This is a genomic window from Arthrobacter humicola, from assembly GCF_039531445.1.
GTDB classification, from domain to species: domain Bacteria; phylum Actinomycetota; class Actinomycetes; order Actinomycetales; family Micrococcaceae; genus Arthrobacter; species Arthrobacter humicola.
In genome coordinates this window covers 1-93,050 of record NZ_BAAAQB010000025.1, presented here as the reverse complement: position 1 = coordinate 93,050, position 93,050 = coordinate 1, and the positions used below count along the sequence as shown (strand labels likewise).

The following is a 93,050-nucleotide window of genomic DNA, read 5'->3' as shown; positions in this document are numbered from 1 at the left end:
CCGGCCTCCCACGGACGGGGAGTGCCGGCCGCCGGCTGTCACACGGAAGTCACAATCTTCGTCATTTCCGCACGCTGTTTCGTACACTCATAAAAGGTCATGAGTGCCAGCGACAGCCCCGGCTTGCTGGCCGGCAACCCTCCATTTGCGGCGGGGTGCCCCGGGTGAAGACCTGGCCTGCCGGTCAGCTGACGGCAGGCAAGCGCGAAGTTAGGTCCTCATATGACGATTGCCGTCACCCGCAGTGGTGAACCCGAAACCAAACCAACCCGGAACTCCGTTTCCGCAAGACCCGCCGCCCAAGCTGCCCGGGTGCCGGACGGGACCGTCCAGTACCTCAGGATCGGTGACCTGCAGCTCGAATCCGGGGTCCAGCTGCCGGATGTGGTCCTCGGCTTTGAGACGTGGGGGACGCTGAATGCCGATGCCTCCAACGCCGTCCTCATTGAACATGCCCTGACCGGCGACACCCATGTGACCCGCGGTGCCAGCGAGGAGCCCGGCTGGTGGGAACAATTGGCCGGACCTGGGGCCCCCGTGGATACGGACAAGTACTTCGTCGTATCGATCAACATCCTGGGCGGCTGCTACGGCTCCACGGGACCCTCCACGCCGGCCCCCGACGGCCGCCCCTGGGGATCGAGGTTCCCGCTCGTGACTCTGCGGGACACGACCTCCGCCGAGGCGCGGCTGGCCGATGCCCTGGGCATCGACAGCTGGTACGCCGTGCTGGGCGGTTCGCTCGGCGGCGCGCGCGCCCTTGAGTGGGCCGTGACCTACCCCTCGCGGGTCCGGCGCTGCGCCGTGATTTCAGTCGGCGCCAGCAGCACCGCAGAACAGATTGCCTTCGCTCAGGCCCAGACCCTGGCCATCCGCCAGGACCCGAACTTCAACGGCGGGGACTACTACGGCGGCCCGGAACCCGAAGCGGGGCTCGCCCTCGCCCGCCGGATCGCGCACATCACCTACCGCTCCGCGGCCGAGCTCGACGGCCGGTTCGGCCGCAACGCCCAGGAGTCCGAGGCGCCCCTGGAAGCCGGATCGCTGGCCGGGCGCGGACGCTATCAGGTCGAAAGCTACCTGGACCACCAGGGCAACAAACTGGTCCGGCGTTTTGATGCCAACAGCTACATCGCCATCACCGAGGCGCTCATGAGCCACGACGTCTGCCGCGGACGCGGAAGCCTCCGGGACTCCCTGGCCCCGGCCACGGCCGAGTTCTTGGTGGCGGCCGTGGACTCGGACCGCCTGTACTTCCCCGCCCAGTCCCGTGCACTGGCCGAGGCCCTGCCGGGGGGCCCCGAGCTGCACATCATCGAGGCGCCGATCGGCCACGACGGCTTCCTCACCGAAATCGGGCAGCTCAGCGGCCAGTTGCGGAGCAATTTCTTCGCCTAGCCGCCGCTCACGGCTGTGCATTTTTGCAGATGCTCTCTGCACTAATGGTCGTTGTGGCTCACGGCCCCGGGAACCATACTCGTTGGGAATAACGCTGTGTGTGCTAATTCACACAACATCTCAGCCCAATGGTCCACGGGGTGTCGAAGGCGACACCGAAGGAGTTCTCATGAGCACGGAAAACGCTGCCGCGACGCGCGCAGGCGAGCCCGACGTCAAGACGTCCGGCCTGAAGAAGGTGGTGGCGGCCTCCATGGCCGGCACCGTGGTGGAATGGTACGAATTCTTCCTCTACGCATCCGCGGCCACGCTGGTTTTTGGCAAGGCCTTCTTCCCGAATTCGCAGACCGAACTGGACGGAATCCTCGCGGCGTTCCTCACGTACGCCGTCGGCTTCGTTGCCCGCCCGATCGGCGGGATCGTCTTCGGCCACTTCGGCGACAAGTTCGGCCGCAAGCAGCTGCTCCAGCTCAGCATCATCCTGGTGGGCGTGTCCACGTTCCTGATGGGCTGCCTGCCCACCTTCGCGCAGATCGGCTACTGGGCCCCGGCGCTGCTGGTCTTCCTTCGCTTCGCCCAGGGCTTCGCCGTCGGCGGGGAATGGGGCGGCGCCGTCCTGCTCGTCGCGGAGCACAGCCCCAGCAAGTCCCGCGGCTTCTGGGCCAGCTGGCCGCAGTCCGCTGTTCCGCTGGGCAACCTCTTCGCCACCGCGGTGCTGTTCATCCTGTCCTCCGTGCTGTCCTCGGCGGACTTCCTTAGCTGGGGCTGGCGGGTCGCCTTCTGGCTCTCCGCCGTGATCGTCCTCATCGGTTACTACATCCGCACCAAGGTCAGCGACGCCCCGATCTTCCTGGAAGCACGCAAGGAAGTTGAGGCAGGGCACAAGGGCTACGGCGTTGCCGAGGTCTTCCGCCGCTACCCCCGCGGCGTGTTCACCGCGATGGGCCTGCGCTTCGCGGAGAACATCCTGTACTACCTCGTGGTCACCTTCTCAATCACCTACCTCAAGACGGTGGTCCACGCCGACACCGCCCGGATCCTGCTGCTCCTGCTCGTGGCCCACTTCATCCACTTCTCCGTGGTGCCCATGGTCGGCCGGCTCTCGGACAGGGTGGGCCGCAAGCCCGTCTACATGGCCGGCGCCGTTCTGGGTGCGACCTGGGGCTTCTTCGCCTTCCCGATGATGGACACCGGAAACGATCTGATCATCCTCGCCGCGGTCATCATCGGCCTGCTCTTCCACGCCCTGATGTACGCCGGGCAGCCGGCCATCATGGCCGAGATGTTCCCGACCCGGATGCGGTACTCCGGCGTGTCCCTCGGTTACCAGGTGACCTCGATCGTGGCCGGTTCGCTCGCGCCGATCATCGCCGTCGCGCTGCTGGGCCAGTACAAGTCCTCCGTCCCGGTGGCCATCTACCTCCTGATCGCCTGCGCGATTACCGCCGTCGCCGTGTTCTTCCTCAAGGAGACCCGCGGCGTCTCGCTCCACGACGTCGACGCCGCCGACGCCCAGGGCACCGCAGACCTCCTCGCCGCCGGCAAGCGGTAAGCCGCCGGCCCGGGGAAACATGGCCCGGGGAAACCTGTTGAGTGGCCGACGGCCTGGATTCGCGCACCGCGCGGACCCGGGCCCTCGGCGTTAACGCTGCTCATGATCTCAGCGTTGCTTGGGCCCCGGGGATTAGAGTGGGCGGGCAGGCAAGCCCAGGATCCGGGAGGCATTGTGACCACGCTCGTCAACCGACCCAACACGGCACTGGTCGTGGTGGACATGCAGCTCGGCGTCGTCGCGGGGGCCTACCGCCGCGACGACGTCGTCGCGACCATCGCCGCCGTCGTGCAGAGGGCACGCGACGCCGGGGTGGACGTCATCTGGGTGCAGCATGGCGGCGAGGAGCTCCCGCGGGGCAGCGACGCCTGGCAGTACGTGCCGGAGCTCGTGCGGCGTGATGCGGAGCCGCTTGTGCCCAAGGAGTACAGCGACGCCTTCGAGGCTACGGACCTGGAGTCGGTGCTGGCAGACCGCGGGATCGGCCGCTTCTTCCTGGCCGGCGCGCAGACGGACGAGTGCATTCGCTCGACCCTCCACGGCGGAATCACCCGAGGCTACGACGTCACGCTGGTCGCGGACGCCCACACCACCGAGGACCTGAGCGAATATGGCGCGCCGCCGCCGGAACTCGTGGTGGCCCACACCAATCTGTACTGGCAGAACCACAAGGCCCCGGGGCGGACGGCCGGAACCGTCAACGCGGCCGATATCGACTTCGCCAGCCTTTTGTGATCCTAGCCCTTCATGATTTCAGCGCGCTGGGACATGTAGTCCTCCATGGACAGCTTGCCGTCGCTGTACTGCTGGTCCAGCTCGGCGAGCTTGCGGGCCCGGTAACCCTGCGGGGCCGACGGCGTCTGGGGCGCCTGCGGCTGCCCTGCACCCGGGGCGGGTTCGTGCCGCTGCGGCTGGGGCGGGTTGTTCAGGTACTCCGGGCTGTCCTCGTAGGGAACGGGTGATCCGTAGCCGGCCGGGCCCGGATACTGCTGTCCGGGGTACGGCTCGGTCGGGAACGGCTGGTCCGGGAACCGCGGGCCCGGGTACGGCTGGCCCGGGTTCTCCCCGCCCGGGTACGGCTGGCCCGGGTACCGCTGGCTCGGGTACGGCTGGCCGGGATACGGCTGATTGGCTTCTCCGGTCTGCTTCGGCGCGCCCAGTTGGCCGAAGCCGCCAAAGTAGTCCTGCTGCGTGTACCCGTCCCGCGGCTGGTTGCTCTGGTTTGGCGGGTTGCCTTGGTTTGCCGGGTTGCTTTGGTTTCCGGGGAACCGGCCGAACTGGCCCGGCATGTTCTGGTTCCGGCCGCGGGCGGACCTCCGGTAGAGGCGCACTCCCATGGGAATCAGGAACGACAACACAATGATCCAGAAGAACATACTGCTCACGGTACGGGGCCTTTCAGCTGCTGGGCCTCTTCATTTGCGGGGCCTGAGGAGTGTGCCTCCAGCTTAGGCCCCGCAGGCTCAGGACCGTACCGCGTCCTCGGTGCCCGGCGGGCCTTCGCCCGAGCCCAGCGGTACGCCGGGCCCGAACACCGGCCCCGGCAGGGGCCGCTTGGCCGTCACGCCGTCGCCCGAGGAACGGTGCCGCAGCCGCCGCACCACCCACGGAACAAAATATTCCCGGGCCCACACAAGGTCCCCGCTGCGGGCCTCCCGCCAACTGCGCTGCGGCATCGGCTTGGGGGCGAGCGGCTCCAGGGTGTGTTCGACGTTCAGCGAATCCAGCACCATCGCCGCAATCGTATGGTGGCCCAGCGGCGAAAAGTGCAGCCGGTCAACATCCCACATCTGCGGATCATTAAGCTGGCGCAGAGACCACATGTCCGCGATCACGGCGTCGTGGCGCGCGGCGATCGTGCGCAGGTTTTCGTTGTAGATGGCCACCTTGCTGCGGATCCGTCCGAGCACCGTGGATCCTGTGTCCGGACCGTTGAACAGGACCACGGTGGCGCCGCCCAGGCTCAGGATCTGCACCACCGAGTCCAGCCTTTCGGCCAGCACGTCCGGATCCCCGCCCGGGCGGATGAGGTCGTTGCCGCCCGCGGAGAGCGTGATGAGGTCCGGCTTGAGGGACAGGCAGTGCGCCAACTGCTGGTCCACGATCTGCTGCAGGAGCCTGCCGCGGACGGCCAGGTTGGCGTACGCGAAGTCGTTGTGGCCGCGGCTGAGCTCCTCGGCCACCCTGTCGGCCCAGCCCCGGTGGCCGCCCGGGCTCGCCGGCTCCGGATCGCCGATGCCTTCCGTGAACGAGTCGCCCATGGCCACGTAACGGGTCCACGGGTGGGTCACGACGGTGTCCGTTGACGTCTCCGGTGAATTTTCCATGGCTTCGGTTTCGCTCACGTTCTTATCCTGCACTCTTCCTGTCAAGCTACGCCACCGTAGGTTGTTACCGCCGGGTAACTGTAAGAATGGTTCCATGACTCACGCTGATGCCTTCCCCGCCCCTGTCGTCGAATGGTCCAAGCCGGAGCAGGAACGTGCGGGCAAGCCGCTGATTGTCCTGCTCCACGGCTACGGCGCCAACGAACAGGACCTGCTCAGCCTGGCGGACATGCTCCCGCAGGAATTCGCGGTAGCCTCCGTGCGCGCCCCGATCGCCATGGGACCGGGCTTCACCTGGTTCCCGCTGACGGCGTCCATTGACTATTCGCTCGACGCCGTCAAGGCCGCCGCGGCGTACGTGCAGGACTGGATCGACTCCATCAAGGCCGACCACCCCTCGGTAACGCTGCTCGGATTCTCGATGGGCATGGCCATGGCCACCACGCTGCTGCGGCAGCGGCCGGCGGACTTCGCCGCCGTCGTCGGGCTCTCAGGTTTTGCCGTCGACGCCGGCGGTGACCCCAGCTTCCGCGATGCCGAACTGGACGGCACCGTGCCGATGTTCTGGGGACGCGACCAGCAGGACCCGGTGATCACCCCGGACAAGATCGAGTTCACCATGGGCTGGGTGCGCAAGCACGTGAAGCTCACCAAGGTCCTGTACACCGGCATGTGGCACGGCATCAACCAGCAGGAAATCGGCCACGTCTCCGAGTTCCTCACGCACGCGGTCCTCAACTCCAGGAAGTAGCCGCCCGGACGGCTGGCCAGGGGTAAGCCGGCTAGGATCCCGCGGGCGCGCTGATCCGCACGGTCTGGCCGTTCACCGTGACGGTGTCGCCGTCGTGAAGCTGCCGCCCGCGGCGCTCATCAATTTCGCCGTTGACCTTGACCAGCCCGTTCTTGATCAGGTCCGCAGCCTCCACACCGTCCTCCACCAGATTCGCGAGCTTCAGCAGCTGGCCCAGCCGGATCATGGTGTCGCGGATGGTGATGTCTTCAATTTCCGGATTGCTCATATAGGCAATGATGCCTGACCTAAGGTGGCACCAATGACGCACACACCCCGGCTCCCGCTCATCGCGGGGCTGCCTATGGCCGTCGCGGCGGGGTTGTTCATACCGTTGCAGGGCCGGATCAACGGCGCGCTCGGGGTGGAGCTCCGCGACGGCATTGGTGCCGCCGTCGTCAGCTTCAGCACCGGGTTAGTGGTGATGGGCGTCATTTCCGTGGCACTGCCCAAGGGCCGGGCAGGTCTGGCCCGGATCCTGCCGGCCGTGCGCGAACGGCAGTTTCCGCGTTACTACGTCCTGGCAGGCTGCATCGGGGCGCTTTTCGTCTTCGCCCAGTCCTTCACCGTGGCACTGCTCGGCGTTGCCCTCTTCACTGTGGCCGCCGTGACGGGGCAGACCCTCAGCGGTCTGTTGGTGGACCGGATGGGAATCGGGCCCGCGGGGAAGAGGCCCATCACCGGTATCCGGGTGCTCGGCAGCGTGCTCACCGTCGCCGCCGTTGCGTGGGCGGTGTCGCCGAGGTTCAGCGCCGGAGAGTCCGTGCTGCAGCTGCTTCTTCCCGTGCTGCTGCCGCTTCTGGCCGGGTTCCTGATGAGTTTCCAGCAGGCCATGAACGGCACCGCCACCGTCCACTACGGGTCCCCGATCGCCGCGACCCTCGTGAACTTCATCGCCGGGGCCGTCCTGCTATGGGCGGCGTGGCTGGTCAAGCTTGCCGTGTCCGGTGCCGGCAATCCGCTGCCGGGGCAGTGGTGGTACTACCTTGGTGGGCCGCTCGGGTGCGTCTTCATCGGCGTCGGCGCCCTCCTGGTCCGCAGCCTGGGCGTGCTGGTCACGGGCCTCGGGATGATCGCCGGGCAGCTGCTGGGATCCCTCGGACTGGACCTGGTTTTCCCGGTCCCCGGGACCGTCGTCGCGCTGCCCACCGTCCTGGGCACCCTGCTGACGCTCGGTGCCATCATCCTGGCCACCCTGCCCTGGCCGCGGGGCGCACTGAAGCGGTAGCGTGCCGGTAGGCTTGGAGATTGCATCGCCCTGTTCGTATCGCACACTTCGCATCGCACTGTTCGTATCACCCCGTCCGGCAACCAGCCGGCGACCCGGGCCTGACACCGCGGACCGCACCCAGCGGCCCTGTAGAAATTGGAGTTACCATGGCAGCAAAATCCGTCCTCGACCAGATCATTTCCCTCGCCAAGCGACGGGGTTTCGTTTTCCAGGCCGGTGAAATCTATGGTGGCTCGCGTTCTGCCTGGGATTACGGGCCCCTCGGCGCCGAGCTCAAGGAAAACATCAAGCGCCAGTGGTGGCAGTCCGTGGTCCGCGGCCGCGAAGACGTCGTAGGCCTCGACTCCTCCGTCATCCTGCCCCGCCAGGTCTGGGAAGCCTCCGGCCACGTCGAGGTCTTCTCCGACCCGCTGGTGGAGTGCCTGTCCTGCCACAAGCGCTACCGCGCGGACCACCTTGAGGAAGAGTACGAGGAGAAGAAGGGACGTCCTGCCGAGAACGGCCTCAAGGACATCGCCTGCGCCAACTGCGGCACCCGCGGCCAGTGGACGGAGCCCCACGAATTCTCCGGCCTGCTCAAGACCTACCTCGGCCCCGTCGCCAGCGAGGAAGGCCTGCACTACCTGCGGCCCGAAACCGCCCAGGGCATCTTCGTGAACTTCAGCAACGTCCTGACCACCTCGCGGAAGAAGCCGCCGTTCGGCATCGGCCAGATCGGCAAGTCGTTCCGCAACGAGATCACGCCGGGCAACTTCATCTTCCGCACCCGCGAGTTCGAGCAGATGGAAATGGAATTCTTCGTCGAGCCCGGCACCGACGAGCAGTGGCACCAGTACTGGATGAAGGAACGCATGTCCTGGTACACGGGCCTGGGCATCCGCGAAGAGAACCTGCGCTTCTTCGAGCACCCGCTGGAGAAACTCAGCCACTACTCCAAGGGCACCACGGACATCGAATACCGCTTCGGTTTCCAGGGCTCGGAGTGGGGCGAGCTCGAAGGCATTGCCAACCGCACCGACTTTGACCTCTCCACCCATGCCAAGGCTTCCGGCGCGGACCTGAGCTACTTCAACCAGGCCACCAACGAACGCTACACCCCGTACGTGATCGAGCCCGCGGCCGGCCTGACCCGCTCGTTCATGGCCTTCATGATCGATGCTTACACCGAGGACGAGGCCCCCAACGCCAAGGGCGGGGTGGACATCCGCACGGTGCTCAAGCTGGATCCGCGCCTGGCTCCGGTGAAGGCAGCCGTCCTGCCGCTGAGCCGCAACGAGGACCTGTCCCCGAAAGCCAAGGACCTCGCCGCCCAGCTGCGCAAGAGCTGGAACATCGAGTTCGACGACGCCGGCGCCATCGGCCGCCGCTACCGCCGCCAGGACGAGATCGGCACCCCGTTCTGCATCACCGTGGACTTCGAGACCCTCGAGGACCAGGCCGTCACCATTCGCGAACGCGACACCATGAGCCAGGAACGCGTCTCCCTGGACAAGGTGGAGGGCTACCTGGCCGCGCGGCTGATCGGCGCCTGATCATGGCCATCGAATACCGGGAATGGCGGGAGGGCGACGACCTCGCGCTGCTGGAAATCTGGGGCGGCCCGGAGACCGTGCAGGCCGGGCAGTTCCGCGGCACCCTGGCGCCCTCGGGCAATGCGCCGTGGCGCCGCTGCATTGTGGCCGAGGACGTCGTCGACGGCGTCGCCATTCCCGTGGCGGCGGCCGTGGTCCACGAGGCCTCGCTGCACCCGGAACGGCTCTGGGCGTATATCGAGGTCGCCCGGGACCACCGCCGCGCCGGCATTGGGTCCACCCTGCTGACCATGCTTCGGCACGAGGCCGCCAAGTCGCCGTCGGGAGTGTCCAAGCTCCGCTGCAAGGTGGAGCCGGGCACGCCCGGGGCGGCGTTTGCCGAGGCCGCGGGCATGGCCCCGATCCAGCGCTCCCGCCTGATCGTCGTGGACCCTGCGCCGCTGAAACTGCCGGTGTTCGGCGACGGTTCCGAGTCGGCGGCCAGCGACCAGGTCGAAGACCTGGCCACGGGCTCGGTGGAGCTCAGCGACGTCGTTGGCCGGTACTACACGGCCGTGCACACTTGGGACAGCCCGGGGGAGTTGAGCGTTGCCATGGTGCAGCGGTTGTTCCTGGATGACCTCAGCGGCGCCCACGGCGCGATTGTGCTGCGGGCACCCAAAGCCAGTGCCTTCGGGCACGGCATAGCGGCGAGCCGCAAGGGCCGGCTGGAGGGGTTCGCCATCAGCTACGCGCAGGGCACTCCAGGCGCCGGAGCCGACGCCGATGGTGCCGGTTCTGCCGGACCCGCTGCGCCTACCGAGGTGTTCCTCGGGCACGAGCCCAAGCTCGGCGAGGACGAGGCCCGCGCCGCCGTGCGGGATCTCCTGGCCCTGATCGCCTACCAGCACCCGGTAATGCTGGAACTGGACGATGCGATGACCGCCCTGCGCGCCGTCGTCGAACCGCTGCTCGAGACCGGCAAAGCCCACGTCCAGGGCTCCGAAACCCTCGTGGTTGCGGACCCGGCCTAGCCCTTAACCCGACTGACTCGCAGTTGCGGCCGTTTTGAAGCGTGATAACGGCCCCAGCTGCGAGTCAGTTTGCGTTGAGGGCCCGATCTATCGGCGCCTGGCACCCGGGCGCCGCGGGCCGTCGGCCGCGTCGAGGCGGCGCCGTTCCTCCTCGGTCGGGGCACCGCCGCCGAGCGCGGCGGGCATCCACCAGGCCCCGGGGTCCGGTTTCAGCGGGAAATCCGCCATACCGACGTCGATCCCGTGCTGGAGGGTCCTGGCCAGCTGCGCGGTGGCCGGCTGCGCGTCCTGTGCCGGGTCCGGGAGCGAGTCCGGCAGGATCGGCTCGCCCACGTGGATACGCACCGGGGCGCGCCAGGCCCGCCGCGGCGAGAATCCATGTTGGCGGGTCATCAGCCGGTGCGCGCCCCAGATGGAGACCGGGATGATCGGCACACCGGCTTCGGAGGCCATCCGTACGGCGCCGGTCTTGCACTCGCGTACGGTGAAGCTGCGGCTTACCCCGGCCTCCGGAAGGATGGCAATGTACTCGCCCGCCAATAGCCGGGCGACCGCGGCGTCGTAGGCGTGGACTCCGGATCCGTAACCGACAACCACGTGGCCGGCCGCGCTGACCGCGGGCCCGGCAAACCAGTGGTCGGCGGCTCCCTGCGTCACGAGGAAGCGCATCTGGGCACGGTTGTGCCACCACAAGATCATCTCGGCGAAGGCAAAGTCGAGGTAGCCGAAGTGCGTGATCGCGACGACCGCGCCCTGGCCGGGCACCACCCGGCGGGACTTGCCGCGTCGGGAAGCCTGGGGGGAATCATTGAGCGGTCCGGGCTTGGGCAGGTGCTCCCGCCCCGTGACGAGGACGCGGATCCGGAACAGCCAGCGCAGGGCGAGACCGGTGCGGACGATGAACCGGTAAAAGCGGTCGCTGGGCCCTGGTCTCCACTTCATCGGCCGCCGGCCCATGCCGGCACCTGCCATGCCGGCACCCGCCACGCCAGTCCCGCAGCGCAAGTGCCGGCCATATCAGCGCCCGCCATATCAGTGCCCGCCGGCGCGCCGCCGGGGCGGCAAGGGCAGGAACCCGGACGTGGATTCGATGTATTCCTTATAGCCGGGCCGTGCAGACATCGCTTTTTCCGTCAGCGGCTTCCCGGTGCGGCCCGCCAGTGCCCAGATCATCAGGGCGGGGGAGAGGATGGTCAGGACACCGGGCCACGAATCGGCGGTCACGAGGAAGAGGCCCGCCCAGACCGCGGCGTCGCCGAAGTAGTTCGGGTGGCGGGTGTAGCGCCACAGACCGGTGTTGAGGACCGTGCCGCGCTTGGCGGGATCGGCCTTGAACTGCGTCAACTGCCAGTCCCCGACCGTCTCGAACACAAAACCAAGAACCCAGAGCAGGACGCCGAGGAACGCCAGCCAGCCCAAGCTGCCGGTGGCGAACATGCCGACCTGGATAGTGAGCGAGACGAAGAACATCACCATCCCCTGAGGCAGGTAGACCCGCCGGAGCGCGTAGACGTTGCGTGATCCGGGTGCGGCGGAGAGCATGTCCACGTAGCGCGGGTCCTCGTGGCCGCCGCGTGCACGCACACCGATGTGGACCGCGAGGCGAATGCCCCACACCGCAACCAGCGCCAGAAGCAGCAGCCGGCGGCCGGCGTCGCCGTGGCCGGCGGAGAGTACCCAGGAGATGGCCGCGACCACCACGAACCCGAGGCCCCAGACGGTGTCGATGACGGAATGGCGGTTCTGCCGCACGGCAACGGCGAAGGTCAGCGCCAGCAGGACCGCCAGTCCCGCGATGACCCACGGCAGGCTGGCGAGGAAGGCATCCAGCGGGAACGGCTGCATCACAGCACCACCGGCATGCGAGTTCCGGCGGCCGGCAGAATGCTGCGCAGTGCGTCCGTGGCGCCGGAGACGTCAGCCCCCGTGCTTTCCCCGAAGGCGTCCAGGATGAAGTCATCGGCGAGTGAGTTCCACAGCGCTACCCGGCGGAACATGAAATGCCCGGCACCCGTGAGGGAGACGTACTCAACAGAGGCGGCCACGCCGTCGGCCCGGCGTGCGTAGTCCAGCGAATTCGACGGACTGGTCCAGCGGTCCTCCGTGCCGTGCACGATCAGGACCCGGCGGTCGGCGACGGGTTGGACCGGCGTTTTGTGATTGAGCCACGGGGCGAGCGCGACGACGACCTCCACCTGCGGATCGTCAGCCACGCAGAGTGCCGTGAGGCCTCCCATGGAGTGGCCCAGCAGGTACACCGGTACGCCGGGATGTTCCTGACCGATCCGGGAAAGCGCCCAGCGGGCGTCCTGAACGGGGGACATGTCCTCCCCGTTCCAGCCCCTGTACCGGTTGCGCAGGGTCCAGACGGCGAGCCCGTGCGGTCCGCCTTGCCGGTTCAGCGCCCGGGCGAAGGGCAGCATCCGGGCCGGGCTCAGGTGCCGGCCGCGGACGGGATCGTAGCTGTCCGCGCGTCCGCCGTGCAGGACCAGGGCGACTCCGCGGGTCTCCCCGGCCGCATCGGCGATGGACAGCACGGCCTTGGCGGCAGGTCCGGGGCGGCCCGCCTCCGGTTCGCGGTCATCTAGTTTGCGCTTGGCCACGCGTGTCCTTCCCGTTCTTCGTCCGTCAATTACCAACCATAGGTTGCAGCCTCCGCCCGTCAAGGGAATCACTGCCTAGTGTGGATTCGGAGCCGGAGCCCCCGGCGATGGGTTCGGGTGATGCCGGACCCTTGACGGGGGAATGCGGGAGGAGTATGCCTGTGCACGTAAACCTCCGGGCGCCACGCCGGCTGGGAGCGCAGAGAACCGTCCGGGTCGAATCTCACGACGAAATCGACGGTACTGAAAATGAACGGAATAAAGTTCGATACCCTGCGCGAGCAAGTCCGCGGGCCGGTCGTCACGCCCGGCGACGCGGACTACGACGCGGCCCGGGCAGTGCACAACGGCATGATCGACAAGCACCCGGCCGCTGTGGTCCGTGTGTCCCAGGTGGCGGACGTTATGGCGGCCGTCAACTTCGCCCGCGACAACTCCCTGGATCTGGCCGTCCGCGGCGGCGGCCACAGCGGTCCGGGCTTTGGCACCTGGGATGACGCTGTTGTCATCGACTTCTCCACCACCACCGGCGTCCGGATAGATCCGTCGAACAAGACGGCGAGGACCGAGGCCGGCGCAACCTGGGCCGATTTCAATCACGCCACGCACGCCTTCGGACTGGCGACCACCGGTGGCATCATCGGCTCAACCGGTGTCTCCGGACTCACGCTCGGCGGGGGCATTGGCTATCTCTCCCGGAAGCACGGGCTCAGTTGCGATAACCTCCTCTCGGCCGACGTCGTCACCGCGGACGGGAAATTCCTCACTGCGAGCGAAAGCGAGAATGACGACCTTTTCTGGGCGCTGCGAGGCGGGGGCGGCAACTTCGGCGTCGTGACCTCGTTGGAATACCGCCTGCATCCTGTGGACATGGTCCACGCGGGGATCATCATCTACCCGGCCGAGCACGCCGAAACCGTGGCGAAATTCTACCGCGAGCACCTGGCGGCAGCCCCTGAAGAGTTCGGCGCGTTCCTCGCCTTCCATCAGGGACCGCCGGTTCCGTTCCTTCCGGAACAGTGGCACGGGAAGCCGGTCTGCATTGTGGTCGGGATGTGGACGGGCGACCTCGCCGAAGGGCCGGCCCGCTGGCAACCATTCCTCGACGTCGCCCCGGTGGCCGGATCCATGGTGGGGCCGATGCCGTATCCGGCCTTGAACTCGGCGTTCGACCCGATGTATCCCAAGGGGCTGTTGGCCTACTGGAAGGCGGCCTTCCTGACCGAACTCAACGACGGCGCCATCGACGCACACCTTGAGTTTGGCCGACGTGTGCCCAGCCTGCAGACAGCCGTGCACATCTATCCAATCGACGGCGCTGTGCACCGTGTGGGAGTGACGGATACGGCCTTCCCCAACCGGAACGCCAAGTTCTCCCCGGTTATAGCCTGCCACTGGGAGGACCCGGCGGACAGCGAGGCGAACATCGCCTGGGTACGGGATTACGCGGCTGCGCTGCAGCCGTACTCCGAGACCGCGGGCTACATCAATTTCATGGACGGCGATGATATGTCCAAGGTCGCGGAGAACTACGGACCCAATTACAGCCGCCTGCGGGAGATCAAGGCCAAGTACGATCCGCAGAACCTCTTCCACGTAAACCAGAACATCACCCCGGCCTGACCAGCCCGCCTCCGCGGCGCCGGAGCTCCGGGCTCAGGGCGGCGGGAGCATGCGGCGTCATCTGTCCGGAGCGGCGCCGACAGCGCCGTAGAGTTTTCGGCATGAGGTTGAACTGCTGATGGGCGCCGGACATTCGCACTCCCACGCCGGGCACCCCAGCGCCGGTCACGCGGAGCCGACGCCCCGCATGCTGGCGGCACGGAAGAAGGCCAACTGGATCCTGGCCGCCATCCTGATCCCGCTGACTTTGCTGACCCTGGCGGCCATGGCCTTCCTGTGGCCGTCGGGGAGCAAAGAGGGCATCACGCTGGCCAGCCCCTATGCGGCGGCCCCGGGCGTGACGTTCGATACCGGCAAGATCCAGCGGGTGGTCGTCGGCAGCTGTTCGGATGCGCAGACAAGCGGCGATCCCGCGGCCCAGCAGGGCGCATCCGGGGCCGACGCCGCCGTCCAGCCGCCGCAGGCGGGCTCACAATGCACGTTTGCCTACACCGAGCCGGACAAGGGCGGCAACCCGGTGAAAGTGGTCATCAACCCTGACATCGCGAAATCCCACGGCGTGAAACCCGGAGACAACATCCGCTACCTCAACCTCTCCAAGGCCCAGGGCGCCTCAGAAGCCCAAGGCGCGCCCGCCTACGTTTTCGTCGACTTCGTCCGGACTCTACCGATCATCTTCCTGGCCGTGCTCTACGCCGTCGTGGTGATTGCGGTGGCGCGCTGGCGCGGCCTGCGGGCCCTGATCGGACTCGTCGGGGCCTACGTCGTGCTCGTCTCCTTCATGCTGCCCGGACTGGTCGAAGGAAAGCCGCCGCTGCTCCTGGCACTGGTGGGGTCCACGGTGATCATGATCGGGGTGCTGTACTTCGCCCACGGTTTCTCCGCCCGGACCTCGACGGCGCTGCTGGGGACCATGTTCGGCCTCGCCATTACGTCGCTGCTGGCCGCCTGGGCCACCGACGCCGCGAACCTCGCCGGCGTGGGCAGCCACGACGCCGCCACGCTCACCAACATTTCCGACAACATCTCGATCTCCGGCATCATCCTGTGCGGGCTGATCATTTCCGGCCTGGGCGTGCTGAACGACGTCACGATCACGCAGTCGTCGGCGGTCTGGGAACTGTGGGAACTCGCCCCCGACACCAGCGCCCGGCAGCTCTTTGCCTCCGCGATGCGGATCGGCCGGGACCACATCGCCTCCACGGTCTACACGATCGCGTTTGCCTATGCCGGCGCGGCCCTGCCCGTCCTGATCCTGGTCATGCTCTACGAGCGCCCGCTCGGGGACGCCCTGACCAGTGCAGAACTCTCCGAGGAAGTCATCCGCACCCTCGTCGGTTCGGTAGGACTGGTCCTGGCCGTGCCGGTCACCACCCTCATTGCCGTGCTCGTCGTCAAGGCCACCGGGATCAAAGGCAGTACCGCAGACCCCGCGGCCGCGCTCGCCGGTGCACCCGACGTCGGAGTGCCCGCGCTCGCCGGCGTTGGGGACGGCGGTTGGGCCGGGCTCTCCGTTGGGGCCGACGTCGGCCGGTACCCGGGCGGGTCCGCCGGGCGCCGGTCGGCGGACAGCGCGCCCGGCGCACCGGGAGGGACCGAACCGGACGACGCCGGGCCTGCCACGCGCCGGGGGCGGCGTGCCGCCCTGTGCGATTGATACGGCGTTTGGCGGCGCCCGGATTTTCCTCACAGCCCGGCCTGTCCACATAACCGACGCCGGATCCGACCGATTTGCCCGTCTTTGAGACAATGGTCGGGTGACTGTTGTAGCAACGCCTCCCGCCCCCAAGCTGGAACTCCCGCCCCTGAAGCTGGGCCCGATCACCGTGGACACCCCCGTGATCCTGGCTCCCATGGCGGGTATCACCAACTCCGCCTTCCGCAGGCTGTGCCGTGAATACGGCGGCGGCCTGTACGTCGCGGAGATGGTCACCTCGCGCGCCCTAGTGGAACGCACGCCGGAGTCGCTGCGCATCATTTCGCACGACGACGACGAGAAAGTCCGCTCCGTCCAGCTCTACGGCGTGGACCCCGTGACCGTCGGCCAGGCCGTCCGGATGCTGGTCGAGGAAGACCGGGCGGACCACATCGACCTCAACTTCGGCTGCCCCGTCCCCAAAGTCACCCGGCGCGGCGGCGGCTCGGCCCTGCCCTGGAAGATCGACCTTTTCACCTCGATCGTCCAGACCGCTGTCAAGGAAGCCTCCCAGGGCAACATCCCGCTGACCATCAAGATGCGCAAGGGCATCGACGAGGACCACCTGACATACCTCGACGCCGGCCGGATCGCCCGCGATTCCGGCGTTGCCGCCGTCGCTCTTCACGGCCGCACGGCCGCGCAGTTCTATTCCGGCCAGGCCGACTGGTCTGCCATCGCCCGGCTCCGCGAGGCGCTGCCGGACATCCCGGTCCTCGGCAACGGCGACATCTGGTCCGCCGAAGACGCGGTCCGGATGGTCCGCGAAACGGGAGTGGACGGCGTTGTCGTCGGCCGGGGATGCCAGGGCCGGCCGTGGCTGTTCGGCGATCTCATGGCCGCGTTCGAAGGCAGCGACCAGCGGCACCGGCCGGATCTGGGCCAGGTGGCCGAAAGCGTCTACCGGCACGCCGAGCTCATGGTCGAGACGTTCGGGGACGAGGGCAAGGCCCTGCGCGAAATCCGCAAGCACATCGCCTGGTACTTCAAGGGCTACGTGGTCGGGAGCGAGCTGCGGACCAAACTCGCGCTCGTCGCCAGCCTCGAGGTGCTCCGCGCAACCCTGGATCAGCTGGACCTCGACTCTCCGTACCCCGGGGTCGATGCCGAGGGCCCGCGCGGCCGCGCCGGCTCGCCCAAGAAGCCCGCCCTGCCCAAGGACTGGCTGCTGAACCGGACCCTGGATGACGAGCAGAGCCGCGACATCTCCTTCGCCGAACTGGATGTCTCCGGTGGCTGAGACCCGGACCACCGCCCCCGTCCTGGACGGCTACACCTCCCGCGACTCCGCCCGGTGGGTCGAAGAGCCGCCCAAGACCACCTACCGTTCGGACTTCGAGCGTGACCGTGCGAGAGTCCTGCACTCCTCGGCCCTGCGCCGGCTCGGCGCGAAGACCCAGGTGGTCGCCCCGGATACCGACGACTTCGTCAGGACCCGGCTCACGCACAGCCTCGAAGTGGCCCAGGTGGGCCGCGAACTCGGCCGCGCCCTCGGCTGCGATCCCGACGTCGTGGACACCGCCTGCCTCAGCCATGACCTCGGCCACCCGCCCTTCGGCCACAACGGGGAAGCGGCGCTCAACGAGGTGGCCCACGCGATCGGCGGTTTTGAAGGCAACGCCCAGACGCTGCGGCTGCTGACCCGGCTTGAGCCGAAGGTCCTGGCCCCCGATGGCCGTCCGGCAGGCCTGAACCTGACCCGGGCGAGTCTCGATGCCGCCGCCAAGTACCCGTGGTCCGCCGTCAACGCGCCCGTCATCCACGGGGAGCGGACCAGCAAGTTCGGCGCCTATGAGGACGACCTCCCCATCTTCGACTGGATTCGCGAAGGCGCCCCGGAACGCCGGTCCTGCCTCGAAGCGCAGGTCATGGACCTGGCGGACGACATCTCCTACTCGGTGCACGACGTCGAGGACGCGATCGTCGCAGGGCACTTCCAGCTGCGCTGGATGGACAACCCGGACCATCGTGCCCGCGTCGTCGGGTACGCCAAGCAGTGGTACCTGCCGCACAACGACCCCGCCGCGATCGACGCCGCGCTGGCGCGGCTGGAGGCCACGAGCGTCTGGGTGCGCGAGGCCGACGGCAGCCGCAAGGCCATGGCGGCGCTCAAAGACATGACCAGCCAGTTGATTGGCCGGTTCTGCCAGAGTGCGCTGGAAGCCACCCGGGCCGTTTACGGCCCGGAGAACCTCACCCGCTACCACGCGGAACTGATCGTCCCGGACGAGACCGTCATGGAAATCGCGGTGATGAAGGGCCTGGCCACCACATTTGTGATGACCACCGAGCACCGCCAGCCCATCTACGAGCGCCAGCGGGAGGTCCTGCACGCCCTCGTCACCGCCCTCAGCGCCACGGAGGACCGCCACCTGGAGCCGATGTTCGCCGCCGACTGGCTCGACGCGGGGGACGACGCCGGGAGGCTGCGCGTCGTGATCGACCAGGTCGCGTCGCTGACGGACGGCTCGGCGCTGGCCATGTACGAGCGTCTCGTGGGCAGCCTGCCGTCGCTGTGGTGACCCAGCCAGCCGCCTGGAGGCAGGACCACCACCCAATAGACAGGAATGTCTAAGGGTTTACAAAGGAACTCCGGGGATCATGGGAACACAGGCCTAACCGCAGAGGAAGGGGACACCCGTGGATACCCGGGACAAGGGCAGGCGACTGGCCAGCGGCATCACCGCGGCAGTCGGCATCGGCAGCCTCGCGGCTGCGGGCGTCGCCGCCGCCGTCGTGTATTCCGCCACGCCCTCCAGCGCTTCAAAGACTTCTCCTGCGACCGCCAGCTCGAACTCGTCCGGACGGTCAGCGCGCCACGGCTCCGGCACGGCGGACGGCGGCAGCACCACGCAGAATAACGGCACGAGCCGCTCGCACGGATCAACCCCCGTCCGGCCGGGCAACGGCAGCGTCACCCACGGTCAATCCTCGGGGTCCTAAGGTGGAGGCGCAGGCAGCTTGGACCGTCTGGGGCCTTGACGCTTCCCTTGCTGTTACCGACGCCGGAATGCTCGCCGCCGCCCAGGAGATCGTCCAGAGCGTCCTTGCCGACGTCGAGCTCGCATGCAGCCGCTTCCGGGACGACTCGGAACTCACCAGGCTCCAACCGCAGCTGGCTGCCGGGGCGATCGTTAGCCCGACACTCCTCGACCTCGTTGAGCGGGCCCTGGCCGCCGCCCGGTGGACGGACGGCGCCGTCGATCCGACCCTCGGCACGGATCTGGCCGCCCTCGGGTATGACCGGGACCTCGTCAGCGTGCAGGTGCTGCCGGACGACCCCCGTCCGCAAGGTTCGCAGCCGGTCCCGCCGGCCGGTTCGGTCAGGGCACGGCGCGTTCCCGGATGGTCACGGATCAGGATTGACGGGCGGACGCTGACCGTTCCCGCCGACATCCGGCTGGATCTGGGCGCCACCGCCAAGGCAGCCGCGGCAGACCGCGCTGCAACCGAGGTGCATTCGCAACTGGGATGCGGGGTGCTCGTCTCTTTGGGCGGCGACCTGGCGACCGCCGGCCCGGGGCCGGGAAGCCCCGGCGCTGCGGCCCCAGGCGCGGGCCCCGGAGCCGGCCCCGGAGCGACAGAGCCGTGGCAGGTTCTGGTCCAGGACCTTCCCACGGACCCGAGCCAGCACATCGCCCTGGACCCCGGATCCGCCGTGGCCACGTCCAGCACGCAAAAACGCCGGTGGAAGCACGCGGGAGCGGACGTCCACCACGTTCTTGATCCCCGTTTCGGGCTGCCCGCAGAGGCCGTGTGGAAGACGGTGACGGTGGCGGCTCCGACGTGTCTGGAAGCCAATGCCTTCAGCACCGCCGGCATTGTTCGCGGCTTCGCCGCCGTCGAATGGTTCCGTTCCGCGGGTGTCACGGCCCGGCTGGTGGATCAACGCGGAAGCATTGTCACCACCGGCGGCTGGCCGGCGGAGAGCAACATCGTGGAAGTGCGTGCGTCCCGTGGATGAGGCCATGTGGGCGTTCGGCCGGGTGAGCGGCTTCATGTCCCTTGCCCTGTTCACGGTGTCGGTCCTGTTGGGCATCCTCACCCGCTCCGGCCGGCCCTTGCTGGTGCTTCCGAGGTTTTCCGTCAGCATCCTGCACCGGAATATCGCCTTGTTGGCCACGGTGTTCCTGGGGCTGCACGTTGGGTCCCTATTGTTGGACTCCTTCGCGAAGCTGCGGCCTGTCGACGTCGTCGTGCCGTTCCTTGGCTCGTTCCGGCCGTTCTGGCAGGGCCTGGGGACCGTGGCACTGGACCTCGTCGCGGCCGTCATCGTGACAGCCCTACTGCGGCAACGGATCGGGCACCGGGCGTTCAAGGCCGTGCACTGGCTCACCTACGCGGTCTGGCCGGTGGCGATGGCCCATGCACTCGGCAACGGCACGGACGCCGCCGGCCAGTGGTTTCTGCTGCTGGCGGCCGCGTCCGGCGCAGCGATCGCCGGTGCCCTGCTGTGGCGGCTCTCTTCAACGTTCCTCGAAACCGCCAGAGCCCGTGGAGGTAACCTCCAATGAGCTCGATGCCCGGCGTGCTCCCTCAACCGCCGCTGCCCAATGCGCAGCCGCTGGCGCGTCTTTTGGCCGCCGGCGCGGAGGCCGGGTACGCCCGGCACGTGGACACCTTCGGGCCTCTTGATCCCGACGCCGTCGCACCCGGGCTGCTGAACCTGCTGGACGCGTCGGGGCTGACCGGACGCGGCGGCGCCGCCTTCGCGACCTGGCGCAAGGCGCTGGCAACATCACAATCCGGGCGGAAGCGCCTTGTTCCCGCGCGGCCCGTCGTGATCGCCAACGGCGCCGAAGGGGAGCCGCTGAGCTTCAAGGACCGTACGCTCCTGGCGCACGCCCCCCACCTGGTGATTGACGGTCTGCTGGCCGCGACGCGGGCGGTCTCGGGCACGCAGATGTACCTCTATGCGCCTGCTGCCAGCCTTCCCGGGGTGCAGGAGGCCCTCTCCGGACACCCCGGGGGCCGCCGGATCCAGATTGTGGAGTCACCGGAAACGTTCATCTCCGGCGAGGCGAGCGCCGTCGTCAACAGCATCGCCACCGGCTCCGCGATCCCGCTCGACAAAGGCCGCCGGCTCAGCGACACCGGGCTCAAGGGGCGCCCCACCCTGGTCCTCAACGTCGAAACCCTGGCCCATGTGGCCCTCATCGCACGGTTCGGCGCGGACTGGTTCCGCGAAGTCGGGACGCCCACGGACCCTGGCACGCGGCTGCTGTCCGTGTCCGGCCCAGGGCCCGGCCCGGACGTCGTCCTGGAGGTGCCCGGCGGCGCAAGGCTCACCGACGTCGTTCAATCCGCCGGCATGGACCCGGCCTCCCTGTCGGCCGTTCTCGTCGGCGGCTACCACGGCCGCTGGGTGCGGCCGGCGGCCTACGTCCTCTCGCCCGGCGGTCCCGCCGGCCACGTGGTCCGGCCCGGAGCAGGTGTCATCCACGCCTTGGGGGCGGAGCAGTGCGGGCTTGGAGCCACTGCGGGGATCGTGGCGTACCTGGCCGGGCAGTCCGCCCGGCAATGCGGCCCTTGCATGTTCGGGCTGCCCGCCATGGCGGGAATCTTAAACCGGATCGCGGCAGGAGAACAGGACCCGCGGCTGCCGGAGGAACTGGGCCGGCTCGGCACGCTTGTCTCAGGACGCGGGGCCTGCCATCACCCGGACGGAACAGCGCAGCTGATCAGCAGTGCGCTGGAGGTCTTCGCCGACGACGTGCGGTCCCATCTCACCGGGCGCTGCTCCGGATCCGGAAGCTGGACGCCATGACCGCCACCCTTCACATCGACTGGACCAGGTGCGACGGCCGCGGCCTGTGCACGGAGCTGCTCGCCGGGGTGCTCATACGGGACGACTGGGGGTACCCGGTGGCCCGTGGAAGGCAGGGTCCTGAGCGCACCGACGTCCCCATCAGGCCCACCGACGCGGACGCCGCGCGCGACGCCGTCTCGCTCTGCCCGAAACTCGCCCTCAGCCTCCGGGACCCTGCTTCCGGAGGCCCGCAGCGCCGGCGCTAGTCCCCGGCCGGGCCGGTCCGTGTCGGCCCGGCGTACTAGGATGGCACTGTGGCCGGCCTGATCAAACGTGAAGATATCGACGAAGTACGCCAGCGCACTGACATCAAAGAAGTTATCGATGGCTACGTGACGCTCAAGGGAGCCGGGCTGGGTTCCTACAAAGGCCTGTGCCCCTTCCACGACGAGCGCTCACCCTCCTTCACCGTGCGACCCCAGGTGGGCCGGTACCACTGCTTCGGCTGCGGCGAGGACGGCGACGTCATCTCCTTCGTGCAGAAACTGGACCACATCTCCTTCCACGAGGCCGTGGAAAAGCTGGCCCATCGGATCGGCTTCGAGCTCCACTACGAGGACGGCGGCTCCGGACCCAACCGGGAGGACATCGGCCGGCGCCAGCGGCTGCTGGATGCCCACAAGGTGGCCGACGAGTTCTTCCGGTCCCAGCTGCTGACCCCGGGCGCCGCAGAGGGCCGAAATTTCCTCTACGGCCGGGGCTTCGACCGTGCGGCAGCGGAACAGTTCGGGGTGGGGTATGCCCCGCAGGGCTGGGACGCGCTGCTCAAGCACCTGCGCGGCCGCGGCTACACCGACGCCGAACTCAAGCTGACCGGCATGTTTTCCGAAGGCAACCGGGGCATCTACGACCGCTTCCGCGGACGGCTGATCTGGCCCATCCGGGACATCGCCGGTGACACCATCGGCTTCGGCGCCCGCAAGCTCTACGAGGACGACCAAGGCCCGAAGTACCTGAACACCCCCGAAACCGCACTCTACAAGAAGTCCCAGGTCCTCTACGGCATCGACCTCGCCAAGCGCAACATCGCCAAGGACCGCCAGCTCGTGGTGGTGGAGGGCTACACCGACGTCATGGCCTGCCATCTGGCCGGCATTCCGACGGCGGTGGCCACGTGCGGCACCGCGTTCGGCACGGACCACATCAAGATCGCCCGCCGGCTGCTGTCCGACGACGGCAGCGGGGGAGAGGTCATCTTCACCTTCGACGGCGACGCCGCCGGGCAGAAGGCGGCGCTACGCGCTTTCGAAGAGGACCAGCGTTTTGTCGCGCAGACGTTCGTGGCTGTGGAGCCCAGCGGCGCGGACCCGTGCGAGCTCCGTCAGTCCAAGGGCGACTCCGCGGTCCGGGACCTGATCGGAAGTCGCCGTCCGCTGTTCGAGTTCGCCATCCGCGCCACCCTCAAACGGCACAATCTGGACACCGTCGAGGGCCGGATCGCGGCCCTGCGTGAATCAGCGCCCGTGGTGGCGCAGATCCGCGACGCCGGTATCCGGCCGGCCTATGCCCGCGAACTGGCTGGCTGGCTGGGGATGCCCGTCGAGGAGGTCAGCAGGGCCGTCGGTGTGGCGACCAAACGCGCCGCACAAGGTGCCCCAGCCACTCCGGGCGGCGGCCCGGGCCGCAGCCAGGGCGGAGCCCAGGCCGGCGGACCCAGCACCGGGCATGGCCCGGGGCAGGCAGGAGCCCCGGGCCATGCCGGGTCCGGCCGCGGCTACGCGGGGCCGGGACCCGGCGTGGCGCCCTTGCCGGCGTCGGCCGTTCTTCCGTCCTTCAACCGGCCCGATCCGCGGGATCCGGTCGCGGCGATGGAGCGTCAGGCCCTCGAGGTCGCGCTCCAGGAGCCCGGCATGCTGGAGGGCGAGACGTGGCAGCGTTTCTCCGAGGCACGGTTCTCCACGCCCGCCTATCTCGCCATCCACGAGGCCATCCGCGCCACCGGACTCGGGTCCGCGGGGGACCCGGTGCGCTGGGTGGAGCAGTTGCTGCAGGAGGTTCCCGAGCCGCTGCGGCCGCTCGTGTCCGAACTTGCGGTGGTGCCGCTGCCGGCAAACACGCCCGAGGGCGTCCTGCGCTACTGCAGGGACATCCTGGCCCGCCTGTTTGAGCTCCAGATCACCCGCGTGAAGGCGGAGAAGATGGGGCAGTTGCAGCGCCTGGATGCCTCGGCGGATCCCGAGGAATTCCAGCGGCTGAATCGCGAACTAATGCAGTTGGAGATGCAGCGGAGATCGTTGCGCTCGGACGCCTGAGGCGCCGATTTCGTTTCCCGGGCTGGTGTTTGCTAGGCTTATACCCGCTTCATTCCTCCTTAGCTCAATTGGCAGAGCATTCGACTGTTAATCGAAGGGTTGCTGGTTCAAGTCCAGCAGGAGGAGCGCGCAGTCCCCGTTCCGGGTTTCCGGGACGGGGACTTTTTTTATACCCGGAGGGGGTATTTCGCGGGCTGCTTCCACGGGTTCTCCGGTCGATTTCCCTACCGGCAAAACCTTTGCTAATGTCATACCTGCTTCATTCCTCCTTAGCTCAATTGGCAGAGCATTCGACTGTTAATCGAAGGGTTGCTGGTTCAAGTCCAGCAGGAGGAGCGGACAGGTCCCGCGGCCGGTGAAAACCAGCCGCGGGACCTTTTTTATTGCATTCTTTTCGGGTCCTGTCTCTGATCTCTTCGGGGACCCGGGTGGCCCGGGGCCTACGGTGGCCCGAGTCTTGGGTGGCCGCACTGTTCAGGGGCCGAGCGTTCAGGTGTTCCGAGTATTCAGTGACGCCACGGGCGTTCAGCGACGCCGGGCGTGAAGTCTCCACGGCCTCAGTGACCATGACCTCGGACGCTCGGACGCTCGGACGCTCGGACGCTCGGACGCTTGGACGCTTGGACGCTTGGACGCTTGGACGCTTGGACGCTTGGACGCTTGCCCGGACCTCAGACGAAGTACATTTCCACCTGGAGGAAGCGCTGGGCCTCGGCGACCGCGGCCTCGAACGCTTCTTGCTCCGTGGGGGACTTCCTCGGCTCACGAGGATGCCATTCATGCGGCGCAGAGTGCACCTGGGTGAATCCGCCCCCCGGCGGGGCATAGAAAATGCCGAACCGTTGCACGGGCCACTCCGGGGAGGTCTCGGGCGCCACCAGTAGGGCGGAGTCGGAGGCCGGGTTGTACCACTGGGCAATCGGGCGGCGCCGGTCTTCGGTGAACAGGCCTGCCGCGTACATGGCTGCCGACTGCGGGCTGGTCTGACTGCACAGGCGATCCCACCACAGGGGCAGGATTCCGGTGTCGCACCGCTGCCACGTGGCGGGGAGGGGCTGAGGTTCCTGCCAATCGGGCATGAAACAACTTTATCTCCCGCCACGGGCGCCGAACAGAGTGCCACTGTGCCCAGCCTTGGGCCGGAAGAATGAGCATGTCCCGTGCCTGCAGCTGCACCCTGGGCGCGCCGTGGGACATGCCCAGCGCTGGCCCTAACGGGTGGACATAGTGCCCGTATGCCCACCCTCCGGCGCGAAGAATGAGCATGTCCTGCGGGCGGGCACGAATAATGGGCATGTCCCGGGGTGGGGCTTGAAGGATGGGCATGTCCCGCCGGGTGGGGCCTGAAGGATGGGCATGTCCCGCCGGGCGGGCACGAAGGATGAGCATGCCCCCGGGCGCGCACGACTAATGGGCATGTCCCATCGGGGGCGTCTGTAGCGCGGGGTGGCCGGGGGTCATGCTCAGTGCTGGCCCTGGCGCGTGGACATAGTGCCCCTATGCCCGCTCCCGGGCGTGAATAATGGGCATGTCCCTCAGGGGTGGGCACGAAGAATGGGCATGTCCCGCGAGGGTAGGGCACGAAGAATGGGCATGTTCCCTCGGAGCAGGCGCGGGCCTACTGAATCGGCGGCACCGTGCTGGGGCGGACGATCAGCCACAGGGCTGCGGCGGCCATCAGGATGCAGGCGGCCTGGACGGCGCCCATGGGGGTTGCGGAGCTGACGCCGAGCCAGCCGACCACCGGGGAGATCAGGCCGGCCATCATGAACGTCGCCGCGCCAAGCAAGGAGGCGGCTGTTCCGGCCTGGGCCCCATGTTTGGCCAGTGCCAGCACCTGCACGGTGGGGAAGGTGAAACCGGCACCGAGTATGTAGAACCACAGGGGCACCAGGACGCCCCACAGGCCGAAGCCCAGCTGGTCGAAGATGACAATCAGCACGGCCATAAGGAACATCCAGGCCGTGGAGCAGGCCAGGATCCACTGCGGCGGCACGCGCCTGACGATCCTTGCGCTGGTCTGGACGCCGGCCACGATGCCGAGGGAGTTGATGCCGAAGAGCAGCCCGTATTGCTGGGGCGTGAAGCCGTAGACATTCTGGAACAGGAACGGCGACGCGGACAGATAGGTGAAGAGGCCCGCGAAGTTCATGCCGCCCACCAGCAGCAGGCCCACGAAGATCCGGTCGGAGAACAGCACTTTGTAGCGCTGGCGCGCGGTCAGCCCGGTCTTTCCGCGCAGCTCCGGCGGCAGAGTTTCGCGGATCACGAACAAGGCCGCGATGATGACGCACGTTCCATAGGCCGCCAGGAACAAGAAGATGCCCGGCCACGGCATCAGCAACAGCAGCTGTGAGCCGATGACCGGGGCGAGGATCGGGGCCAGGCCGTTGACGAGGGCCATGCGCGAAAACATCCGCACCATCGCGTAGCCGCTGAACAGGTCGCGGACCATGGCCATGGCAACAACACCGCCGCCTGCGGCCCCGACGCCCATGAGCACACGGAAGAGGCCCAGCGTGGCGATATCCGTGGACTGGGCGGCGCCCAGGGAAGCTGTGATGTGCACCGCCGTCGCCAGAATCAGTGGCATCCGCCGGCCAAACTTATCGCTCAGCGGCCCCACCACGAGCTGTCCCAGCGCGAACCCTAGGGTGGTGCCGGTCAGCGTCAGCTGCACGGCCGCCGCGGAAACACCAAGGTTCTCCTCCAACGCCGGAAACGCGGGCAGGTAAAGGTCCACCGTGAACGGCCCAAGGGCAGTCAAAGCGCCCAGCGTCAGGATGTAGAGAAATTTGCGACGGCGACTCAGGGAATCACCGGGATTGGGGGGTGTGCTCACAGAGGTCCATCCTAGGGCCCGCCGAGACGGCCGGCGGGTGGTTGCGCGGGCGCGCCACGCCTTGCCCGAAAAGGCCCCCCAAGAGCCGAAATGATAGTTTTGACCCCGGGGTCTGTGCGAAGCTGTCCAGACCCGGCAAGCCCGCGGGAGCGGAACGACGGATGGCACCAGTTAGGCAGGACCGATGAGCGGACGTCACAGCGGCGGGACAGGCGGCGGGCTGCGCATTTCCGCGTTGCCGAAAACCCTGAAGATGATCTTCAAACTCGCGCCCCGGCAGCTCAATGACGAGATTGCTCTGGCCAAAGCCGAAATCAAGCGCAAGGGGATCCAGCTCGGCGTTGCCGGCGCCTTCTTGGCCGTCGCCCTGATCTTTGTCGCTCTGCTGGTGATCGGACTGGTCGTTGCCGCCATCATGGGTCTGGCCACCATCATGCCGGCCTGGCTTGCCGCACTGCTGGTCTGCGCCTTCTTCCTGATCATCGCCGCGATCGGGGCGCTCATCGGCGTTAACAAGTTCAAGGCCGCCATGCCGCTGGTCCCCGAGGACACACTCCGGGGACTCAAGCACGATCTCGGCGTCGCCAAGGAAGGGTCGGCCTTCGACGCGGCCGTCCTTGACCCGAACTCGGAACAGTACAAGGCCGCAAAGGCCGCCAAGGAAGCCGCCGCCGCCAAGGCGAAGGCCGAGAAGGAAGCCAAGGCTGCCGCCAAGCCGGACTTGGGTCCAGCCCCCACCGAGGCGGAACTCCGACGCCGGCTGGATCAGCGCCGCACGCATCTCACCGGCGTGCGGGACGAACTCGGCCGGGAACTCGACGTCAAGACCCAGGCCCAGGGGCTGGTGGCCGCCACCCAGGCGCGGCTGCAGGAAAGCAAAGAGCAGCTCGAGGACAAAATCGCGGGCTTCCGCGCGGCCCGTGCCTCAGCCCGTTCCTCGGCGGGAGCGCCGACCACAGCCGCCGACGGGCAGAGCCTGGCCGGCCAGATCAAACAGCGCTGGAAGCCCCTTGCGGTGCTGGCAGCGTCGGGGGCCGCACTAGCGGTCCTCCTGCGCAAGCTGCTCAAGGGCTAGGCAGATCCCTGAACCCACACGCCAAACCGTTGCCGTCCACGGAAAGGGGGAATCGATGAAATTCATCGGCGCTGGTGCCCGCCCCGGGCAGCCCCTCGTCCACCGCGACGCGGTCTTCACGGTTCCCAACATCCTGACCGTGGTGCGCTTCCTGGGTGTTCCCCTCTTCATTTGGCTCGTCCTCGCGGAGCAGGAGTACGGCTACGCTGCCCTCGTGCTCGCTGTCATGGCCAGCACCGACTGGGTGGACGGCTACATTGCCCGCCGCTTCAATCAGATGTCCAACCTTGGCCGGGTCATGGACCCCATTGCCGACAGGCTGTCGCTGATCGCCGTCGCCGTGACCCTCGTGATCGCCGGCGTCGTCCAGTGGTGGTATCTCGCCGCGTTGCTGGTCCCGGATGCGATCCTGCTGGCCCTGTCACTGTTCTACTTCCATGGCCACCCGGACCTGCCCGTGAGCCGCATCGGAAAGATCCGCACGGGTCTGCTGCTGGTGGGCACGCCGCTGCTGGTGCTGTCCAAACTCCCGGTGCCGGCCGCCGAGGTTTACGCCACGGTCGCCTGGATCTTCCTGGGCCTCGGCCTGGTGGGACACTGGATCGCGGCCTACAACTACGTCTGGGCCATCATCGGCAAGGGCAGGGAACTGCGGACGCACGACGGCGGCTCCGACTGATGGTCTGGCTTGCGGTTTTGCTTGCGGTACTTGGCGCCTTCTGCCTGGCCTTCGGCGCCCAGCGCCAGGGGAGCGCGGTCAAGGCCGACACCGGCGGCCTGGCGCTGAGCACTCATGGGTTGCTGCGGCTTGTGCGCAATCCGCGCTGGGTCTTTGGGTTCCTGCTGCTCTGCGTCGGTATGGCGATGAACGCCGTCGCCCTCGTCATGGCGCCCTTGACGGTGGTGCAGCCGATTGGCGCGATCGCCCTGGTCATCACCACCGTGGTCAATACCAAGGACCAGGGCCTGAGCATGAACCGGGCCACCATCGTCGCCATCTCAGCCTGCGTGACCGGCTCAGCAATGTTCGTGGTGCTGGCCGTCAACGTGACCCAGGAAAACCACAATGTGAGTAGCGAGGACGAGTTGACCATCGTCCTGCTCCTGGCCCTGGCGGTGGGGCTCTTCGGCACGCTCGCCCTCCTGTTCAAGCACCGCATGAGCGCCTTCGTCTACATCCTGGGCGCAGGGGTTCTCTTCGGCTTCGTAGCGGTCCTGACCCGCATCATCGGCAGGCATCTGCTGGACCCGAACGGATTGTTCCTGCTGAATGTGCCGTGGTACAGCCTTGTGGCGATCGTTGCTGCCGGCGTTCTGGGATCGTGGTTTGTGCAGAACGCCTATTCCGGCGGACCGCCGGACCTCGTGATCGCCGGGTTGACCGTGATCGACCCCATTGTGGGCATCGCAATCGGCATCGTCATATTGGGAGAACTGCGTCCCGACGTACAACCCGTTATGGCCATTGCCATGGGGACGGCGGCATCCCTTGCTATCGTGGGAGTAATAGCCCTTTCCAGGCACCACCCGGAAGTCACCAAGCGCAAGAAGGAAGCGCGGAAGGCTGCGGGCAGGTCCTAGGGCGTCCGTCCAGACTTAGGCTACAGGCCCGGTGCGCCTGCACCGACCGCCAGCCGGCCACCTTTGATCCAGCTGCCCGCCAGCGACCACCAGGAGCTCTTCACGTGACCATGTCCGACAACCAGCCTCCGCTGACCATCCTGATTGCCGCTGACACGTACCCGCCCCACGTCAACGGGGCCGCCCAGTTCGGCTACCGTCTCGCTAAGGGGATGACAGCCCGCGGACACAATGTGCACGTACTGGCATGCCGCCCGGGCAAGGGCCCGAGCTTCACCGAGTTCAGCGAAGAGGCCACCGTGCACCGCTTGCGCTCCCACTCCGTGCCGACGCACGAGTACTTCCGGATCACCTTCCCCTGGGAGATCAAGAAGGAAATCGCTCTCTTGTTCGACCGCATCCAACCGGACGTGGTGCACATCCAGAGCCACTACATGATCGGCGAGCACGTCCTGTACGAGGCCGTGAAGCGCGGCATCCGCGTGGTGGCGACGAATCATTTCATGCCGGAAAACCTGAACCCGTTCCTGCCGTTCCCGCAGTGGTTCAAAGACATCATCGGCCGGATCTCCTGGCGGGACATGGGAAAGGTCATGAGCCAGGCGGACGTTGTGACCACGCCCACACCGCTCGCTGCCAGGGCCATGCACCAGCACGCCTTCCTCCGCAAGGTCCTGCCTCTCTCCAACGGCATCGACGCCGCCGCCTACGAGCTGCGTCCCGACGAAACGATTGAACGCCACGCCAGCCCCACTGCGCTTTTCGTCGGCCGGCTGGCCGAGGAAAAGCACGTGGACGTGCTGATCGACGCCGTCGCCAAGACGCCCAAAGACCTGGACATCCATCTGGAGATCGTCGGCGGCGGCGAGGTGCGCCCGGCCCTCGAAGCCCAGGTCGCCCGGCTCGGGCTGACAGACCGGGTCAAGTTCCTCGGCCTGGCCAGCGACGCCGAACTCCGCGAGGCGTACATCGCGGCGGATGTGTTCTGCATGCCCGGTACGGCGGAACTTCAGTCCCTCGTGACTCTGGAGGCGATGTCGGCGTCGACCCCCGTCCTGCTGGCCGACGCCATGGCGCTGCCTCACTTGGTGCGCGAAGGTGAGAACGGCTACCTCTTTACCCCCAACGACAGCGATGATCTCGCCGCCAAGCTGGCGCGCGTGCTCTCGCTGCCCGAGGACCAGCTTGAGGCGATGGGGAAGATCAGCCGCGAAATGGTAGAGAGCCACGGCATCGAGCGGACGCTGCAAACGTTCGAAGACATCTACCGGGGCGCCAGCTACGACGACCTGGTCGTCTAGGCAGGCTGCATCTGCTCTGCCGGTGCCCCGTCTCGCTGTGTCCTCCGGCCTAGCAGTGTCTTCCGGCCTCGTCCTGCTCCAGCTGAGTCAAGTCCCGGCGCAGGCCGGCCATGGCCGGCGGAGACGTCGGGCATCAGCAGGCCGCCAGCCGCAGTGGTGGCCTGCACGTGGGTTGCGTCTACTATTGCTAGAGTGTTTTTGCCCGGAAGCAGTCCGGCCCCCACGGGTCCGGCCTGGCTCCGGGCGCAAGGGGCTATAGCTCAGCTGGTTAGAGCGCGGGACTCATAATCCTAAGGTCCTCGGTTCAAGTCCGAGTAGCCCTACATTTGTGCGGATACCTCCTCTCCGGGTCCGCACCCACGGGAGCCGTGGCTGACGTCCGACGTCGGCCGCGGCTCCCTTTGCGTGGCGCCGCTGCTTGCGGCGGTCCCCGAACTGCGGTAAGTTACTGGTGAGTAACATAGCGCAGGCGCGAAGCCCGTGTCCTTTTGGTCGCTGCTGATCACGAGTGAAGGAACATCATGTCCAAAGCTGGAATCGACATCCACAACCTGCCCTACGCCGACGGTGACTTCTTCGCCTTCGAGCAGCTTCTCAGTGCGAAGGAGCGGGACAGGCTGGCCGAAGTTCGCGAGTTCCTCGCCCGCGAGGTCAAGCCGATCGCCGTCGATTGCTGGAACCGCGCCGAGTTCCCCATGGGCCTGATCCCGAAGCTCGCCGAAATCGACCTCGTCAGCCCGGTCAAGCGGCAGGGCTACTCGAACCTCTTCGCAGGAATCCTGCATGCCGAGGCCACCCGCGCGGACACGTCGATCGCGACGTTCATGGGCGTCCATGACGGGTTGTTCACCGGCTCCATCGAAGCCCTTGCCTCGCAGGAACAGCAAGATGCATGGCTTCCGGACATCTACTCCCTCAAGAAGATCGGCGCCTTCGGCCTGACCGAACCGCTCGGCGGCTCCGACGTCGCCGGCGGCACCCGCACCACAGCCCGGCGAGAGGGTGACCGCTGGATCCTCAACGGCGCCAAGCGCTGGATCGGCAACGCCACTTTCTCCGATTGGGTGGTCATCTACGCCCGGGACGTCGACGACAACCAGGTCAAAGGATTCCTCGTTGACACCAAGACCGAGGGGTATCGCGCCACGAAGATCGAGAACAAGATCTCGCTGCGCACGGTTCAGAACGCCGACATCACCCTCGACAACGTGGTGGTGCCGGACTTCTTCAAACTCGCCAACGCCAACAGCTTCCGCGACACCAACAAAGTCCTCAAGGTCACCCGCCTCGCCGTGGCCTGGCAGGCGGTGGGGCAGCAGCTTGCGGCCTTCGACGTCGCCCGGCGCTACGCCGTTGAGCGCACCCAGTTCGGCCGCCCGATTGCCTCGTTCCAGCTGATTCAGAACCAGCTCGTGCAGATCCTTGGCAATGCCGTCAGCTCCATGGGCATGATGGTCCGGCTTTCCCAGCTGGAGGACTCCGGCGAGGCCAAAGACGAGCAGTCCGCACTGGCCAAGGCGTTCACCACCGCGCGCATGCGTGAAAGTGTGGCCCTGGGCCGGAGCATCCTCGGCGGCAACGGAATCGTGACGGACTTCGAGATGGCGAAAGTGTTTGCCGACGCCGAGGCGATTTACTCCTATGAAGGTACGCACGAAATCAATACCCTCGTGACCGGCCGCGCGATTACCGGAATTTCCGCGATCGTCTAAGGCACCCTGGCTCGGCGTCGGCACCGGGCAACCGGTACCGGGCACCCTGCAGCGTACAACCGGCGCCCGCCCGCCTGCCCCTCACCCGGGGCCGGTCACCAGGGGCGGGAGCAGGACTGAGGGCCTCAGATCCATTACGAAGGCCAGCGGGTTCACGTAGTCTTCGCCTCGGCGGACGCCCCAATGGAGGCAGGGCGGCGCAGGACCGCAGTGGCCGATCTGCACGCGGCCCAGGATGTCGCCCTTGGCCACCGCGGCCCCCGCCGTCAGGGCGCTGGCCACCGGTTCGAAACTGCTGCGCAGCCCGTTGCCGTGATCGATGGTGATGACCGGCCGGTCCACCACGACTCCGACAAAGCTCACCGTCCCGGCCTCCGGTGAGAACATCGGGGCGCCGTCGTATGCCGCCTCAATGTCGACCCCGCGGTGACCGCTGAGCCACGGCTTTGCCGGGGGATCGAAGCCGCGTAGAACAGCCGGCCGCGGACTGAGCGGCCAGTCCCAGGTGGGTGCCGGGACAGCCGGTGCCCCCGGGGAGCCCCGGACACTGGACATCGAAACCTCGGGACCGGCGGGGCCCGACCCGGCGGCGACGAAAGCCTCGGGTGCAGGACGCTGGGGGACCGGAACCGTGAGCGCCGTGGGCAGTGCCAGGAGCAAAGCCGTCAGGCCGATGGCGATCTTCATGCCTCCAGCCTGCCGCGGCAGCTCGCCGGGCGGAATCGTCCTCGGCTGCTATGTGGAAAAGCGCGAGCGTCGCCCGGGCGCCAGTTTGGCGGGCGCCGGGCGGGGCTTGGGCCGCCGGTGCCCGTCGGCCCCGAGCCGGTGCCCGTCGGCCCCGGCCCGGCCCGGCGACTGCACGTTCCCCGGTCCACGTCCCGACCCCGGCGACTGCGCGTTCCCCGGTCCACGTCCCGACCCGGCGCCCACCTGTCCTCGTTCCGAGTCCCGGCGGGCCCCCTCCAACCCCCGGATCCCGGCCCCGCTGCCCGGCGAAAGCGGTCCTTCGGGGCGGGGCTGCTGTAGTACACTTGGTGGAGCAGTTTGCTGTGCCCTCACGCTTGTGATGATCACCGCGATAGTCACTGCGACAGTCACCGTGTTAGGCATTGTGATGGTCGTCGCGGCCGTCGTGATTGTTCAAGCCGGCACGCCTCATTCAGGGGTGCGGGGGAGCAGCAGCTGACTACGCGTATCCAGCCCTCCTCAAAAGAAGCCTCAAACTTCCGCCGCGGAGGACTGCGCCTCCTGCGGTCCGTTCCCTCCGGCACGGATGGGAAGCGCAGTGGATGCCAGGAGCAACGCCCATCCCGGGTGATTGCTAAATAACCGTCAACTATGGGCAGGGTAAGAGAGCCATGGGCTCTCTCATGAATGACCTGCCGGAAGGAGCGTCGGCATGCCCGTCGTAACTATGCGCCAGCTGCTTGACAGCGGCGTCCACTTTGGACACCAGACCCGCCGTTGGAACCCGAAGATGAAGCGCTTCATCTTCACGGAGCGCAACGGTATCTACATCATTGACCTGCAGCAGTCGCTGTCCTACATCGACCGTGCCTACGAGTTCGTGAAGGCCACCGTTGCACACGGCGGCACCGTTCTCTTCGTCGGCACCAAGAAGCAGGCGCAGGAATCCATCGCCGAGCAGGCCACCCGCGTTGGCCAGCCGTACGTCAACCAGCGTTGGCTCGGCGGTATGCTCACCAACTTCCAGACCGTCTCCAAGCGCATCCAGCGCATGAAGGAACTGGAAGAGATCGACTTCGACGACGTCGCCGGTTCCGCATACACCAAGAAGGAACTGCTGCTCCTTCGCCGCGAACTCACCAAGCTGGAAACCAACCTCGGTGGTATCCGCAACCTGACCAAGGCGCCCTCCGCGCTGTGGATCGTTGACACCAAGAAGGAACACCTTGCTGTCGACGAAGCCAAGAAGCTGAACATCCCGGTTGTGGCCATCCTGGACACCAACTGCGATCCCGACGAAGTCGACTTCCCGATCCCGGGCAACGACGACGCCATCCGCTCCGTCAACCTGCTGACCCGCGTTGTCGCCGACGCCGTTGCTGAGGGCCTCATCGCCCGTAACCAGCGCGCCACCGGCACCACGGAAGCTCCGGAAGAGCCGCTGGCCGAGTGGGAGCGCGAACTCCTCGAGGGCAACAAGGCTGAAGCTGCTGCAGCGCCCGCCGCTGAAGAAGCACCGGCTGCTGAAGAAGCTCCGGCTGCAGAGGCTGCTCCGGCCGCCGAAGAAGCACCGGCTGCTGACGAAGCCAAGTAGGCAGACAAGTAAATCTGGATCTCCCCTCACGCTGCATGCAGCTGCCTGCGGCGCAGGGGGTACCGACAGGATGGCCGCTCACTCGGTGAGCAGCCGTCCTGTCGGTCCGTACACCACATAAATTTCTAGACAGAGGGGTTCACATGGCGAACTACACTGCCGCTGATATCAAGGCTCTGCGCGAGCGCACCGGCGCCGGCATGATGGATGTCAAGAAGGCTCTTGACGAAGCCAACGGTGACGCCGAAAAGGCCATCGAAATCATCCGCATCAAGGGCCTCAAGGGCGCCACCAAGCGCGAAGGCCGCTCCACCGCTGAAGGCCTGGTTGCTGCCAAGGTCGCCAACGGCGTCGGCGTGATGATCGAAGTCAACTGCGAGACCGACTTCGTCGCCAAGGCTGACAAGTTCATCCAGCTGGCCGACAAGGTCCTGGCCGTGGCTGTCGAGTCCGGCGCCGCTGACCTCGAGACCCTGCTGGCCACCGAGGTTGACGGCAAGCCGCTGTCCGAGGTCGTCATCGAAGAGGGTGCGGTTCTAGGCGAAAAGGTTGTTGTCCGCCGTCTCTCCCGCATCGAGGGCGCTACGGTCGACGCTTACCTGCACAAGACCTCCAAGGACCTCCCGGCCCAGGTCGGCGTCCTGTTCGCTGTTGACGGCGAAGGCGAAGCAGCTGCCACCGCAGCCCACGACGTTGCCGTCCACATCGCCGCCATGGCTCCGAACTACCTCACCCGTGAGGACGTTCCGGCCGAGCTCGTCGAGTCCGAGCGCCGCATCGCCGAGGAAACCGCAAAGGCCGAGGGCAAGCCCGAGGCTGCGATGACCAAGATCGTCGAAGGCCGCGTTACCGGCTTCTACAAGGGCGAGGTCCTCGTTGACCAGGCATTCGCCAAGGATGCCAAGAAGTCCGTCGCCCAGGTCCTCGAAGAGGCCGGCGTCAAGGGAACTGCCTTCACGCGCTTCCGCGTCGGCTCCTAGTCAGACAACAGTCAGGCGCTGGTCAGACATACGTCGGACAATAGCCAGACATGCTAAGGGGGTGGTCACCACGGTGGCCACCCCTTTTGCATGCATGCACGAGGTACCCGTTTCGGCCACCGCCGGAATGCCGCCTTGGGCCCCCAGCACGATAACCTAACTCAGAGTTCACCAACGGGAAGGCACCATGGAAACCGTCACCACTTCAGCCCAGCCAAAGAAGAACAGGCGCCGCGTCCTCTTGAAGCTCTCCGGCGAGGTCTTCGGCGGCGGGAAACTGGGCGTTGACCCGGACACCGTCCGTGGCGTGGCCAAGCAGATCGCGGCCGCTGTTCCCGACGTCGAGGTCGCCATCGTCGTCGGCGGAGGCAACTTCTTCCGCGGCGCCGAACTGTCCCAGAGCGGCATGGACCGTTCCCGCGCCGACTACATGGGCATGCTCGGAACCGTCATGAACTGCCTCGCCCTCCAGGACTTCCTGGAACAGGCCGGGGTGGAAACGCGCGTGCAGAGCGCCATCACCATGGGCCAGGTCGCCGAGGCCTACATTCCCCGCCGCGCCATCCGTCACATGGAAAAGGGCCGGGTTGTCATTTTCGGTGCCGGCGCCGGCCTGCCCTACTTCTCTACGGACACCGTGGCCGCCCAGCGCGCCATGGAGGTCCACGCCGACGTCGTCCTGATGGCCAAGAGCGGCGTCGACGGCGTCTACACCGCCGACCCCAAGAAGGACCCGACGGCGGAGAAGCTCCACCGACTCAGCTACGACGACGCTCTGCGCCGCGATATCCGGGTCATGGACCAGACCGCGATGACCATGTGCAAGGACAACAAGCTCACGATGGTGGTCTTCGGCATGGAAGGCGAGGGCAACGTCACCCGCGCCATCCGCGGCGAAGACCTGGGCACCGTCGTCACCCCCTAGCAACGGCTAGGATGTTTTCAGGACCTTTCCGCTGCTAGGCGGAAAACACAGGCGCCAGGCGGAATGCACAGGCGCACAAGAAAACGTGCCGCGCCCCGGCCGCCGGGACGCACCAATTTCTGAGGAGAGACCGTGATCGAAGAAACCTTGCTCGAAGCCGGGGACAAGATGGACAAGGCAGTTGAGGTAGCCAAGGAAGACTTCGCCTCGATCCGGACCGGCCGCGCAACGCCTGGCCTGTACAACAAGGTCATCGTCGAGTACTACGGCACTCCGACGCCGCTGCAGCAGCTGGCCTCCTTCGCGGTGCCGGATGCCCGCACCATCCTCGTCACCCCGTACGACAAGACGGCCCTGCGTGACATCGAGCGCGCCCTGAGCGACTCCGAGGTGGGCGCCAACCCCTCCAACGACGGCAATGTCATCCGGATCACCATTCCGGAGCTGACCAGCGAACGGCGCAAGGAATACGTCAAGATCGTCAAGTCCAAGGGCGAGGACGCGAAGGTGTCCATCCGCAACATCCGCCGCAAGGCCAAGGAAACGCTGGACCGGCTCGTCAAGGACGGCGAAGCCGGCGAAGACGAGGGCGCCCGCGGCGAGAAGGAACTGGACGCCATGACCAAGGCGCACGTGGACGGGATTGACGAGCTGCTCAAGCGCAAGGAAGCTGAGCTGCTCGAGGTCTGATGAATCAGGCACAGGAGGCCTCCGGGCCGCGCGCCCGGAGGCGGGGGAAACCACGCGAAAACCCGACGCCCAAGGCGGGCCGGAACCTGCCCGCCGCTACCGTGGTGGGCGTTGGCATGCTCGTGTGTGTCCTCGGCGGACTGCTTTTCCTCCCGCTGGGCTTTGTCCTGATCACCATGACCTTCGCGATCTTCGGCGTCTGGGAAGTCTTCCGCGCCCTGGAGGCCGCCGGCACCCGCGTGCCGATCGTCCCGGTGATGGTCGGCACGGTGGCCATGCCCATCGCCGCCTACTTTGGCGGCCTCGAGAGCCTGCTTTTTGCCATGCTGGCCAGCAGTGTGGCGGTGCTGTTGTGGCGGACCCTTGAAGGCGCGGCCGGATCGGCGCGCAGCATCTTCGCCGGGGTCTTCACCCTGTCCTGGGTGCCGTTCATGATCAGCTTCGCCGCTCTGCTGCTGCACACTCCCGAGGGCGAGACACCGGTCGGGCTCTGGCCCGGCGGCGTGATCCCGCCCGGCGCCTGGCAGATTGCGACGCTGCTGCTCCTCGTGGTTGCCAACGACACCTTCGGCTACCTCGTGGGCGCCTCCCTCGGCAAGCATCCGATGGCTCCGAAGATCAGCCCCAAGAAGACCTGGGAAGGCTTCGCGGGTTCGATCGCGGGAGCGGTGATCATTGGCGTGCTCGCCACGGTCTTCGTACTGGGCAAGCCGTGGTGGGTCGGCGTCGTGCTTGCCGTGGGCATGGTGGCCGCCGCCACCGCCGGCGACCTCGCCGAATCCATGGTCAAGCGCGAGCTCGGCATCAAGGACATGAGCAGCATTCTTCCCGGCCACGGAGGCGTCATGGACCGCCTGGACTCGATCGTTTTCGCCTCCCCGGCAGCGTTCATTCTCTTCTCCGCCGTCGCCGGCGCATAGGCGCATCCCGGACCAGCCCTTCCGGCCCCTAGAATGGTGCCGAGCAAACCAGCCGAACGGCATCGAAGGAACAAAGTAACAGTGGACATTCAACGGCAGATTCCTGCGTCTTTTGACCGCGTGCAGGGGAACCAGTACGGCTACAACGCCAAGCAGGTCGACGATTTCCTGCAGCGCGCACGGGTGTCGTTCGAAGCTCCGACGTCGGCCGCACGCGCCATCAAGAGCGCCGACGTCCGCGCTGTCTCCTTCGACCCCGTGAAGGGCGGCTACGCCGCCTCCGGTGTGGATGCCGCGCTGGACCGGCTCGAGGACGCCCTCGCCCGGCTGGAGCGCGATGAGCTGGTGGCCGAACGCGGCGAGGAAGCCTGGCTGCGCGAAATCGGCCGGCTCGCGGGGGTCCTGCGCGGGCGCCTGCACCGCCCGGACGGCCAGCGGTTCCGGCGTCCGTCCAAGCCCAAAGCCCGCAGCTACAACACCACTGACGTTGATGACCTCTGCCACGAGCTGATCGGCTACCTCGAGGAGGACCAGCCGCTGAGCGTGGACAACGTCCGGCGTGCGGTGTTCCGCCCCGCCGTGGGCCGGGATGGCTATGAGGAAAGCCAGGTGGACGCGTTCCTGGAACGCGCCGTCGAGCTCATGGCCGCCATCGACTAACCCGCCCCGCTGGCCCGACGTCGGATCAGCGTTCCGTCGCGAGCGGCCGTTCCGGGGTGTGCAGCCGGGTCATGACGCGTGTCATGGTCCGCGGTACCCGGCCCTGCGTTGCCCGCGATACCAGCACCATGACGGCGAACGCGACAGGGACGGTCCAGGCGGCGGGCTGCGCCAGCCACGACGGCGTCGCCGCCGCGCCCAGCACCGAACCTGCCACCATCGCGCTGCCGCAGAACACCCCGCCCGTCACCATGCCCGCGATCGCCCCGGCATCCGTCAGCCCCCGCCACCAGATGCCCAGCAGCAGGACCGGGCAGATTGTGGAGGCGGTAAAGGCAAACACCAGACCCACGCTGCCGGCCAGCGCCATCGATTCGGTCATCGACGCGATCCCGAGCGGGACCAGCGCAGAGATGAGTGCGGCCAGCCGGAAGCCCCGCACACTGCCGCCAAACACGTCCTGGCTGATCACGCCCGCCAGCGAGACCACCAGGCCCGACGTCGTCGACAGGAACGCGGCAAACGCCCCGGCCACCACCAGCGCCGATAACAGGTCGCCGGCCATCCCGCCAACCACCCGGCCAGGCAACAGGAGCACCAGGGCATCGGCCTGGCCGCTTTCGGCGAGGTCGGGAGCCACGACGCGGCCGATCATGCCGTAGGCCGTGGGGAGCAGGTAGAACACCGAGAGCAGGCCCAGGACAATCAGGGTGGTCCGGCGCGCCGACTGCCCGTCCGGATTCGTGTAGAACCGGACCAGTACGTGCGGCAGCCCGAGGGTTCCAAAGAGCAGGGCCACGAGCAGCGAAATGATCTGATACGGGCCCGCGGGAGCCAGTGCCGACGGATTCACGGCGGGGGGCGCCGCGGTGGCGGTTGTACCGGTGGCGCCTCCCAGCACCAACAGGATGAACACGATGGGCACCGCCAGCGCGGTCAGCTTGAGCCAGTACTGGAAGGCCTGGACAAACGTGACGGAACGCATCCCGCCCGCCACCACGGTGATGCAGACGACGGCGACCACCGCCACGGGTCCCACCCACGCCGGCAGGCCCGTGGTGATCCGGATGGCCAGGGCCGCGCCGTGCAGCTGTGGGACGATGTAGAGCCAGCCGACCACCACCACCACCAGGCTTGTGACCCGGCGGACGGCACTCGAATCAAGACGCGCCTCCGTGAAGTCCGGAATCGTGTAGGCGCCCGAGCGGCGCAGGGGAGCGGCGACGAACAGGAGCAGCATCAGGTACCCGGCCGTGTAGCCCACCGGATACCAGAGGGCATCGGTGCCGGAAAGCAGGATGAGCCCGGCGACACCCAGGAAGCTCGCGGCCGAGAGGTACTCCCCGCCGATCGCCGAGGCGTTCCACCACGGCTTGACCGTCCGGGACGCGACGTAGAAGTCCCCGGTGGTGCGCGAGACCTTCAATCCGTAGAAACCGACAACCGCGGTGGCGAGCGTGACAGCGGCGAAGGCGGCCACTCCGACGACGGGGTTCACGTTCCGCCGGCCCGTCCCGGCAGGTGCCCAGCCGCCCGGCCGGTCACCTGCCCCGTCGCCGGCCCCCTCATGCGTCCGGACATGCGTGCCATCACTTGTCGCCGGCGAGGTCCCGGTAGCGGGCCTCGTTCCTGGCAGCGGTCCGCACGTACAACCAGGCGCTCAGACCAATCACAGGATAGATCCCGGCGCCCAGCAGGACCCAGTCAAAGGGAAGGCCGGCAATGGTGGAGTCTGCCAGGCCCGGGACCAGACCCAGCATGAGCGGAAAGGCCAGCAGGATCAGCAGGAAGCCCAGGGCCACCACGAGCGCCAGACGCAGCTGGGACCGGATGAGCGAACGGACAAACAGCTGCCCGGCGTCGGACTCTTCCGCCGCTTCGCGCAACGCCGCGGCGGAGCGCCCGCCGGTCAGGACTGCGGTCGGCCTGAGGCTGCGGGGCGCCGTGACGCGGACCCGGGTCATGCCTGCGGCCGGATGCGGGTTGCCTCGAGCTTTTCCCGGACGGACGGCAGATGCCGGCGGCTGATGGGAAGCTCGGCGCCGGCCACGGTGACGCTGGGCCGCGCGGCGGCGAGCTTCATGTGGCCGACATGGCTCAGTGCGATCAGGTAGGAGCGGTGGATGCGCAGGAATCCGGCGTCGGCCCACTGCTGCTCGAGGTCGGCCAGCGGAACCCGGATGAGGTAGCTCGCGTCCGCGGTGTGCAGCCGGGCGTAGTCGCCCTGCGCCTGGACGTACGTGACGTCCTCCCGCCGGATCATCTTGGTGGTTCCGCCCAGGTCCACCGTGATCATCTCCGGCGCCGGGGCGCCGTCTTTGAGCAGTTCGCTGATGCGGCCGATCGACTTCGCCAGCCGCTCGGCGCGTACTGGCTTAAGAAGATAGTCCACGGCCGCGAGCTCGAACGCCTCCAGCGCGCAGTCCTCGTCTGCGGTCACGAAGACGACTGCGGGCGGACGGGCACTGCGGGAAATGGCCCGGGCAATATCCAGCCCGGACAGCGCCGGCATGTGGATGTCGAGGAAGACGGCGTCGACGTCTTCGGCCGCCAGGGCACGCAAAGCTTCGGCGCCCGAGGAGGCCCGGTGGATGGCGCCGATCCGGTCATCCTTGCCGAGCAGGAAGGCCAGTTCCTCAACGGCGGGGAGCTCGTCGTCGGCGACGAGGACGTTAATCATGGCAATAGCCTACTGCCGCAGGCATTTCCGAGAGCCTGGGGCCGGCATCAGGCGTCGTGGCGGGGCTGGGACTTGGGGACGCGCATCGTGATCAGCGTCCCTTCGCCGGGCGCCGTCTCGATTACCAGGCCGTTGTCGTCCCCGTACACCTGCCGCAAGCGGGCGTCGACGTTGCGCAGGCCCACGTGCTCGCCGTCGCTGTGTCCGGCAAGAACAGACCGCAGTTGTTCCGGGTCCATGCCCACGCCGTCGTCCTCGATCGTCACTTCGGCGAACGCGCCGGAGTCGTTCGCCGTGATGGAAATATGGCCCGGGCCCTCTTTGGCTTCAAGGCCGTGCCGGACCGCGTTTTCGACGAGCGGCTGCAGGCTTAGGAAGGGGATCACGGTGCTGAGGACCTCCGGAGCGATCCGCAGGCTTACCTGGACGCGGTCCCCGAAGCGCGCCCGCTCCAGGAGCAGATACCGGTCGATGCAGCGCAGCTCCTCGGCCAGGGTGGTGAAGTCGCCGTGGCGTCGGAAGGAGTAGCGGGTGAAATCGGCGAATTCCACTACGAGCTCCCGCGCACGTTCGGGGTCCGTGTTGATGAAGGACGCGATCGCGTTGAGCGAGTTGTAGATGAAGTGCGGGCTGATCTGGGCGCGCAGGGCCCGGACCTCGGCCTCCATCAGGAGGGTCCGGGAAGCGTCGAGTTCGGCCAGTTCCACCTGGGTGGCCACCCAGTCGGCCACCTCGCCGGTGGCACGGACGAGTCCGGCGCCGGCGGCCGGCGCGAAGGCGGCCACGACACCCACCACCCGGGCGCCGGTCTTGATCGGTGCGATCACGACGGCGCGCTCCACCTCCGGAGCCAGCGTCCCGCCGCCGGCGGCCAGCAACTGGAGTTCACCCGCCGGAATGACAGCGAGGTGGCCGCCGTCGAGCACCTTTGACGCGAGCCCCATCAGGGCCGGCCTGAGTTCCTCGCCGGCACCGTCCCACGCGAGCACACCGGTTGTGTCGGTGATGGCGAGGGCGTCGCAGCCCAGGAGGCCGCGTAGCTGCCGGCTGGCTTTGGCCGCGCCGGCGGGGTTCAGCCCGGTCCGCAGGTACTGGCCGGCACGGGATGCGGCATGCAGCGTCTTGTAGGTGGCGCGCTCTGCATCGGTGCCGAGGTCGCGGAAGGAACGCAGCACCTTGAGTCCGACGGCGACGACCACCGCGATCGCCATGGCGATCACCGCTACGGCGGCGGCGGTGAACAGGGGAGAGTCCGGCATGGTGCTCAGCCTACCGTCGGTCCCGGACCCGCCGGCGCTGGCCTGCATGGAGGCCAGGGGAGACGACGTCCTGGACCGTTTGGCTGCCGCTTGGCGCAGCATGGCGACCGTTTGGCTACGCGGACCCCGTCGGCACTGGAAGGTAATGCGCGTCACGGTACACAGTGATTGCAGTCACATTGGCCGGAAGGTTGTTCCGAGTAGACCACGGCAGCCGGTGTGGACTCACCAGTCTCAACGAGGAGGAACCGATGGGTCACGACGCCCAAGAAACGGACGCAGCGGCGGCCGTGGACTTCAAGGAAGTCCAGTCGACGACGCAGTTCAAGGAACTGCGCAAACGTCACCGCAGCTTTGTCTTCCCGATGTCCATTGCATTCCTGCTCTGGTACTTCGCCTACGTCCTGCTGGCCGACTATGCGGTGGGATTCATGTCGACCAAGGTCTGGGGCAACATCAACATCGGCCTGATCCTGGGCCTGCTGCAGTTCGTCTCCACCTTCGCCATCACCGGCTGGTACGTCAGCTACTCCAACCGCAAACTGGACCCCATCGCCTCCGAGATCCGCCACGAAATCGAAGGGCATGAATTCGACAAGCACGGCAACCCGGTAGGGGGAACAGCAAAATGACACTCATGGTCCCCGCGGTCAATGTCACCGACCTCAAAGACACCACCCTGCTAAACATGGGCATCTTTGCCGTGTTCGTCGCCATCACCATGGTCATAGTGATCAGGGCCAGCCGCAACAACAAGACGGCTGCCGACTACTACGCGGCCGGCCGTTCCTTCACCGGCCCGCAGAACGGTACGGCGATCGCCGGCGATTACCTCTCCGCGGCGTCCTTCCTGGGCATCACCGGTGCCATTGCCATCAACGGCTACGACGGCTTCATGTACTCGATCGGCTTCCTGGTCGCTTGGCTCGTCGCCTTGCTGCTCGTCGCCGAACTGCTCCGCAATACCGGCAAGTTCACTATGGCCGATGTGCTCTCCTTCCGGCTCAAGCAGCGCCCCGTGCGCATCGCGGCGGCCATCTCAACGCTGGCGGTCTGCTTCTTTTATCTGCTGGCCCAGATGGCCGGTGCCGGCAGCCTGATCTCTTTGCTCCTGGGTATCAGCGACTGGGGCGGACAGGCCCTGGTGATCGTCGTCGTCGGCGCCCTGATGATCATGTACGTCCTGATCGGCGGGATGAAGGGGACCACGTGGGTCCAGATCATCAAGGCCATGCTCCTGATCGCCGGCGCCGCCGTCATGACCTTCTGGGTCCTCGCGATCTACGGCTTCAACCTGTCCGACCTGCTGGGCGGCGCGGTGGAAACCTCGGGCAACCCGAACATGCTCAACCCGGGACTGCAATACGGCAAGACCGAGACCTCCAAGCTTGACTTCATGTCCCTCGGCCTGGCCCTCGTGCTCGGCACGGCAGCCCTGCCGCACGTGCTCATGCGCTTCTACACGGTTCCGACCGCAAAGGAAGCCCGCAAGTCCGTGGTGTGGTCCATCTGGCTGATCGGCATCTTCTACCTCTTCACCCTGGTGCTCGGTTACGGCGCTGCTGCTCTGGTGGGTGCCGACACCATCAAGGCGGCTCCCGGCGGCGTCAACTCGGCCGCGCCGCTGCTCGCCTTCCACCTCGGCGGCCCGCTACTCCTGGGCTTCATCTCGGCTGTGGCCTTCGCGACCATCCTGGCCGTCGTCGCGGGCCTCACCATCACCGCGGCGGCATCCTTCGCCCATGACATCTACGCCAGCGTCATCGCCAAGGGGAAGGCCGACGCCGACACTGAGGTCAAGGTTGCCCGCCGCACCGTGGTGGTGATCGGCCTGCTGGCGATCGCCGGCGGCATCTTCGCCAATGGACAGAATGTCGCGTTCCTCGTGGCGCTCGCCTTCGCCGTTGCTGCCTCCGCCAATCTTCCGACCATCCTCTACTCGCTGTTCTGGCGCCGGTTCACCACCCAGGGAGCCTTGTGGAGCATGTACGGCGGACTGTCCGCGGCGATCATCCTGATCGTGCTCTCCCCGGTGGTATCGGGGTCCAAGACCTCGATGATCCCCGGCGCCAACTTCGCCATCTTCCCGCTGAGTAACCCGGGCATCGTTTCCATCCCGCTCGCGTTCTTCCTTGGCTGGCTCGGCACCGTCCTGGACAAGCGGAAGGAAGACCCTACGAAGCAGGCCGAAATGGAGGTCCGTTCCCTGACCGGCGTGGGGGCCGAAAAGGCCACCAACCACTAGGACCCGCGCCCGCCGCGCCCGGCCGGTTCCACAACTCCGGTTCCACAACTCCGGTTCCACAACGCCGGTTCCACAACGGAGGAGCTCACGTGCAGCAGCACGGGAGCTCCTTTGTTGTGGGGCGGCGGGCTGCAGCAGGGAGCGATGACCCGGGTCAGCGCTGCGGCCGCAGCCGGATATTGACCATCTTCAGTTCGTCGCTGCCCTCGAAACGGTAGACCAGCTCCACGCTCTTGGTGTCGCAGTCGATGGAGCCGGCGACATCGGCCGCGTTGGTGCCGTTGCTGGAACTGACTTTGAGGCTTGTGTAGTTTGCCTTGCAGCTGTCGTCCAACCCCAGGCTGTGCACCCCGGCGGCGAACTCTTCCCGCGAAAGCTTCTGCATGAGGGCGGGGTCCAGGTACTTGTCGTAGGCAGTGTCGACGTCGCCGGCGATGATGAGCTTGTTGAAGTCGTCCGCGAGGCCCCGCGCCTGGTTCGTGGTTCCGCCCACCACATTGAGCAGGATGACGACGCCGGCAACCGCCAGGAGCAGGACTCCGCCCACGATCCCCAAGACGATCCACAATGCCTTGTGGCTCTTTTTCGGGGGAGGCTGGGCCGGGCCCCCGTAGTATGGCGGACCGTAGGGCGGGGCGTAGCCGGGCGGCGCGGTGCTGTTCGCGGGAAGGCCGTACGGAGGGCCGTACGGCGGGGCGCCGCTGGCCGGAGGGCCGTACGGCGGGGCGCCGTACGGCTGCTCGTCCGGCGGAACCCCATTGGCGGAAGGACCGTAGGGCGGAGTTCCGGCAGGCGGAGCCGCATAGTACTGAACGGGCGGCTGCCCTGGTGGGGCGGGTGTTTGTTGCTGCGGTGCGGGTGGTGCCGGGTGGCCGACCGCGGGATCATGCCCGGGCTGTGGCGGTACCGGGCGGTGCGATTCCTCGGGACTGCTCACTGTTCAAGCCTTTCCGGCAGTCCAGACATCCACCGCCTGTTGTGCAGGGCCGCGTGCGCGGCCCCAAGGGCTCAAGGGGGACCCAATGGACACAGCCTAGCGCCGCGGCCGCCGACGGCACAGAGCAGGGGCGCAGAACGTCAGCGCGGACCATTGGCCCAGATCAGGTGCCCGGATCAGGTGCCCGGATCAGGCGCACGGATCAGGCGCACGGAACGGCATCGCGGAGGGCAGCCTCGCCGGGGCCCGGAGATGCAGAAGATCAGGTGTCGGCGGATCCGCGTTCCAGCAGTGGCTGGATCCGGAACGGGATCAGTTCGCCCATTGCCAGGGCCGTATCGGTCCGGTCCACGCCGTCGCAGGCAAGGATCTTGCCGTTGATCCGGAACAGGTCCTCGGCGTCGAGGGCCACCACGCGCAGGAGCAGATCGGCCGAGCCGGTCAGGCCGTAGCCCTCCAGGATTTCCGGAATGCCGGCGAGCTCCACTGCGAGGCTGCCCAGTTTCTGCTGCTGGACATGGACGGAGATGAAAGCCATGAGCGGGTACCCCAGGGACACCGGATTGATGCGCCGCTCGAAGGAGAGGAAAACATGCTTCTTCTCCAGCTGGGCCATCCTGGCCTGCACCGTATTGCGCGATAGTCCGAGCTTCTGGGCCAGGGCCACCACGGTCCGCCGCGGGTCCCGGGCCATGGCCGAAAGCAGGCGGGTGTCCGTGCCATCCAAGGGTTGCATAATGCGCAAGATTAGCACGGTCCGCCGGTGCCAAACAGTGCATAATGCTCAGTATTTTTACGGGTGGTTGTACCCGATGAGCATTGTGAGTAGGGTCACAATTATCCGGGGCAACGGCGCCCGGGCGGCTGGCGCGCCGCGGGATCACGAGTCCTGCGAGCTCCGGTCAGACGACGTCAGAAGGTGCGGACAACTGTGTTTACCGACGACGCGGGCAAGGGCGGTATTTCCGCCGGGGGCCCCGGAAACAGTGAAGATACAACGAGGCGGACGGGCGGCGATCTCGTCCAGCTCATCACTCCCGAGGGTGAGCGCATCAGCCATCCCGAGTTTGATTCCTGGCTCCAGGATGTCAGCGACGAGCAACTTGGCTCGCTCTATGAGGACATGGTGGTCATCCGCCGGATCGATGCCGAGGCTACCGCGCTCCAGCGGCAGGGCGAGCTCGCCCTGTGGCCGCCGCTCCTCGGCCAGGAAGCATCCCAGATCGGCTCGGCCCGCGCACTGCGCGAGGACGACTTTGTCTTCCCCAGCTACCGCGACAACGGGGTGGCCTACTGCCGCGGAGTGAAAGTCGAAGACCTCGTCCGTGCCTGGCGGGGCAACGCCTCCGCCGGCTGGGACCCGTTCACGGTCAACGCGGCCACGCAGCAGATCATCATCGGCGCGCAGAGCCTGCACGCCACCGGCTATGCCATGGGCATCCAGAACGACGGCGCCGACTGCGTCGCGGTGGCCTACTTCGGCGACGGCGCCACGAGCGAGGGCGACGTCAATGAGGCGATGGTCTTCGCCGCAAGCTTCCAGGCGCCGGTCGTCTTCTTCTGCCAGAACAACCACTGGGCCATCTCGGAACCGGTCCGGGTACAGTCCCACATCCAGCTTGCGGACAGGGCTTCCGGCTTCGGCATCCCCAGCATGCGGGTGGACGGAAACGATGTCCTCGCCGTCATGGCCGCCACCCGCATTGCCCTGGACCGTGCGCGGCACGGCGGCGGCCCCACCTTCATTGAGGCCGTCACCTACCGGATGGGCCCGCACACGACGGCGGATGATCCCACCCGCTACCGGGACGCCAACGAGCTCGAGGACTGGGCCGCGAAGGACCCGATCAGCCGGCTGAAATCCCTGCTGGACCGCAAGGGACTGCTGACCGCGGAGCTCGAGGCCGCCGTCGCCGCCAAGGCCGACGCCGTGGCCGCGGAACTCCGTTACGGCACCATCAACATGCCCGAGCCGGCGCCGCTGGATATCTTCAAGCACGTCTACAGCACGCCCAACTCCTGGCTGGACCGCCAGCAGGACCACTACTCCCGCTACCTGGCTTCCTTCGGCGATCCCGCAGAAGCCGCTTCTGAAGAAGGTGCACGCTGATGCCGCAGATGACCTTTGCCCGAGCCATCAATTCGGGCCTGCGCAAGTCCCTCGAAAACGACCCCAAAGTGATCCTGATGGGGGAGGACATCGGCGCCCTCGGCGGTGTCTTCCGCGTCACCGACGGCCTGCAGAAAGACTTCGGCAAGCACCGCGTCGTGGACACGCCGCTCGCGGAGTCCGGCATCATGGGCACCGCCGTCGGCCTGGCCTACCGCGGCTACCGGCCGGTGGTGGAGATCCAGTTCGACGGGTTCATCTACCCGGCGTTCGACCAGATCGTCAGCCAAGTCGCCAAAATGCACTACCGCACCCAGGGTGCGGTCAAGATGCCCATCACCATCCGCGTCCCGTTCGGCGGCGGCATCGGCTCTCCGGAGCACCACTCCGAATCGCCCGAGGCCTACTTCACTCACACCTCGGGGCTGCGCGTCATCAGCGTCTCCAACCCCCAGGATGCCTACACGATGATCCAGCAGGCCATCGTCTCGGATGACCCGGTGCTGTACTTCGAGCCCAAGCGGCGCTACCACGACAAGGGCGAGGTGGACGAGTCGATCGACCTGAACACTGCGCTGTCCATGGAAAGGGCCCGCGTGGTCACGGCGGGCAAGGATGTGACCCTCGTGGCGTACGGTCCGCTGGTCAAGACCGCCCGCGATGCCGCCCTGGCGGCCGCCGACGAAGGCATCTCGGTCGAGGTCATCGACCTCCGCTCGCTTGCCCCGCTGGACTTCGCGACCCTGGAGGCCTCGGTCTGCAAGACCGGCCGGCTTGTCATCACGCACGAGGCCGCCCAGTCCGGCGGGCTTGGCGCCGAAGTTGCCGCGAGCATCACCGAACGCTGCTTCTACCATCTTGAGGCCGCCCCCGTCCGGGTCACCGGCTTCGACGTCCCCTACCCGTACTCGAAGCTGGAAATGCACCATCTGCCGGGCCTGGACAGGATTCTCGACGGCGTCGACCGTGCCCTGGGCCGCCCCAACTCCCTCAGCGGGCTGGAAGGATGAGCGCCACCATGATTAAGGAATTCAGGCTCCCGGACCTCGGCGAAGGACTGACGGAATCCGAAATCGTCGCCTGGAAGGTTGCGGTGGGGGACACGGTCACGCTCAACCAGATCATCGCCGAGGTGGAGACGGCCAAGGCCGTCGTCGAACTGCCCTCCCCGTTCGCCGGGGTGGTCGCGGCCCTGCACGAACAGCCCGGCAGCGTCGTCGAGGTCGGCAAACCGATCGTCTCCTTCGAGATAGAGGGCGACGACGGCGGCTCCGGTTCCGACACGGGGGCCGCCAAGCGCGAGCCGAATCTCGTGGGCTACGGCGCCGTGCTCGAAGCTTCCGGCCGGCCCGCCCGCCGCGCCCGCACCTTCGCCGCCCCGGCGGCTGTCCCGGTAGTCGAGGTTGCCTCCGCTGAGACGGTGACGCCCGTCCGGGCAGCCGAACCAGTCCCGCCTGCCCGGGTTGCTGAGCCGGTTGAATCCAAGCCTGTCGAAACCAGACCGGCCGAGCGTCCGCGGTCCACGCCGCCGGTGCGCAAGCTGGCCAAGGATCTCGGCGTCGACCTCGAAGCCGTCACCGGCACGGGAGAGCACGGGCTCATCACCCGCGAGGATGTCCGGAACTTCGTCGGCGGCGGGGACCTGCCCGCAGCCGCTCAGGAACTGGCCGGCGCGCAGGTTCAGGCCGCCGGGCTCACCCAGGCCCCGGGCGAGCGGGAAACCCGCACGCCGATCAAGGGCGTGCGGAAGTTCACGGCCGCCGCCATGGTGGCCAGTGCCTTCACCGCACCGCACGTCACGGAGTTCCTGACCGTTGACGTCACCCCCACGATGGAGCTGCTGGCACGCTTGAAGGCCAGCCGCGCCTTCGCCGGGTACAAGCTCACCCCGCTGACACTGGTGTCCAAGGCCGTGCTGATCGCGCTGCGGAACCACCCGACGCTCAACGCCCGGTGGGACGAGGCTAATCAGGAAATCGTCCAGTTCAACTACGTGAACCTGGGCATCGCGGCAGCGACCCCGCGGGGGCTGACGGTTCCGAACATCAAGGACGCGGACCGGATGTCCCTCCTGGACCTCTCCACGGCACTGACCGAGCTGACCGAGACAGCCCGGGCCGGCAAGACCAGCCCCGAAGCCCTCTCCGGCGGGACGATCTCCATCACGAATATCGGCGTCTTCGGCATCGACGCCGGCACGCCCATCCTGAACCCGGGAGAGGCCGCCATCCTGGCCTTGGGCGCGGTCCGGAAGATGCCGTGGGAGTACCAGGACGAGGTCGCCCTGCGCCAGGTCATGACGCTCAGCCTCTCCTTCGACCACCGCCTGGTCGACGGCGAACAGGGCTCGCGCTTCCTCCAGGACCTCGGCACCATGCTGGCCGATCCGGGCATGGTCCTCGCGATGGTCTAAGCACCCCGATCACAGCTGCCGGCTGCCCTTCCCGCCAAGGAGGGGCGCTGGCAGCTCTATTGGGTGCTGGGTTACCGCCGTCCGGGGGCACTTTGAGGACAATTTTCGACGGCGGGGCCCTGATTCACGGCGTGTCTGCGCCAAAGTGCCCCCGGAGTGCCGGGGCAGGCGAGCGGTCAGCCGAAAGGTTCGGGCGGCGCGGCCGGTGCCAGGAGCGCGGCCAGCGCCATGCTTTCCAGCAGCGGCCTGGCGCGGCGGACGCCTATGCGGCGTCCGTGGCTGCGCACCGAGTGCGGGGTGGAGTTGATCAGGCCGAAGGTGGCATGCGCCCGCATCCGCAGCTCGGCGGCCTCCGTGCCCGCGTGCAGCCCGGCCAGAACGTCCACCCAGAGTTCGACGTAGTTGCGCTGGAGCGTGCGGACCTCGTCCTGGTCCTCGCCGGCAAGGTTGCTAAAGTCCTGGTCCTGGACCCGGATGACGTCGGGATTACGCAGGGCAAAGTCCACATGGAACGCCACGAGGCCGCCCAGGGCCGCCAGGGCGCCGTCGGAGTCGGTAACCACGCGGCGGCCGCCGTCGAGCAGGTCCTGGCTGACGCTGAGCAGCAGCGCGCCGAGGACCGCCTGCTTGCCGGCGAAATGACGGTAGACCGCAGGACCGCTGACCCCGGCCGCGGCGCCCAGGTCCTCCAGGGAGACGCGGTTGAACCCTTCAATGGCGAACAGCGTGGCGGCGGCGGACAAGAGGGCCTGGCGTCGGTTCGCCTTGGCCTGGCTCCGCTGCGTTGAAGGGGCAGGCGTTGAAGGGGCTGCGGCGGAGGGGGCGTGGGCCGGCGGCGTTTGGGTAGTCTGGCTGGGCTCGGTCACCGGCGCATCCCCTCGTTGCAGATGGTTCCTGTGTTGGACATCACAGTTAATAGAGACTAACCTAAATTTCAGTTATGCGGCACTAACCGAAATAGTCGGGCGGCTTCTGAAGCCGGTCCGGCACGCAGGTCAGGGAACGGAAGCAGTCAATGGAGACAATCGCCAGCCAGGTGGATGCCACGAGCGCCGCCTTCGCCGCGAACCGCGAGGCCCAGCTGGGGCTGGCCCGCGAGCTTAAGGAACGCCTCGCCACGGCCGCGCTGGGCGGTCCGGTGAAGTCCCGGGAGCGCCACGTGGCCCGCGGCAAGCTGCTGCCGCGGGAGCGCATTGACCGGCTGCTCGACGACGGCAGCCCGTTCCTGGAAATCGCCCCGCTCGCGGCCAACGGCATGTACGACGGCGACTCCCCGGGTGCCGGCGTGATTGCCGGGATCGGCCTGGTCCACGGCCGGCAGGTCCTGGTCATTTCGAACGACGCCACGGTCAAGGGCGGCACCTATTACCCGATGACGGTGAAAAAGCACCTCCGGGCGCAGGAAATCGCGCTGGAGAACCGGCTGCCGTGCATCTACCTGGTGGATTCGGGGGGTGCGTTCCTGCCCAAGCAGGACGAGGTCTTCCCGGACAAGGAGCACTTCGGCCGGATCTTCTTCAACCAGGCAAAGATGTCCGCGGCGAAGATCCCGCAGATCGCCTCCGTGATGGGCTCCTGCACCGCCGGCGGCGCCTACGTGCCCGCGATGAGTGACGAGACGGTGATCGTCCGGAACCAGGGCACCATCTTCCTGGGCGGCCCGCCGCTGGTGAAGGCCGCTATCGGCGAGATCGTCACCGCGGAAGAGCTCGGCGGCGGCGACGTGCACTCGAAGATTTCCGGGGTGACGGACCACCTGGCCGAGAACGATGAGCATGCCCTCCAGATCGTCCGCGACATCGTCTCCACCCTGCCGCGCCCGGCCGCCCCCGTCTGGGACGTCGACGCCGTCGTCGAGCCCGTGGCGGATCCGGACGAGCTCTACGGCGCTGTCCCCACGGATGTGAACGCCCAGTACGACGTCCATGAGGTCATCGCCCGGCTGGTGGACGGCAGCCGGTTCCACGAGTTCAAGAAGAACTACGGCACCACCCTGGTCACCGGCTTCGCGAAGCTGCACGGCCACCCGGTGGGCATCGTGGCCAACAACGGCGTGCTGTTCAGCGAGTCCTCGCTCAAGGGCGCTCACTTCATCGAACTCTGCGACCAGCGCGGCATCCCGCTGATCTTCCTGCAGAACCTCTCCGGTTTCATGGTCGGCAAGGACTACGAGCAGGGCGGCATCGCGAAGAACGGCGCGAAGATGGTCACCGCCGTCGCGACCGCCCGGGTCCCGAAGCTGACCGTGGTGATCGGCGGGTCCTTCGGCGCCGGGAACTATTCGATGTGCGGCCGGGCCTACTCGCCGCGCTTCCTGTGGATGTGGCCGGCGTCGCGGATCTCCGTGATGGGCGGCAACCAGGCCTCCAGCGTGCTCGCCACGGTCAAGCGGGACCAGTACGAGGCCCGCGGCGAGGAATGGTCCGCCGCGGACGAGGAAGCGTTCAAGGCCCCGATCAAACAGCAGTACGAGGACCAGGGCAGCCCCTACTACTCCACCGCCCGCCTCTGGGACGACGGCGTGATCGACCCCGCGGACACCCGCACCGTCCTGGGACTGGCGCTCGACGTCGTCTCCCGCACCCCGCTGCCGGAGACCTCCTTCGGCCTGTTCCGGATGTGAGCCAGCAATGACCAGTACTTCAACATCGCCCAAGCCCCGGGCCCTCAAACCCCTGTTCGGCACCGTGCTCGTCGCCAACCGCGGCGAGATCGCCTGCCGCGTCATCCGGACCCTGCGCGCCCTGGGCATCCGTTCGGTGGCGGTCTATTCTGACGCCGACGCCGGTGCCCGCCATGTGCGCGAGGCCGACGTCGCGGTCAGGATCGGCCCGGCAGCCGCGACCGAGAGCTACCTGAAGATCGAGGCCATCATCCAGGCCTGCCGGGACACCGGGGCCGAGGCCGTGCACCCGGGCTACGGCTTCCTGAGCGAGAACGTCGACTTCGCGCGTGCGCTGGCGGACGCCGGGATCACGTTCATCGGGCCCGGCGTCGAGTCCCTGAACGTCATGGGCGACAAGATCCGCTCCAAGAACCACGTCACCGGCTACGGCGTCCCGGTGGTCCCGGGCATCGCCGAACCGGGCATGAGCGACGCGCAGCTGATCCAGGCCGCGGCCGGCGTCGGCTTCCCGCTGCTGATCAAGCCCTCCGCCGGGGGCGGCGGGAAGGGCATGCACATCGTGGAACGGCCCGAGGACCTCGAAGCGACCCTGGCCACCGCCCGGCGCGTCGCGGCCAGTGCCTTCGGCGATGACACCCTCTTCCTGGAACGGCTCGTGACCACCCCGCGGCACATCGAGGTCCAGGTCCTCGCCGACAACCACGGCAACGTCATCCACCTCGGGGAGCGCGAGTGCTCCCTGCAGCGCCGGCACCAGAAGGTCATCGAGGAAGCCCCGTCCCCGCTGCTGGAATCCCTGCCCGACGGCGCGGCCATCCGTGCCCGTCTCGGCGAAGCAGCTTGCAATGCCGCGCGCAGCGTCAACTACTCCGGCGCCGGCACGGTGGAATTCCTGGTCTCGGACAACGCCCCTGACGAGTTCTTCTTCATGGAAATGAACACGCGGCTGCAGGTCGAACACCCCGTCACCGAGATGGTCACCGGCATCGACCTCGTCGAATGGCAGGTCCGCATCGCCGCCAGCGAGGAACTCACCGTCCGCCAGGACGACGTCGTCCTCACCGGCCACTCGGTCGAAGCACGCGTCTATGCGGAAATCCCGGAAAGGAACTTCCTGCCCTCCGGCGGGCGGGTCGTGCTTCTGGACGAACTGCCCCCTGACTCAGCAGGTTCAGCAGGCCGCGTCCGGGTGGATTCGGCGCTGATCGAAGGCCTGGAAATCTCCTCCAGCTACGACCCCATGATCTCCAAAGTCATCGCGTGGGGAGAGAGCCGGGCCGCTGCTCTCGACACGCTCGACGAGGCGCTGGCCGGGTACACCGCGCTGGGGATCGACACCAACGTCGAATACCTGCGCCTGCTGATCAACGACGCTGACGTCCGCGCCGGCCGGCTCGACACGGGCCTGATCGAACGCAGGATGCCGGAGTTCAGCTTTCGCCATGCGGGTGACTTCGAGGTGGCCGCCGCTGCCATTTACGTCGCTTCTCTGCAGGAACATGATGCCCAAGCCGAGGGGAAAGGCCCGTGGGACCTCCGCGACGGGTGGAGGCTTGGCGCCCGCGCCCCACGGCGGATCAGCCTGGGAACACCCGACGGCGGTGTCGCCACGGTAGAGGTGTTCGGCGTGGTGGGGCAGGGCACGGCGAGTGTGAGTATCGACGGCGGGGCGCAGCGCACGGCATCACTCCGTTTTCCCGCCCGGGACCACGCCGAGTTGGTTCTCGGCGGCGAAGCCCTGGTCTACTCGCTTGCGCCGGTGTGTACCGGACCCGTTCGGGACAATGCGACGCCCGCGGAGATCTTCCTCGGCAACGAGGGCTGGTCCTGCCGCCTCGAAGTACTCACCCGCGAAGCGCGGCTGGCCCGCGTGCTGGCCGCGATCGAGCGCGAGGAAGGCGCCGCGGACCCCGCAGTGCGCTCACCGATGCCCGGGACCGTGGTGTCGGTGTCCGTCAGCAACGGCGACACCGTGGAGGCAGGCCAGGTGCTGCTCGCGGTGGAGGCCATGAAGATGGAACACCAGCTCGTGGCACCCCTGGACGGCACCGTCCACATCAGCGTCGGGTCCGGCGACCTCGTGAAGGCAGACCAGGTGCTCGCCACCATCCACCCGCCCGAAGCCTCCCGAGCCGAGGACACCATCGAGGAAGCCGTCATCGCGATGGGCGCGGCGGAATAGCTGCCACACCTTCAACACCAGGCCACAGTTTTTAGACAGCAACACAGACAAAGGAGTCACCCCATGCCAGATTTTGAGCTCAGCGAGGACTACCAGGTCCTCAGCGACACCGTCCGCGAATTCGCCGACGAAGTGGTAGCCCCGGTCTCCGCCAAGCACGACGAAGAACACAGCTTCCCCTACGAAATCGTCTCCCAGATGGCGGACATGGGCCTGTTCGGCCTGCCGTTCCCCGAGGAGTTCGGCGGCATGGGCGGGGACTACTTCGCCCTGGCGCTGGCCCTGGAACAGCTCGGACGGGTGGACCAGTCCGTCGCGATCACCCTGGAGGCCGGGGTGTCCCTCGGCGCCATGCCGATCCACCGCTTCGGCAACGCCGCCCAAAAGGAGGAGTGGCTGCCGCTGCTGGCCTCCGGAAAGGCCCTCGCCGGCTTCGGCCTGACCGAGCCCGAGGCTGGGTCCGACGCCGGCGGCACCAAGACCACCGCGAAGTTGGGCGGAGGGGAGTGGGTCATCAACGGCAACAAGGAGTTCATCACCAACTCCGGCACGGACATCACCAGGCTCGTCACCGTCACCGCGGTGACCGGCCAGGATGAGCGCCCGGACGGCAGCATCAAGAAGGAAATCTCCACCATCCTGGTGCCCACCAACACACCGGGTTTCAAGGCGGAGAAGGCCTACAACAAGGTCGGCTGGAACGCCTCGGACACCCACCCGCTGACGCTCGACAACGTCCACGTCCCTGAGGAAAACCTGCTCGGCACCCGGGGCCGCGGCTACGCGAACTTCCTCTCCATCCTCGACGAGGGCCGGATCGCGATCGCGGCACTGGCCGTCGGCGCGGCCCAGGGCTGCGTGGACCAGTCCGTGAAATACGCCAAGGAACGCAGCGCATTCGGGCAGAACATCGGCAAGTACCAGGCCATCGCGTTCAAGATCGCCCGGATGGAAGCACGGGCCCACACCGCCCGCCTGGCCTACTACGACGCGGCCGCCAGAATGCTCGCCGGCAAGCCGTTCAAGACGCAGGCGGCCATCGCTAAGATGGTCGCAGGCGAGGCAGCCATGGACAACGCGCGGGACGCCACCCAGGTGTTCGGCGGCTATGGCTTCATCAACGAATTCACCGTGGCACGCCACTACCGCGACTCCAAGATCCTCGAAGTCGGCGAGGGCACCACGGAGGTCCAGCTGATGCTGATCGCCCGCGAACTGGGTCTCTGACCCGCCCGCTGGCCGCAACCGTCGAGGGAAGGATCACTGATGATCAACAAAGTTGTTGCCAGCGCTGCCGAGGCCGTCGCGGACATCCACGACGGCGCCTCGCTCGCCGTCGGCGGTTTCGGGCTGTGCGGCATTCCGGTCGCCCTGATCGAGGCCCTGCACCGGGGCGGCGCCACGAACCTGGAGACCGTCAGCAACAACTGCGGAGTGGACGACTGGGGCCTTGGGATCCTGCTCAAAGACGGCCGGATCCGGCGCACCATCAGTTCCTACGTGGGGGAGAACAAGGAGTTCGCCCGGCAATACCTCGCCGGCGAACTGGAGGTGATCCTCACCCCGCAGGGAACCCTGGCCGAAAAACTGCGCGCCGGCGGCGCCGGCATTCCCGCCTTCTACACACCGGCCGGCGTCGGAACGCAGGTGTCCGACGGCGGGCTGCCGCAGAAGTACGACGCCGGGGGCAACGTCGCGATCGCCTCAGCTCCGAAGGAAGTCCGCAGCTTCCACGGCACGGACTACGTGCTGGAGGAATCACTGACCCCCGACTTCGGACTCGTGCACGCCTGGAAGGGTGATCGGCACGGCAACCTCGTCTTCCACGCGACCGCCATGAACTTCAACCCGCTGTGCGCGATGGCCGGGAGGATAACGATCGCCGAGGTCGAGGAACTCGTGGAACCAGGGGAGCTGGACCCGGAGCACGTCCACGTCCCGGGAATCTTCGTCCAGCGCGTGGTGCTGGCCCCGCACGGCGAAAAGCGCATTGAAAAGCGGACGGTGGCAGTGGCCGCCGGCGCCTCCGGCGCAACAAAACAGTTACCAGAGCAGGCAGGAGCATAGTCGTGGAAACGAACAACGCCCAGGGCGCCCCGCCCCGTCCCGAAGCCGTCCGCCACGAATACCGGCCCGCAGCCGTCGGACATCCTGCCGGTGTTGAGAGCAAGGGCTGGACCCGCAATGAACTGGCCGCCCGGGTGGCGCAGGAACTGCACAACGGGCAGTACGTCAACCTCGGCATCGGGATGCCGACCCTGATCCCGAACTACATCCCCGCCGGGGTCGAGGTGGTGCTGCACTCCGAGAACGGCATCCTCGGTGTCGGGCCCTACCCGGCGGACGAGCAGGTCGATCCGGACCTGATCAACGCCGGCAAGGAAACCGTCACGGTCAACAAGGGCGCCGCGTTCTTCGATTCCGCCGCTTCCTTCGGCATGATCCGGGGTGGCCACGTCGACGTCGCCGTGCTCGGTGCCATGGAAGTCGCCGCGAACGGCGACCTCGCCAACTGGATGATCCCCGGGAAAATGGTCAAAGGCATGGGCGGCGCCATGGACCTCGTCTTCGGTGCCAAAAAGGTGATCGTGATGATGGATCACGTGGACCGCAACGGCAAGCCGAAAATTGTGGAGGCCTGCACGCTGCCGCTGACCGGCAAAGGCTGCGTGGACCGGATCATCACCGACCTCGCCGTGATCGACGTCGTGACCGACGGCGGGCAGTCCCGGCTGGTGCTGCGCGAACTGGCGCCGAACGTGTCCGTGGAGGACGTCGTGGCGGCCACCGGAGCCGAACTCTTCGAGGAAGACCAGGAACTGACCGTATGAGTGACACCGGCATGACATCGCCAGGCACTGGCACAAGCACAGGCACCGGCAACCCCCGGGTGATTGAACAGCGCGGCCTCTATTTCGACGAGCTGGAAGAGGGCGTGGTCTACGCACACCGGCCCGGCCGGACCGTCACCGAGACGGATAACGTCCTCTTCACCACCATGACGATGAACACCCAGGCCCTGCACCTCGACGCGGCCTGGAGCGCCGGGCAGCCGTTCGGCCAGCGGCTCATAAATTCGATGTTCACCCTGGCCACCGTCGTGGGCCAGTCCGTGCCCCAGCTGACCCAGGGCACCATCATCGCCCAGCTCGGCCTGACGGACGTGTCCTTTCCCCGCCCGCTCTACCACGGGGACACCCTCTACACGGAGACGGTGGTCACCGCGAAAAGGCTGTCCGCGTCCCGCCCCGGCCAGGGCATCGTGACCATGCAGCACACCGGGCGCAACCAGCACGGCGACGTGGTGGCCCTCGCCGCCCGCAGCTGCCTGATGTGGACACGCGAGGCCCACGCCGCTGCCGAGCTGGAAGCGGCGCGAAAGGGGACAATAGAGACATGAGTTTCCTGATGGGTCCCGCCCTGCTGTTCTGCCCCGCCGACCGCCCCGAGCGGTACCAAAAAGCCGCCGAGCGCGCCGACACCGTGATCGTGGACCTCGAGGACGCCGTCGCCCCCGCCGACAAACAGCGGGCCCGCGGCGCCATCCTCGCCCAGCTCGGCGCCGCCGGCGACGTTCCGGAACTGGATCCGAGCCGCACCATCATCCGGGTCAACCCGGCCGGCACGGACGAGTTCGAAAAAGACATGCACTGCCTCAAGCACACGCCCTACCGGCACATCATGCTGGCCAAGGCCGAGAACGCCGCACAGCTGAAGGAACTGGAGGGCTACAGCGTCATCGCCCTCTGCGAGACGGCCGTCGGCGTCCTCAACGCCGCCGCCATCGCCGCCGAACCCAACGTGGTGGCGCTCATGTGGGGTGCGGAAGACCTTCTGGCGTCGCTCGGCGGGACCTCCAGCAGGACGGAGAACGGTGATTACCGGGCCGTCGCGCTGCACGCCCGCTCCACCGTGCTCCTGGCCGCCGGCGCTTTCGGCAAGGACGCGATCGACGCCGTCTACGTCAACATCCCGGACCTCGCCGGGCTCGCGGTCGAGGCCCGCGACGCCGTGGCCTCGGGATTCTCCTCCAAGGCCTGCATCCACCCTGACCAGGTGGCCGTCGTCCGTGAAGCCTACGCCCCAACCGAGGCCGAGGTCGCGGCGGCCGCCGAGCTGCTCGACGCTGCCGCCGCCGCAGGCACGGGAGTCTTCCAGTTCAAGGGCAAAATGATCGACGGCCCCATCCTCAAGCACGCCGAGTCCACCCTCCGCCGGGCCGGGCGCACGGTCTAGGAACTCCCGCAACGACGTGGCGGGTGCGTTCCGGGATTCGTCCCGGGACGCACCCGCCACCTCATGTGTGCCTGGGCATTCTTCCCCAGTTTCCCCGGTCCGGCTGCCTCTGGTTCGCGGCCGCTACTTCCGAGGTGCTACTAAGGAGCCGCTACTTCTCTGCCGGGACCTTGTCGGCAAACGCCGTGGTGTAGGTCTTGCTCAGGTCGATGGATGAGCCTTTGCCCTTGACGTTGGTGGAGTATTTGTCCAAGATGCTGAGCACGTTCCTGGCGCCGTCGGCGTCCATCTTTCCGTCCTTGTTGAACATCGTTTTGGTGTCGTTGATGGATTTCTCATAGAGCGCCTGTCCGGCGTTGGCGTATTCCTTGGGCATCTTGGCGGCGATCTCCGCGGCGCTGTGGCTATTGATGAACCGGAGGGCGCCCACGAAGGCGTTGACCACCTTCTGGACCGTTTGCGGGTTCTTCTGCACGAAGTCGCAGCTCATGTACACCGACGCGGCGGGATAGAGGCCGCCGAGCGCCTTGCGGGTTCCCTCCTCCGTGCGCATGTCGATCATCACTTTGCCCTTGCCGGTTTCAACGAGCTGGGCGATGGTGGGATCGGTGGTCATGCCCGCATCGATGCCATTGTTGTCCATGGCCGCGATGAAGGTCTGGCCGGCACCGACTTTGGCCGGGGTATAGCTCTTCACACCGGCCTGGCCGGCGAGGGCCTGGGTCAGGAAGTCGGTGGAGGACCCCAGCGACGTGATGCCCAGGTTTCGGCCCTCAAAGTCAGCCGCCGTCGTGATGGTGCCGGCCTTGCTGGTGGAGACAACCTCGGCCTCGCCGGGGATGTTCGCCAGCTGCACCACGGAGGTGATGCACTGTCCCTTGGCCTGCAAATCGATGGTGTGGTCATAGAACCCCTCAACGCCTTGTGCATTGCCGGTCAGCAGCGAGTTCTCCGCAGTGGCGCCGGATTGCTCGCCGAGCAGGTTGACTTTGACCCCTTCCTTTTCGAATAAGCCCAGGCCCTCGGCAAGCTTGGCAGGCATGTAGATGACCTTTTCCAGGCCGCCCACAATGATGTTGACTTCCGGTGTGCTGGCGCTGTCGACGGAGGCGGCCCGCGAATCCTGGCAGCCGCTGACTCCCGCGGCGACCGCGATGGTGAGAAGGACGGCTGATGCCTGGACACTACGTCGCTGTAGTTTCGTTTTCATGGTTTAGATTCCCTTGATCTGAGTCTGGGCCTGAGACGGCCGCCATTTGAGGAGCTTGTTTTCTGCGGTGGTAATGACGGATTCCGCCAGCAGCGCCACCACGGTGACGATGATCATGCCGGCGTAAATACCCGCCGAGTCGAACGTGCCCTGGGCGTTGGCGATCAGCATGCCCATGCCGTGCTTCGCCCCGGCGTATTCGCCCACGATCGCGCCGATGAGCGCGAACCCGAACGCGGTGTGGAGTGAGGAAAGAATCCAGGTGGTGGCGCTGGGAAGCACGATCGACGTCAGGATTTTGCGTTTGCCTGCTCCGAGGATCCGCGCGTTGTTGACCACGTTGCCGTCCACTTCCCGGGCGCCGGTGAAGGCGTTGAAGAACACCGCGAAGAACACCAGGACCACCACGGTGGCAATTTTGGAGCTGATGCCGAAACCGAACCAGATGATGAACAGCGCGGCGAGGACGATGCGCGGGACGGCGTTGGCGGCCTTGATGAACGGTGAAAAGACTTCCGCCATGTAGTGGCTTCGGCCCAAGAGGACGCCGAGCACGATTCCGGCGACCGTGCCAATGGCGAAGCCGGCCGTGGCCTCCAGTACGGTATAGCCGATGTTCTCCCACACCGAGCCGAACTGGGTGCCGGAGGCAAACCATTGGATCAGCCGGTCCCAGATCAGGGACGGCTTGGAGTAGAAGAACGGGTCGATCAGATAGGTGGCGGTCAGTTCCCAGCTGCCAAGCCACACTGCGACGATCACTGCGCGCAAGGCCCACACCTTGTAACCGGCATTTCGTCTGGACCTGCGGGCACCGGCGAGCAAGCCGGCTTCGTTCTCGGCGCTGAGCTCCTGCCCCCGTGCGGCGGGCGGGGCGCTGATGGTGGGTGACGTCATCGTCGTTGTCCTAACTGGTTGCGTTTACTTTGCATCGGGTTGCCCGGCGGTGGCCCTGGCCTGTTCCACTTCGTCGCGCAGGCTGTCCCAGACCTGGCGGTAGATTGCCAGGAACTCGGGCGTGAGCCGGACCTCCTCCACATCGCGGGGACGGGGAAGGTCCACCCTGAATTCCGCTTTGATGGTGGCGGGGCTGGCCGTCATCACCACCACCCGGTCAGCAAGGGCAATGGCCTCTTCGAGGTCGTGGGTGACGAAAACAACAGCGGCATCGCTGCCGCCCCAAAGCCGCAGGAGCTCCTGTTGCATGAGCTGGCGGGTCTGGACGTCCAAGGCGCTGAACGGTTCGTCCATCAGCATGATCTCGGGTTCGTTGACCAGCGTCTGGGCCAGAGCGACCCGCTTCCGCATGCCGCCCGAGAGCTGGTGCGGGTAGTACTTTTCAAACCTTCCCAGTCCAACCCGCTCCACCCATTCTCTGGCCTGGATGCGGGCGTCGGCCTTCGATGCTCCCCGATAGCGGGGGCCCGAGGCCACGTTGTCCAGCACCGTCTGCCACGGAAGGGTTGCGTCGGCCTGGAACATGTACCCGACCCGGGCCGGGATGCCGGTCACCAATTCACCCCGGACATACGTTTCGCCTTCCGAGGCGGGCTGCAGGCCGGAGATCAAGGACAAGGTGGTGGATTTGCCACAACCGGTGGGGCCGACGACGGCGACGAACTCCCCGGGGGCAACGGCCAGGTTCACATCGCGGATGGCCGTATGGATGCCCCCGCCGTTCTTCGGGAATCTCTTCGTCGCCGCCCTCAACTCAATCAGCGGCGCCTTATTGGCTGGCATGGTGTCTCCTTCGTCACTTTGCGTTGCTGCGGCGCAGGCCCGAAATTCGGTTGTCTGTGCGTCACGTCACACGACGCTACGGCGTGAAATCGGCGTCGTCGCCCTTTAGCTCCATAGCCGCTAAACAACCCTTTATGCACCTTGTGCGCTTTGTGCTCACGCGCCAGTGGTGCCCGGGGGGCAATGGCCCTAACGTTGTCCCGGGTCACCGGGGTCCGGTGCGGAACGTGAATGAGGAGCCGGTGGAAGCAGTGGACAGTGTTGTCCCGGAGGTGGGGGACCGCCGGGCGGTGCACCGGTCAGGGTTGGCGTTCTCGACCAGGATGCTGGTCCTTCAGCTCGCCGTTGTGGCTTTGGTGATTATCCTGACCGCGGGCGTCTATGGCTGGCTGACCTATCAGCGGCTCAGCGATGAGATCGGATCGAAATCCCTGGCGGTGGCGCAGAGCCTCGCGGTGGAGGAACCCATCCGCAAGGAACTTGGCGCTGTCGCCACGGCTGACCTCATCCCGGGGAACTCCACGCTGCGCACAGGGCCCGTCCAGCAACTTGCCGAAGTCCTCCGGGACCGGACTGACGCCTTGTTCGTCGTGGTCACGGACAGGTCCGGCCTGCGCTGGTCACATCCCAACCCGGCCGAGCTCGGCCGGCCGGTGAGCACCAGCCCGGATGCCGCCCTCTCGGGACAGGAGATCACCGTCCAGGAGACCGGAACCCTCGGGCCTTCCGTTCGCTCGAAAGTCCCGGTCTGGTCCGCCGACGGCCGGTCCATTGTCGGCGAGGTCAGCGTCGGTTTTTCCACCCGAGACGTGCTCGCGGGCTTGCAGGCCGCCATCCTCCCCATCCTCGGAGTTGCCGCTGTGGCCCTGACACTCGGCACTGCCGGAACGGCCCTCCTGAGCCGGCGGCTGCGGACCGACACACTGGGCCTGGAACCTGCTGAGATCGGCGAGCTTGTGCAGGACCAGGCAGTGGTGCTCTACGGTGTCGACGAAGGTGTGCTGGGCATCGCTGAAGACGGTCGTGTCACCATCTGCAACGGGAAGGCCCGCCGCCTTCTGGGCCTGGCGGGAACATCCGGCCGCACGTTGGCGGAACTCGGACTCCCGTCCAGGGTGCTGGCTCTGCTTGAGCCCGCCAACGCCGACGGAAACAAGAGCGTTCAGATGATGGTGAACGGCTCCGTGCTGATCATGACGGCTCGCAAGGTGGTGCGGGGCCGGCGGAAACTCGGCTGGGTCCTGATGGTCCGGGACCGGACGGACGTCGAGGCACTCAGCCGCCAACTGGATGCCGTGGGGGCGCTCTCTACCGCGTTGAGGGCCCAGCGCCACGAATTCGCCAACCGGTTACATGCCGTTTCGGGGTTGCTGAACGTCGGCCGCGCGGACGAGGCGGCCAGCTACCTGCAGGCAACGCTGAAATCGGGCCCCTTGAAGTACCCGGTGGACTTTGCGGGCAAGCTTGAGGACACCTACCTCCAGGCGTTCATTGGCGCGAAGGCGCTGCGGGCGGCGGAGCTGGGCGTGCCCCTCCGCCTGGGCGACGCCACCTTGATCACGGGGACGGTATCCGATCCGCAGAACGTCACGACGGTCCTGGGGAACCTGGTGGATAACGCGGTGGCGGCCGCCGTGCGGGGGGCGTGCCTGGACCGTTGGGTGGAAGTCGAGCTTCTCAGCGAGGACACCACGCTTCATCTCACGGTGGCTGATTCCGGGGACGGGCTGCAGGGGGTGGACCCTGAGGCGCCGTTCAAGGAGGGCTACTCGACCGCCGGACGGATGCCAGGCCAGGACCCGGAGCGGAACCCCGACCAGGGCCCGGCCGACTGGCTGGAAGCAGGAAACGCCGGGCAGGGCGAAGGGCTCGGGCTGACCTTGTCCCGCCAAATCGCGCGCAGCCGTGGCGGCGATGTCTGGGTGATTTCCCCGGGAGAGCCCGGCGGCCCGGGTGCCGTGTTTTGTGCCCGCTTGCCTCGGGTCCTGGCACTTAACGACGAAAGGACACGAATTGAAGGATGACCTGAGGGTCCAGATTGTCGACGACGACTTCCATGTGGCCCGGCTCCATGCCACCTACGTCAATGCCGCGCCCGGCTATATGGCACTGGAACCGGTGGGGACAGGGGGAGCCGCCCTGGAGGCCATCCACGCATTCCGCCCGGATCTTGTCCTGGTGGACATCTACCTCCCGGACGGCAACGGGCTGGACATCCTGCGGGGGCTGGATATTGACGCCTTCGTTCTCAGCGCCGCGTCGGATCCTTCCTCCGTCCGCAAGGCCATGCGGAGGGGAGCCCTCGGATATCTCATCAAGCCCTTTTCGGAGAAGCAGCTCGCCGAAAAGCTCCGCGGCTATGCCCGTTACCGTCGCCTGCTCGGTTCGGAATCCGCACTGGACCAGGAGGTCCTGGAACGTGCCGTGCGCCAGCTGCACGCCTCGGATGCGCAAACTGCCAAAGCCCGCACCGTGACGGAGACCGCCGTCCTCGGTGCCCTGGGACAAACCCCGGGAGCACTGACCGCGGTGGACGTTTCCGCAAGCGTCGGCATCTCCCGGGCAACTGCGCAACGTTACCTCTCCGCCCTGGTGGAGGACGGCTCCGTCGACGTCAACCTGCGCTATGGCACCACGGGACGACCTGAACACCGCTACAGCCTCCGGGCAACATAGCGCCGCTGAGCCCGCCGGCGTCAGTCGTCCGGCGGCAGGGACAGCGGCGGAATCGATTCGTGCAACGGGATCCGGATCCAGCGCTGGCCCGTCTCCCGGAACTCCGCCCGGGTGGAGAAACGGTACAGGTAGCTGCGGACCCGCACCCAGCGAGGCCGTTCGCCGTCGAACGGATCCATCCGCAGCAGGCGCAGGGTGGGGCGGTCGGCCTCCAGCAGCTTGGCCAGGAACGCGTAGAACCACCGCTCGTGCACGGTGCGCAGCGGCAGGAACCACATCAGCCAGTCGAGGCGAAGGTGATAGGGCGCCCACTGGCGCGGGACCCGCCGGACATCCCCGGGCTTGCCGCGGAAGCCGTACTCCCGCCACTCCGCAGTGTCGTCGGGCTCCGCGGCGAGGGTTCCTTCCACCGCGATTTCAATCCGCTGCTTCGTGACCGTGCCGAAGGCGCCGTAGGCGTTCACGAGCTGCCAGCGGTTGAAGGCGGCGTTCATCAGCTGGTAATGGGAGAGCAGGTTCTCGATCGGGCGGTAGCTGAGCACGAGCAGCAGGACGGTGCCAAAGAGCAACACCACCAGCCACGCGACCGGCGCCTGGCTGCCGACGCCGGCGGGAGCGCCGGCTCCCCAGGCCTCCGAGTGCCAGTCGAGCGGAATCGCCGGGATCACGGCATGCGCCACCGGATCACTGACCGCGGCGAAGGCGAGCAGGATCGCCATCCAGTTGAGCCAGGCGAAGTTCCCGCTCGCCACCAGCCAGAGCTGGGTGAAGACAATGATGCCCGCGGCCACGCTGGCCAGCGGCTGCGGGGCAAAGAGGAAGAACGGCACCACCAGCTGGGCGAAATGGTTGCCCAGGACTTCCATCCGGTGCCACGCCTTGGGCAGCAGGTGCGCCTGGCGGCTGAGCGGGCCGGGCATCGGCTGGGTCTCGTGGTGGTAGTACAGGGCAGTCAGGTCCCGCCACTCCCGCCCGCCCCGGATCTTGATCATGCCGGCACCGAACTCAAGACGGAACACCAGCCAGGCCAGCAGGATCAGGATGGTCCTGGGCGGGGGAGTCTGGTCGGAGCCGAGGAACGCCACGGTAAACCCGGCCTCGAGCAGCAGCATCTCCCAGCCGAAGCCATAGAACGTTTGCCCCACGTTGACTATCGACATGTACAACAGCCACAGCGCCAGGAACGCCAGCAGGGGAACCCAGGGCGGCCCAAGCTGCGGCAACCCGAAGACAAGGGAGGCGGCAATCGCCATCCCGCCCCAGCACACCGCGCGCAGCAACCGGTCCGAGTAACGCCAGCTAAACAGGGTAGGCCTGCGCAGCCGGTTGGAACCGGCCAGGAAATCCGGGACCGGCAACAGCCCACGCTCGCCGAGGAGGGCCGGGAACTGGTTGAGTGAGGAAAGGAACGCCACGAAGTACAGGGTGGCGACGCCGCGCTGCAATACCTGCCGGGCGAACTCGTACTCCGGCGCGTCCAGCCAGGCCGTCCACTCCACGATCCCCACGTTACGCCTGCGGTTCCCGGCGTCAACGTCCTGTCGCAGGCAGAACCATGCGGGCGCCGACTGCGCACTTCGCGGCAGTGTTGCGCGCCGGGACTGCCGTGACATGCCAACGCGATACTGGCCGCGGCGCAACTTGAGCACGAGCGCGGTACGGGATACTTGAATCATGCAGCCGCGCAAGATCGTCATCCTCGGGTCCACCGGTTCCATCGGCACACAGGCGATTGACGTCGTCGACGGCGCCCCGCACCTTTTCGAGGTCGTCGCCCTCAGCGCCGGCGGCGGCAACCTCGAACTCCTGGCCCGGCAGGCCGTCCACACCCGCGCCCAGGCCATCGGCGTTGCCTCCGCGGACGCCTCCGCGCTCCGGGACATGATCCACGACGCCGCCCGCGCGGCAGGGCTCCTCGGGTACAGCCCCGAACTCATCACCGGACCCGACGCCTCCACCCGGATCGCGGAAATCACCGCTGACGTCGTCCTGAACGGCATCACCGGCTCCATCGGGCTCGCCCCCACCCTGGCCGCCCTCAGATCCGGTGCCACGCTGGCCCTGGCCAACAAGGAGTCCCTGATTGTCGGCGGTTCGCTGGTCAAGGCCGCTGCCCGCGAGGGCCAGATCGTCCCGGTGGATTCGGAGCATTCGGCGATTGCCCAGTGCCTTCGCTCCGGCTCCGCAGCGGAAGTGGACCGGCTCATCCTCACGGCCTCGGGCGGGCCGTTCCGCGGCAGGACCCGGGACCAGCTCCACGATGTGTCGCCGCAGGACGCCCTGGCCCACCCCACGTGGGACATGGGCCTCATGGTCACCACCAACTCGGCAAGCCTTGTCAACAAGGGCCTGGAAGTGATCGAGGCGCACCTGCTTTTCGACATCCCGCTGGAGCGGATCGACGTCGTGGTCCACCCGCAGTCGGTGGTGCACTCCATGGTCCAGTTCGTCGACGGCTCCACGATCGCCCAGGCCTCGCCGCCGGACATGCGCCTGCCCATTGCCCTCGGTCTCGGCTGGCCGGACCGCGTCCCCGGCTCTGCCCGGGCCTGCGACTGGACCCAGGCCACCAGCTGGACCTTCGAGCCGCTGGACGCCGTGGCGTTCCCCGCCGTCGGCCTCGCCAAAGACGCCGCACGGCAGGGCAGCACCTTTCCGGCCGTGTTCAATGCCTCCAACGAGGAAGCCGTGATGGCCTTCCATGCCGGGCAGATCCGGTTCACCGACATCGTCGATACCATCGAAGCAGTCCTCAGCGAACACACAGGATCCTCCGGGCTGACGGTGGAGTCGGTACTGGATGCTGAAAGATGGGCACGCGCCCGCACCCACGAACGTTTAGCCGTCAGAAGCGTCTAGGAAGCAGCAGATCACGCACATGAGCCCCGTCCTCCTCTTCATCCTCGGTGTCGTCTTCGTGGCGATCGGCATCGCCGTGTCCATCGCCCTGCACGAAGTCGGGCACCTGCTGCCGGCCAAGCTGTTCAAGGTCCGCGTGACCAAGTACATGATCGGTTTCGGACCCACCGTCTGGTCCAGGAAGCGCGGCGAAACCGAGTACGGCCTCAAGGCCATCCCACTGGGCGGCTACGTGTCCATGATCGGGATGTACCCGCCTAACAAGGAAGACGGCACGGTCCGCACGTCGAGCACCGGCATGTTCCAGTCTCTGGCCTCCGATGCCCGCTCCCTGGCCCATGAGGAAATCGGCCCGGGCGACGAGAAGAGGGTCTTCTACCGTCTGCCGGTCTGGAGAAAGATCATCATCATGCTCGGCGGCCCTGCAATGAACCTGCTGATCGGCGTCGTGCTGACCGGGGTGCTGCTGATGGGATTCGGCGTTGCCAGCCAGACCACCACCATCGCCGACGTCTCCAAATGCCAGGTCAAGGCGGGCGAGACCGTGGACCCGAATTCCGCCGCCTGCAAGCTCACCCCCGCGGCGGCGGCCGGGCTCAAGCCGAACGACACCATTACCTCCTTCGACGGCAAGGCCGTCACCAGTTGGGATGAACTCACCGGCTGGATCCGCGCCTCGGCGGGCAAACAGGTCAGCATCACCGTGCAGCGCGGCGGCGCCACGGTCACTGCCACAGTCACGCCTGTGCTCTCCTCCCGCCCGGTGATCGGCGCCGACGGCCGGCAGGCCAAGGACGCCGGCGGGAAGCTCCAGTACCAGGATGTCGGTTTCCTCGGCATCGGCGCCCAGACGGCACTCGTCCAGCAGCCGGCGTCTGCCGTGCTGCCCATGGCGGGGGAGAACATCAAGCAGGTTGCCGGGGTGATCGTGAACCTGCCGGACCGCGTGGCCGGCGTGGCCAAGGCGGCCTTCAGCGAGGAACCCCGGGACCCCAACGGGCCCATCAGCGTGGTGGGCGTGGGCCGCGTGGCCGGCGAGGTCGCCGCCATGGAGGACGTTCCGCTGCAGTCCCGCTTCGCCGCCCTGGTAGGTCTGCTGGCCGGACTCAACTTCGCCCTGGCCATCTTCAACCTCATTCCCCTGCTGCCGCTGGACGGCGGCCATGTGGCCGGCGCGCTGTACGAGGGAGCCCGCCGCCAGGTCGCCAAGCTGTTCGGCCGTCCGGACCCCGGCGCCTTCGATATCGCCAAGATGCTCCCGGTGACCTACGTCGTGGCCGTCCTGTTGATGGGCATGGGAGCGCTGCTGATTTACGCGGACATCGTCAAACCGGTCAACCTCTTCGGGTGACGCGGCGGCCCTCGTGGCTGCGAGATGTTCCGCGAGGTTCACTGGCTTTGTCCGCGTGCTGAGCCCTGCGGTCCGGGGGCACTTTGCCGTGGTCCGGCGGCGAAATGGACGAGGGCGCCCGGCGTTTCGTGTCGAAGTGCCCCCGGATGGTGCGCGGTCAGTCCAGGCCTGTCCGCCCGGCCTCGCCTTCTCAGCCCGCTTCCGCTGATTTTCCTTCATTAGCTTATTTCGGCTGATTTTTAGTAATCAGTTGAAAATGATTGATTATTGACAATCACCTCCCTAGGCTGGGGCCATGTACGTCATGACAATCGACCAGCGCGGCAGCACGGGCGACGTCGACCGGGTCCCCGACCTCCTGAACGAATTGGGCGCGCTCTCCACCGCGGGGCGCTTTGAGCGCTCGGTGGGCGACGAGGTCCAGGGCGTCGTGGAACAGCCCGACGAGGTAGTGGAGATTGCCCTGCACGCCCTGCGCAGCGGTCGCTGGTACGTCGGGATCGGGGTGGGGGAGGTGGATCAGCCGCTGCCCGCCAGTCCGCGGGAAGGCTCCGGCCCTGCCTTCGTGGCAGCCCGGGCCGCAGTTGACCGGGCCAAGGCCGCGGCAGCCCACGTGCCGCTCGCCGTGGTCGCCGGCAGCGGACGGCGGCCTGGTGCCTGCGCCAATGCGGAGGCGGTGCTGCGGCTGATCGGACGCCTGGTCCAGGACCGGACCGTGGCGCAGTGGAAGGTGGTGGATGTGCTGCGTTCGGTGCGGGACGGACAGTCCGGCAGTTCCGGCACGCACGGCACCCAAAAAATCGCTGCGCAGAAACTCGGAATCACGGAGCAATCGGTGAGCCGCGCCGTCTTGCGCTCCGGCTGGCAGGAAGAATGGGCGGCGAGGCCGGCGGCCGCAACGCTGCTGTCCTTTGCCGACGACAGCACGGAAGGAGACCGGTGAACGCCCTCTGGATCACCCTGGCCCTGCTCACGGCCGGCTTCATCGGCTGGCCGGTCACCGCCTTGGTCTTCCGGCTCGCGCGGACCATTGACGACCGGGCCGACTCCGCGGGCGTCGCCGGCACTGGTGCCGGCGACGCTGGGGTCGTGGATCCCGCCGCAGACTCAACCGCCGACGGCGAGAGCTCCCAGCGCCCAGCGGACGGCGCCACGGTCAGCAACGCCGCCGCGCAGGCCGCCGCGGACGCTGACACGATCAGCAACGCGCGCATCCTGCGGGGCGGCGCCATTATCGGAGTACTGGAACGGTTCGCAGTGTGCCTGGCCATTCTCGCCGGCCAGCCCGTCGCCATTGCCTATGTCGTGGCCATCAAGGGCCTTGGCCGTTTCGCGGAGTTGAAGGCCACCCCGGTGGCCGCCGAGAGGTTCATCATCGGAACGCTGACGTCCCTGCTCTGGGCATCCGGCGTCGCCGCCCTGACCAAGGTCCTCTTCCTCGGCTGACCGGGCGCAGGACGGCCCCGGATGGGAACCGGGCAAACTGGGCGATAGTGTATCCATATGACTGTTTTTGCTGTGGAGTATGTGTACGACGCCGAATCTTCCGAGGTCCGCGATGCCAGCCGCCCGGCGCACCGCGCATGGACAGCGGAACTTGCCCGCGAGGGCGACCTGCTCGCGAGCGGCCCCTACGGCGATGGTGCGGGTGCGCTGCTCATCTTCAAGGCGGCCGACGAAGCGGCCCTGAATGACCTCCTGCGGCAGGACCCGTTCGCCGCCGCCGGTGCCATCTCGGGCACCCGCACCACTGTGTGGGCGCCGCTGACCGGTCTCCTGGCCGAGCACGCCGCCTAGCCCGTTCCGCCCCCGCCTTTCGATACCTCGATACCAAAAAGGGAGTCCACGTGACCTCGGTCAGCCTGGGAATGCCGTCAGCACCGCCCCCCGTCCTTGCCCCCCGCCGGAAGACGCGCCAGATCAAGGTCGGATCTGTGGGTGTCGGTTCCGACTCGCCCATCAGCGTCCAGTCCATGACCACGACGCCGACCACGGACATCAACGCCACCCTGCAGCAGATCGCTGAGCTCACCGCGTCCGGCTGCGACATCGTGCGCGTCGCCTGCCCGTCTGCCGACGACGCCGAGGCGCTGCCGATCATCGCCAAGAAGTCCCAGATCCCGGTGATCGCGGACATCCACTTCCAGCCGAAGTACGTCTTCGCCGCAATCGAGGCCGGCTGTGCCGCCGTGCGCGTGAACCCGGGTAACATCCGCAAGTTCGATGACCAGGTCAAGGAAATCGCCCGCGCCGCGAAGGACCACGGCACCTCCATCCGGATCGGCGTCAACGCCGGATCCCTGGAACCCGGCATCCTGAAGAAGTACGGCAAGGCCACCCCGGAAGCCCTCGTCGAATCCGCCGTCTGGGAAGCCTCGCTCTTTGAAGAGCACGGATTCCACGACTTCAAGATCTCCGTCAAGCACAACGACCCCGTCATCATGGTGGCCGCCTACGAGATGCTGGCTGAAAAGGGCGACTGGCCGCTGCACCTCGGCGTCACCGAGGCCGGACCGGCATTCCAGGGCACCATCAAGTCGGCCACCGCGTTTGGCGCCTTGCTCTCCCGCGGGATCGGCGACACCATCCGCGTCTCCCTCTCGGCCCCGCCGGTCGAGGAAATCAAGGTGGGCAACCAGATCCTGCAGTCGCTCAACCTGCGTCCCCGCAAACTGGAAATCGTCTCCTGCCCGTCCTGCGGCCGCGCCCAGGTGGACGTCTACACGCTCGCCGAACAGGTCACCGCAGGCCTGGAAGGTATGGAGATCCCGCTGCGCGTGGCCGTCATGGGTTGCGTCGTGAACGGTCCCGGCGAGGCCCGCGAGGCCGACCTCGGTGTCGCCTCGGGCAACGGCAAGGGCCAGATCTTCGTGAAGGGCGAGGTCATCAAGACTGTCCCCGAGGACCAGATTGTTGAGACACTGATCGAAGAAGCCATGCGTATCGCTGAAGAGATGGGGGACGCCGATGGCGAAGATGCTGTCAAGGGTAGCCCCGTGGTTAGCGTCTCGTAGGGACGGCGCCGCTCCCGGCGTCGTAGTCCGTGTCCTCGGTGGCGCGGACACCGGACAATTGCTGGCACTGGCTCATCGGGACGCCGTCGCCAATGTCTTTATCCTGTCGCACCTGGAGTCCGCGGGTACGGCATCCCCCACGGCAGGGGGCGCCAGTATCTTTGGCGTGTTCGACGGCGGCACGCTTCTCGGCGCCTGCTGGGCCGGCGCCAACCTGGTGCCGGTGCAGCTGGACCCGGACCTCGCCGGTGTCGTGGCCATGGCCGCGCACCGTTCCGGGCGCCGCTACGCTTCGATTTTTGGCCCCGCCGAGACCGTCCTGGCCCTCTATGCGGCCCTGGAGCAACTCGGCCAGTCAGCCCACGAAATCCGCGACGACCAGCCCCTGCTGACCATCCAAGGCCCGCCCGCCGTCCGGCCCGAGCCCGCGCTGGGCTTTGGCCAGTTGGCCGACTTCGACAAGATCCTGCCCGCCTGCGCCGCGATGTTCGAGGAAGAAGTGGGATACTCGCCCTACCTTGGCGGCAGGGAGTATTACAGCCGTCGCGTCAAGAGCCTCATCCGTCAGGGCCATTCGCTCGTGCACCTCAGCGCCGACGGCGAGGTGATCTTCAAGGCTGAACTGGGCGCCGTCACACCGGAAGTCACCCAGGTTCAGGGTGTCTGGATGAATCCCGAGTTCCGCGGCCTGGGCCTGAGCGCGGGCTATATGGCTGCCGTCGTCGTCCTCGCGCAGACCCTGGCGCCGGTCACCAGCTTGTACGTCAACGAGTTCAACACCAAGGCGCGCGCCACCTACGACCGTGTGGGCTTCCGCCAGGTGGGCACGTTCGCTACAGTGCTCTTCTAGCGTTCGGTCCGCCGCGGAGTTTCCACACTTTCAAGGGCAGTCGCCGGGCCCGGAAAGAAATTATCCGGTTGCAGACTCTTGATTCCCGGCCCTCTGTCACATAGGTTCTACCTAGCCGTGTCGCATAGGCGCGCACACTCCCCGGCGCAAACTCCGGGGAGGGCAACGCCTGGAGGCGACACCAAGTAGCTCACAGCCTGAGATCTGGGGGTGCTGGGGCCACGGAGCCACGCCATGACGGGATGACCAGCTGGAAACGGCCAGGGGCTTCCATCAGTCATGGCGTGGCTCTTCCACGTTCTTGCATGTCATGAGCGCTGCCGCCGCAGGGCGCTGCGGTAAGCGGGGGCCATCCGGACGGTAGATTAGTATCTAGATGCTTTTCCGGTTTTCCCGGCTATGCCCGCACTTCCCCAGAAACGGATACCCCACCTGTGGTCCTTCGACTCTCCCAGCTGTTCCTGCGCACCCTGCGCGAAGATCCCGCCGACGCCGAGGTGGCCAGCCACCGGCTCCTGGTCCGGGCCGGATACATCCGGCGGGCCGCGCCGGGCATCTACACCTGGCTGCCGCTGGGGCTGAGCGTGCTGCGCAAGGTGGAGCAGATCATCCGCGAGGAAATGTCCGCCATCGGCGCCCAGGAAGTCCACTTCCCGGCACTGCTGCCCAAGGAGCCCTACGAGGCCACCAACCGCTGGACCGAATACGGCGAGGGCATATTCCGGCTCAAGGACCGCAAGGGCAACGACTACCTGCTGGCCCCCACCCACGAGGAAATGTTCACCCTTCTGGTCAAGGACCTGTACTCCTCGTACAAGGACCTGCCGCTGAGCATCTACCAGATCCAGAACAAGTACCGCGATGAGGCGCGTCCGCGGGCGGGCCTGCTGCGCGGCCGCGAATTCATCATGAAGGACTCCTACTCCTTCGACGTCGACGACGCCGGCCTGGACGCCAGCTATGCGGCGCACCGCGGCGCGTACCTGAAGATCTTCGAGCGTCTCGGCCTTGAGGTCATTCCCGTCGCTGCCACCGCCGGCGCCATGGGCGGGTCCAAGAGCGAGGAATTCCTGCACCCCACCGAGATCGGCGAGGACACCTTCGTGCGTTCCGCCGGCGGCTACGCAGCCAACGTCGAGGCCGTCACCACCGTGGTCCCCGCGGAGATCGACTTCAGCAACGCCCCGGCCGCGGAAGTCCGGGACACCCCGGATACGCCCACCATCGACACCCTCGTGGATGCCGCCAACGTGCTGGTTCCGCGCAGCGAGGCCGACGGCGGCGCGTGGACGGCCGCGGATACGCTCAAGAACGTCGTGCTCGCCGTGACGCTGCCGACCGGCGAACGCCAGATCGTCGTCATCGGCGTGCCCGGTGACCGCGGCGTCGACCTCAAACGCGTCGAAGCCAACATCGGTGCGTTCCTGCCCATCGCCGGTGAGATCACCCTTGAGGCCGCCGGCGAGGAAGACCTCAAGAAGCAGCCGCTCATCGTCAAGGGCTACCTTGGCCCCGGCCTGTCCCTCGAGGCCCCGCTGCTCGGCACCGAGGGTGCCGCAAAACTGCTCTACCTCGTGGATCCCCGTGTCGTCAGCGGTACGGCCTGGGTAACCGGCGCCAATGAGGCCGGCAAGCACGTCTTCGGCCTGGTCGCAGGCCGCGACTTCGGCTGGGACGGCGTCATCGAGTGCACCGAGGTGCGTGCCGGCGACGAGGCGCCCGACGGCTCCGGACCGCTCGAAACCGCCCGTGGCATCGAAATGGGCCACATCTTCCAGCTGGGCCGGAAGTACGCCGAGGCACTGGACCTGAAGGTCCTGGACCAGAACGGCAAGCAGGTCGTGGTGACCATGGGCTCCTACGGTGTCGGCGTGACGCGTGCCGTCGCGGCCCTCGCCGAATCCAACCACGATGACAAGGGCCTGGTCTGGCCGCGCTCCGTCGCCCCGGCCGATGTCCATGTGGTGGCCGTGGGCCGCGGCGAGGAAATCTTCGCGGCCGCGGAAAAGCTGGCCTTGGAGCTTGAAGCCGCCGGCCTCGACGTCATCTACGACGACCGTCCCAAGGTATCCCCGGGCGTGAAGTTCGGCGACGCCGAACTCGTCGGCGTGCCGACCATCCTCGCCGTCGGGCGGGGACTCGTGGACGGCGTCGTGGAGATCAAGGACCGCCGCAGCGGCAATGCCGAAAACGTGGCCGTTGACAAGGCTGTTGACTACGTGGTCAACGCCGTCCGCAACAGCTGACGCCGCGTAGGTAGTGGTCTCAGGACTCGAGTCGATCCAGCTCGGTACCGTCATCCTGATCGTCGTGGCGGGTCTGGCGGCGGGCTGGGTCGACGCCGTCGTGGGGGGCGGCGGTCTCATCCAGCTTCCGGCCATGCTGCTGGTACCGGGCATCAGCCCGGTGCAGGCGCTGGCCACGAACAAGATGGGCTCCATCTTCGGCACCACCACGAGCGCTGTCACGTACTACCGCCGCGTCCGACCCGATTTGCGCACCGCCCTGCCCATGGCGGTGATCGCGATGGCGGGCAGCTACGGCGGTGCGGTGCTGGCCGCCAACCTGCCGGCAAGCGTATTCAAGCCGATCATCGTGGCGGCGCTGATCGCCGTCGCGCTGTTCACCGCCTTCCGGCCCAACGTCGGTGAGCTGACCAGGCTGCGCCATTCGGGGCACCGGCACTATGTGGTGGCCTGCCTGATCGGCGGCGTGATCGGCTTCTATGACGGGCTGATCGGTCCGGGCACCGGCTCCTTCCTGATCATCGCGCTGGTCTCCGCCATGGGCTACGCCTTCCTGGAAGCCAGCGCCAAGGCCAAGATCGTGAACATGGCCACGAACGCCGGCGCCCTGCTGTTCTTTGTGCCGCACGGTGCCGTGCTGTGGGGACTCGGGTTGCTCCTGGGCATGGCAAACATGGCCGGCGGCTACATCGGAGCCCGGACAGCCGTCAAACAGGGGAACAAATTCATCCGGATCGTGTTCCTTGCCGTGGTCGGAGCGCTGATCGTCAAGCTCGGTTCGGATGTCTGGCAGGACAACTTCGCCTAGCACCCACGCCCGCGCACGCCTGCGCGCGGGCCCGCACGCGGGAGCCCCCTCCCGCGGGGGACTCCCGGTCCGGTGGCCCCGGGCGTAGCATGCAGCTATGTCAGCAGGCGAGGAACGCTATCGGGATGCCCTCGAGGCCGCGGCCGGGCACGCACGCCAGTGGCTCGAGAGCCAGGGAACACGCCGAATCGGGCCGCAGGCCACTGCGGCCGAGCTCGCGGCCGATTTCGGCGGCCCGCTGCCCGAACAGGGCATCCCGGCCGCAGAAGTGGTGGACTATCTCGCGGCCAAGGCCGAACCGGGGCTGATGGCGATGCCGTCCGGGCGGTTCTTCGGCTGGGTCATCGGCGGCACTTTGCCGGCCGCGCTGGCGGCGGACTGGCTGGTCAGTGCCTGGGACCAGAACGCGGGGCTGCGCTTCGCCACCCCCGCCACGGCCGCCATCGAAGAAGCCGCCGGCAAATGGATCCTTGAGCTTCTGGGCCTTCCCGAAGAGTCCGACGTCGGCTTTGCAACCGGCGCCACCATGGCCAACTTCACCGGGCTCGCCGCCGCCCGGTGGCGGCTCATGGCCGACGCCGGCTGGGACCTCGACGGCGACGGGCTCGCCGGTGCGCCCCGGATCCGCTGCTTCGTGGGGCAGGAACGGCACGACACAATCGACCTCGGCCTGCGCTACCTGGGCTTGGGACGTCCCACAGTGGTGCCGTCGGACCGCCAAGGACGCATCATCCCGGCGGAGCTGGATTGCGCCCTGGACCTTGCGCTCAGCGCGGGGGAGGGCGGTCCGGTCCCGGCCCTCGTGTGCCTGCAGGCCGGCAACCTGCATTCGGGCGCCTTCGACCCCTTCGCCGAGGCTATTGCCGTCGCAAAAGCGCATGGCGCCTGGGTGCACGTGGACGGCGCCTTCGGGCTCTGGGCTGCGGCCGTGCCGGAACTATCCGCACTGACTGCCGGGCTCCGGCTGGCCGACTCGTGGGGGACGGATGCGCACAAGACCCTCAACGTGCCCTATGACTGCGGGATCGCGATCGTGCGCGACGCCCGGGCGCTGCGTTCGGCGATGGGACTGCACACGAGCTACCTGATCCAGGCCGCGGACGGTGCCGGGGACCCGTTCGAGAGCGTCCCTGAGCTGTCCCGCCGTGCGCGCGGCGTGCCGGTGTGGGCTGCGCTGAAATCGCTGGGCCGCGACGGCGTCGCCGGCCAGGTCCGCACGCTCGTGCTGCGGGCCGCGCAACTAGCGGAACAGCTTGCCGCGCTGGAGGGCGTCGAGGTACTCAACGACGTCGACTACACCCAGGTTTCCCTGGCCTTCGGGGACGACGCCGTGACACGCGCAGTGACGGAGCGGATCATCAGCGACGGCCGGGTCTGGATGTCCGGTTCGCGCTGGCAGGACCGCGATATCCTGAGGATTTCGGTGAGCAACTGGAGCACGGACGACGCCGACGTCAGAGTCGCCGTCGACGCCGTCCGCGACGCACTGGCGGCCGTCCGGGGCTAACCGGCCGCCGTTCCGGCTGCTTCCCCGGGCACTTCTCCAGGCCCTTCCCCACGCGCTTCTCCGGGGGCTGGGAGCTCCTGTGGAGCGGGGAGCCCGGGAAGGGTCCGGCCCGCCAGCGTGCTCGCCACCCACAGCGAACGCGCCAGATCGCCTTCATGATGTCGCTTAGAGGCATACCAGAGGGCGTTATCGACCTCGCGCGCCAGGCTCCACTGCCGGGCGGCTTCGGCGTCGAGACCGGCTGCCTGGCTGAAATCCCGGCAGCGCGCGAGCAGCGCCCGTCCCGGATCCTTCTGCGGTAACTCCCGGAGCCTGTTCCATAACACCGGGGCCACGGAATACTCCGCCTCGCCGATCATGGGCTGCGGATCGATCGCGGCGTAACGCTCCGCTAGCCCTGCCGGTCCCTCCTGCCCGATGCCGGCCTCCGGGATGCCGGACCGGCCCAGAATGTTCAGGTAGTGCAGGTCCGCATGGACCAGCACGTCCGTGCCGGACCGCCTGCCCACGGCGCCGCGCGTCTGGCAGACCTCAAGCGCTGCTTCGAGCAGCCAGCGGGGGAACGGCTGCGCCAAGTGCTCCCACGTCTCGGGGAATTCATCGCGCCACTGTTCGGCCCGCGCCGCCACGTGGTCGATTTCCTGCCACTCGGGCCGATCATCGGGGACGACGCTCAGTTCGCGGACCACCGCGCCCCACACCGGCACCGCGGTTTCGAGCGGGACGTTCTGGAGGGAGCGGCCGGCGTCCAGCCGCTCCAGGAGCAGGGCGCAGGATCCGGCGTCGGCGGCCAGCAACCGGACGGCGCCGCGGCCTCCCCACAACGCGAGGGCGTGGCGTTCCCTCGTGGCTTCCTCATGAGGGAAAGCCATCTTGAGGACGGCATCATTGCCGGCATGGCCGGCGTTGCCATTGCCAGTGGACTCATGCCCGTGCCGGCGCCGCACGGGGATGGCGACGGCGCCGTGACCGCTCCAGGGCAGGGCGCCCGGCGCCAGGTCCGGCACAAGCTCCCACTGGTCCAGACGTTGTCCGATCAGCCCGGGACGGGATGCCAGCCAGTCGCGTCCGGCAGCCGTGCGGTTGTAGCGGCGGGAAAGATCGGGCGGAATGGGGACGTCTGGGATCGGGCTCACGGGACCTATCGTAGATGCCCGGCGTGGGGCTCCGGACGTGGGGCCCGGGGATTAGACGACGCCGCTCGCGCCGAGCCAGTTGCCGATCACGAATGTGGCCACGAGTGCCAAGGCACCGCCAATCACCACGCGGACGGCTGCCTTGAGTTTCGAGCCGCCGCCGATCCACGCGCCCACAGCACCGGTGGCCGCCAGCGCCACAAGCACGGCCACGAAGGTCAGCGGGATCCTGATGCTTTCCGGCGGCAGCAGGATGGCCAGCATGGGAAGGATCGCGCCGGCCAGAAATGCGATGGCAGAGGCGAAGGCCGCATGCCACGGGCTGACGATGTCTGTCTCATCGATGTGGAGTTCGGCTGAGAGGTGGGCGCCAAGGGCATCGTGGGCCGTGAGCTCCCTGGCTACCGTGCGTGCCGTCTCGGAGCTGAGGCCCTTGCCCTGGTAGATCGCGGCGAGCTCTTCGAGTTCCTCCTCCGGCTGTTCCTCCAGCTCCCGGCGTTCCTTCTCGATCAAGGCATGCTGGCTGTCTTTCTGGCTGCTGACGGAAACGTATTCACCGAGGGCCATCGAGATCGCACCGCCCACGACTCCCGCGGCGCCCGCGATCAGGATCGGCCCGGTTTCAGTCGTGGCGCCGGCGACGCCGACGACGATAGCGGCGACGGAGACGATGCCGTCGTTGGCTCCCAGGACACCCGCACGGAGCCAGTTCAGCCGGTGCGCTATGTCGTTGTGGTGGGGCTCGTTCTCATGAAGGGTCGGGGTGCCTGTCGTGTCCATGACTACAGCAAATCACCCGTGGGGCGGGCTGGCCAGTATCCCAAGGCTAAGCAAAATAAGCCGAGGCTTGCCTGCGGCGCTCAGTTTGCCGGCAATGACGGTAGCGACGCCGGGTCGAAGCCAGGCAGCGCGCCGGGATCCGCACCCCAGAGCACTGCGCGTTTCGCGGAGCCGAGCAGGGCTGCGACGGCCCACTGCCGGGTCTCTCCGTCGCTTAGTGCAATTAGGTCCCCGTAGACCGGCAACGCGGCCGCTTCGACGTTGCCGAGGCCTGCGGCGGGAGAGACCAGGAAGGACTGGTTCAGCGTGTAGCCCGCCTCGCGCGGTGGAACGGTGGAGCAGTGCAGCCGGGCCTGGGTTTCGGCGCCGCTGAGGAGCGCGTCGTGGCGCGCCAGTCCTTCGGCCGCAGATTTCGCAGCGTCCCCGTCCAGCCGGGGGAGGGCCACCTGATAGGCGTAGATGGTCTGAGCTTCGGTCCGTGCGACCGCCGCCAGGGCGGCTCCCACGGCCGCATCTGACCCGGGAGAACCGGCTACGCCGCGTGTACCGCCCGCTCCGCCGTCGGGCGCGGCAGGGGTGTCTGCAGCATCAGGAGACGCCTCCGGGGACTGGGCGCCCGCGGACTCGGACGGGCAGGTGCCGGACAGCTGCGGGGCAGCGTCGTCGGGCGGCGCCGGCGCCGCTGTACCGGTGCCGGCCGCGAGCTTGGATGCCTGCAGCAACTGTGCGGTGCCCACGGCGGCCAGCAGCCGCGCCATGCCGCCGTCGGCGCCGGCAGCGTCCGCGAGGCGCCGGCGGCCGCTGTCCGCAAGAGCGGTCACGAGCTCGGCGGCGGTCGCCGGCTGAGCCGCCGTGGGCGGTGCTGAAGTGGGCGTTCCGGCGGTCGGCGAGCCGGTGGCGGAAGGTACCGGTGCGGCGGGGGAAGGCGTCGGACCGGGGGGCGTTGACGGGGCGGACACTGTGGGCGAGGCGCCAGGCGCACCCGCGGGGCTTTCCCCCGGCAAGAGGAGGGCCTCGGCCTGGGTTGTCAGCAACGTCACAGTCCGCTCGACGGCGGCATTTCCGGCACCCGCCGGGCGGCCTGCTGAACCGTCCGGGGACCCGGTCCCAAGCCGGCCGCCAGCCGCCAACAGCTGCAGGGTTTCGGTCAACGCGGCGGCGCGCGCCCGTTCGGAAAAGGGCGTCTCCATGGGTTCCGGCGGCCGGGCCGGCGTCAGAACCACCCCCAGGCTCACCACAACCAGGGCGAGGCAGGCCAGGAGCGCATAGCGGGGGAGCATCCGGGGAAAGTGGTCCTGCCATCGCTTTTCCCGGGTCTCGTCGTTCACAACAGACCATGTTGTCATGCCGGCCCGGAACTCCGTGCACCACACCGCCCGGAAAATCGCTAGGCTAGTACTCACAACATCATCTAGCGGGAGGCGGCCGGCATCATGACCAACGCAGAAGCCACGACTTCAACAGACCGGACCGGAACGGGGAAGGCTGAAGCCGCACCCGTTCACAATGTGGAGGCCGAGCGCCTGCATGCACTCCTGGAACCCGCAGTGCTGGCGAACAGATTGTATCTGGAGGACGTCTCCATCCACGTCGCCGGTGCCAACCGGGTGGTCCAGGTGGTGGTGGACCTGCCGCAGGAGGAGACCGGCGGCGTCGGACTCGACGTCATCGCCGAGATCTCCAAGACCCTTTCGGACACCCTGGACAACGACCCCAGCATGGACGCGCGTCCTTACGAGCTGGAAGTTTCGTCGCCCGGCGTCGGACGTCCCCTGACCGAAGAACGCCACTGGCACCGCGCCCGCGGACGAATGGTCAACGTCAATGTGATCCAGGGTGACAACGTCACCGGCAGGATCCAGTCCGTGGATGATGAAGGCGTCACCCTCGTCCCCGAGATTGCCGTCAAGAAGGGCATGAAACCCAAGCAGGGCGAGCCCGTCAAGCTTCCTTTCGACAGGATCCGCAGCGGAAAAGTCGAGATAGAGTTCAGCCACCTCGAAGAGGCCGGTCTGGAAAAAGTAAACAATGGACCTTCTGAGGAGGCCTAATGGATATTGACATGAGCGCGCTGAGACTCCTGGAGCGTGAGCGTGAAATCCCCCTGGATCTCCTGATTCCGACGATCGAGCAGGCCCTCCTGGTGGCCTACCATAAGACGCCGGGCGCCTTCGAAAAGGCCCGGGCCGAGCTGGACCGCAAGAGCGGCCACGTGACCATCTGGGCCACGGAGATCGACGACGACGGCGCCCCGATCGGCGAATTCGAGGACACCCCGGCGGGCTTCGGACGCATCGCGGCCAGCACGGCACGCCAGATCATTCTGCAGCGCCTTCGGGATGCTGAGGACGACAACGTGCTGGGCCAGTTCAAGGGCCGTGAAGGGGAGCTCGTAGCCGGCACCATCCAGCAGGGCAACAACCCGCACATGATTCAGGTGAACCTGGGCACGGTAGAGGCGCTGCTGCCCCCGCCCGAGCAGGTTCCCGGCGAGAAGTACATCCACGGCAACCGACTGCGTGCCTTTGTGATCGACGTCCACCGCGGCACCAAGGGCCCGTCCATCACGCTGTCCCGCTCGCACCCCGGGCTTGTCCGGAAGCTCTTCGAACTCGAAGTTCCCGAGATCGCGGACCGTTCCGTCGAGATCGTGGCGCTCGCCCGCGAAGCCGGCCACCGCACCAAGATCGCGGTCAAGGCAAACATCCCCGGCGTGAATGCCAAGGGTGCCTGCATCGGCGAAATGGGGTCTCGTGTCCGGGCCGTCATGACCGAGCTCAACGACGAAAAGATCGACATCGTGGACTACAGCGACGACCCGGCGACCTTTATCGCCAGCGCCCTGTCGCCGTCGCGCGTGAATTCGGTCACCATCACCGATGAGGCGACCCGTTCCGCGCGGGTGGTTGTTCCCGACTACCAGCTTTCCCTGGCCATCGGCAAAGAGGGCCAGAACGCCCGTCTTGCCGCCAAGCTCACGGGCTGGCGGATCGACATCGTCTCCGACGCCGCTGTCAACAGCAGTAAATAGCGTTCAGGCGCACGCGCGCGCCCACGGGCACGACGACAGATAGCGGGCCGCCGTCGCGGCCCGCTGTCTGTGTGTTGCCTCACGGGCCTACTCTGGTTTCTTTGCTGCCTGCACGCCCGGGTTCCGGACCCGGGCGCCGGAGGGGCTAGAATAGACATGACCGCGCCTCACGGCCGGTATCCGTGTGTCTTTGGCGCGTCCGGGTTTTTCCGGATTCCCTGAGGACGCAGATTTTCACCAAACAGATGTACTGGCAGGAAGATACTCGAACGTGGCACATGTGCAACACCTCGGGAATCAGCCGCAGCGCACCTGCATCGGATGCCGACAAAAGGGATCGCGGTCGGAGTTACTCCGGCTCGTCGCCGGCGCCGGCGGTTCGTCCGCCGTCGTGGTGGATGAACGACGCCGGATGGCTGGCCGGGGAGCATGGCTGCACCCCAGCGAGAAGTGCCTGGCACTGGCGGTGAAACGTCGAGCATTCGGCCGCGCCCTCAACGGCGCAGCCGGTACTGCCGACGTCGAACGCCGGATCACTGCCGGCACGCAAGCCGTGGGCACTACGGTGACCGCAGCAACAACCGTCCAACCTGAAAGCGGGTCAGAAAACTGATGGAAACCCGATGAGTTCCCAGCGATGAGTGCGCAACGATGACAACTTTGTTGCGCTCTGCAATGGGCCTTTCAGCTGCATTCGCGGCGGAGGCCCGCAGTAAGAAGTAGACGGTTCGTGCCTGGCTCGGTGCGGACCGAGACAGGAGAAATGTGGCCAAGGTCCGCGTACATGAGCTTGCTAAAGAGCTCGGTATTACTTCCAAAGATGCAGTAACCAAACTGCAGGAACTGGGCGAATTCGTTCGCTCCGCCTCGTCAACTATCGAGGCTCCCGTTGTGCGGAAACTGCGCAACGCTTACCCCGACGCCCCCGCAGCCTCGAAGTCCGAAGCTCCGGCGTCCGCCCCCCAGGCAACTGCCGCCCCGGCAGCGACCCGCCCGGCGCCTGCGCCCGGCCCCGCTGCGCCCAAGGCTGCAGAACCCAAGGCTGAAGCTCCGGCTCCGGCCGCTGCGGCACCTGCCGCCGCGCCCGCCGCTCCGGTTGCCCCCGCCGCCCAGGCGCCGGCATCCCCCGCTGCCCAGGCCCCGGCTGCTCCCTCGACGGGCGTCAAGCCCGGTGCGCGTCCGGCCCCCAAGGCTGAAACCCCGGCTGCTCCGGCACGCCAGGGTGGTTCCGCACCGCGTCCGGGCGGTCCCCGTCCCGGCAACAACCCCTTCGCCACGTCCCAGGGCATGCCCCGAGGCCGCGGCGGCGATAGCGAACGTCCGTCGCGTCCGGGCAACAACCCGTTCGCCCCGTCCCAGGGCATGCCGCGTCCGGGCGGAAGCCGCACCGAGGGCGAACGCCCCGGCGGCCCGCGCCCCGCAGCAGGTGCTGGCGGCCCCCGTCCGGGTGGTCCCCGTCCGGCAGCCGGCGCAGGCGGCCCCCGCCCCGGCGCCCCGCGTCCGGCTGGCGCTCCCGGCGCTGGTCGTCCGGCAGGAGCCGGCGGAAACCGTCCGACTCCGGGCATGATGCCTAACCGCACCGAACGTCCCGCACCCGCAGGTGCAGGCCGTCCCGGTGGCGGCGGCCGTGGTCCGGGCCGTCCGGGTGGCGCTCCGGGTACCGGTGCTCCCGGTGCCGGTGGCGGCGCTCCGGCCGGTGGTGGCTTTGGTAAGGGCGGTCGCGGTCGCGGCGGCACCCAGGGCGCCTTCGGTAAGGGCGGCGCAGGCCGTGGCAAGCAGCGCAAGTCGAAGCGTGCCAAGCGTCAGGAACTGGAGCAGATGAGTGCTCCGTCGCTGGGCGGCGTAAGCGTGCCCCGCGGCGACGGCAACACCGTAGTCCGGCTCCGCCGTGGCTCGTCCATCACGGACTTTGCCGACAAGATCGAGGCAAACCCCGCAGCACTGGTGACCGTTCTGTTCCACCTCGGCGAAATGGCCACGGCCACGCAGTCGCTGGATGAAGAGACGTTTGCCCTGCTGGGTGAGGAACTTGGCTACAAGCTGCAGGTTGTTTCGCCGGAGGACGAGGAGCGCGAGCTGCTCTCCACCTTCGACATCGACTTCGAAGCCGAGCTCGAAGCCGAAGGCGACGAAGACCTCGAGGCACGTCCTCCGGTCGTCACCGTCATGGGTCACGTTGACCACGGTAAGACCCGACTGCTCGATGCCATCCGCAAGTCCGACGTCATGGCGGGCGAGCACGGCGGCATCACGCAGCACATCGGTGCTTACCAGGTCACGCACAACCACGAAGGCCTCGATCGCAAGATCACCTTCATCGATACTCCGGGCCACGAGGCGTTCACCGCCATGCGTGCCCGTGGTGCGAAGGTCACCGACATCGCCATCCTGGTGGTCGCAGCGGACGACGGCGTTATGCCCCAGACCGTTGAAGCCCTCAACCACGCCCAGGCGGCCAACGTGCCGATCGTCGTGGCCGTGAACAAGATCGACAAGGAAGGCGCCAACCCGGACAAGGTCCGCGGCCAGCTGACCGAGTACGGCCTGGTTCCGGAAGAATACGGTGGCGACACCATGTTCGTTGAGGTCTCTGCCCGCCAGAACCTCAACATCGACGAGCTCCTCGGCGCCGTCCTGCTCACCGCAGACGCTGCCCTGGACATGCGCGCCAACCCGAACAAGGACGCCCGCGGTATCGCGATCGAAGCCAACCTGGACAAGGGCCGCGGTTCCGTGGCCACCGTCCTGGTTCAGTCCGGTACGTTGCACGTCGGCGACACCATCGTGGCAGGCACGGCCCACGGCCGCGTCCGTGCGATGTTCGACGACGACGGCAGCGCCCTGACCGAGGCCGGCCCGTCCCGCCCCGTGCAGGTGCTGGGTCTGTCCAACGTCCCGCGTGCCGGTGACACCTTCTTCGTGACCGCTGACGAGCGCACCGCCCGCCAGATCGCCGAGAAGCGTGAAGCCGCTGACCGCAACGCCGCCCTGGCCAAGCGCCGCAAGCGCATCAGCCTGGAAGACTTCGACCAGGCCGTCGCCGAAGGCAAGATCGACACCCTCAACCTCATCCTCAAGGGTGACGTGTCCGGTGCCGTGGAAGCCCTCGAAGACGCGCTGCTCAAGATCGACGTCGGCGAGGGTGTCCAGCTCCGCGTCATCCACCGCGGTGTTGGTGCGATCACGCAGAACGACGTCAACCTGGCGACGGTCGACAGCGCCGTCATCATCGGCTTCAACGTCAAGCCCGCCGAGCGTGTTGCCGAACTGGCAGACCGCGAAGGCGTGGACATGCGCTTCTACTCCGTCATCTACGCAGCAATCGATGACATTGAGGCAGCCCTCAAGGGCATGCTCAAGCCGGAGTACGAAGAGGTCCAGCTTGGCACCGCCGAGGTTCGCGAAGTGTTCCGTTCTTCCAAGTTCGGCAACATTGCAGGCTCGATCGTCCGCTCCGGTGTTATCCGGCGCAACGCCAAGGCCCGTATCACCCGCGACGGCAAGATCATCGGCGACAACCTCACCGTTGAGACGCTCAAGCGCTTCAAGGACGACGCCACCGAGGTCCGCACGGACTTCGAGTGTGGTATCGGTCTTGGCTCGTACAACGACATCAACGAAGGTGACATCATCGAGACCTTCGAGATGCGCGAAAAGCCGCGCGTCTAGGGTGGTTTAGCAGTTATGGCGGGGAGCCTCCGAGTTTTGGGGGCGCCCCGCCCCTACGCTGGGCGGCACTGGATCTGCGATCCTGTGCCGCCCAGCTCCGGTAGGCCCGATGCCACTCCCGGGCGCCCCCAAAACTCTCCGGCATCGTCATAGACTCACCATAGGCGCGTGGCAGCAAAGGCAATTCAAAAGGCCAAACCGCAGCCCCGCCGTCGTACATCCAAATTTTTAGGAGTGGAAATGGCTGATCCCGCACGGGCTGCCAAGTTGGCGCAGCGGATTAAGGTTGTCGTTGCTGAGGCCCTGGGCCGGCGGGTGAAGGATCCTCGCCTTGAGGGCGTCACCGTGACCGATTCGCGGGTGACCAACGACCTGCAGCACGCCACCGTCTACTACACGGTGTTCGGTGACGAAGTGGCCCAGGCTGATGCTGCCAAGGGGCTCGAGAAGGCCAAGGGTGTGCTGCGTCAGGAAGTCGGCCGGAACATCACCGTGCGCCTGACCCCGACGCTCGAATTCGTGGCGGACCAGATTCCGGTCAATGCCTCGAACCTGGAGGAACTGCTCCGGGCGGCGAAGAAGCGCGACGCCGAGGTGGCGGCGCTGGCCGAAGGCGCCAAGCACGCCGGGGACGCTGATCCTTACAAGTCCGACACCCCGGAGGACGTAGAGCTGGATGAGGACGACTTCGATGAAGAGGACCTGGATCTGATCGACAAAGACCAGATCGACGAGGACCGCAACAAGTAGTACCGCCCTCAACAGCAGTGGCCGGACCCCGCCAAGGGTCCGGCCACAGCTGTTTCCGGTGGCGTTCCGGCTTCCTGGTTCCGGCTGCGGGGGCCGGCCGCGGGACCTTTGACTCTACGCCCGTTCAGGGGCGGGGAGTCCCATGGAATCATGACTGCGGGTATGCGGGAAGGCGACGGCGCGTCGTGGAATCCAGCCTGATGAAGTGCCCGCACTGCGGGAAAACCAACCGGATTCCTGCTGTGGCTGCCGGGCATCCGCGCTGCGGCAACTGCCGCCGGGACCTTCCGTGGATTGTCGCGGCGGGCGACGCCGACTTCCCCCTGGTCGCGGAGAAGTCCTCCGTGCCGGCTCTCGTCGACTTCTGGGCGGCCTGGTGCGGGCCGTGCCGCATGGTCAGCCCGGTGCTGGACAAGCTGGCGCTGGAGCGGGCCGGGGAGTTCAAGCTCGTGAAGGTCGACGTCGACACCTCTCCGGGGCTGTCCAAGCGGTTCGATATCCAGGCGATTCCAACGTTGCTTGTCATCAAGAACGGCGCGGTGGCAGCCCGCCAGGCCGGAGCGCCGCCGGCCGCGGCCCTCCGCAGCTGGCTCGACGCCGCGCTGTCCGCGGCCCCGAGGTGACCGTCCGGCCCGCATTACCCGGCCCGTATTACCTGGCCGCGTTATACGGGCCGCACAGCGCGTTGATATGGAGGAAGAAATGACCGAGATCCTGCGTTACGAAGTCGGGTCGGGGACAGTGCTGGTGGAGGTCGAGGACAACAGCTTCGGCGTTGAGCGGCCTTCCCGCAACGAGCAGGGGATCCTCGACGCCGGTCGGCGCCTCGAGGACGCACTCTCGGCAGTCCGGCCGGCGGCCAACGCTGCCGCCGAGGTGATGAAGGAACTTGGTCCGGAACACCTGGAACTCCAGTTCGGCGTGAAGCTGGCGGGCGAGGCCGGAGCCATCGTCGCCAAGAATTCCGCCGAAGCGCACTTCGTTATCCGGATGTCCTTCACCAAGGCTCCGGTGGCGGCTTTGGCTCCGGAGGAAGAGATCATGCTCTGATTCCCCGTCGGTGGGCCGCGGGCGGCGCCGGCTAGCGTCGCCGGGAACGCCCCCGGGCTCCCAGGCCGCCGCCCAGCACGGGAGATCCCATGCCCAGGAGGTAACCGAAGTCGTACCAGTTCCCCGCGCGGGCGGAGTTGTAGAAGGGGAACTCATTCCAAAACCCGAAGACATGGGCGATCAGGACGATCCATGCCGTCAGCCCGTTCCAGAAACCCCACAGCAGGTCTTGCCACCACACGATGTACTCCCTTGGCCGGAATCCACAGCGCCCGGACGAACCAGGACAACCCGAAACAAAGTCGGCCGCGCGGGCTCGGGGCGCCGTGTGCTCAGGCTATGGCGCCTGCAGTTCCGGCGATAGGGTCTGTGGACCCGGCAGCTCCGCCGGATGGGCCGGTTGCGGCCCCGCGTGCGGGGAGGCGTCCGAGGCCCTCCACGAGGTCGGCCTGGCTGCCGCAGAGGGCAATGCGGATCCAGCCCTCGCCGATCGAACCAAACGCCGTGCCGGGGGCGAAGGCCACACCGTGGTCCGCCAGGAAGCGGCGCGTCCACGCCCGGACGTCCCCGCCGCTGACGTGGGACACATCCGCCCACAGATAGAATGCGCCCTGGGCCGTGAGGTACGGGATTCCATGGGAGTGCAGCACCGCCGAGGCCGCATCGCGGTTGGCCCGGTAGTGGGCGTGCGCGTGGCTGACATAGTCCTGGGGACCGGTCAGCGCCGCCAGCGCGGCGTACTGCGACGGCGACGCCACGCAGGACACGATCGCCTCCATGACATTGTTCATCTTCTGCTCGAGCCCCGGCGGGCAGATCAGCGCGCCGATGCGGAGCCCCGTCAGCCCATAGGTTTTGGACAGCGTGAGCGAGGTGAACACCCGCGCTTCCCCCGGGACCTCACTGTCGAACCTGGCCGGACTGACGTGCGGGACATCGTACGTGAACGCCTCGTAGCATTCGTCCGAGATGATCCACAGATCGTGCCGCCTTGCCAGCTCCACGAGGCGGCGCGTCAGGTCCTCGCCCAGTACAGCGCCGAGCGGGTTGGACGGAGAATTCAGGATCAGCACTCTAGTCCGCGGCGTGATGAGGGCCTCGATGTCCTCGATCCGCGGCTGGAAGTCGTGCTCCGGGTAGAGCGGATACCGGACGGGGACGGCGTGCAGGAGGCAGCTGGTCATCACGAAGGTCGGATAGCCAGGGTTGGGAATGAGGATCTCGTCGCCGGGGGAGAGCAGCAGGCTCATGGCAAAGTGCAGGCCCTGCTGGGCGCCGTCGACCACGTACACGCGGTCCGCGCCGACCGGCGTCGCGTTGTGTTCGCGGAACCGCGCGGCGAAGGCCTCGCGCAGGGCCGGGATCCCGGCGTTGGGCGTGTAGTTGGTCTCGTCCCGCTCGAGGCATGCCATTCCGGCTTCGAGGACGTGGCGGGGGACGGCGAAACCTGGCTCGCCGATACTCAACACGATCGCACCGGGCGTTCCCCAGGCGGCTTCGGTGATCTCCCGAATCTGGTTGATCGGGACCTCGCGGACATGTGCGGCAAGCTCGGGCATGTCTGCCATCCTAACGGGCGGCCCTCGCGATGGGTGCTTAGGCCGGGCGCCGGTCCGCGGCCGGTCCGTGGGCGGTGGGGCACCGCTGGCCCGCATATACTGGGAGGCGTGCTTTCTGGACTGGTGATAGTGGACAAGCCGCAAGGCTGGACCAGCCACGATGTGGTTGGACGGATGCGGCGTATCGCCGGTACCCGGAAGGTCGGCCACGCCGGGACACTGGATCCGATGGCCACCGGCGTTCTTGTGGTCGGCATCAACAAGGCCACCCGGCTGCTGACCTACATCGTGGGTACGTCCAAGACTTACACCGCCACCATCAGGCTGGGCGAATCCACCGTGACGGACGACGCCGAAGGTGAAGTCACTGCCACCCGCACCACCACCGGGATCACCGAAGACGCCATCCGAACCGGCGTCGCCGCACTGACCGGAGAGATCCAACAGGTTCCCAGCAGCGTCAGCGCCATCAAGGTCAACGGCGAACGCGCCTACGCGCGAGTCCGTTCTGGTGAAGAGGTCAAGCTGGCAGCCCGGCCCGTGACGATCCACCGCTTTGAGGTCCACGAGATCCGCCGCGTCCGCGCGGGCGAGGCTGCCGGTGAGGCGGTGGATGTGGACGTCACGGTGGAGTGCTCCTCCGGAACCTACATCCGCGCCCTGGCCCGCGATCTCGGAGAAGCTCTCAGCGTTGGGGGTCACCTGACAGCACTCCGCCGGACCCAAGTGGGTCCCTACACGCTTGACCAGGCACACACGCTCGAAGAACTGGCGGAGAAGCTGGACGTCCTGGAGATGTCGGACGCGGCCCGCGGGCTCATGCCGAACCGTGAACTCAGCGAGGCCGAAACCACCGAGATTTCCTTCGGACGCAGGATCGCCGCCGGAACCGATGCCGGCACACCGGACGCGGCGACCGCCGACAAACCGGCAGCGGCGTTCGCGCCTGACGGAACACTCGTGGCCCTCCTGGCCGACGCCGGAAGCTACGCGAAGCCGGTGCTGGTGTTCGCTCCGGACAATGAAAAGCACGGCAACGCCAAACAGGGCAACGGCAAGCAGGCCGGCCAGTAGTGGACGCGTATTTTTACATCATCCTGGTGGTAGGCCTGCTGTCGACCATCATCTGCGTGACCGCAGGCCTCCTGAAAAAGGCGCCCAACGACACCACGCTCCTGTCGGTGGCCGCCGTCGAGCTTTCCCTCCTGGTCTATCTGGTCGGGTCGATTGTCCGGGTGGCCAGCGGGGAGCGGATCGCGGGGGAGCCGTGGGAGTTCTGGGGCTATATGGCGACGGCGCTGCTCCTCCCGATCGGTGCCGCGTACTGGGCCATTCTGGAGCGGACCCGCTGGAGCAACTTCGTGCTGGCCGCCGTCGGCGTCACCGCCGTGGTGATGGCGGCCCGCATGAACCAGATCTGGTACTGACATGGAAGAGGCAGAAAACGTGAGTGCAAAATCCTCGCAGGACGGAACCGGCACCCCGGAGGTGTCCTCCCGGATGACCGGGCAGGCGGACGCTGCACCGGCGTCGACCGATACCCGCAACACAGGACCCGGCCGCCTGCTGATTGCCGTCTACGCCGTCTTCGCCATATCTGCAACGGCCCGGGCCGGCTACCAGATTCTGACGAAGTTCTCCGAGGCGCCTCTGGCGTACCTGTTGTCCGCTTTCGCCGCGGTGGTCTACGTTGTGGCGACGGTGTCCCTCGCGAGGCCGGGCCGCACCGCCTTCAAAGTCTCCGTGGTCGCGGTTCTGGTGGAACTCGTCGGCGTCTTGGTAGTGGGGGCACTGAGCGTGTTCGACTCGGTGAACTTCCCGCACGAGACAGTCTGGTCCTTGTTCGGCCGCGGCTACGGGTTTATTCCGCTCCTGCTGCCGATCCTGGGGCTCATCTGGCTGTACCGGCGGCGGCCTGCTGCTCGGAAGGCTTAGAGCGGGCTGCGTCCCGGGAGGATTGGGCCGGCCGCGGTTTTCCGGCGTGGCACGTCACGCGTTGACGAGCGTGGACCGTACGTTACGCCCGGAGGGTGATGCGTGGATCCTCCGCGAGCCGGCTTCGTAGCCCGGGCCAGGCCGCCGCAAAGCCCGGGTGCAGTTCCTTGCCGGCGACGGCGTCAATCCCCACCCATTGCAGTTCGAGGCTTTCCGGGTCACTGATCTTGGCCTCGAAGGGCTGCAGCGCTTCGGCAACGACCGTGGTGTACGTCCAATAACCGACGTCGAACACCGACGTGAAGAGGACGCGGACGTTCTCCGGGGGCACGGCCGCTTCTTCCTGAGCTTCCCGTAAGGCCCCGTGGATGGCCTCTTCCCCTTGGTGCAGCGCGCCGCCGGGGAGTCCCCAAGTGCCGCCCTGATCGCTCCAAAGGGCGCGGTGCTGGAGCAGGACGCCCTTGGCGGGGTCGTGGACCAGGAGCCCGGCGGAACCGAACCGTCCCCAGAACCGGCCGCGGTCGCCCTCCACCCAGGCATCACCCGGATCGCGGGGACCCAAGGGGCGGCGAGGCTCGCCCGATACGGGCCCTACGAATGGTGAATCCCCGGGTTGGGGTACGACTGTGCTGTCCATTCCTACAGCTTGCCACGTGCCGCTTCTTAGGACCGCGGGAAGCGTACGCAGTGTTACGGGATGTTGGTGAGGGTGGCTGGGTTCCGCTGCTGGTTCGGGCGGCTGGGTGCTGCTGGGTGCTGCTGGGTGAGTGCTGAGGGTGGGTGCTGGGCCCAGGGCTCAGGTGGGAATACACTGACACGGGCGTGGGGATCGTGGATCGCAGCCCGCAGTTCAGCCCTTGTCCTGAGGATCTCGCACCGAAGGCGTTGGCCCGAAAACCTCCAGCAAACCTTGCGGTAACCGCTGGCCAAGTCCTTGTTGAACCCCTCGACCAAGCCCCGTAGACAAATCCCTTGGAGGGCGTCACAAGACGCGGCAGCAGTCAGTCAATACTGTCGGACCCCTCTGGGATCGTTGAGACATGGAAGGCGTTGGAGCGTTCATCCCGGAGTTGGCCCCGTGGGCCGGCCCGGTCATGTCCTCGCGGCGTTCCCGCTTGGCCGCCGTTGCCTGCCGGGGCGGCAGCCGGATGCGGCGTCGCGTCGCGGCCGCACCGGTTCGGTCTTTTTTGTCGGACCCCTCTGGGATCGTTGAGACATGAAAGCCGTTGGAGCGTTCATCCCGGAGCGGGCCCCGTGGGCCGGCCCGGTCACGTCCTCGGGGCGTTCCGGCCTGGCCGGGAGCCTGTCAAGTTGTTTGTGTAAGTGGGGCGGGGTGTCATCGGTTCAGGTAGGGTCCGAGCCGGTCGGGGTAGTTCAGGACGAGGATTCCGAGGGCTT

At 67.2% G+C, this 93,050-nt stretch carries 88 protein-coding genes, 3 tRNA genes and 1 riboswitch; of the genes, 65 read left to right on the top strand and 26 right to left on the bottom strand.

Annotation, left to right across the window (positions count from 1 at the left end; genetic code table 11):
- The first annotated feature begins 95 nt into the window (after positions 1-95).
- Positions 96-211: riboswitch (SAM riboswitch) on the top strand.
- Between the two features lie 11 nt (positions 212-222).
- The 3 genes from metX (at position 223) to ABD243_RS07695 (ending at position 3,685) form a co-directional block, all read left to right on the top strand.
- Positions 223-1,398, top strand: coding sequence for a homoserine O-acetyltransferase MetX (gene metX, locus ABD243_RS07705; RefSeq protein WP_344363951.1), 1,176 nt, complete (start codon positions 223-225; stop codon positions 1,396-1,398).
- Between the two features lie 169 nt (positions 1,399-1,567).
- Complete coding sequence (locus ABD243_RS07700) at positions 1,568-2,950, top strand: MFS transporter (RefSeq protein WP_116768264.1); 1,383 nt, start codon at positions 1,568-1,570, stop codon at positions 2,948-2,950.
- 174 nt (positions 2,951-3,124) lie between these two features.
- Entirely contained in the window at positions 3,125-3,685 is a 561-nt protein-coding gene (locus ABD243_RS07695; RefSeq protein WP_344363947.1) for an isochorismatase family protein, read from the top strand.
- A gap of 2 nt (positions 3,686-3,687) precedes the next feature.
- Here the strand turns inward: ABD243_RS07695 and ABD243_RS07690 are convergent, their stop codons facing one another.
- Together ABD243_RS07690 and ABD243_RS07685 are read right to left on the bottom strand one after the other, a co-directional pair.
- Positions 3,688-4,326: a hypothetical protein gene (locus ABD243_RS07690; RefSeq protein WP_344364383.1), complete on the bottom strand. Its 639-nt coding sequence runs from the start codon at positions 4,324-4,326 to the stop codon at positions 3,688-3,690.
- An 87-nt stretch (positions 4,327-4,413) separates the two neighbouring features.
- Entirely contained in the window at positions 4,414-5,277 is an 864-nt protein-coding gene (locus tag ABD243_RS07685) for an SGNH/GDSL hydrolase family protein (protein ID WP_344364381.1), read from the bottom strand.
- Between the two features lie 94 nt (positions 5,278-5,371).
- Between ABD243_RS07685 and ABD243_RS07680 the strand changes: the two genes are divergently transcribed.
- The gene (locus ABD243_RS07680; protein WP_344363944.1) at positions 5,372-6,028 is read left to right on the top strand and encodes an alpha/beta hydrolase; all 657 of its coding nucleotides are present in this window, start codon (positions 5,372-5,374) and stop codon (positions 6,026-6,028) included.
- A gap of 31 nt (positions 6,029-6,059) precedes the next feature.
- Here ABD243_RS07680 and ABD243_RS07675 read toward each other — a convergent pair whose 3' ends face one another.
- Positions 6,060-6,296: an RNA-binding S4 domain-containing protein gene (locus ABD243_RS07675; protein WP_091249566.1), complete on the bottom strand. Its 237-nt coding sequence runs from the start codon at positions 6,294-6,296 to the stop codon at positions 6,060-6,062.
- A 33-nt stretch (positions 6,297-6,329) separates the two neighbouring features.
- On the opposite strand from ABD243_RS07675, the gene ABD243_RS07670 reads away from it, so the two are divergent.
- The 3 genes from ABD243_RS07670 to ABD243_RS07660 all read left to right on the top strand — a co-directional run bounded on the left by ABD243_RS07670 (position 6,330) and on the right by ABD243_RS07660 (position 9,843).
- A complete protein-coding gene (locus tag ABD243_RS07670; RefSeq protein WP_116768260.1) occupies positions 6,330-7,295 on the top strand; it encodes a DMT family transporter in 966 nt (321 codons plus the stop codon).
- Between the two features lie 149 nt (positions 7,296-7,444).
- Positions 7,445-8,830, top strand: a complete 1,386-nt coding sequence (locus ABD243_RS07665; RefSeq protein WP_116768259.1) for a glycine--tRNA ligase — start codon at positions 7,445-7,447, stop codon at positions 8,828-8,830.
- A 2-nt stretch (positions 8,831-8,832) separates the two neighbouring features.
- Complete coding sequence (locus ABD243_RS07660) at positions 8,833-9,843, top strand: GNAT family N-acetyltransferase (RefSeq protein ID WP_344363940.1); 1,011 nt, start codon at positions 8,833-8,835, stop codon at positions 9,841-9,843.
- Positions 9,844-9,930: 87 nt separating this feature from the next.
- Here ABD243_RS07660 and ABD243_RS07655 read toward each other — a convergent pair whose 3' ends face one another.
- From ABD243_RS07655 to ABD243_RS07645, 3 genes are all read right to left on the bottom strand, one after another.
- Positions 9,931-10,785 carry a lysophospholipid acyltransferase family protein gene (locus ABD243_RS07655; protein WP_344363937.1) on the bottom strand — a complete coding sequence of 285 codons (855 nt, stop codon included), beginning with the start codon at positions 10,783-10,785 and terminating at the stop codon, positions 9,931-9,933.
- A gap of 90 nt (positions 10,786-10,875) precedes the next feature.
- Positions 10,876-11,688 carry a DUF1295 domain-containing protein gene (locus ABD243_RS07650; protein WP_116768257.1) on the bottom strand — a complete coding sequence of 271 codons (813 nt, stop codon included), beginning with the start codon at positions 11,686-11,688 and terminating at the stop codon, positions 10,876-10,878.
- Positions 11,688-12,446: an alpha/beta hydrolase gene (locus tag ABD243_RS07645; RefSeq protein ID WP_344363933.1), complete on the bottom strand. Its 759-nt coding sequence runs from the start codon at positions 12,444-12,446 to the stop codon at positions 11,688-11,690. Before ABD243_RS07645 ends, ABD243_RS07650 begins: the two co-directional genes overlap by 1 nt.
- Positions 12,447-12,695: 249 nt before the next feature.
- On the opposite strand from ABD243_RS07645, the gene ABD243_RS07640 reads away from it, so the two are divergent.
- The 12 genes from ABD243_RS07640 (at position 12,696) to ABD243_RS07585 (ending at position 24,162) form a co-directional block, all read left to right on the top strand.
- On the top strand, positions 12,696-14,069 hold the full coding sequence (locus ABD243_RS07640; RefSeq protein WP_344363930.1) for an FAD-binding oxidoreductase: 1,374 nt from the start codon (positions 12,696-12,698) through the stop codon (positions 14,067-14,069).
- Between the two features lie 118 nt (positions 14,070-14,187).
- Positions 14,188-15,726 carry a YibE/F family protein gene (locus ABD243_RS07635; RefSeq protein WP_344363928.1) on the top strand — a complete coding sequence of 513 codons (1,539 nt, stop codon included), beginning with the start codon at positions 14,188-14,190 and terminating at the stop codon, positions 15,724-15,726.
- 100 nt (positions 15,727-15,826) lie between these two features.
- Positions 15,827-17,005, top strand: a complete 1,179-nt coding sequence (gene dusB / locus ABD243_RS07630) for a tRNA dihydrouridine synthase DusB (protein WP_344363926.1) — start codon at positions 15,827-15,829, stop codon at positions 17,003-17,005.
- The gene (locus ABD243_RS07625) at positions 16,989-18,287 is read left to right on the top strand and encodes a deoxyguanosinetriphosphate triphosphohydrolase (RefSeq protein WP_175460403.1); all 1,299 of its coding nucleotides are present in this window, start codon (positions 16,989-16,991) and stop codon (positions 18,285-18,287) included. The genes dusB and ABD243_RS07625 overlap by 17 nt, the downstream gene beginning before the upstream one ends.
- Before the next feature lie 118 nt (positions 18,288-18,405).
- Positions 18,406-18,708 (top strand): hypothetical protein, encoded by a 303-nt coding sequence (locus tag ABD243_RS07620; RefSeq protein ID WP_344363923.1) that lies wholly within the window; start codon positions 18,406-18,408, stop codon positions 18,706-18,708.
- A gap of 1 nt (position 18,709) precedes the next feature.
- Entirely contained in the window at positions 18,710-19,729 is a 1,020-nt protein-coding gene (locus ABD243_RS07615; RefSeq protein ID WP_344363919.1) for an FAD:protein FMN transferase, read from the top strand.
- Positions 19,713-20,279: a ferric reductase-like transmembrane domain-containing protein gene (locus ABD243_RS07610; protein WP_344363917.1), complete on the top strand. Its 567-nt coding sequence runs from the start codon at positions 19,713-19,715 to the stop codon at positions 20,277-20,279. The genes ABD243_RS07615 and ABD243_RS07610 overlap by 17 nt, the downstream gene beginning before the upstream one ends.
- Entirely contained in the window at positions 20,276-21,532 is a 1,257-nt protein-coding gene (locus tag ABD243_RS07605; RefSeq protein WP_344363915.1) for an NADH-ubiquinone oxidoreductase-F iron-sulfur binding region domain-containing protein, read from the top strand. The genes ABD243_RS07610 and ABD243_RS07605 overlap by 4 nt, the downstream gene beginning before the upstream one ends.
- The gene (locus tag ABD243_RS07600; RefSeq protein ID WP_344363913.1) at positions 21,529-21,780 is read left to right on the top strand and encodes a ferredoxin; all 252 of its coding nucleotides are present in this window, start codon (positions 21,529-21,531) and stop codon (positions 21,778-21,780) included. Before ABD243_RS07605 ends, ABD243_RS07600 begins: the two co-directional genes overlap by 4 nt.
- 48 nt (positions 21,781-21,828) lie before the next feature.
- Positions 21,829-23,826, top strand: a complete 1,998-nt coding sequence (dnaG, locus tag ABD243_RS07595; RefSeq protein ID WP_344363911.1) for a DNA primase — start codon at positions 21,829-21,831, stop codon at positions 23,824-23,826.
- A gap of 53 nt (positions 23,827-23,879) precedes the next feature.
- Positions 23,880-23,952: transfer RNA gene (locus tag ABD243_RS07590), tRNA-Asn, on the top strand.
- Positions 23,953-24,089: 137 nt separating this feature from the next.
- Positions 24,090-24,162 (top strand) — tRNA-Asn (locus tag ABD243_RS07585).
- A gap of 335 nt (positions 24,163-24,497) precedes the next feature.
- Here ABD243_RS07585 and ABD243_RS07580 read toward each other — a convergent pair.
- Positions 24,498-24,905 (bottom strand): hypothetical protein, encoded by a 408-nt coding sequence (locus ABD243_RS07580; RefSeq protein ID WP_116768248.1) that lies wholly within the window; start codon positions 24,903-24,905, stop codon positions 24,498-24,500.
- 539 nt (positions 24,906-25,444) lie between these two features.
- Positions 25,445-26,668 carry a multidrug effflux MFS transporter gene (locus ABD243_RS07575; RefSeq protein WP_344363908.1) on the bottom strand — a complete coding sequence of 408 codons (1,224 nt, stop codon included), beginning with the start codon at positions 26,666-26,668 and terminating at the stop codon, positions 25,445-25,447.
- 184 nt (positions 26,669-26,852) lie between these two features.
- Here ABD243_RS07575 and ABD243_RS07570 point away from each other — a divergent pair, with 184 nt between their 5' ends.
- The 6 genes from ABD243_RS07570 to ABD243_RS07545 all read left to right on the top strand — a co-directional run bounded on the left by ABD243_RS07570 (position 26,853) and on the right by ABD243_RS07545 (position 32,337).
- Positions 26,853-27,743, top strand: a complete 891-nt coding sequence (locus tag ABD243_RS07570; RefSeq protein ID WP_344363905.1) for a phage holin family protein — start codon at positions 26,853-26,855, stop codon at positions 27,741-27,743.
- Between the two features lie 55 nt (positions 27,744-27,798).
- Positions 27,799-28,422, top strand: coding sequence for a CDP-alcohol phosphatidyltransferase family protein (locus tag ABD243_RS07565; protein WP_116768245.1), 624 nt, complete (start codon positions 27,799-27,801; stop codon positions 28,420-28,422).
- Complete coding sequence (locus ABD243_RS07560) at positions 28,422-29,324, top strand: DMT family transporter (RefSeq protein ID WP_344363900.1); 903 nt, start codon at positions 28,422-28,424, stop codon at positions 29,322-29,324. Before ABD243_RS07565 ends, ABD243_RS07560 begins: the two co-directional genes overlap by 1 nt.
- Positions 29,325-29,434: 110 nt before the next feature.
- A complete protein-coding gene (locus ABD243_RS07555; RefSeq protein WP_425547161.1) occupies positions 29,435-30,625 on the top strand; it encodes a glycosyltransferase in 1,191 nt (396 codons plus the stop codon).
- Positions 30,626-30,874: 249 nt separating this feature from the next.
- A tRNA-Ile gene (locus ABD243_RS07550) sits at positions 30,875-30,948 on the top strand.
- Positions 30,949-31,146: 198 nt separating this feature from the next.
- Positions 31,147-32,337, top strand: coding sequence for an acyl-CoA dehydrogenase family protein (locus ABD243_RS07545; protein ID WP_344363897.1), 1,191 nt, complete (start codon positions 31,147-31,149; stop codon positions 32,335-32,337).
- Between the two features lie 81 nt (positions 32,338-32,418).
- On the opposite strand, the gene ABD243_RS07540 is transcribed toward ABD243_RS07545, so the two are convergent.
- Complete coding sequence (locus ABD243_RS07540; RefSeq protein WP_344363895.1) at positions 32,419-33,024, bottom strand: M23 family metallopeptidase; 606 nt, start codon at positions 33,022-33,024, stop codon at positions 32,419-32,421.
- A gap of 712 nt (positions 33,025-33,736) precedes the next feature.
- Here ABD243_RS07540 and rpsB point away from each other — a divergent pair.
- The 6 genes from rpsB (at position 33,737) to ABD243_RS07510 (ending at position 38,793) form a co-directional block, all read left to right on the top strand.
- Positions 33,737-34,618, top strand: a complete 882-nt coding sequence (gene rpsB / locus ABD243_RS07535) for a 30S ribosomal protein S2 (RefSeq protein WP_091249638.1) — start codon at positions 33,737-33,739, stop codon at positions 34,616-34,618.
- 143 nt (positions 34,619-34,761) lie between these two features.
- Positions 34,762-35,598: a translation elongation factor Ts gene (tsf, locus tag ABD243_RS07530; RefSeq protein WP_116768240.1), complete on the top strand. Its 837-nt coding sequence runs from the start codon at positions 34,762-34,764 to the stop codon at positions 35,596-35,598.
- Between the two features lie 187 nt (positions 35,599-35,785).
- Positions 35,786-36,523 (top strand): UMP kinase, encoded by a 738-nt coding sequence (pyrH, locus tag ABD243_RS07525; RefSeq protein ID WP_116768239.1) that lies wholly within the window; start codon positions 35,786-35,788, stop codon positions 36,521-36,523.
- 132 nt (positions 36,524-36,655) lie between these two features.
- Positions 36,656-37,213 (top strand): ribosome recycling factor, encoded by a 558-nt coding sequence (gene frr / locus ABD243_RS07520; RefSeq protein WP_091249643.1) that lies wholly within the window; start codon positions 36,656-36,658, stop codon positions 37,211-37,213.
- A complete protein-coding gene (locus ABD243_RS07515) occupies positions 37,213-38,133 on the top strand; it encodes a phosphatidate cytidylyltransferase (RefSeq protein ID WP_116768238.1) in 921 nt (306 codons plus the stop codon). Before frr ends, ABD243_RS07515 begins: the two co-directional genes overlap by 1 nt.
- 33 nt (positions 38,134-38,166) lie before the next feature.
- Complete coding sequence (locus ABD243_RS07510) at positions 38,167-38,793, top strand: DivIVA domain-containing protein (RefSeq protein WP_344363891.1); 627 nt, start codon at positions 38,167-38,169, stop codon at positions 38,791-38,793.
- Positions 38,794-38,818: 25 nt separating this feature from the next.
- On the opposite strand, the gene ABD243_RS07505 is transcribed toward ABD243_RS07510, so the two are convergent.
- From ABD243_RS07505 to ABD243_RS07490, 4 genes are all read right to left on the bottom strand, one after another.
- Entirely contained in the window at positions 38,819-40,291 is a 1,473-nt protein-coding gene (locus tag ABD243_RS07505) for a sodium/solute symporter (RefSeq protein ID WP_344363889.1), read from the bottom strand.
- A gap of 91 nt (positions 40,292-40,382) precedes the next feature.
- Complete coding sequence (locus tag ABD243_RS07500; protein WP_116768235.1) at positions 40,383-40,757, bottom strand: DUF485 domain-containing protein; 375 nt, start codon at positions 40,755-40,757, stop codon at positions 40,383-40,385.
- A complete protein-coding gene (locus ABD243_RS07495) occupies positions 40,754-41,473 on the bottom strand; it encodes a LytR/AlgR family response regulator transcription factor (protein WP_344363887.1) in 720 nt (239 codons plus the stop codon). Before ABD243_RS07495 ends, ABD243_RS07500 begins: the two co-directional genes overlap by 4 nt.
- Before the next feature lie 47 nt (positions 41,474-41,520).
- Positions 41,521-42,732 (bottom strand): sensor histidine kinase, encoded by a 1,212-nt coding sequence (locus tag ABD243_RS07490; protein ID WP_091250010.1) that lies wholly within the window; start codon positions 42,730-42,732, stop codon positions 41,521-41,523.
- A 251-nt stretch (positions 42,733-42,983) separates the two neighbouring features.
- Between ABD243_RS07490 and ABD243_RS07485 the strand changes: the two genes are divergently transcribed.
- Positions 42,984-43,364, top strand: coding sequence for a DUF485 domain-containing protein (locus ABD243_RS07485; RefSeq protein WP_116768233.1), 381 nt, complete (start codon positions 42,984-42,986; stop codon positions 43,362-43,364).
- Positions 43,361-44,977 carry a solute symporter family protein gene (locus ABD243_RS07480; protein WP_116768232.1) on the top strand — a complete coding sequence of 539 codons (1,617 nt, stop codon included), beginning with the start codon at positions 43,361-43,363 and terminating at the stop codon, positions 44,975-44,977. Before ABD243_RS07485 ends, ABD243_RS07480 begins: the two co-directional genes overlap by 4 nt.
- A 154-nt stretch (positions 44,978-45,131) precedes the next feature.
- Here ABD243_RS07480 and ABD243_RS07475 read toward each other — a convergent pair whose 3' ends face one another.
- Together ABD243_RS07475 and ABD243_RS07470 are read right to left on the bottom strand one after the other, a co-directional pair.
- Positions 45,132-45,545 (bottom strand): hypothetical protein, encoded by a 414-nt coding sequence (locus ABD243_RS07475; RefSeq protein ID WP_344363883.1) that lies wholly within the window; start codon positions 45,543-45,545, stop codon positions 45,132-45,134.
- A gap of 631 nt (positions 45,546-46,176) precedes the next feature.
- Positions 46,177-46,650, bottom strand: coding sequence for an Lrp/AsnC family transcriptional regulator (locus tag ABD243_RS07470; RefSeq protein WP_091249664.1), 474 nt, complete (start codon positions 46,648-46,650; stop codon positions 46,177-46,179).
- Between the two features lie 195 nt (positions 46,651-46,845).
- Here ABD243_RS07470 and pdhA point away from each other — a divergent pair, with 195 nt between their 5' ends.
- From pdhA to ABD243_RS07455, 3 genes are read left to right on the top strand one after another with little or no spacing between them, the layout of a single operon-like run.
- Positions 46,846-48,024 (top strand): pyruvate dehydrogenase (acetyl-transferring) E1 component subunit alpha, encoded by a 1,179-nt coding sequence (gene pdhA / locus ABD243_RS07465; protein WP_425547151.1) that lies wholly within the window; start codon positions 46,846-46,848, stop codon positions 48,022-48,024.
- A complete protein-coding gene (locus ABD243_RS07460) occupies positions 48,024-49,034 on the top strand; it encodes an alpha-ketoacid dehydrogenase subunit beta (RefSeq protein ID WP_344363879.1) in 1,011 nt (336 codons plus the stop codon). The genes pdhA and ABD243_RS07460 overlap by 1 nt, the downstream gene beginning before the upstream one ends.
- On the top strand, positions 49,031-50,437 hold the full coding sequence (locus ABD243_RS07455; protein ID WP_344363877.1) for a dihydrolipoamide acetyltransferase family protein: 1,407 nt from the start codon (positions 49,031-49,033) through the stop codon (positions 50,435-50,437). Before ABD243_RS07460 ends, ABD243_RS07455 begins: the two co-directional genes overlap by 4 nt.
- A 176-nt stretch (positions 50,438-50,613) precedes the next feature.
- Here the strand turns inward: ABD243_RS07455 and ABD243_RS07450 are convergent, their stop codons facing one another.
- Positions 50,614-51,303, bottom strand: a complete 690-nt coding sequence (locus tag ABD243_RS07450) for an SACE_7040 family transcriptional regulator (RefSeq protein WP_344363874.1) — start codon at positions 51,301-51,303, stop codon at positions 50,614-50,616.
- 149 nt (positions 51,304-51,452) lie between these two features.
- On the opposite strand from ABD243_RS07450, the gene ABD243_RS07445 reads away from it, so the two are divergent.
- From ABD243_RS07445 to ABD243_RS07415, 7 genes are all read left to right on the top strand, one after another.
- On the top strand, positions 51,453-53,060 hold the full coding sequence (locus ABD243_RS07445) for a carboxyl transferase domain-containing protein (RefSeq protein WP_344363872.1): 1,608 nt from the start codon (positions 51,453-51,455) through the stop codon (positions 53,058-53,060).
- 7 nt (positions 53,061-53,067) lie between these two features.
- A complete protein-coding gene (locus tag ABD243_RS07440) occupies positions 53,068-55,245 on the top strand; it encodes an acetyl/propionyl/methylcrotonyl-CoA carboxylase subunit alpha (RefSeq protein ID WP_344363869.1) in 2,178 nt (725 codons plus the stop codon).
- A gap of 63 nt (positions 55,246-55,308) precedes the next feature.
- Positions 55,309-56,472 (top strand): acyl-CoA dehydrogenase family protein, encoded by a 1,164-nt coding sequence (locus ABD243_RS07435; protein ID WP_116768225.1) that lies wholly within the window; start codon positions 55,309-55,311, stop codon positions 56,470-56,472.
- 39 nt (positions 56,473-56,511) lie between these two features.
- On the top strand, positions 56,512-57,312 hold the full coding sequence (locus tag ABD243_RS07430) for a CoA transferase subunit A (protein ID WP_344363866.1): 801 nt from the start codon (positions 56,512-56,514) through the stop codon (positions 57,310-57,312).
- A gap of 2 nt (positions 57,313-57,314) precedes the next feature.
- The gene (locus tag ABD243_RS07425; protein WP_344363864.1) at positions 57,315-58,076 is read left to right on the top strand and encodes a CoA transferase subunit B; all 762 of its coding nucleotides are present in this window, start codon (positions 57,315-57,317) and stop codon (positions 58,074-58,076) included.
- The gene (locus ABD243_RS07420; protein WP_344363861.1) at positions 58,073-58,645 is read left to right on the top strand and encodes a MaoC family dehydratase; all 573 of its coding nucleotides are present in this window, start codon (positions 58,073-58,075) and stop codon (positions 58,643-58,645) included. Before ABD243_RS07425 ends, ABD243_RS07420 begins: the two co-directional genes overlap by 4 nt.
- On the top strand, positions 58,642-59,481 hold the full coding sequence (locus ABD243_RS07415) for an HpcH/HpaI aldolase/citrate lyase family protein (RefSeq protein ID WP_344363859.1): 840 nt from the start codon (positions 58,642-58,644) through the stop codon (positions 59,479-59,481). The genes ABD243_RS07420 and ABD243_RS07415 overlap by 4 nt, the downstream gene beginning before the upstream one ends.
- A gap of 151 nt (positions 59,482-59,632) precedes the next feature.
- Here ABD243_RS07415 and ABD243_RS07410 read toward each other — a convergent pair whose 3' ends face one another.
- From ABD243_RS07410 to ABD243_RS07400, 3 genes are read right to left on the bottom strand one after another with little or no spacing between them, the layout of a single operon-like run.
- Positions 59,633-60,691 (bottom strand): ABC transporter substrate-binding protein, encoded by a 1,059-nt coding sequence (locus ABD243_RS07410; protein ID WP_344363857.1) that lies wholly within the window; start codon positions 60,689-60,691, stop codon positions 59,633-59,635.
- 3 nt (positions 60,692-60,694) lie between these two features.
- Positions 60,695-61,588 (bottom strand): ABC transporter permease, encoded by an 894-nt coding sequence (locus ABD243_RS07405; protein ID WP_344363854.1) that lies wholly within the window; start codon positions 61,586-61,588, stop codon positions 60,695-60,697.
- 24 nt (positions 61,589-61,612) lie between these two features.
- Positions 61,613-62,431, bottom strand: a complete 819-nt coding sequence (locus tag ABD243_RS07400; RefSeq protein WP_344363851.1) for an ABC transporter ATP-binding protein — start codon at positions 62,429-62,431, stop codon at positions 61,613-61,615.
- Between the two features lie 242 nt (positions 62,432-62,673).
- Here ABD243_RS07400 and ABD243_RS07395 point away from each other — a divergent pair, with 242 nt between their 5' ends.
- The gene (locus ABD243_RS07395; protein ID WP_344363848.1) at positions 62,674-64,455 is read left to right on the top strand and encodes a sensor histidine kinase; all 1,782 of its coding nucleotides are present in this window, start codon (positions 62,674-62,676) and stop codon (positions 64,453-64,455) included.
- Positions 64,445-65,107, top strand: coding sequence for a response regulator (locus tag ABD243_RS07390; RefSeq protein ID WP_344363846.1), 663 nt, complete (start codon positions 64,445-64,447; stop codon positions 65,105-65,107). The genes ABD243_RS07395 and ABD243_RS07390 overlap by 11 nt, the downstream gene beginning before the upstream one ends.
- 20 nt (positions 65,108-65,127) lie before the next feature.
- Here ABD243_RS07390 and ABD243_RS07385 read toward each other — a convergent pair whose 3' ends face one another.
- On the bottom strand, positions 65,128-66,606 hold the full coding sequence (locus ABD243_RS07385) for a lipase maturation factor family protein (protein WP_344363843.1): 1,479 nt from the start codon (positions 66,604-66,606) through the stop codon (positions 65,128-65,130).
- Between the two features lie 175 nt (positions 66,607-66,781).
- Here ABD243_RS07385 and dxr point away from each other — a divergent pair, with 175 nt between their 5' ends.
- The 10 genes from dxr (at position 66,782) to ABD243_RS07335 (ending at position 77,742) form a co-directional block, all read left to right on the top strand.
- Positions 66,782-67,966 carry a 1-deoxy-D-xylulose-5-phosphate reductoisomerase gene (gene dxr, locus ABD243_RS07380; RefSeq protein ID WP_344363841.1) on the top strand — a complete coding sequence of 395 codons (1,185 nt, stop codon included), beginning with the start codon at positions 66,782-66,784 and terminating at the stop codon, positions 67,964-67,966.
- A 19-nt stretch (positions 67,967-67,985) separates the two neighbouring features.
- Positions 67,986-69,317 (top strand): M50 family metallopeptidase, encoded by a 1,332-nt coding sequence (locus ABD243_RS07375; RefSeq protein ID WP_344363837.1) that lies wholly within the window; start codon positions 67,986-67,988, stop codon positions 69,315-69,317.
- 295 nt (positions 69,318-69,612) lie between these two features.
- Positions 69,613-70,260 (top strand): MarR family transcriptional regulator, encoded by a 648-nt coding sequence (locus ABD243_RS07370; RefSeq protein ID WP_344363834.1) that lies wholly within the window; start codon positions 69,613-69,615, stop codon positions 70,258-70,260.
- Positions 70,257-70,763 (top strand): hypothetical protein, encoded by a 507-nt coding sequence (locus tag ABD243_RS07365; protein ID WP_344363832.1) that lies wholly within the window; start codon positions 70,257-70,259, stop codon positions 70,761-70,763. The genes ABD243_RS07370 and ABD243_RS07365 overlap by 4 nt, the downstream gene beginning before the upstream one ends.
- Before the next feature lie 57 nt (positions 70,764-70,820).
- Positions 70,821-71,114, top strand: a complete 294-nt coding sequence (locus tag ABD243_RS07360) for a YciI family protein (RefSeq protein WP_091249712.1) — start codon at positions 70,821-70,823, stop codon at positions 71,112-71,114.
- Between the two features lie 50 nt (positions 71,115-71,164).
- On the top strand, positions 71,165-72,331 hold the full coding sequence (gene ispG / locus ABD243_RS07355; protein ID WP_091249715.1) for a flavodoxin-dependent (E)-4-hydroxy-3-methylbut-2-enyl-diphosphate synthase: 1,167 nt from the start codon (positions 71,165-71,167) through the stop codon (positions 72,329-72,331).
- The gene (locus ABD243_RS07350) at positions 72,285-73,181 is read left to right on the top strand and encodes a GNAT family N-acetyltransferase (RefSeq protein ID WP_425547150.1); all 897 of its coding nucleotides are present in this window, start codon (positions 72,285-72,287) and stop codon (positions 73,179-73,181) included. The genes ispG and ABD243_RS07350 overlap by 47 nt, the downstream gene beginning before the upstream one ends.
- Positions 73,182-73,615: 434 nt before the next feature.
- Positions 73,616-75,427: a proline--tRNA ligase gene (locus ABD243_RS07345; RefSeq protein WP_091249718.1), complete on the top strand. Its 1,812-nt coding sequence runs from the start codon at positions 73,616-73,618 to the stop codon at positions 75,425-75,427.
- Between the two features lie 13 nt (positions 75,428-75,440).
- The gene (locus ABD243_RS07340; protein ID WP_344363828.1) at positions 75,441-76,235 is read left to right on the top strand and encodes a sulfite exporter TauE/SafE family protein; all 795 of its coding nucleotides are present in this window, start codon (positions 75,441-75,443) and stop codon (positions 76,233-76,235) included.
- Between the two features lie 97 nt (positions 76,236-76,332).
- Positions 76,333-77,742, top strand: coding sequence for a pyridoxal phosphate-dependent decarboxylase family protein (locus tag ABD243_RS07335; RefSeq protein ID WP_344363825.1), 1,410 nt, complete (start codon positions 76,333-76,335; stop codon positions 77,740-77,742).
- On the opposite strand, the gene ABD243_RS07330 is transcribed toward ABD243_RS07335, so the two are convergent.
- From ABD243_RS07330 to ABD243_RS07320, 3 genes are all read right to left on the bottom strand, one after another.
- Positions 77,739-78,878: an aminoglycoside phosphotransferase family protein gene (locus ABD243_RS07330; protein ID WP_344363822.1), complete on the bottom strand. Its 1,140-nt coding sequence runs from the start codon at positions 78,876-78,878 to the stop codon at positions 77,739-77,741. The genes ABD243_RS07335 and ABD243_RS07330 overlap by 4 nt on opposite strands.
- A gap of 51 nt (positions 78,879-78,929) precedes the next feature.
- Positions 78,930-79,658: a VIT1/CCC1 transporter family protein gene (locus ABD243_RS07325; RefSeq protein ID WP_116768786.1), complete on the bottom strand. Its 729-nt coding sequence runs from the start codon at positions 79,656-79,658 to the stop codon at positions 78,930-78,932.
- A gap of 80 nt (positions 79,659-79,738) precedes the next feature.
- The gene (locus ABD243_RS07320) at positions 79,739-81,004 is read right to left on the bottom strand and encodes a ferritin-like domain-containing protein (RefSeq protein ID WP_344363819.1); all 1,266 of its coding nucleotides are present in this window, start codon (positions 81,002-81,004) and stop codon (positions 79,739-79,741) included.
- Between the two features lie 87 nt (positions 81,005-81,091).
- Between ABD243_RS07320 and rimP the strand changes: the two genes are divergently transcribed.
- From rimP to ABD243_RS07285, 7 genes are all read left to right on the top strand, one after another.
- Positions 81,092-81,709, top strand: a complete 618-nt coding sequence (gene rimP / locus ABD243_RS07315; RefSeq protein ID WP_116768785.1) for a ribosome maturation factor RimP — start codon at positions 81,092-81,094, stop codon at positions 81,707-81,709.
- Positions 81,709-82,689 carry a transcription termination factor NusA gene (gene nusA, locus ABD243_RS07310; RefSeq protein ID WP_091249742.1) on the top strand — a complete coding sequence of 327 codons (981 nt, stop codon included), beginning with the start codon at positions 81,709-81,711 and terminating at the stop codon, positions 82,687-82,689. Before rimP ends, nusA begins: the two co-directional genes overlap by 1 nt.
- Positions 82,690-82,873: 184 nt before the next feature.
- Complete coding sequence (locus ABD243_RS07305) at positions 82,874-83,302, top strand: YlxR family protein (protein WP_425547149.1); 429 nt, start codon at positions 82,874-82,876, stop codon at positions 83,300-83,302.
- A gap of 152 nt (positions 83,303-83,454) precedes the next feature.
- Positions 83,455-86,358, top strand: coding sequence for a translation initiation factor IF-2 (gene infB / locus ABD243_RS07300; protein ID WP_344363815.1), 2,904 nt, complete (start codon positions 83,455-83,457; stop codon positions 86,356-86,358).
- Positions 86,359-86,598: 240 nt separating this feature from the next.
- Positions 86,599-87,108: a 30S ribosome-binding factor RbfA gene (gene rbfA / locus ABD243_RS07295; RefSeq protein WP_091249753.1), complete on the top strand. Its 510-nt coding sequence runs from the start codon at positions 86,599-86,601 to the stop codon at positions 87,106-87,108.
- A 200-nt stretch (positions 87,109-87,308) separates the two neighbouring features.
- On the top strand, positions 87,309-87,731 hold the full coding sequence (gene trxA, locus ABD243_RS07290; protein WP_425547160.1) for a thioredoxin: 423 nt from the start codon (positions 87,309-87,311) through the stop codon (positions 87,729-87,731).
- 79 nt (positions 87,732-87,810) lie between these two features.
- Positions 87,811-88,158 (top strand): CU044_2847 family protein, encoded by a 348-nt coding sequence (locus ABD243_RS07285; RefSeq protein WP_344363812.1) that lies wholly within the window; start codon positions 87,811-87,813, stop codon positions 88,156-88,158.
- Positions 88,159-88,189: 31 nt separating this feature from the next.
- Here the strand turns inward: ABD243_RS07285 and ABD243_RS07280 are convergent, their stop codons facing one another.
- Both ABD243_RS07280 and ABD243_RS07275 read right to left on the bottom strand, forming a co-directional pair.
- A complete protein-coding gene (locus tag ABD243_RS07280) occupies positions 88,190-88,399 on the bottom strand; it encodes a hypothetical protein (RefSeq protein WP_091249763.1) in 210 nt (69 codons plus the stop codon).
- 91 nt (positions 88,400-88,490) lie between these two features.
- Entirely contained in the window at positions 88,491-89,717 is a 1,227-nt protein-coding gene (locus ABD243_RS07275; RefSeq protein WP_344363809.1) for a pyridoxal phosphate-dependent aminotransferase, read from the bottom strand.
- Positions 89,718-89,825: 108 nt separating this feature from the next.
- On the opposite strand from ABD243_RS07275, the gene truB reads away from it, so the two are divergent.
- The 3 genes from truB (at position 89,826) to ABD243_RS07260 (ending at position 91,652) form a co-directional block, all read left to right on the top strand.
- The gene (gene truB, locus ABD243_RS07270; protein WP_344363807.1) at positions 89,826-90,791 is read left to right on the top strand and encodes a tRNA pseudouridine(55) synthase TruB; all 966 of its coding nucleotides are present in this window, start codon (positions 89,826-89,828) and stop codon (positions 90,789-90,791) included.
- Positions 90,791-91,144 carry a hypothetical protein gene (locus ABD243_RS07265; RefSeq protein WP_344363804.1) on the top strand — a complete coding sequence of 118 codons (354 nt, stop codon included), beginning with the start codon at positions 90,791-90,793 and terminating at the stop codon, positions 91,142-91,144. The genes truB and ABD243_RS07265 overlap by 1 nt, the downstream gene beginning before the upstream one ends.
- A gap of 73 nt (positions 91,145-91,217) precedes the next feature.
- The gene (locus ABD243_RS07260) at positions 91,218-91,652 is read left to right on the top strand and encodes a hypothetical protein (RefSeq protein WP_116768809.1); all 435 of its coding nucleotides are present in this window, start codon (positions 91,218-91,220) and stop codon (positions 91,650-91,652) included.
- Positions 91,653-91,734: 82 nt separating this feature from the next.
- Here ABD243_RS07260 and ABD243_RS07255 read toward each other — a convergent pair whose 3' ends face one another.
- On the bottom strand, positions 91,735-92,289 hold the full coding sequence (locus ABD243_RS07255) for an NUDIX domain-containing protein (RefSeq protein WP_116768807.1): 555 nt from the start codon (positions 92,287-92,289) through the stop codon (positions 91,735-91,737).
- Positions 92,290-93,050: the final 761 nt, after the last annotated feature.

Bases quoted from the DNA above. Each gene is read 5' to 3' on its own strand.
- metX (WP_344363951.1), top strand. From the start codon at position 223: ATGACGATTGCCGTCACCCGCAGTGGTGAACCCGAAACCAAACCAACC.
- ABD243_RS07700 (WP_116768264.1), top strand. From the start codon at position 1,568: ATGAGCACGGAAAACGCTGCCGCGACGCGCGCAGGCGAGCCCGACGTC.
- ABD243_RS07690 (WP_344364383.1), bottom strand. From the start codon at position 4,326: ATGTTCTTCTGGATCATTGTGTTGTCGTTCCTGATTCCCATGGGAGTG.
- ABD243_RS07685 (WP_344364381.1), bottom strand. From the start codon at position 5,277: ATGGAAAATTCACCGGAGACGTCAACGGACACCGTCGTGACCCACCCG.
- ABD243_RS07680 (WP_344363944.1), top strand. From the start codon at position 5,372: ATGACTCACGCTGATGCCTTCCCCGCCCCTGTCGTCGAATGGTCCAAG.
- ABD243_RS07675 (WP_091249566.1), bottom strand. From the start codon at position 6,296: ATGAGCAATCCGGAAATTGAAGACATCACCATCCGCGACACCATGATC.
- ABD243_RS07670 (WP_116768260.1), top strand. From the start codon at position 6,330: ATGACGCACACACCCCGGCTCCCGCTCATCGCGGGGCTGCCTATGGCC.
- ABD243_RS07665 (WP_116768259.1), top strand. From the start codon at position 7,445: ATGGCAGCAAAATCCGTCCTCGACCAGATCATTTCCCTCGCCAAGCGA.
- ABD243_RS07660 (WP_344363940.1), top strand. From the start codon at position 8,833: ATGGCCATCGAATACCGGGAATGGCGGGAGGGCGACGACCTCGCGCTG.
- ABD243_RS07655 (WP_344363937.1), bottom strand. From the start codon at position 10,785: ATGAAGTGGAGACCAGGGCCCAGCGACCGCTTTTACCGGTTCATCGTC.
- ABD243_RS07650 (WP_116768257.1), bottom strand. From the start codon at position 11,688: ATGCAGCCGTTCCCGCTGGATGCCTTCCTCGCCAGCCTGCCGTGGGTC.
- ABD243_RS07640 (WP_344363930.1), top strand. From the start codon at position 12,696: ATGAACGGAATAAAGTTCGATACCCTGCGCGAGCAAGTCCGCGGGCCG.
- ABD243_RS07635 (WP_344363928.1), top strand. From the start codon at position 14,188: ATGGGCGCCGGACATTCGCACTCCCACGCCGGGCACCCCAGCGCCGGT.
- ABD243_RS07625 (WP_175460403.1), top strand. From the start codon at position 16,989: ATGTCTCCGGTGGCTGAGACCCGGACCACCGCCCCCGTCCTGGACGGC.
- ABD243_RS07605 (WP_344363915.1), top strand. From the start codon at position 20,276: ATGAGCTCGATGCCCGGCGTGCTCCCTCAACCGCCGCTGCCCAATGCG.
- ABD243_RS07600 (WP_344363913.1), top strand. From the start codon at position 21,529: ATGACCGCCACCCTTCACATCGACTGGACCAGGTGCGACGGCCGCGGC.
- ABD243_RS07580 (WP_116768248.1), bottom strand. From the start codon at position 24,905: ATGCCCGATTGGCAGGAACCTCAGCCCCTCCCCGCCACGTGGCAGCGG.
- ABD243_RS07570 (WP_344363905.1), top strand. From the start codon at position 26,853: ATGAGCGGACGTCACAGCGGCGGGACAGGCGGCGGGCTGCGCATTTCC.
- ABD243_RS07565 (WP_116768245.1), top strand. From the start codon at position 27,799: ATGAAATTCATCGGCGCTGGTGCCCGCCCCGGGCAGCCCCTCGTCCAC.
- ABD243_RS07560 (WP_344363900.1), top strand. From the start codon at position 28,422: ATGGTCTGGCTTGCGGTTTTGCTTGCGGTACTTGGCGCCTTCTGCCTG.
- ABD243_RS07555 (WP_425547161.1), top strand. From the start codon at position 29,435: ATGTCCGACAACCAGCCTCCGCTGACCATCCTGATTGCCGCTGACACG.
- ABD243_RS07545 (WP_344363897.1), top strand. From the start codon at position 31,147: ATGTCCAAAGCTGGAATCGACATCCACAACCTGCCCTACGCCGACGGT.
- ABD243_RS07540 (WP_344363895.1), bottom strand. From the start codon at position 33,024: ATGAAGATCGCCATCGGCCTGACGGCTTTGCTCCTGGCACTGCCCACG.
- rpsB (WP_091249638.1), top strand. From the start codon at position 33,737: ATGCCCGTCGTAACTATGCGCCAGCTGCTTGACAGCGGCGTCCACTTT.
- tsf (WP_116768240.1), top strand. From the start codon at position 34,762: ATGGCGAACTACACTGCCGCTGATATCAAGGCTCTGCGCGAGCGCACC.
- pyrH (WP_116768239.1), top strand. From the start codon at position 35,786: ATGGAAACCGTCACCACTTCAGCCCAGCCAAAGAAGAACAGGCGCCGC.
- ABD243_RS07515 (WP_116768238.1), top strand. From the start codon at position 37,213: ATGAATCAGGCACAGGAGGCCTCCGGGCCGCGCGCCCGGAGGCGGGGG.
- ABD243_RS07510 (WP_344363891.1), top strand. From the start codon at position 38,167: ATGGTGCCGAGCAAACCAGCCGAACGGCATCGAAGGAACAAAGTAACA.
- ABD243_RS07500 (WP_116768235.1), bottom strand. From the start codon at position 40,757: ATGACCCGGGTCCGCGTCACGGCGCCCCGCAGCCTCAGGCCGACCGCA.
- ABD243_RS07495 (WP_344363887.1), bottom strand. From the start codon at position 41,473: ATGATTAACGTCCTCGTCGCCGACGACGAGCTCCCCGCCGTTGAGGAA.
- ABD243_RS07490 (WP_091250010.1), bottom strand. From the start codon at position 42,732: ATGCCGGACTCTCCCCTGTTCACCGCCGCCGCCGTAGCGGTGATCGCC.
- ABD243_RS07485 (WP_116768233.1), top strand. From the start codon at position 42,984: ATGGGTCACGACGCCCAAGAAACGGACGCAGCGGCGGCCGTGGACTTC.
- ABD243_RS07480 (WP_116768232.1), top strand. From the start codon at position 43,361: ATGACACTCATGGTCCCCGCGGTCAATGTCACCGACCTCAAAGACACC.
- ABD243_RS07470 (WP_091249664.1), bottom strand. From the start codon at position 46,650: ATGCAACCCTTGGATGGCACGGACACCCGCCTGCTTTCGGCCATGGCC.
- ABD243_RS07460 (WP_344363879.1), top strand. From the start codon at position 48,024: ATGCCGCAGATGACCTTTGCCCGAGCCATCAATTCGGGCCTGCGCAAG.
- ABD243_RS07455 (WP_344363877.1), top strand. From the start codon at position 49,031: ATGAGCGCCACCATGATTAAGGAATTCAGGCTCCCGGACCTCGGCGAA.
- ABD243_RS07445 (WP_344363872.1), top strand. From the start codon at position 51,453: ATGGAGACAATCGCCAGCCAGGTGGATGCCACGAGCGCCGCCTTCGCC.
- ABD243_RS07440 (WP_344363869.1), top strand. From the start codon at position 53,068: ATGACCAGTACTTCAACATCGCCCAAGCCCCGGGCCCTCAAACCCCTG.
- ABD243_RS07435 (WP_116768225.1), top strand. From the start codon at position 55,309: ATGCCAGATTTTGAGCTCAGCGAGGACTACCAGGTCCTCAGCGACACC.
- ABD243_RS07430 (WP_344363866.1), top strand. From the start codon at position 56,512: ATGATCAACAAAGTTGTTGCCAGCGCTGCCGAGGCCGTCGCGGACATC.
- ABD243_RS07420 (WP_344363861.1), top strand. From the start codon at position 58,073: ATGAGTGACACCGGCATGACATCGCCAGGCACTGGCACAAGCACAGGC.
- ABD243_RS07415 (WP_344363859.1), top strand. From the start codon at position 58,642: ATGAGTTTCCTGATGGGTCCCGCCCTGCTGTTCTGCCCCGCCGACCGC.
- ABD243_RS07410 (WP_344363857.1), bottom strand. From the start codon at position 60,691: ATGAAAACGAAACTACAGCGACGTAGTGTCCAGGCATCAGCCGTCCTT.
- ABD243_RS07405 (WP_344363854.1), bottom strand. From the start codon at position 61,588: ATGACGTCACCCACCATCAGCGCCCCGCCCGCCGCACGGGGGCAGGAG.
- ABD243_RS07400 (WP_344363851.1), bottom strand. From the start codon at position 62,431: ATGCCAGCCAATAAGGCGCCGCTGATTGAGTTGAGGGCGGCGACGAAG.
- dxr (WP_344363841.1), top strand. From the start codon at position 66,782: ATGCAGCCGCGCAAGATCGTCATCCTCGGGTCCACCGGTTCCATCGGC.
- ABD243_RS07375 (WP_344363837.1), top strand. From the start codon at position 67,986: ATGAGCCCCGTCCTCCTCTTCATCCTCGGTGTCGTCTTCGTGGCGATC.
- ABD243_RS07370 (WP_344363834.1), top strand. From the start codon at position 69,613: ATGTACGTCATGACAATCGACCAGCGCGGCAGCACGGGCGACGTCGAC.
- ABD243_RS07360 (WP_091249712.1), top strand. From the start codon at position 70,821: ATGACTGTTTTTGCTGTGGAGTATGTGTACGACGCCGAATCTTCCGAG.
- ABD243_RS07350 (WP_425547150.1), top strand. From the start codon at position 72,285: ATGGCGAAGATGCTGTCAAGGGTAGCCCCGTGGTTAGCGTCTCGTAGG.
- ABD243_RS07335 (WP_344363825.1), top strand. From the start codon at position 76,333: ATGTCAGCAGGCGAGGAACGCTATCGGGATGCCCTCGAGGCCGCGGCC.
- ABD243_RS07325 (WP_116768786.1), bottom strand. From the start codon at position 79,658: ATGGACACGACAGGCACCCCGACCCTTCATGAGAACGAGCCCCACCAC.
- ABD243_RS07320 (WP_344363819.1), bottom strand. From the start codon at position 81,004: ATGACAACATGGTCTGTTGTGAACGACGAGACCCGGGAAAAGCGATGG.
- rimP (WP_116768785.1), top strand. From the start codon at position 81,092: ATGACCAACGCAGAAGCCACGACTTCAACAGACCGGACCGGAACGGGG.
- nusA (WP_091249742.1), top strand. From the start codon at position 81,709: ATGGATATTGACATGAGCGCGCTGAGACTCCTGGAGCGTGAGCGTGAA.
- rbfA (WP_091249753.1), top strand. From the start codon at position 86,599: ATGGCTGATCCCGCACGGGCTGCCAAGTTGGCGCAGCGGATTAAGGTT.
- trxA (WP_425547160.1), top strand. From the start codon at position 87,309: ATGAAGTGCCCGCACTGCGGGAAAACCAACCGGATTCCTGCTGTGGCT.
- ABD243_RS07285 (WP_344363812.1), top strand. From the start codon at position 87,811: ATGACCGAGATCCTGCGTTACGAAGTCGGGTCGGGGACAGTGCTGGTG.
- ABD243_RS07275 (WP_344363809.1), bottom strand. From the start codon at position 89,717: ATGCCCGAGCTTGCCGCACATGTCCGCGAGGTCCCGATCAACCAGATT.
- ABD243_RS07260 (WP_116768809.1), top strand. From the start codon at position 91,218: ATGACCGGGCAGGCGGACGCTGCACCGGCGTCGACCGATACCCGCAAC.
- ABD243_RS07255 (WP_116768807.1), bottom strand. From the start codon at position 92,289: ATGGACAGCACAGTCGTACCCCAACCCGGGGATTCACCATTCGTAGGG.